Annotated in this window: 89 protein-coding genes, 1 tRNA gene and 4 pseudogenes (2 of these 94 running past the window's edge); 48 read left to right on the top strand and 46 right to left on the bottom strand. The window is 72.5% G+C overall.

The genetic code is table 11. From position 1 onward, the window contains the following. The 4 genes from QSK45_RS01685 to QSK45_RS01670 all read left to right on the top strand — a co-directional run. A protein-coding gene (locus QSK45_RS01685) for an LpqB family beta-propeller domain-containing protein (RefSeq protein WP_285552451.1) crosses the window boundary here: on the top strand, window positions 1-366 show its final stretch. It extends 1,587 nt beyond the left edge of the window; the window shows 366 of its 1,953 coding nt (coding positions 1,588-1,953); the start codon falls outside the window, past its left edge; it ends in the stop codon at window positions 364-366. Next, complete coding sequence (locus QSK45_RS01680; RefSeq protein WP_285552449.1) at window positions 363-1,286, top strand: S66 peptidase family protein; 924 nt, start codon at window positions 363-365, stop codon at window positions 1,284-1,286. The genes QSK45_RS01685 and QSK45_RS01680 overlap by 4 nt, the downstream gene beginning before the upstream one ends. Before the next feature lie 29 nt (window positions 1,287-1,315). Continuing rightward, a complete protein-coding gene (locus QSK45_RS01675; RefSeq protein ID WP_285552447.1) occupies window positions 1,316-1,861 on the top strand; it encodes a GNAT family N-acetyltransferase in 546 nt (181 codons plus the stop codon). A 136-nt stretch (window positions 1,862-1,997) separates the two neighbouring features. Beyond that, window positions 1,998-3,959, top strand: a complete 1,962-nt coding sequence (locus QSK45_RS01670; protein WP_285552445.1) for a DUF5107 domain-containing protein — start codon at window positions 1,998-2,000, stop codon at window positions 3,957-3,959. A gap of 4 nt (window positions 3,960-3,963) precedes the next feature. Here the strand turns inward: QSK45_RS01670 and QSK45_RS01665 are convergent, their stop codons facing one another. Next, entirely contained in the window at window positions 3,964-4,311 is a 348-nt protein-coding gene (locus tag QSK45_RS01665) for a VOC family protein (protein WP_285552443.1), read from the bottom strand. A gap of 80 nt (window positions 4,312-4,391) precedes the next feature. Here QSK45_RS01665 and QSK45_RS01660 point away from each other — a divergent pair, with 80 nt between their 5' ends. Beyond that, on the top strand, window positions 4,392-4,832 hold the full coding sequence (locus QSK45_RS01660) for a phage holin family protein (protein WP_285552440.1): 441 nt from the start codon (window positions 4,392-4,394) through the stop codon (window positions 4,830-4,832). A 34-nt stretch (window positions 4,833-4,866) separates the two neighbouring features. Here the strand turns inward: QSK45_RS01660 and QSK45_RS01655 are convergent, their stop codons facing one another. Then, window positions 4,867-5,826 carry an LLM class F420-dependent oxidoreductase gene (locus tag QSK45_RS01655; RefSeq protein WP_285552438.1) on the bottom strand — a complete coding sequence of 320 codons (960 nt, stop codon included), beginning with the start codon at window positions 5,824-5,826 and terminating at the stop codon, window positions 4,867-4,869. Window positions 5,827-6,191: 365 nt separating this feature from the next. Between QSK45_RS01655 and QSK45_RS01650 the strand changes: the two genes are divergently transcribed. From QSK45_RS01650 to QSK45_RS01590, 13 genes and pseudogenes are all read left to right on the top strand, one after another. Next, window positions 6,192-7,517 carry an NAD(P)/FAD-dependent oxidoreductase gene (locus QSK45_RS01650; RefSeq protein ID WP_285552436.1) on the top strand — a complete coding sequence of 442 codons (1,326 nt, stop codon included), beginning with the start codon at window positions 6,192-6,194 and terminating at the stop codon, window positions 7,515-7,517. 40 nt (window positions 7,518-7,557) lie between these two features. Next, window positions 7,558-9,405, top strand: a complete 1,848-nt coding sequence (locus tag QSK45_RS01645) for a transketolase (protein WP_285552434.1) — start codon at window positions 7,558-7,560, stop codon at window positions 9,403-9,405. Continuing rightward, window positions 9,402-10,367 carry a non-homologous end-joining DNA ligase gene (ligD, locus tag QSK45_RS01640; protein ID WP_285552432.1) on the top strand — a complete coding sequence of 322 codons (966 nt, stop codon included), beginning with the start codon at window positions 9,402-9,404 and terminating at the stop codon, window positions 10,365-10,367. The genes QSK45_RS01645 and ligD overlap by 4 nt, the downstream gene beginning before the upstream one ends. 254 nt (window positions 10,368-10,621) lie before the next feature. Beyond that, window positions 10,622-10,897, top strand: a pseudogene (locus QSK45_RS01635) (gas vesicle protein GvpO); the annotation flags it as partial. 51 nt (window positions 10,898-10,948) lie between these two features. Beyond that, entirely contained in the window at window positions 10,949-11,362 is a 414-nt protein-coding gene (locus QSK45_RS01630; RefSeq protein ID WP_285552430.1) for a gas vesicle structural protein GvpA, read from the top strand. Beyond that, window positions 11,359-12,114, top strand: a complete 756-nt coding sequence (locus QSK45_RS01625; protein ID WP_285552428.1) for a GvpL/GvpF family gas vesicle protein — start codon at window positions 11,359-11,361, stop codon at window positions 12,112-12,114. Before QSK45_RS01630 ends, QSK45_RS01625 begins: the two co-directional genes overlap by 4 nt. A 54-nt stretch (window positions 12,115-12,168) precedes the next feature. Further along, the gene (locus QSK45_RS01620; RefSeq protein ID WP_285552426.1) at window positions 12,169-12,432 is read left to right on the top strand and encodes a gas vesicle protein GvpG; all 264 of its coding nucleotides are present in this window, start codon (window positions 12,169-12,171) and stop codon (window positions 12,430-12,432) included. Beyond that, window positions 12,429-13,112 (top strand): DNA primase, encoded by a 684-nt coding sequence (locus tag QSK45_RS01615; RefSeq protein ID WP_285552424.1) that lies wholly within the window; start codon window positions 12,429-12,431, stop codon window positions 13,110-13,112. The genes QSK45_RS01620 and QSK45_RS01615 overlap by 4 nt, the downstream gene beginning before the upstream one ends. Next, a complete protein-coding gene (locus QSK45_RS01610; protein WP_285552423.1) occupies window positions 13,109-14,338 on the top strand; it encodes an SRPBCC family protein in 1,230 nt (409 codons plus the stop codon). Before QSK45_RS01615 ends, QSK45_RS01610 begins: the two co-directional genes overlap by 4 nt. After that, entirely contained in the window at window positions 14,335-14,682 is a 348-nt protein-coding gene (locus QSK45_RS01605; RefSeq protein WP_285552422.1) for a gas vesicle protein, read from the top strand. The genes QSK45_RS01610 and QSK45_RS01605 overlap by 4 nt, the downstream gene beginning before the upstream one ends. Continuing rightward, entirely contained in the window at window positions 14,679-15,479 is an 801-nt protein-coding gene (locus tag QSK45_RS01600) for a GvpL/GvpF family gas vesicle protein (protein WP_285552421.1), read from the top strand. Before QSK45_RS01605 ends, QSK45_RS01600 begins: the two co-directional genes overlap by 4 nt. Next, the gene (locus QSK45_RS01595; protein WP_285552420.1) at window positions 15,476-15,673 is read left to right on the top strand and encodes a gas vesicle protein; all 198 of its coding nucleotides are present in this window, start codon (window positions 15,476-15,478) and stop codon (window positions 15,671-15,673) included. The genes QSK45_RS01600 and QSK45_RS01595 overlap by 4 nt, the downstream gene beginning before the upstream one ends. After that, window positions 15,673-15,954, top strand: coding sequence for a gas vesicle protein K (locus tag QSK45_RS01590; RefSeq protein ID WP_285552419.1), 282 nt, complete (start codon window positions 15,673-15,675; stop codon window positions 15,952-15,954). Before QSK45_RS01595 ends, QSK45_RS01590 begins: the two co-directional genes overlap by 1 nt. A gap of 3 nt (window positions 15,955-15,957) precedes the next feature. Here the strand turns inward: QSK45_RS01590 and QSK45_RS01585 are convergent, their stop codons facing one another. After that, window positions 15,958-16,779 carry a class I SAM-dependent methyltransferase gene (locus tag QSK45_RS01585; protein ID WP_285552418.1) on the bottom strand — a complete coding sequence of 274 codons (822 nt, stop codon included), beginning with the start codon at window positions 16,777-16,779 and terminating at the stop codon, window positions 15,958-15,960. A gap of 110 nt (window positions 16,780-16,889) precedes the next feature. Next, window positions 16,890-18,386, bottom strand: coding sequence for a bifunctional phosphatase PAP2/diacylglycerol kinase family protein (locus tag QSK45_RS01580; RefSeq protein WP_285553364.1), 1,497 nt, complete (start codon window positions 18,384-18,386; stop codon window positions 16,890-16,892). 93 nt (window positions 18,387-18,479) lie between these two features. On the opposite strand from QSK45_RS01580, the gene QSK45_RS01575 reads away from it, so the two are divergent. Continuing rightward, window positions 18,480-19,139 (top strand): histidine phosphatase family protein, encoded by a 660-nt coding sequence (locus QSK45_RS01575; protein WP_285552416.1) that lies wholly within the window; start codon window positions 18,480-18,482, stop codon window positions 19,137-19,139. Between the two features lie 83 nt (window positions 19,140-19,222). Then, window positions 19,223-20,842, top strand: a complete 1,620-nt coding sequence (locus tag QSK45_RS01570) for an ABC-F family ATP-binding cassette domain-containing protein (RefSeq protein WP_285552414.1) — start codon at window positions 19,223-19,225, stop codon at window positions 20,840-20,842. A 3-nt stretch (window positions 20,843-20,845) separates the two neighbouring features. On the opposite strand, the pseudogene QSK45_RS01565 reads toward QSK45_RS01570, so the two are convergent. Both QSK45_RS01565 and QSK45_RS01560 read right to left on the bottom strand, forming a co-directional pair. Then, window positions 20,846-21,427, bottom strand: a pseudogene (locus QSK45_RS01565) (GNAT family N-acetyltransferase); the annotation flags it as partial. Window positions 21,428-21,463: 36 nt separating this feature from the next. Beyond that, on the bottom strand, window positions 21,464-21,979 hold the full coding sequence (locus QSK45_RS01560; RefSeq protein ID WP_285552413.1) for a hypothetical protein: 516 nt from the start codon (window positions 21,977-21,979) through the stop codon (window positions 21,464-21,466). 203 nt (window positions 21,980-22,182) lie between these two features. On the opposite strand from QSK45_RS01560, the gene QSK45_RS01555 reads away from it, so the two are divergent. Next, window positions 22,183-22,470, top strand: coding sequence for a DUF6158 family protein (locus QSK45_RS01555; protein ID WP_285552411.1), 288 nt, complete (start codon window positions 22,183-22,185; stop codon window positions 22,468-22,470). A 107-nt stretch (window positions 22,471-22,577) separates the two neighbouring features. Here the strand turns inward: QSK45_RS01555 and QSK45_RS01550 are convergent, their stop codons facing one another. From QSK45_RS01550 to QSK45_RS01540, 3 genes are all read right to left on the bottom strand, one after another. After that, window positions 22,578-23,120, bottom strand: coding sequence for a type 1 glutamine amidotransferase domain-containing protein (locus QSK45_RS01550; protein ID WP_285552409.1), 543 nt, complete (start codon window positions 23,118-23,120; stop codon window positions 22,578-22,580). 650 nt (window positions 23,121-23,770) lie between these two features. Beyond that, a complete protein-coding gene (locus QSK45_RS01545) occupies window positions 23,771-24,148 on the bottom strand; it encodes a DUF2795 domain-containing protein (protein ID WP_285552408.1) in 378 nt (125 codons plus the stop codon). A 64-nt stretch (window positions 24,149-24,212) separates the two neighbouring features. Continuing rightward, window positions 24,213-26,009, bottom strand: a complete 1,797-nt coding sequence (locus QSK45_RS01540) for a thiamine pyrophosphate-requiring protein (RefSeq protein WP_285552407.1) — start codon at window positions 26,007-26,009, stop codon at window positions 24,213-24,215. A gap of 926 nt (window positions 26,010-26,935) precedes the next feature. Between QSK45_RS01540 and QSK45_RS01535 the strand changes: the two genes are divergently transcribed. From QSK45_RS01535 to QSK45_RS01525, 3 genes are all read left to right on the top strand, one after another. Continuing rightward, window positions 26,936-27,715 (top strand): hypothetical protein, encoded by a 780-nt coding sequence (locus tag QSK45_RS01535; protein ID WP_285552405.1) that lies wholly within the window; start codon window positions 26,936-26,938, stop codon window positions 27,713-27,715. 192 nt (window positions 27,716-27,907) lie between these two features. Then, window positions 27,908-29,164, top strand: a complete 1,257-nt coding sequence (locus tag QSK45_RS01530; RefSeq protein ID WP_285552403.1) for an aminotransferase class I/II-fold pyridoxal phosphate-dependent enzyme — start codon at window positions 27,908-27,910, stop codon at window positions 29,162-29,164. Beyond that, window positions 29,161-30,312, top strand: coding sequence for an MBL fold metallo-hydrolase (locus QSK45_RS01525; protein ID WP_285552401.1), 1,152 nt, complete (start codon window positions 29,161-29,163; stop codon window positions 30,310-30,312). Before QSK45_RS01530 ends, QSK45_RS01525 begins: the two co-directional genes overlap by 4 nt. A gap of 386 nt (window positions 30,313-30,698) precedes the next feature. Here the strand turns inward: QSK45_RS01525 and QSK45_RS01520 are convergent, their stop codons facing one another. After that, entirely contained in the window at window positions 30,699-31,619 is a 921-nt protein-coding gene (locus QSK45_RS01520; RefSeq protein WP_285552400.1) for an alpha/beta hydrolase, read from the bottom strand. 76 nt (window positions 31,620-31,695) lie between these two features. After that, window positions 31,696-32,565, bottom strand: coding sequence for an alpha/beta fold hydrolase (locus QSK45_RS01515; protein ID WP_285552399.1), 870 nt, complete (start codon window positions 32,563-32,565; stop codon window positions 31,696-31,698). Between the two features lie 57 nt (window positions 32,566-32,622). Between QSK45_RS01515 and QSK45_RS01510 the strand changes: the two genes are divergently transcribed. Further along, entirely contained in the window at window positions 32,623-33,039 is a 417-nt protein-coding gene (locus QSK45_RS01510) for a winged helix-turn-helix transcriptional regulator (RefSeq protein WP_285552398.1), read from the top strand. Between the two features lie 354 nt (window positions 33,040-33,393). Here the strand turns inward: QSK45_RS01510 and QSK45_RS01505 are convergent, their stop codons facing one another. Then, window positions 33,394-34,002 carry a DedA family protein gene (locus QSK45_RS01505; protein ID WP_395484950.1) on the bottom strand — a complete coding sequence of 203 codons (609 nt, stop codon included), beginning with the start codon at window positions 34,000-34,002 and terminating at the stop codon, window positions 33,394-33,396. A 20-nt stretch (window positions 34,003-34,022) separates the two neighbouring features. After that, window positions 34,023-34,796: an MBL fold metallo-hydrolase gene (locus QSK45_RS01500; RefSeq protein WP_285553362.1), complete on the bottom strand. Its 774-nt coding sequence runs from the start codon at window positions 34,794-34,796 to the stop codon at window positions 34,023-34,025. 84 nt (window positions 34,797-34,880) lie between these two features. On the opposite strand from QSK45_RS01500, the gene QSK45_RS01495 reads away from it, so the two are divergent. From QSK45_RS01495 to QSK45_RS01485, 3 genes are all read left to right on the top strand, one after another. Then, the gene (locus QSK45_RS01495) at window positions 34,881-35,312 is read left to right on the top strand and encodes a recombinase family protein (RefSeq protein WP_285552394.1); all 432 of its coding nucleotides are present in this window, start codon (window positions 34,881-34,883) and stop codon (window positions 35,310-35,312) included. A gap of 132 nt (window positions 35,313-35,444) precedes the next feature. Next, complete coding sequence (locus QSK45_RS01490) at window positions 35,445-37,547, top strand: alkaline phosphatase family protein (RefSeq protein WP_285552392.1); 2,103 nt, start codon at window positions 35,445-35,447, stop codon at window positions 37,545-37,547. Window positions 37,548-37,659: 112 nt separating this feature from the next. Then, the gene (locus QSK45_RS01485) at window positions 37,660-38,085 is read left to right on the top strand and encodes an OsmC family protein (protein ID WP_285552391.1); all 426 of its coding nucleotides are present in this window, start codon (window positions 37,660-37,662) and stop codon (window positions 38,083-38,085) included. A gap of 135 nt (window positions 38,086-38,220) precedes the next feature. On the opposite strand, the gene QSK45_RS01480 is transcribed toward QSK45_RS01485, so the two are convergent. Continuing rightward, entirely contained in the window at window positions 38,221-39,084 is an 864-nt protein-coding gene (locus QSK45_RS01480; protein ID WP_285552390.1) for a Sco1979 family transcriptional regulator, read from the bottom strand. Window positions 39,085-39,179: 95 nt separating this feature from the next. Then, complete coding sequence (locus QSK45_RS01475) at window positions 39,180-40,010, bottom strand: helix-turn-helix domain-containing protein (RefSeq protein ID WP_285552388.1); 831 nt, start codon at window positions 40,008-40,010, stop codon at window positions 39,180-39,182. 152 nt (window positions 40,011-40,162) lie between these two features. Between QSK45_RS01475 and QSK45_RS01470 the strand changes: the two genes are divergently transcribed. Next, window positions 40,163-40,468, top strand: coding sequence for a 4a-hydroxytetrahydrobiopterin dehydratase (locus QSK45_RS01470; RefSeq protein ID WP_285552386.1), 306 nt, complete (start codon window positions 40,163-40,165; stop codon window positions 40,466-40,468). A gap of 5 nt (window positions 40,469-40,473) precedes the next feature. Next, a complete protein-coding gene (locus QSK45_RS01465) occupies window positions 40,474-41,214 on the top strand; it encodes a class I SAM-dependent methyltransferase (protein WP_285552384.1) in 741 nt (246 codons plus the stop codon). Between the two features lie 60 nt (window positions 41,215-41,274). On the opposite strand, the gene QSK45_RS01460 is transcribed toward QSK45_RS01465, so the two are convergent. Then, window positions 41,275-42,039, bottom strand: coding sequence for a phytanoyl-CoA dioxygenase family protein (locus QSK45_RS01460; RefSeq protein WP_285552382.1), 765 nt, complete (start codon window positions 42,037-42,039; stop codon window positions 41,275-41,277). A 147-nt stretch (window positions 42,040-42,186) separates the two neighbouring features. On the opposite strand from QSK45_RS01460, the gene QSK45_RS01455 reads away from it, so the two are divergent. Both QSK45_RS01455 and QSK45_RS01450 read left to right on the top strand, forming a co-directional pair. After that, window positions 42,187-43,155 carry a class I SAM-dependent methyltransferase gene (locus QSK45_RS01455; RefSeq protein WP_285552380.1) on the top strand — a complete coding sequence of 323 codons (969 nt, stop codon included), beginning with the start codon at window positions 42,187-42,189 and terminating at the stop codon, window positions 43,153-43,155. Window positions 43,156-43,233: 78 nt separating this feature from the next. Then, window positions 43,234-43,935: an SDR family oxidoreductase gene (locus QSK45_RS01450; protein WP_285552378.1), complete on the top strand. Its 702-nt coding sequence runs from the start codon at window positions 43,234-43,236 to the stop codon at window positions 43,933-43,935. 13 nt (window positions 43,936-43,948) lie between these two features. Here the strand turns inward: QSK45_RS01450 and QSK45_RS01445 are convergent, their stop codons facing one another. Further along, window positions 43,949-44,644 (bottom strand): glycoside hydrolase family 75 protein, encoded by a 696-nt coding sequence (locus QSK45_RS01445; RefSeq protein WP_285552377.1) that lies wholly within the window; start codon window positions 44,642-44,644, stop codon window positions 43,949-43,951. A gap of 188 nt (window positions 44,645-44,832) precedes the next feature. Between QSK45_RS01445 and QSK45_RS01440 the strand changes: the two genes are divergently transcribed. Next, complete coding sequence (locus QSK45_RS01440) at window positions 44,833-45,444, top strand: antibiotic biosynthesis monooxygenase family protein (protein ID WP_285552375.1); 612 nt, start codon at window positions 44,833-44,835, stop codon at window positions 45,442-45,444. A 123-nt stretch (window positions 45,445-45,567) separates the two neighbouring features. On the opposite strand, the gene QSK45_RS01435 is transcribed toward QSK45_RS01440, so the two are convergent. The 3 genes from QSK45_RS01435 to QSK45_RS01425 form a co-directional block, all read right to left on the bottom strand. Beyond that, complete coding sequence (locus tag QSK45_RS01435; RefSeq protein WP_285552374.1) at window positions 45,568-46,404, bottom strand: aldo/keto reductase; 837 nt, start codon at window positions 46,402-46,404, stop codon at window positions 45,568-45,570. An 87-nt stretch (window positions 46,405-46,491) separates the two neighbouring features. Then, window positions 46,492-48,318, bottom strand: a complete 1,827-nt coding sequence (locus tag QSK45_RS01430) for an AMP-dependent synthetase/ligase (RefSeq protein WP_285552372.1) — start codon at window positions 48,316-48,318, stop codon at window positions 46,492-46,494. Between the two features lie 365 nt (window positions 48,319-48,683). After that, complete coding sequence (locus QSK45_RS01425; RefSeq protein ID WP_285552370.1) at window positions 48,684-49,553, bottom strand: LysR substrate-binding domain-containing protein; 870 nt, start codon at window positions 49,551-49,553, stop codon at window positions 48,684-48,686. Window positions 49,554-49,720: 167 nt separating this feature from the next. Between QSK45_RS01425 and QSK45_RS01420 the strand changes: the two are divergent. After that, a pseudogene (locus QSK45_RS01420) lies at window positions 49,721-50,731 on the top strand (bile acid:sodium symporter family protein); the annotation flags it as partial. 147 nt (window positions 50,732-50,878) lie between these two features. Here the strand turns inward: QSK45_RS01420 and QSK45_RS01415 are convergent. Next, window positions 50,879-51,708: pseudogene (locus tag QSK45_RS01415) on the bottom strand (LamG domain-containing protein); the annotation flags it as partial. Window positions 51,709-51,712: 4 nt separating this feature from the next. Beyond that, entirely contained in the window at window positions 51,713-52,630 is a 918-nt protein-coding gene (locus QSK45_RS01410) for a quinone oxidoreductase family protein (RefSeq protein ID WP_285552368.1), read from the bottom strand. Window positions 52,631-52,770: 140 nt separating this feature from the next. On the opposite strand from QSK45_RS01410, the gene QSK45_RS01405 reads away from it, so the two are divergent. Beyond that, window positions 52,771-53,247: a MarR family winged helix-turn-helix transcriptional regulator gene (locus QSK45_RS01405; RefSeq protein ID WP_285552366.1), complete on the top strand. Its 477-nt coding sequence runs from the start codon at window positions 52,771-52,773 to the stop codon at window positions 53,245-53,247. Window positions 53,248-53,396: 149 nt separating this feature from the next. Here QSK45_RS01405 and QSK45_RS01400 read toward each other — a convergent pair whose 3' ends face one another. Further along, on the bottom strand, window positions 53,397-54,116 hold the full coding sequence (locus QSK45_RS01400) for an SDR family oxidoreductase (RefSeq protein WP_285552365.1): 720 nt from the start codon (window positions 54,114-54,116) through the stop codon (window positions 53,397-53,399). Window positions 54,117-54,286: 170 nt separating this feature from the next. Here QSK45_RS01400 and QSK45_RS01395 point away from each other — a divergent pair, with 170 nt between their 5' ends. After that, window positions 54,287-55,198, top strand: a complete 912-nt coding sequence (locus QSK45_RS01395; RefSeq protein WP_285552363.1) for a LysR family transcriptional regulator — start codon at window positions 54,287-54,289, stop codon at window positions 55,196-55,198. A gap of 4 nt (window positions 55,199-55,202) precedes the next feature. On the opposite strand, the gene fdhD is transcribed toward QSK45_RS01395, so the two are convergent. Beyond that, window positions 55,203-56,051: a formate dehydrogenase accessory sulfurtransferase FdhD gene (fdhD, locus tag QSK45_RS01390; RefSeq protein ID WP_285552361.1), complete on the bottom strand. Its 849-nt coding sequence runs from the start codon at window positions 56,049-56,051 to the stop codon at window positions 55,203-55,205. Window positions 56,052-56,287: 236 nt separating this feature from the next. On the opposite strand from fdhD, the gene QSK45_RS01385 reads away from it, so the two are divergent. Then, window positions 56,288-57,235 (top strand): beta-ketoacyl-ACP synthase III, encoded by a 948-nt coding sequence (locus QSK45_RS01385; protein ID WP_285552359.1) that lies wholly within the window; start codon window positions 56,288-56,290, stop codon window positions 57,233-57,235. Window positions 57,236-57,428: 193 nt separating this feature from the next. Further along, window positions 57,429-57,513: transfer RNA gene (locus tag QSK45_RS01380), tRNA-Leu, on the top strand. A 247-nt stretch (window positions 57,514-57,760) separates the two neighbouring features. Here the strand turns inward: QSK45_RS01380 and QSK45_RS01375 are convergent. The 6 genes from QSK45_RS01375 to QSK45_RS01350 all read right to left on the bottom strand — a co-directional run bounded on the left by QSK45_RS01375 (window position 57,761) and on the right by QSK45_RS01350 (window position 62,046). Next, window positions 57,761-58,744, bottom strand: a complete 984-nt coding sequence (locus tag QSK45_RS01375; protein WP_285552357.1) for a hypothetical protein — start codon at window positions 58,742-58,744, stop codon at window positions 57,761-57,763. 108 nt (window positions 58,745-58,852) lie between these two features. Continuing rightward, window positions 58,853-59,293, bottom strand: a complete 441-nt coding sequence (locus tag QSK45_RS01370; RefSeq protein ID WP_285552355.1) for a hypothetical protein — start codon at window positions 59,291-59,293, stop codon at window positions 58,853-58,855. Between the two features lie 420 nt (window positions 59,294-59,713). Beyond that, a complete protein-coding gene (locus QSK45_RS01365; protein WP_285552354.1) occupies window positions 59,714-59,998 on the bottom strand; it encodes a hypothetical protein in 285 nt (94 codons plus the stop codon). Window positions 59,999-60,433: 435 nt separating this feature from the next. Further along, window positions 60,434-60,952, bottom strand: coding sequence for a hypothetical protein (locus tag QSK45_RS01360; protein WP_285552352.1), 519 nt, complete (start codon window positions 60,950-60,952; stop codon window positions 60,434-60,436). A 126-nt stretch (window positions 60,953-61,078) separates the two neighbouring features. Further along, window positions 61,079-61,504, bottom strand: a complete 426-nt coding sequence (locus QSK45_RS01355; protein WP_285552350.1) for an EVE domain-containing protein — start codon at window positions 61,502-61,504, stop codon at window positions 61,079-61,081. A gap of 164 nt (window positions 61,505-61,668) precedes the next feature. Next, window positions 61,669-62,046: a hypothetical protein gene (locus QSK45_RS01350; RefSeq protein ID WP_285552348.1), complete on the bottom strand. Its 378-nt coding sequence runs from the start codon at window positions 62,044-62,046 to the stop codon at window positions 61,669-61,671. Between the two features lie 127 nt (window positions 62,047-62,173). Here QSK45_RS01350 and QSK45_RS01345 point away from each other — a divergent pair, with 127 nt between their 5' ends. After that, the gene (locus tag QSK45_RS01345) at window positions 62,174-62,812 is read left to right on the top strand and encodes a hypothetical protein (RefSeq protein ID WP_285552347.1); all 639 of its coding nucleotides are present in this window, start codon (window positions 62,174-62,176) and stop codon (window positions 62,810-62,812) included. Window position 62,813: 1 nt separating this feature from the next. Here the strand turns inward: QSK45_RS01345 and QSK45_RS01340 are convergent, their stop codons facing one another. From QSK45_RS01340 to QSK45_RS01330, 3 genes are all read right to left on the bottom strand, one after another. Next, entirely contained in the window at window positions 62,814-65,999 is a 3,186-nt protein-coding gene (locus QSK45_RS01340; RefSeq protein ID WP_285552345.1) for a DEAD/DEAH box helicase, read from the bottom strand. Beyond that, on the bottom strand, window positions 65,992-66,810 hold the full coding sequence (locus QSK45_RS01335; protein ID WP_285552343.1) for a hypothetical protein: 819 nt from the start codon (window positions 66,808-66,810) through the stop codon (window positions 65,992-65,994). Before QSK45_RS01335 ends, QSK45_RS01340 begins: the two co-directional genes overlap by 8 nt. 103 nt (window positions 66,811-66,913) lie before the next feature. Continuing rightward, window positions 66,914-67,342: an ATP-binding protein gene (locus tag QSK45_RS01330; protein WP_285552341.1), complete on the bottom strand. Its 429-nt coding sequence runs from the start codon at window positions 67,340-67,342 to the stop codon at window positions 66,914-66,916. A gap of 198 nt (window positions 67,343-67,540) precedes the next feature. Here QSK45_RS01330 and QSK45_RS01325 point away from each other — a divergent pair, with 198 nt between their 5' ends. Both QSK45_RS01325 and QSK45_RS01320 read left to right on the top strand, forming a co-directional pair. Next, the gene (locus tag QSK45_RS01325) at window positions 67,541-68,341 is read left to right on the top strand and encodes a helix-turn-helix domain-containing protein (protein ID WP_285553360.1); all 801 of its coding nucleotides are present in this window, start codon (window positions 67,541-67,543) and stop codon (window positions 68,339-68,341) included. After that, the gene (locus tag QSK45_RS01320) at window positions 68,338-68,532 is read left to right on the top strand and encodes a DUF397 domain-containing protein (RefSeq protein ID WP_285552339.1); all 195 of its coding nucleotides are present in this window, start codon (window positions 68,338-68,340) and stop codon (window positions 68,530-68,532) included. The genes QSK45_RS01325 and QSK45_RS01320 overlap by 4 nt, the downstream gene beginning before the upstream one ends. 24 nt (window positions 68,533-68,556) lie before the next feature. On the opposite strand, the gene QSK45_RS01315 is transcribed toward QSK45_RS01320, so the two are convergent. The 4 genes from QSK45_RS01315 to QSK45_RS01300 form a co-directional block, all read right to left on the bottom strand. Further along, the gene (locus tag QSK45_RS01315; protein ID WP_285552337.1) at window positions 68,557-70,209 is read right to left on the bottom strand and encodes a hypothetical protein; all 1,653 of its coding nucleotides are present in this window, start codon (window positions 70,207-70,209) and stop codon (window positions 68,557-68,559) included. A gap of 108 nt (window positions 70,210-70,317) precedes the next feature. Further along, window positions 70,318-74,445 (bottom strand): Eco57I restriction-modification methylase domain-containing protein, encoded by a 4,128-nt coding sequence (locus QSK45_RS01310; protein ID WP_285552335.1) that lies wholly within the window; start codon window positions 74,443-74,445, stop codon window positions 70,318-70,320. Beyond that, window positions 74,445-77,480, bottom strand: a complete 3,036-nt coding sequence (locus QSK45_RS01305; protein WP_285552334.1) for a DUF8741 domain-containing protein — start codon at window positions 77,478-77,480, stop codon at window positions 74,445-74,447. Before QSK45_RS01305 ends, QSK45_RS01310 begins: the two co-directional genes overlap by 1 nt. Window positions 77,481-77,530: 50 nt before the next feature. After that, complete coding sequence (locus QSK45_RS01300) at window positions 77,531-82,762, bottom strand: DEAD/DEAH box helicase (protein ID WP_285552333.1); 5,232 nt, start codon at window positions 82,760-82,762, stop codon at window positions 77,531-77,533. Between the two features lie 201 nt (window positions 82,763-82,963). Between QSK45_RS01300 and QSK45_RS01295 the strand changes: the two genes are divergently transcribed. Next, window positions 82,964-83,926 (top strand): serine/threonine-protein kinase, encoded by a 963-nt coding sequence (locus tag QSK45_RS01295; RefSeq protein WP_285552331.1) that lies wholly within the window; start codon window positions 82,964-82,966, stop codon window positions 83,924-83,926. A 14-nt stretch (window positions 83,927-83,940) separates the two neighbouring features. On the opposite strand, the gene QSK45_RS01290 is transcribed toward QSK45_RS01295, so the two are convergent. Genes QSK45_RS01290 through QSK45_RS01275 form a run of 4 tightly spaced genes read right to left on the bottom strand, consistent with a single transcriptional unit; the run spans window position 83,941 to window position 93,347 of the window. Further along, window positions 83,941-86,910, bottom strand: a complete 2,970-nt coding sequence (locus tag QSK45_RS01290; protein ID WP_285552329.1) for a pPIWI_RE module domain-containing protein — start codon at window positions 86,908-86,910, stop codon at window positions 83,941-83,943. A 23-nt stretch (window positions 86,911-86,933) separates the two neighbouring features. Beyond that, entirely contained in the window at window positions 86,934-90,539 is a 3,606-nt protein-coding gene (locus QSK45_RS01285; protein WP_285552327.1) for a pPIWI_RE_Z domain-containing protein, read from the bottom strand. Next, window positions 90,532-91,707: a pPIWI_RE_Y domain-containing protein gene (locus QSK45_RS01280; protein WP_285552325.1), complete on the bottom strand. Its 1,176-nt coding sequence runs from the start codon at window positions 91,705-91,707 to the stop codon at window positions 90,532-90,534. The genes QSK45_RS01285 and QSK45_RS01280 overlap by 8 nt, the downstream gene beginning before the upstream one ends. Continuing rightward, window positions 91,704-93,347, bottom strand: coding sequence for a PD-(D/E)XK nuclease family protein (locus QSK45_RS01275; protein WP_285552323.1), 1,644 nt, complete (start codon window positions 93,345-93,347; stop codon window positions 91,704-91,706). Before QSK45_RS01275 ends, QSK45_RS01280 begins: the two co-directional genes overlap by 4 nt. Window positions 93,348-93,497: 150 nt before the next feature. Here QSK45_RS01275 and QSK45_RS01270 point away from each other — a divergent pair, with 150 nt between their 5' ends. After that, window positions 93,498-94,985, top strand: a complete 1,488-nt coding sequence (locus QSK45_RS01270) for a serine/threonine protein kinase (RefSeq protein ID WP_285552322.1) — start codon at window positions 93,498-93,500, stop codon at window positions 94,983-94,985. Window positions 94,986-94,990: 5 nt separating this feature from the next. On the opposite strand, the gene QSK45_RS01265 is transcribed toward QSK45_RS01270, so the two are convergent. The 4 genes from QSK45_RS01265 to QSK45_RS01250 all read right to left on the bottom strand — a co-directional run bounded on the left by QSK45_RS01265 (window position 94,991) and on the right by QSK45_RS01250 (window position 109,547). Beyond that, window positions 94,991-97,021, bottom strand: a complete 2,031-nt coding sequence (locus QSK45_RS01265; protein ID WP_285552320.1) for an N-6 DNA methylase — start codon at window positions 97,019-97,021, stop codon at window positions 94,991-94,993. Between the two features lie 471 nt (window positions 97,022-97,492). After that, entirely contained in the window at window positions 97,493-104,926 is a 7,434-nt protein-coding gene (locus QSK45_RS01260; RefSeq protein WP_285552319.1) for a MupA/Atu3671 family FMN-dependent luciferase-like monooxygenase, read from the bottom strand. After that, on the bottom strand, window positions 104,923-108,270 hold the full coding sequence (locus QSK45_RS01255; RefSeq protein WP_285552318.1) for a type I polyketide synthase: 3,348 nt from the start codon (window positions 108,268-108,270) through the stop codon (window positions 104,923-104,925). Before QSK45_RS01255 ends, QSK45_RS01260 begins: the two co-directional genes overlap by 4 nt. Then, window positions 108,267-109,547: an MFS transporter gene (locus QSK45_RS01250; RefSeq protein WP_285552316.1), complete on the bottom strand. Its 1,281-nt coding sequence runs from the start codon at window positions 109,545-109,547 to the stop codon at window positions 108,267-108,269. Before QSK45_RS01250 ends, QSK45_RS01255 begins: the two co-directional genes overlap by 4 nt. Window positions 109,548-110,243: 696 nt before the next feature. On the opposite strand from QSK45_RS01250, the gene QSK45_RS01245 reads away from it, so the two are divergent. From QSK45_RS01245 to QSK45_RS01225, 5 genes are all read left to right on the top strand, one after another. Further along, window positions 110,244-112,034 (top strand): ATP-binding protein, encoded by a 1,791-nt coding sequence (locus QSK45_RS01245; protein WP_285552315.1) that lies wholly within the window; start codon window positions 110,244-110,246, stop codon window positions 112,032-112,034. Between the two features lie 121 nt (window positions 112,035-112,155). Then, window positions 112,156-112,575 (top strand): roadblock/LC7 domain-containing protein, encoded by a 420-nt coding sequence (locus QSK45_RS01240; RefSeq protein WP_285552314.1) that lies wholly within the window; start codon window positions 112,156-112,158, stop codon window positions 112,573-112,575. Continuing rightward, window positions 112,572-112,928: a DUF742 domain-containing protein gene (locus QSK45_RS01235; RefSeq protein ID WP_285552312.1), complete on the top strand. Its 357-nt coding sequence runs from the start codon at window positions 112,572-112,574 to the stop codon at window positions 112,926-112,928. The genes QSK45_RS01240 and QSK45_RS01235 overlap by 4 nt, the downstream gene beginning before the upstream one ends. Then, entirely contained in the window at window positions 112,909-113,526 is a 618-nt protein-coding gene (locus QSK45_RS01230; protein ID WP_285552310.1) for a GTP-binding protein, read from the top strand. The genes QSK45_RS01235 and QSK45_RS01230 overlap by 20 nt, the downstream gene beginning before the upstream one ends. Continuing rightward, on the top strand, window positions 113,523-114,779 hold the full coding sequence (locus QSK45_RS01225) for a cytochrome P450 (protein WP_285552309.1): 1,257 nt from the start codon (window positions 113,523-113,525) through the stop codon (window positions 114,777-114,779). Before QSK45_RS01230 ends, QSK45_RS01225 begins: the two co-directional genes overlap by 4 nt. Window positions 114,780-114,889: 110 nt before the next feature. Here QSK45_RS01225 and QSK45_RS01220 read toward each other — a convergent pair whose 3' ends face one another. Continuing rightward, window positions 114,890-115,343: the final stretch of a cytochrome P450 gene (locus QSK45_RS01220; protein WP_285552308.1), read on the bottom strand. The gene runs 770 nt beyond the window's last position; only the last 454 of its 1,224 coding nucleotides appear in the window; its start codon lies beyond the right edge, outside the window; its stop codon occupies window positions 114,890-114,892.

Raw genomic sequence — 115,343 nt, 5'->3', positions numbered from 1 at the left:
TGGGCCTCCGGCGGCACCCACGACTTCGAGTCGCGCTACATGGAATACCTGATCGGCCGGTTCACCGACGTGCCGACCCGGTACACCGAGCGCTCGCCCGCGAGCCACGCCGACCGGCTCACCGCGCCGTTCCTGATGCTCCAGGGGCTGGACGACGTCATCTGCCCGCCCGCCCAGTGCGAGGAGTTCCTCGCCCGCGTCCAGGGCAGGGGCGTCCCGCACGCCTACCTCACCTTCGAGGGGGAGGGCCACGGCTTCCGCAGGGCGGACACCGTGATCCGCGCCCTGGAAGCCGAACTCTCCCTGTACGCCCAGGTCTTCAAGCTGGACGTGCCCGACCTCCCCCGACTGGAGCTGCGCCGATGAAGCCCCTCACCCGCCCGCCGCGGCTGGCCCCGGGCGCCCGGGTGGCCGTCGTCGCCCCCAGCGGACCCGTGCCCGAGGAGCGCGTCCAGGCCGGCCTCGACGTGCTGCGCGGCTGGGACCTCGACCCCGTCGTCATGCCCCATGTCCTCGACCGGCACGGTGAGCTGGGCTACCTCGCGGGCCGCGACGCCGACCGGGCCGCCGATCTCCAGCGCGCCTGGTGCGACCCGTCGGTGGCCGCGGTGCTGTGCGCCCGCGGCGGCTACGGCGCCCAGCGCATGGCCGACCTGGTCGACTGGGAGGCGATGCGCGCGGCCGGGCCGAAGGTCTTCGTCGGGTTCAGCGACGTCACCCACCTGCACCAGGCGTTCGCCACCCGGCTGGACCTGGTCACCCTGTACGGGCCGGTCGCCGCCGGCATCGACTTCATCAAGAGCGTGCGGGCGCAGGAGCACCTGAAGGCCACCTTGTTCGCGCCCGAGACGGTACGGACCCTCACCACGGCCGGTACGGCCCTGGTGCCCGGCCGGGCCCGCGGGGTGACCCTCGGCGGCTATCTCGGCGGGCTCGCCGCCGATCTCGGCACCCCGCTCGCCCGCCCCGGCGCCCGCGGCGGACTGCTCATGATCGAGGACGTCACCGAACTGCCCTACCGCATCGACCGGCTGCTCACCCAGCTGCTGCGCTCCGGCTGGCTCGACGGAGTCGCCGGGATCGGGCTCGGGTCCTGGGAGCGCTGCGGCCCGTACGAGGAGGTGCGCGCCGTCCTCGCGGACCGGCTCGGCGGCCTCGGGGTGCCGGTCCTGGAGGAGATGGGGTTCGGGCACTGCGAGGGCGCGCTGACGGTCCCCTTCGGGGTCGCGGCGGAGCTGGACGCGGACGCGGGGACGCTGACGCTGGCGGAGCCCGCGCTGCGCTGATCCCGGGCCTGGCCGCGTAAGCTGGCCGAATGCCGCACACCGCCTCCCGTTACCTCGCCGAAGGCCCTCGCGTGGGCATCCGCCCCTTCACGCCGGAAGACGGCCCCGAGTTCACCGCGCGGGCCCGCGAGAGCAAGGACCTGCACCGGCCGTGGCTGTTCCCGCCGGACACCGAGGACGCGTACGCCGAGTACGCCGGGCGGCTGATCGAGGACCCGGCGAAGGCCGGCTTCCTGGTGTGCGAGCGCGACGGCGGTGGCATCGCCGGGTTCATCAACATCAACAACATCGTCCGGGGCGGGTTCCGGTGCGGCGCCCTCGGCTACGGCGCGTTCGCGCACGCGGCCGGGCGGGGCCTGATGCGCGAGGGGCTGGACCTGGTGATCGGGTACGCCTTCGGTCCGCTCGGACTGCACCGCCTGGAGATCAACGTCCAGCCGGAGAACGCCGCTTCGGTCGCGCTGGCCCGGGGCGCGGGGTTCCGCCTGGAGGGCTTCTCCCCGAAGATGATCTACATCGACGGGGACTGGCGGGACCACGAGCGCTGGGCGCTCACCGCCGAGATGCGCGACTGACGTCCCGCGGACCGGCGCCCGCGGTGCGTCGCTCCCCGCCGCGGCCCGCCCGTTCGCGCCGTGCCGCCCCCGGGCCGTCCCTTTGCGCAATCCTGACCGGCGGCTCCCCTGGCCGAGTCGCCGTGCGCCGGGTTCCATGGTCATCGTGACGAGGATCCGACATGAGGTACTGACCCTGCCCGCCGCCGAGTTGGGCCCGGACAACCCGCTGCCCGCGCTGCGCCCGCTCGACGAGGTCCACCGCGTCGACGCCCGCGACCGGGACGGCATGCCCCGGGACATGGCGTGCGGGCTCGGGTACGCGCCGCTGCGCAGCCTGCTGCCGGTCCGCGTCCGCGACGGCTACGGCAGGAACCGCGAACGCCGCTCCCTCGACGCCCTGGTGATCGAGAACGACCGGTTGCGCGCCACCGTCCTGCCCGGCCTCGGCGGCCGTGTCGTCTCCCTGTTCCATCTGCCGACCGGCCGTGAACTCCTCTACCGCAACCCGGTGTTCCAGCCCGCCGACTTCGCCCTCAACGGCGCCTGGTTCTCCGGCGGCATCGAGTGGAACATCGGCGCCACCGGCCACACCACCCTCTCCTGCGCACCCCTGCACGCCGCGCGCGTCCCCGCCCCCGACGGCGGGCAGATGCTGCGCCTGTGGGAGTGGGAGCGGCTGCGCGACCTGCCCTTCCAGGTCGACCTGTGGCTGCCGGACGGCTCCGACTTCCTCCTCGTCGGCGTCCGCGTCCGCAACCCGCACGAGCACCCGGTGCCCACGTACTGGTGGTCCAACATCGCCGTGCCCGAGGAGGTCCGGGTGCTGGCACCGGCCGAGGAAGCCTGGTACTTCGGCTACGAGCAGCGCCTGCGCAGGGTCCCCGTCCCCTCGTACGACGGCGTCGACCGCACCTACCCCCTCAACAGCCCCCACGCCGCCGACTACTTCTACGAGGTCCCGGACGGCCGGCGCCGCTGGATCGCCGCGCTGGACGCGGACGGGCACGGCCTGGTGCAGACCTCCACCGATGTGCTGCGCGGCCGCAAGCTGTTCGTGTGGGGCCACGGGACGGGCGGCCGCCGCTGGCAGCAGTGGCTCACCGAGCCCGGCACCGGCGGATACTGCGAGATCCAGGCGGGCCTCGCCCGTACCCAGCTGGAGCACGTACGGCTGGACGCCCAGAGCGAGGTGTCCTGGCTGGAGGCGTACGGCCCGCTCGACGCCGCGCCGGCGGGGGAGTGGTCCCAGGCCGTGCGGAGGGCCGAAGGGCGGCTGGAGTCGGCGCTGCCCCGTGCCCGCGTCGAGGAGGCGTACTCGGCGTGGCGGCGGCACGCCGACACCGAACCCGGCGAGACCCTCGCCACCGGCTCCGGCTGGGGCGCGCTCGAAGTGCTGCGTACCGGGTGGAGGCTGCCCGGCACCCCCTTCCCCGAGTCGACCCTCGGCGAAGCCCAGGAGCCCTGGCGGGAGTTGCTGCGCACCGGCAGCCTGCCCGCGCCGCCCCGGGCGGAGCCGCCCGGGGAGACCCTGGTCGCCCGGCACTGGCGGGACCTGCTGGAGACCGCCCCCGCCACCGCCCACGCCGAGTACCACCTCGGCATCGCCCAGTGGCACGCGGGCGATCGCGCCCAGGCCGTGCGCAGCTGGGAACGGGCCCTGCCGCTCGCCCCCTCGCGGTGGCCGCTGCTGCGCGCGCTGGCCGTCGCCGACGAGGCCGACGGCCACCACGAGCGGGCCGCCGACCGGTACGCCGACGCCTTCGCCGACCTCTGCCGTGAGGACGGTGACGAGGGCGCTGACCGGACCGCCGTGCGGGCCGCGCTCGGCCGCGAGACGCTCGAAGCGCTGCTGCGGGCGCGGCGGGCGGCAAAGGCCCGCGCCGTCTGGGAACGGCTGCCGCCGCACGTGCGGGAGCGGGGCCGGTTCCGGCTGCTGGAGGCGGAGCTGCTGCTCGCCGAGGGGCGGCGTGCCGAGGCGCGGGCCGTCTTCGACGCGGGCTTCGAGGTCGCCGACCTGCGGGAGGGCTCGCGCGTGCTCGACCAGGCATGGACCCGGCTGACCCACGAACCCCTGCCCGCCCGCTACGACTTCAGGATGCGGCCGGACTCCGCCTGAGTCCTCAGCTGTGCTGGTCCACGTACTCGAAGATCGACCCGTCCGGGTGCATCGCGAGCAGATTGCGGCCCACCGGCGTCGGCACCGGCTCCACCAGGATGCGGGCGCCGAGGCCGGTGAGCAGCTGGTGCACCTCGTCCACGTCCTTGACGGCGATCGTCGCGGTGACCTTGCGCAGGATCTCCAGCTCCGCCTCCGGGCCGCTCATCAGCAGGAAGGAGCCGATCGCGGCGACCTGGACGCCGCCGCGTTCGAAACGCTGCGCGGTGCCGCCGGCCAGCCGCTCGTAGAAGGGGATCGCGGTCTCGATGTCGGCCACGCAGATACGCAGCGAGGCGCCCAGAATCTCCATGCGTCCGAGCCTAGTTGGGACCGGGCCGCCGCGCAGGCCCCCCGGAGTTACCCGGGGTGCGCGCAGGGTACCCGCCTGACATGAACCGTTCGGAACCTTTGGATCATCTGGAACATCTCGACAAGGAGCTGGTCGAGGAACTGGCTCGGGTGGCCCGCGTGACGGTACGGGAGGAACTGCGCGAGCAGACCCGCAAGCAGCGCCGTACCGCCGTGCTCTACGGCGCGTCCGGTGCCGCCGCCCTGTACGCGGGCGGCGCGGTGGCCCTCGCCGTCGGCCTGGCCCTGGCGATCAGGCTGTCCGGCTGGGCGGCCGCGCTGATCACCGCGGCGCTGATGGCCGCGGTGGCGTACGCGCTGCGTGCCGCTGCCCATTCCGCGGGGCGCGGACCGCACCCGCCGCACCGTGTGGTCGGCGGCACCCCGCCGGTCGCCCCGCCGGGCGGCCTCGGGATGCCGTACCCGCCGATCCCCAAGGATCCGCCGCGCACTCCGGCCGACATGGACGACCCGCACCGGTAGGCGACCGCCGGGGCGGGTCGCCGGCCGCCGGGGCTCAGCCCTCGGCCAGCCGGGGCAGCACCTTCGTCCGGTAGAAGTCGAAGAAGCCCCGCTGGTCGGGGCCGATCTGGTTGACGTACACGCGGTCGAACCCGGCGTCCGCGAAGGCGCGCAGGGCGGCCGCGTGTTCGTCCGGGTCGTCGCCGCAGACCACGTTCTCCCGCACCATGTCCTCGGTGACCAGCTCGTGCAGCTGCTCGAAGTGGCGCGGGGAGGGCAGCACCTGGCCCATCTCGCCGGGCAGCAGCTCGTTGTACCAGAGCCGGTGCACCGTACGGACGCACTCCTCGCGGTCGGCGCCGTAGCAGACCTTGGTACCGCCGCTGACGAGCTTGGCCCCGCCGCCGCCCTCGCGGAAGGAGGCGACCATCTCCTCCTGCGGCATCATCGTGACGAAGCCGTCGGCCACACGGGAGGCGAGGGAGATCGCCTTGGGGCCGAAGCCCGAGATGTCGATGGGGACCGGCTCGTCGGGGACGGTGTAGAGGCGGGCGTTCTCCACGGTGTAGTGCGTGCCGCGGTGGTTGACCTCCTCGCCGGTGAACAGCCGGCGCATCACCTGCACCGCCTCCTCCAGCATCTCCAGCCGTACGTGCACCGGGGGCCAGCGGTCGCCGAGGATGTGCTCGTTCAGCGCCTCGCCGGTGCCGAGGCCCAGCCGGAAGCGGCCCTCGGTCAGCACCGCGCTGGTCGCCGCGGCGTGCGCGGTCACGGCCGGGTGCATCCGCACGGTGGGACAGGTCACGGCCGTCTCGACGGGTAGCGACACCGCCTCCGACAGCGCGCCGATCACCGACCACACGAAGGGACTCTGGCCCTGCGCGTCGTTCCACGGGTGGAAGTGGTCCGAGATCCACAGCGCCCGGAAGCCGGCCTGCTCGGCCATCCGCGCCTGCTCCACGAGCCCGGCCGGACCGTGCTCCTCGCTCGCCAGGAAGTAACCGTACTCGGGCATGGGCGCACCTCCGCGTGCGGAAAGCGGGCGTGGACATCGCGGCCCGGGTAACCGGGGGTACCGGCACGAAACGCGGACCCCGTCGCGCCACGGCCGGGCGGTCGGCCCCGGCAACCTCCGCGAGCGACGGCGGCCCGGCCCACCCGGACGGCGGCCCGTCGGCCCCGAGGGGCGCGCAGGCCGCGTGACCGGCCCGCCACGGCCGCTTCCGGAGAGCCACCCCCGGACCAGCCCGCTCCAGGCCCTCCGGCGTCCGAGTCCGCAGGCATCCTGTCCGCCGCCCGGGTGACCGCCCCCGGCGTTTGGTTGCCCCGGCCCCGGATACGCGGAACACCTCGCACGAGCCCACCGCCGGAGGCGTAACCGTGAGTCGACCGCGCGTGGTGATCGTCGGCGCCGGTTTCGCCGGTTACCGGGCCGCCCGGACCCTGGCCCGGCTGGCCCGGAACCGGGTGGAGATCACCCTGCTGAACCCGACCGACTACTTCCTGTACCTGCCCCTGCTGCCCCAGGTCGCCGCCGGCGTCCTGGAGGCCCGCAGGGTCACCGTCTCCCTGCCCGGCACCCTGCACGGCGTCCGCCCGGTGCTCGGCGAGGCGGACGGGATCGACCTCGACGCGCGCACCGTCCACTACACGGGCCCCGAGGGCGACACCGGCACCCTCGGCTACGACCGCCTGGTCCTCGCCGTCGGCAGCGTCAACAAGCTGCTCCCCATCCCCGGCATCGCCGAGCACGCCCACGGCTTCCGCGGCCTGCCCGAGGCCCTGTACCTGCGCGACCACGTCACCCGGCAGATCGAGCTGGCCGCATCCGAGGACGACCCCGCCGTCCGCGCCGCCCGCTGCACCTTCGTCGTGGTCGGCGCCGGGTACACCGGCACCGAGGTCGCGGCGCACCTGCGGCTGCTCACCGACCGGCTGGTCCGCCGCCGGCCCCTGCCCGACGGGGTCCGGCCGCGCTGGCTGCTGCTCGACGTCGCCCCGCGCGTCCTGCCGGAACTGGACGAACGCCTCTCCCGCATCGCCGGCCGGGTACTGCGGCAGCGGGGCGTCGAGGTGCGCACCGGCACCTCGGTGCGGGAGGCCACCCACGAGGGGGTGCTGCTCACCGACGGCGACAGCATTCCCTCCCGCACCCTCGTGTGGTGCGTCGGCGTCCGCCCCGACCCGCTGGTGGCGGCGGTCGGCCGGCCGTTGGAGCGCGGCCGGGTGATCGTGGACCCCTTCCTGGGGATGCCCGGCAGGCCCGAGGTGTTCGCGTGCGGGGACGCGGCCGCCGTGCCCGACCTGGACCGCCCCGGCGAGCTCACCCCGATGACCGCCCAGCACGCGTGGCGCCAGGGCCGTGTCGCCGGGGAGAACGTGGCCGCCTCGCTCGGCCTCGGCCGGCGCCGCCGCCCGTACCGCCACCGGGACCTGGGCTTCGCCGTCGACCTCGGCGGGATGCGGGCCGCCGCCGACCCCTTCGGCATCGCGCTGTCCGGCCCGGCGGCCGGTGCCGTCACCCGCGCCTACCACCTGGCCGCGCTGCCCGGCAACCGGCTGCGCGTGGCCGCCGACTGGCTGCTGGACGCCGTACTGCCGCGCCAGGGCGTCCAGTTGGGCCTCGTACGGTCCTGGGCGGTGCCCCTGGAGTCCGCCTCGCCGGAGCTCCCCCGGGAGCCCCCGGACGCGTCCGCGCCCCGGTAGCCCACTCGATCCAGCCACACCATCTCGCCCAAGGAGAGCCATGGACACCGCCGAACTCGCCGAACTCGGACAGCAGTTGCGCGTCGACAGCGTACGGGCCGCCGCGGCGGCGGGGTCCGGGCACCCCACGTCCTCGATGTCCGCCGCCGACCTGGTCGCCGTGCTCCTCGCGAACCATCTGTGCTACGACTTCGAGCGCCCCGAACACCCCGCCAACGACCGCTTCGTCCTGTCCAAGGGCCACGCCTCGCCGCTGCTGTACGCCGCGTACAAGGCGGCCGGCGCCATCGAGGACGGCGAGCTGGTCACCTTCCGCAAGCTCGGCAGCCGCCTGGAAGGACACCCGACGCCCCGCCGGATGCCCTGGGTGGAGACGGCCACCGGCTCCCTCGGCCAGGGACTGCCCGTAGGGGTCGGCATCGCGCTGGCCGGGCTGCGCCTGGACCGCACCGGCTACCGGGTGTGGGTGCTGTGCGGCGACAGCGAGCTGGCGGAGGGCTCGGTCTGGGAGGCCGCCGAGCACGCCGGGTTCGAGCACCTGGACAACCTGAAGGTGATCGTGGACGTCAACCGGCTCGGGCAGCGCGGCCCCACCCGGCACGGCCATGACCTGGACGCCTACGCCCGCCGCTTCCAGGCCTTCGGCTGGCACACCATCGAGATCGACGGCCACGACGTGGACGCGATCGACCGGGCGTACGGAGAGGCGCTGTCCACCGCCGGGCAGCCCGTGGTGATCCTCGCCCGCACCCTCAAGGGCAAGGGCGTGGCCGCCGTGCAGGACCGGGAAGGGCACCACGGCAAGCCGCTGCCCGACGCCGACGAGGCCATCGCCGAACTCGGCGGCCCCCGCGAGCTGCACATCCGCGTGGGCGAGCCGCCGGCCGCCGCCACGCTGCGCGACCGCACCACCGAGGTGGTCCGGCTGCCGCGCTACGAACAGGGGGACGAGGCCGCCACCAGGGACGCCTTCGGCGCCGCCCTCGCCGCGCTCGGCGACGCGCGCGGCGACGTCGTCGCCCTGGACGGCGAGGTCGGCGACTCCACCCGCACAGAGGAGTTCGCCAAGGCGCATCCCGACCGCTTCTTCGAGTGCTACATCGCCGAGCAGCAACTCGTCGCCACCGCCGTGGGAATGGCGGCGCGCGGCTGGGTGCCCTTCGCCGCGACCTTCGCCGCGTTCCTCACCCGCGCCCACGACTTCGTGCGCATGGCGTCCATCAGCGGCTCCGGGATCAACCTCGTCGGCTCGCACGCCGGGGTCGCCATCGGACAGGACGGGCCCTCCCAGATGGGCCTGGAGGACCTTGCCATGTTCCGTTCCGTGTACGGCTCCACGGTGCTCTACCCGTGCGACGCCAACCAGACGGCCCGGCTGGTCGCCGCCATGGCCGGGCTCGACGGCATCCGCTATCTGCGCACCTCGCGCGGCAAGACGCCGGTGCTCTACGGACCCGACGAGGAGTTCCCGGTGGGCGGCAGCAAGACGCTGCGCTCCTCGGAGGATGACCGGCTGACGATCGTCGCGGCGGGGGTCACCGTCCCCGAGGCACTCGCGGCCGCCGACCGGCTCGCCGAGGACGGCATCGCGGTCCGGGTGATCGACCTGTACTCGGTCAAGCCCGCCGACGCCGAGACGCTGCGCCGCGCCGCCGAGGACACCGGGTGTCTGCTCACCGTCGAGGACCACCACCCCGAGGGCGGCCTCGGGGACGCGGTCGCGGAGTCCTTCGCCGACGGCCGGCCGGTGCCCCGCCTGGTCCGGCTCGGAGTCCGCACGATGCCCGGCTCGGCCGCCCCGGACGAGCAGTTGCACGCCGCGGGCATCGACGCCCTCGGCATCGTGGCGGCGGCGAAACTGCTGGTGGAGGAGGCGATGGTGCGGTGAACGACGACGAGCCGCGGCCGATACGGGCGGGCCGCCGCACGGTGGAGATCCAGCGGCCGGGGAAGGTCCTCTTCCCCGGCCGCTGGGGCGCGAAGGAGTACACCAAGGGCGACCTCGCCGAGTACTACCACTCCGTCGCCCCCTACCTGCTGCCGCACCTGCGGGGCCGCCCGCTGATGCTGGAGCGCTACCCGGACGGCGTCGACGGGCCGTGTTTCATGCAGAAGAACACCCCGGAGTACTACCCGCGGTGGATCACCCGCGCCGAGGTCGCCAAGGAGGCCGGCACCGTCACGCACGTCGTGTGCGACGACACCGCCACCCTCCTCTTCCTCGCCGACCAGGCCTGCGTCACGTTGCACCGCTGGCTGTCCCGCACCGACCGCGCCGCCAGCCCCGACCACCCCGACCGGCTGGTCCTCGACCTCGACCCGCCCGACGACGACTTCGCCCCCGTCCGCGAGGCCGCCGCCCTGCTGCGCGCGCTGCTGGACGAACTCGCCCTGCCCGCCGTCCCCATGACCACCGGCTCCTGCGGGCTGCACCTCGTCGTGCCGCTCGACGGCCGCCACGGCTTCGACGAGGTGCGGCGGTTCGCGCACGGCGTGGCGGAAATCGCCGCCGCCCGGCACCCGGACCGGCTCACCACCGCCGTCCGCAAGGACGACCGCGGCGGCCGGCTCTATCTCGACGTGCAGCGCAACGCCTACGCCCAGACCGCCGTGGCCCCCTACACGGTCCGCGCCCGTCCCGGCGCCCCCGTCGCCGTGCCCCTCGCGTGGGCACAGCTGGACGACCCCGGGCTCGACGCCCGCCGCTGGACGGTCGCCGACGCCGTGGAGCAGGCCCGCACGGACCCCTGGGCGGAGCTGCCGGCCCGGGGCCGTGGTCTCGGGCCCGCCCGGCGGCGCCTCGCGGACCTGCGCGTCCGAGTGCGGCCCGAAGGTTTGGCCACGGGCTGAGCGGCCACCCGCACCAAGAGGTGGCCATGTCGAACACACATCGCACATCGCGGACACAGGGTTCACAGGAACCCCGTGAAGAAGTCGGAGAGGAACCCCAGCGCGAAGCCGAGCGGGAACCCCGGCGGGAAGCCGAGCGGGAACCGGGGCGGGAGCACCGGAAGGTCCGGAAGGTACGGAGGGACCCGGCCCCGAGAGGTTCCGGGACGTCCCCGGAGGACGACCGTTCCACCGGGAGCGGGCAGGAGCCCGACGGCCGGCGGCCGGGCCCCGTGGAGGTGCTGCGCCAGGCGCGCGGCCAGCTTGCCGAGCTGACCGGGCTCGTGCCCGAATCGGTCTCCTCCTTCGAGCAGACGGAGGACGGCTGGTCGCTGGAAGTGGAGGTGCTGGAGCTGGCCCGCGTGCCGGACACCATGAGCCTCATGGGCGGGTACCAGGTCGAACTGGACCGGGACGGTCAGCTCACCGGCTACCGGCGGGTCCGCCGCTACGAGCGTGGCAGAGCCGATCCACGCCCCGGCGGTCACTAGCGGCCGCGAAGGCCGACCGACAGTAACTATCCAGGAGGAGGAACGGCCGGTATGACCGTTGTCCCTGCACAGCAGACCGGCGGCGGAGGCAGCAGCGGCCTCTACGACGTACTGGAGCTGGTACTCGACCGCGGCCTGGTGATCGACGCCTTCGTGCGCGTCTCGCTGGTCGGCATCGAGATCCTGAAGATCGACGTCAGGGTCGTCGTGGCGAGTGTCGACACCTACCTGCGCTTCGCCGAGGCCTGCAATCGCCTCGATCTCGAATCCGGACCCAACAAGAGCCCCGGCCTGCCCGACGTCGTCGGCCAGGTCACCGAGTCCGGCGCGCGCGGCAAGTCCAAGGGCGCCCTGTCCGGTGCCGCCGAGACCATATCCGACGCCTTCAAGCAGGCCCGCGAGGAGGGCGAGGAGCGGCCCCGCGCCCGCAAGGCCCCGGCCCGCCGCAAGGAGGAGCAGGAGTGAGCACGTACGTCTACGGGATCACCGCCCGTTCGCACCCGGCGCTCCCCGAGGGGATGACCGGCGTCGGCGAACCGGCCCGGCCCGTGCGGATCCTCACCGAGGGCGACCTGGCCGCCCTGGTCAGTGACGCCCCCGAGGGCCTGCGCCCCAAGCGCCGGGACCTGCTCGCGCACCAGAACGTGCTCGCCGAGGCGGGCGCCGCCGGCTGCGTGCTGCCCATGCGGTTCGGCAATGTGGCCCCCGACGACGACACCGTCACCCAGGTCCTCGGCGAGCGCGCCGATCACTACCACGAGCGGCTCGCGGCCCTGGAGGGCAAGGTCGAGTACAACGTCAAGGCCAATCACGTCGAGGATGCCGTCCTGCACCTGGTGATGGCCGAGCAACCGGAACTGCGCGCCCTCGCCGAGGCCAACCGGAAGGCGGGCGGCGGGAGTTACGACGACAAGCTGCGCCTCGGCGAGATGGTCGCCGGCGCCGTCAAGGCCCGGGAGGCAGAGGACGCCGCCGAGGTGCGGGGCCTGCTCGAACCGGTCGCCGCCGCGGTCAGCGCCGGGCCCCAGTCCACCGGCTGGCTGCTCAACGACTCGTTCCTGGTCGCCCGGGACACCGCCGAGGACTTCCTGGCCGCCGTCGAACGGGTCCGCGCCGGCCGCCCCCACCTGGAACTACGCGTCAACGGACCGCTGCCGCCGTACAGCTTCGTCGAACCGGGTCCCGCCCAGCCGGCGGACGCCCCCGAGGCCCCCTGACGGGCGGCGGAACGAACCCCGAGCGGCCCGCACGGACACCGGAAGGAGGACCCCGTGGGACTGATCAAAGAGGTGCTGCTGCTGCCCTTCGCGCCGGTGCGCGGCAGCGGCTGGGCGATCAACCAGGTGCTCCGCGAGGCGGAACGGATCTATTACGACCCCGCCACCGTGCGGGCCGAACTCGCCCGTCTCGAAGAACAGCTGACGTCGGGCGAGATCACCGAGGAGGAGTTCGACCGGCGCGAGGACGAACTGCTCGACCGGCTGGAGGCCGCACACGGCCCCGGCGACATCACAGGCAACGGAACGGGACGATGAACCGAACGGCAATGGGCCTCGCCGTAGGGGCCGGATACTTCCTGGGACGCACCAGGAAACTGAAGATGGCACTCGCGGTCGGCTCGCTCGTGGCGGGCAGGAAGCTCAACCTCGGCCCGGGTGCGCTCGCCGACCTCGCCCGCCGGCAACTGCGCGACAACCCGCAGTTCAAGGAGATCGGCGATCAACTCCGCGAGGACCTGCGGGGCGTCGGCAAGGCGGCCTCGGGGGCCGTGGTCGAGCGGCAGATGAACAGTCTCGCCGACCGCCTGCACGACCGCACGGAGCAGGTGCGCGGCGAACTCTCCGGAGCGGCCGGGGGCGGGGCCGGCGAGGAGCGGGGCGACGGCCGCGGGGAGCCGGAGGAGCGCGGGGAGGCGGAGGAGCGCGGGGAGGCGGAGGACCGCGGGCAGGCGGAGGACCGCGGAGGCCGCGGAACCGCGCGCGGCGGCGGACACGGCGGAGACCGCGACGACGAGCGCGGAACCGGCGGGACGTCGCGCGCGCAGAAGCCCGATGCCAGGAAGACCGCGGCGCGGCGTACGGGTCCGGCCGAGAAGTCCGGCCCCGCGAAGGGGAAGACGGCGGGGAGGAAGACCGCCGCGCAGCGCCAGTCGGCCGGGAAGAAGCCGGCCGGCTCCCGCGGCGGCGGTTCCGCGAAGGGCGGTGAGGAACGATGACCGACACCCTGGGATCCGCGGCCTCGGCCGCGGGGCGGGCCAAGGGCGCCGCCCAGGACAACCCGCTGAGCGACCTCGCCCACAGCGAGGCCGCCGACCGGCTGAAGGCGGAGGCGCAGGAGTACCTGTCGGCGCAGGCCCAGCGGCTGCTCACCGGGCTCGGCCGCAAGCTCGGCGAGACCACCGGCAAGCTGAACGACATCGCCGAGGGCAACAGCCCCGGCTTGGGGCGTCTCGCGCTCGACGGCGGCCGCAAGCTCGCCGAGGGCAAGGGCCCGCTGCGCACCGCGCTGGAACTCGGCACCTCCCGTGCCAAGGACAAGGTGAAGGAGGCCTTCAAGGGCCTCGGCGGTGGGAAGAAGGGCGGCAAGGGCCGCGGCGGCAACAAGCCCACCGTGATCATGGAGTCCATCGACGTGGGCGTGCCGCTGCGCACCGCCTACGACCAGTGGACCCAGTTCCAGGAGTTCTCCACCTTCGCCCACGGCGTCAAGAGCGTCTCCCGCGCGGGCGACACCGATACCGACTGGCAGGCGAAGATCTTCCTGTCCAGCCGCAGCTGGAAGGCCAAGACCACCGAGCAGGTGCCCGACCAGCGCATCCAGTGGACCTCCGAGGGCGCCAAGGGCAGCACCAAGGGCGTCGTCACCTTCCACGCCCTCGGTGACAACCTGACCAGGATTCTGCTGGTCATCGAGTACTACCCGAGCGGTTTCTTCGAGAAGACGGGCAATATCTGGCGTGCCCAGGGCCGCCGCGTCAGGCTGGACCTGAAGCACTTCGCCCGTTTCATCACCCTCAAGGCGGAAGCGGAGGACGGCTGGCGCGGCGAGATCCGCGACGGCGAGGTCGTCCGCAGCCACGAGGACGCGGTGGCGGAGGAGGAGTCCGCGAAGTCGGAGAGCGAGGAGAGCGAGGAGCCCGAGGAGGGCGAGGAGTCCGAGGAGTCCGAGGAGGGCGAGGAGTCCGAGGAGGGCGAGGAGCCAGGGGACCGGGAATCCGGGGAGCCGGAGGACCGGGCCGAGGACCAGGAGCCCGAGGAGGACGAGGCCGAGGAGGAGGGCCCCTACGAGGACGAGGCCGAGGGTGAGGCCGAGTACGAGGACGAGGAGCCCGAGGAGGAGGCCGAGGAGCCCGAGGAGCCCGAGGAGGACGAGTACGAGGACGAGGAGGACGAGTACGAGGAGGAGGAACCCGAGTACGCGGAGCGGGGGAGCCGTCGATGACGACTCCCGCCCCCCGGTCCGGCGGTTTCCCCGACCCGTACGGCCACAGCTCGGGCGCGAACCTCGCCGACATCCTGGAGCGCGTCCTCGACAAGGGCATCGTCATCGCCGGTGACATCCGGATCAACCTGCTCGACATCGAACTGCTCACCGTGAAACTGCGGCTCATCGTCGCCTCGGTGGACAAGGCGAAGGAGATGGGCATCGACTGGTGGGAGAGCGATCCGGCCCTGTCCTCCCGGGCCCGCCGGGACGAGCTGACCCGGGAGAACGCGGAGCTGAGAGAGCGGCTGGCCCGGCTGGAGGAACTGGAGCCGGGCCGCGTACGGAAGGAGGCGCCATGACCGGACTGCGCTACGTCTATGCCGTCTGCCGTCCCCTCGGAGCGCCCCTGCAGGCCCAGCTGACGGGCGTCGGGGGTGCTCCGCCTGCCCTGCTGTCCCACCGCGGGCTGATCGCGGTGGTCAGTACCGTCCCCGAGGCCGACTTCTGCGAGGAGGGGCTGAAGGCCCACCTGGAGGACCTGGACTGGCTGGCCGCGACCGCCCGCGCCCACCAGGGCGTGATCGACGCTCTCACCACCGTCACCACCCCGCTGCCGCTGCGCCTCGCCACCGTCTTCAGGGACGACAGCGCGGTGCGCACCATGATGGAGGCCCGGGAGGCGGACTTCCTGCGTGCCCTGGAGCGGCTGGAGGGCCGGGTGGAGTGGGGCGTCAAGGTGTTCACGGAGCCCTCCCCGGAGCCGGCCGAACCCGCCGGGAAGCCCGACAGGCCCACCAGCGGCCGGGACTACCTGCGACGCCGCCGTGCCGACACCCGGGCCCACGAGGAGGGCCTCCAGGCCGCCGAGGCATTCGCCCGGTCGCTGCACGAGCGGCTGCGCGCCCAGGCCGAGGACTCCCGGCTGCATCCCCCGCAGAACGCGGCGCTGTCCGGTGCGCGCGGCAGCAACGTGCTCAACGCCGCCTATCTGGTGCGCCGGGACCGCTCCGAGGAGTTCGTGGAGCTGGTGGACCGCACGAAGGACGAGGCCGGAGGGCTGCGGGTGGAGCTGACCGGGCCGTGGGCGGCGTACTCGTTCAGCGGGCTCGGCGAGGAGGACGCGCGGTACGGCGTGAGCGCGGGGGAGGGCCGGTGACCGTCGTGGAACGCCGGGAGATCGCGCTGGTCGATCTGCTGGACCGGCTGCTGGCGGGCGGCGTCGTCATCACGGGCGACGTCACGCTGCGCATCGCCGACGTGGACCTCGTCCGCATCGACCTGAACGCGCTGATCAGCTCGGTCAACGAATCCGTGCCCTCGCCGTTCGAGCTGCCCGCGAAGGAGCTGTGATGTCCGCCCGCAACCGGCTCGACCTCGAACCCGACACGGTGGAGCGCGACCTGGTGAAGCTCGTCCTCACCGTGGTGGAACTGCTGCGCCAGCTGATGGAACGGCAGGCGGTACGGCGCTTCGACACCGGCGACCTGACCGAGGAGCAGGAGGAGCGGATCGGGCTCACCCTGATGCTCCTGGAGGACCGGATGGCCGAGCTGCGCGACCGCTACGGGCTGCGGCCCGAGGACCTCAACCTGGACCTCGGGCCGCTCGGCCCCCTGCTGCCCCGCGAGTGAGGCTCACGCCTCCTTGCGGCACAGGATCTCCCCGTGCAGGACCGCGAACCAGCCGTCGTCCTGCCGCCCCCACTCCCGCCAGGCGTCCGAGACCGCGCGCAGCCGCTCGGGCGTGGCATGGCCGGACGCCGTCGCCCGTTCGGCGTAGGCGGAGGCGAGGGTGCGGTCCGCCCACAGGCCGCTCCACCAGGCGCGTTCCTCCTCGGTGGCGAAGGTCCAGGTGCCACAGGTCGCGGTGATGTCCCGCAGTCCCGCGGCCCGCGCCCAGGACTTCAGCCGGCGTCCGGCGTCCGGCTCGCCGCCGTTGGCGCGGGCCACCCGCTCGTACAGGTCCAGCCAGTCGTCCAGGCCCGGCAGCGCCGGGTACCAGGTCATCGCGGCGTAGTCCGCGTCCCGTACGGCGATGAACCCGCCCGGCCGGGTCACCCGCCGCATCTCGCGCAGCGCCTGCACCGGGTCGCCCACGTGCTGGAGCACCTGGTGGGCGTGGACCACGCAGAAGGTGTCGTCCGGGTAGTCCAGGGCGTGGACGTCGGCGACCGCGAAGTCGACGTTCGTCAGGCCGCGCGCGGCGGCCGTCTCCCGGGCCTGCTCCAGGACGCCCGGCGCGTGGTCGACGCCCGTCACATGGCCGTCGGGCACCAGCTCCGCCAGGTCCGCGGTGATGGTCCCGGGGCCGCAGCCGATGTCCAGGACCTTCATGTGCGGCTTGAGGGAGCCGAGCAGGTAGGCCGCGGAGTTGGCGGCGGTCCGCCAGGTGTGCGACCGCAGCACCGACTCGTGGTGCCCGTGCGTGTAGACGGCCGTCTCCCGTGCTTTCGGCATGCCCGTACCCCTTCTCGTCGCCCGGCCGGACTCGGCCGGCGTCACGGTTCACGGTACGCGCGTCGGCCGAATGGCGAGACCAGCGTTTTGCCATGTGGACTGACGATCTGTCAGAAAGCATGGGGGAGCGGGCGGTAGACCGTCAGTGCCTCCGGCAGCTTCTCCACCGTCACCTCGCCCGCGGCGGTCGTGACCTCGCCGTCGTACGCCAGCGGGGTACCGGGTGCGAGGCCGGTCAGCCGCAACCGGTTCACCTGGACCGCGGCATGGGCGGGCGACCTGGTCAGGGGTCCCGCGGCGGCCGCCGCCAGCAGCCTCAGCGCCGGCCTGCCGCTGCCGTGCACCACGCGTACGTCCAGCAGCCCGTCCGCCAGATCGGTCCGGCGGCCCGGCGCGAGCCCCATCCGGTGGTAGACGCCGTTGCCCGTGAACAGCAGCCACAGCGGCCGCCGTTCGCCGCCCACCTCCACCTCCAGCGGATGCCGGCCCGCGCGCAGCACCCGCAGCGCGGCGAGCAGCCCGGCGGGCCAGCCGCCGATCCGGTGCGACCAGGAGTCGCGGGCGCGCACCAGCTCCGGGTAGACGCCGAGGCTCAGCGTGTTCAGGAACAGGCCCTCGGCGCCCTCGGTGACGAACCGCCCCGCGTCCACCCGGACCGCCTCGCCCTTGCGTACCGCGCGGGCCAGATCGCGCTCGTCCTCCACGCCCAGGTCGTGGGCGAAGTGGTTCAGGGTGCCGCCCGGCAGCACCGCCAGCGGCAGCCCGTGGCGCAGGGCCACCGCGGCGGCCGCGTTCACCGTGCCGTCGCCGCCGCACACCCCGAGCACCCGCGCCCGCGCCGCCGCCTTCCCGAGCGCGTCCCCGGTCTCCTCGGGCGCGCACTCGACGATCTCCGCGCGCGGCAGTGCCGCCCGCAGCCCGCGCACCCGGTCCGCGGTGCCCGAGCCCTGGTTGGCGACCACCACCAGGCCCTCGCCCTCCGGCAGTGCGGGTGCCTCGGCGCGCGGCCGGGCCCCGGGCACCGTCGACGCGCGGGCCGGCACGAGGCGCCGTACCAGGAAGGCGGCGCCCGCGCCCAGCGCCGCACCGGCCAGCACGTCGCTCGGGAAGTGCACGCCGGTGTAGACGCGGGAGGCGGCGACCGAGAACGCCAGCGGCGCGACGGCCGCGCCCCACGCGGGGGACTCCAGCGCCACGCCGGTGGCGAAGGCCGCCGCCGATGCCGCGTGCCCGGACGGGAAGGAGGTGGTGACCGGCTGCCGCCGCAGCCGCCGTCCCAGCGGTACGGGGTCGAGCAGCGGCCGGGCCCGGCGCACCGAACGCTTGCCCAGCGTGTTGACGGTCGCGGAGGCAACGGCGAGCGAGGCCAGGCCCCGTACGGCGGCCCGCCGGGCCCGGGGCGTACGGCTCGCGGCCAGCGCGGCGGCCACGGCGGCCCACAGCACCCCGTGGTTGGCGCCGCGGCTCAGCCGGGGCAGCACGCGGTCGGCCCCCGGCCAGCGCCATCGGGCGGCCCGCTCGAAGAGGCCGGAGTCGGCGGCGAGCAGCCGTTCGTACAGGGGGTGCGGGAGGGCGGTCGGGACGGTGAGGTCCACGTCCGGAGTCACGGTCTGGTCCATAGGGGTGCGGTTACCCTGAAGTGCCCGTTTCCTGCCCCACCGCGTCCGGCGCCGCGCGGACGCCACAAGGAGATCGCCCGGATGCGCCTGCTCCTGATCCGCCACGGCCAGACCCCGTCCAACGTGCGCCACCTGCTGGACACCGCCGCACCGGGGCCGGGGCTCACCCCGCTCGGCGAGGCGCAGGCCGCCGCGCTGCCCCGGGCGCTGGCCGGGGAGGACATCGGCGCCCTGTACGCCTCCCCGCTGATCCGCACCCAGCTCACCGCGGCCCCCCTGGCCCTGGAGCGGGGACTGCGGGTGACCGTCCGCGACGGCATCCGCGAGCTGTCCGCCGGCCATCTGGAGATGATGCCCGGCGACGCCCCCGGGGCCGATTCCTACATGCGCACCGTCTTCGCCTGGTCGGCCGGGCGGACCGCGCTGCGCGTCCCCGGCGGCGAGAGCGGCGAGGAGGCCCTCGCGCGCTACGACGCCGTGGTCGAGGAGGCGTACCTCAGCGGCGCCGGCACCGTCGCCCTGGTCAGCCACGGCGCCGCGATCCGGATGTGGACCGCCGCCCGAGCCGTCAACATCGACGTCCCCTTCGCGGCCGCCCGCCCCCTGGCCAACACGGGCGTGATCACCCTGGAGGGCACGCCGGCGGCCGGCTGGCGGGCCCTGAGCTGGGAGGCGCACGTCATCGAGCCGCCGGGGACGCCCGGACCCACGGGGGAGCCGCTGGGCGACACCACCGGGTGAACCGGAGCGGCCCCCGGGCGCGCGCGGGCCCGCCCGGTTAACGGTTTGCCCCCGGCGGCCCCCCGCCCGGAGAATGCCCTCCCATGGGACATCTGGAAGCCGCGCACCTCGAGTACCACCTCCCCGACGGGAGGACGCTGCTCGGCGATGTCTCCTTCCGGGTCGGCGAGGGCGCGGCCGTCGCGCTGGTCGGCCCGAACGGCGCGGGCAAGACCACCCTGCTGCGGCTGATCTCCGGCGAGCTGAAGCCGCACGGCGGCTCGGTCACCGTGAGCGGCGGACTCGGCGTGATGCGCCAGTTCGTCGGTTCCGTACGGGACGAGACGACCGTGCGGGACCTGCTGGTCTCCGTCGCCCCGCCCCGGATCCGCGAGGCGGCCAGGGCGGTGGACGAGGCCGAGCACGCCGTGATGACGGTGGACGACGAGGCCGCCCAGCTCGCCTACGCGCAGGCGCTGGCCGACTGGGCCGAGGTGCGCGGCTACGAGGCCGAGACCCTGTGGGACATGTGCACCACCGCCGCGCTCGGGATGCCGTACGAGCGGGCGCAGTGGCGCCAGGTGCGCACGCTGTCCGGCGGCGAGCAGAAGCGTCTGGTGCTGGAGGCGTTGCTGCGCGGCACCGACGAGGTGCTCCTGCTGGACGAACCGGACAACTACCTGGACGTGCCCGGCAAGCGGTGGCTGGAGCAGCAGCTCAAGGAGACCCGCAAGACGGTGCTGTTCGTCTCCCACGACCGTGAACTCCTCGCCCGTGCCGCCGAGAAGATCGTCTCCGTCGAACCCGGACCGGCCGGCGCGGACGCCTGGGTGCACGGCGGCGGCTTCGCCACGTACCACGAGGCCCGCCGTGAACGCTTCGCCCGCTTCGAGGAGTTGCGCCGCCGCTGGGACGAGAAGCACGCGCAGCTGAAGAAGCTCGTCCTGAACCTCCGTCAGGCCGCCGCCGTCAGCCACGAGATGGCCTCGCGGTACGCCGCCGCGCAGACCCGGCTGCGCAAGTTCGAGGAGGCCGGGCCGCCGCCGGAGCCGCCGCGCGAGCAGGACATCACCATGCGCCTCAAGGGCGGCCGCACCGGAGTGAGGGCCGTCACCGTCACGGGACTCGAACTGACCGGCCTGATGAAGCCGTTCGACCTGGAGGTGTTCTACGGCGAGCGGGTCGCGGTCCTCGGCTCCAACGGCTCCGGCAAGTCGCACTTCCTGCGCCTGCTGGCCGGTGAGGACGTCGCGCACACCGGCCGGTGGAAGCTCGGCGCCCGCGTCGTACCCGGCCACTTCGCGCAGACCCACGCGCACCCCGAACTCCAGGGCCGCACCCTGCTGGACATCCTGTGGAAGGAGCACGCGCAGGACCGGGGCGCGGCCATGTCCCGGCTGCGCCGCTACGAGCTGACCCAGCAGGCCGAGCAGACCTTCGAGCGTCTCTCCGGCGGCCAGCAGGCCCGCTTCCAGATCCTGCTGCTCGAACTCCAGGGCGTCACCGCCCTGTTGCTCGACGAGCCGACCGACAACCTCGACCTGGAATCCGCCGAAGCCCTCCAGGAGGGTCTGGAATCCTTCGACGGCACGGTCCTCGCCGTCACCCACGACCGCTGGTTCGCCCGCTCCTTCGACCGCTACCTGGTCTTCGGCACCGACGGGCACGTCCGCGAGACGCCGGAACCGGTCTGGGACGAGCGCCGCGTGGAGCGGGCGCGCTAGGAGCGCCGGCCGGCGCCGGTCAGGCCTGCCGACGGAGGCCCGGAAGACCTCGTCGTAGCGGTGTTCGCCGACGGCGACGAAGCCGGGGAGCCGGCCGTATTCGGTGAAGCCCGGCGACCGGTAGAGGCGCGGGGCGGCGGTGTCGTCGCCGCGCGCGTCCAGGGTGAGGACCTCGATACCGGTCTTCCGGGCGTCGGCGATCAGGGCCGCGGCCGGCACCCGGCCGACGCCACGGCCGTGGGCGGCGGCAGCCACCGCGGTCTTCTCCGGATCGGCGTGCGGCCGGTGGGTCGCACGGGTGCGGCGGAGCCAGTACCCCCACCCGCCCGGTTCACGGTCCGGACAGGCGGCGCGCAGGGCCCCGTCCCCGGCCCGCACCGCGGCGAACACATGGCCCACGAGTTCGGCCACCTCGTCCCGCGAGGGCGGCTCGACCCAGCCCAGCGCGGCACCGCCGTCCACCGGCTCCGCCAGGTTCCGATGGGCCGAGTCCACGAACCGGTCCGCCGGCTCCGGACCGTCACCCAGGTCCCGGGCGTCGAGGATGGCGGGACCGGCGGGCGCCCCGCGGTTCGTGGCCGGCAGCCTGGCCGCCCCCTGGCCCGGCCGGACCCCGGCTCCCTAACCTCCGGCGGGCTCCGTGCCCCCGCACCGGAGCTGGGCGTCGATCTGTGCGGCGGTCCTCGGGCCGTCGTGCGTCCAGTACCGGTCCGCCGGGACATGCGCGGCCCGGACCTCGCGGAGGTCGAACACGTCGCCGGCGCCGTCGTCGCGGTCCGCGTAGAGGAAGGAGACGTCGAGGCGCGACGGCAGGGTCCAGGGCCGCGCCCGCGGGCTCGCCGTCAGGAAGTCGTCCGCCTGCCAGAGCGTCACCGCGCCGCGTTCCCCCTCGAGGGTCCTCGGCCGGCGCGCCCGCCAGAGCAGCTTCTCGGAGTCGCTGTCGTACACCTCGACCGTTCCCACCCTGTCCGCGGGGCAGACGGGAGCCCTGACCAGGACGCGGGGGCCGTCGATCCGGATGCCGACCAGGAGGGACGTCTCCGGATCGGACATGGCGCGGACGGTGTACACGCCTATGCCGATCGCGGCGAGGAAGGCCAGGCCGAACACCGAGCCCACCAGCACGAAAGGCCACACCGGTCGAGGCGGCCGGTACCGTGTCAACTCATCCCCCCGTTGTTCCGCGGCCGTGGGCGGCCGTGTCGGTCAGTCGAGTATGCCGCGCATGCGGAGGCCCGGGACCCGGGATGTTCGTACAGTGGAGCCAGGAACGTGAGCTCCATGGATTCCTGCCGGAAACCGCTTGGGGGCAGTGCATGCCGGGCGGGTACCCGGACCCCATGAACGGACAAGACGAGCGGGGCACCACCATGACCGGAGTCGACCCCAGCCGACTGGACGACCAGCAGCTCATGAAGGAGCTGGAGACGATCCACCGCACGCGCCACGACACCCTCCTGTACGGCTCCAACGACGCGCTGCGGGCCCACAACGAGCGCATGGCGCAGCTGGAGGGCGAGTACCTGCGCCGCAATCCGCGCCGCGTGGTCAGCGCGGGCCGCACCCGCGAGGGCGCCCGCGAGCGCCACACCGGCGAGTCGGTGACCCCGGGGCGGTCCGGCACCTGAGGGTCCGGGGCCGGGAACGCGCGAGGCCCCGGGACAGGGGCACCGCGGGCTCCAGGGACAGGAAAGGGGCCGGCCCGTCACGGACCGGCCCCTTCCGCGCGGTGGCCTCAGCCGGCCTCCCCCGCGAACACATGCAGGAACGCGTCGCAGAACGCCTTCAGGTCGTCCGGCTTACGGCTGGTCACCAGCTGGTTGGACCCGTGGTCGCAGATCTTGACCTGCTCGTCCACCCAGGTGCCGCCCGCGTTGCGGATGTCCGTCCGCAGGCTCGGCCAGGACGTCAGCACCCGGCCGCGGACGACGTCCGCCTCCACCAGCGTCCACGGCGCGTGGCAGATCGCGGCGACCGGGCGCCCCCGGTCGAAGAAGTCCTTCACGAACGCCACGGCCTTCTCGTCCATCCGCAGGAAGTCCGGATTCGCCACCCCGCCGGGCAGCACCAGCCCCCCGAACGACCCGGCGTCCGCGTCACCGACCACCTCGTCCACATCGAAGGTGTCCGCCTTGTCCAGATGGTTGAATCCGTGAACCTTCCCGGCTTCGGTCGACACCAGCACCGGCTCGTGCCCGGCGTCCGAGGCGGCCTTCCACGGCTCGGTCAGCTCCACCTGCTCGACGCCCTCGGGCGCCACCAGAAACGCGATACGCATGATCCTCGTCCTCCTTTCCCGGCGCGGCCTCGACGGCCCGCACGCGCCGTTTCCCTGCCCTGTCGGCGCGCCTGCGCCGCAGCGGCTCCTCGCCGTGCGGCAGCGGCACGCACCACACGCCGACCGGGAGCCCGACGGCCACCGGACGGCCCGCCCGCAGCGGGCGCCGGCGCGGCGGCGGACGCCGGGCGCCCGGGTCCCCGCGCCCGCCGCGCGGCAGCGAGCGGACCCGATCGGCGTGCGGACGCGTCACCGAGACCAGCGCGTCGAAGGGCGGCTCCTGCGGAAAGCCGTGGCTGCGCCGCCCCGCCGGCCGCACTCGCGGTCGCCGTCGACCGCGGTGCGCGCGTCCCGCAGTGCGGTCGCCTCGTGGCCGCCCGCCGCCCGCCGCCCAGGCCGCACGGCCGGCAGCAGCGGTCCCACCTCGTGGCGCGGGTCAGCGCGACGGGCACGCCGGTCTCGGTCCTCATCGGGGCGTGACCCAGGGGCTCCCCGGTCCACGCCGTGTCCTCGACGCGGGCGCCGGCGCATCGCCCGGTCGGCGAGCCCCGGCACGAACCAGCCGGGCGGCCCGTACCGCGGGAACCGGTTGGCCGCGTCGACGGTGCCGACGCTGGGGCCCCGCGCGATCCGGGCGGCCCGTCCCCGGCTCATCCGCCGCCCACCAGCGCCTCTGCCAACTGCTGCACATTGCGGAACCGCTCGCCGCGCGGCAGCTCCGCCACCGCCTCCACCAGTGGGTCGGGCGCGTTGTCCCGGCGCAGCGCCGCGGCGAGTTCGCCCGCCCGCGCCGGGAAGGCGCCGCGCCCCAGGCTGCGGGCCAGCTCCAGCCGCACCCGCTCCAGGGACGCCGGGGAGCCCAGACCGCCGACCGGGCCGCCCGTCACCTCCGGGTCGTCGTCCGCGGCCGGCTCGGGGTCGTGCCACTCGTCGACCCGGGTCGGATGCCCGGACCTGAGCAGCCCCTTCAGCTCGTGCTTCATCTCATCGTCCCGGTGCACGTTCAGCCGGTCACTGCCTCGCTGCATGTCTCCCTCCAGGGGTCGAGCGTCCGCACCCGCGTACCCGGTACGGCCCCGCCGACACCGCCGCCTACCGCTTGGTCCGGCCCGGCAGGAACTCCTGGACCTTCGCCTTCAGACCCTGCTTGACCATCGAGCCCCGGTCCGCGTCGCCCTTGAGGACGGCCGCGGCGGTGGCCTCCATCTGCTCCCAGGTGGCGTGCGGCGGGATCGGCGGTACGGCGGGGTCGGTCAGGAACTCGATCACGCAGGGGCGGTCCGCGGCGAGGGCCGCGCGCCAGCCCGCGTCCACGTCCCCGGGCTTCTCCACGCGGATGCCCTCCAGGCCCAGCGAGCGCGCGAAGTCGGCGTACCGCACGTCCGGGATCTCCTGCGAGGGCAGGAAGGACGGCGAGCCCTCCATCGCCCGCATCTCCCAGGTCACCTGGTTCAGGTCCTGGTTGTTCCACACGGCGACGATCAGCCGCGGATCGCTCCAGCGGTCCCGGTACTTGGCCGCGGTGATCATCTCCGCGAGCCCGTTCATCTGCATCGCGCCATCGCCGACCAGTGCGAACACCGGCCGGTCGGGGTGCGCGAACTTCGCTCCGATCGCGTACGGCACACCGGGTCCCATGGTGGCGAGCGTCCCGGACAGCGAACCGCGCATGCCGGGGCGCATGGTGATGTGCCGCGCGTACCAGTTGGCCACCGAACCCGAGTCGGACGTGAGGATCGCGTCGTCGGGGAGCAGCGGGTCCAGCGCCCGTGCCACGTACTCGGGGTTGATCGGGTCCGCCGCGAGCCCGGCCCGCCGCTCCATGGTCTCGTGCCAGCGCCGCACGTTCGCGGTCACCGTGTCGTACCACTCCCGGCCGCCCCGGTCGGTCTCCAGCAGGGGGATCAGCCGCTGGAGCGTCGCCCTCGCGTCGCCGACGAGGTTCACCTCGTACGGGTACCGCATGCCGATCATGTGCGGGTCGAGATCGATCTGCACGCCGCGCGCCTTGCCGAACTCCGGCATGAACTGGGTGTAGGGGAACGAGGAGCCGATGGTCAGCAGGGTGTCGCAGTCCCGCATCAGCTCGTACGACGGCCTGCTGCCCAGCAGCCCGATCGGCCCGGTGACGTACGGCAGCTCGTCGCTGAGCACGTCCTTGCCGAGCAGCGCCTTCGCGACGCCCGCGCCGAGCAGTTCGGCGACCTCCCGCACCTCGGCCACCGCGCCCGCGGCGCCCTGTCCGACCAGGACGGCCGGCTTGTCGCCCGCGTTCAGCACCTCCGCGGCCCGGCGCAGCGCCTCGTCCGTCGGGGTCGTCGTCCACTCGCTCGTGCCCAGGCTCGACGGCACCATCTTGAAGGCGTGCGTCGGCGGCGAGTAGTCCAGTTCCTGCACGTCACCGGGGATGATCACGGCGGTCGGGCAGCGCCGCGCGTACGCCGTGCGGATCGCCCGGTCCAGCACGTTCGGCAACTGCTCGGGCACCATCACCGTCTCCACGAACTCGGAGGCGACGTCCTTGTACAGCGTGTGCAGGTCGACCTCCTGCTGGTAGGAGCCGCCCATGGCGCTGCGGTCGGTCTGTCCGACGATCGCCAGTACCGGCACATGGTCGAGCTTCGCGTCGTACAGGCCGTTCAGGAGGTGGATCGCGCCCGGCCCGGAGGTCGCCGCGCACACGCCGACGCGCCCGCTGAACTTCGCGTACCCGACCGCCTCGAACGCGGACATCTCCTCGTGCCGGGACTGGATGAACCGCGGCCGGTCCTCGGCGCGGCCCCAGGCGGCGAGCAGCCCGTTGATGCCGTCACCCGGATAACCGAACACCTGTTCAACACCCCAGGCGCGCAGGCGCTCCAGGATGTGGTCGGACACCTTCGTGCTCATGGAGGGACCTCCCCGGTGGGGTACGAAGCCGACGATCCGGTCAGCGTTGACCGAGTCTCCGGCGGAGAAGCCGGAAAACCTCCGGGAACGGACCGGAGCCCGCTGCTTCCGGGACGCGAGACGGGGTTCGTACGGGGGGTGGGGCGGGGCGCGTGCCGGGGCGCGTGCCGGGTTCGGGCCGGGTTCGGGCCGGGGCGCGTCGGGTGTCGCTCCGGCCTTCGCCGCCGGGTCCTGAGACCGGTCCGCGCGTGGGGTCTCGCGCGGGGTTGGTGCCGGTCCTTGCGTCGGGGCCCGCGGGGTGGCCTGCGCCGGGTCTCGTGGCGGAGGGCACTGGGGCGCGTGCCGGGGGCCGTGCCGGGTTCGGGCCGGGGGGCGCGTCGAGTGTCGCGCCGGGTCTCGTGGCGGAGGGCACCGGGGCGCGTGCCGGGCGCCGTGCCGGGTTCGCGCCGGGTCTCGTGGCCGACCGCCCCCGGCGCGGTCCCCCGGCCCGGATCCCGGGACAGTCCCGCCGCCACAAGCCCCGCCGCGAGACCCGCCACAGGACCCCGAGCAGGTCGCCGCGTGGGCCCTGGCGCGGCGCCTCACACGAGATCCGGCGCGAAACCCGCCGTGCGCCCGCCACGAGACGACCCGGGGGCTGGTGGCGGGGGCGGGGCGGGGTGCGCCGGGGACCGCGGTGGGTTTCGTGCCGGGGCGCGTGTCGGGGTTCGCACCGGGGACTCCGACCGGTCCCGGCGTCACCCGGCTGGGCGCCCGTGTCCCGCGAATGGGGTCCGGCCGCGCGCGCCGGGGCGTGGGGCGGGCTGTGATGGCGGGGGAGGGAGGGGTACGACCCCGGGCGCCGGACCGGCGTGGGTGCCGTACCGCCGCCCCGCCGCTCGTACGACCGTCAGCCCGTCCGCCGCAGCTCCCGAGGAGCCCTTCACATGCGCCGCACCGTCCGCGCCCTGCCCGTCGCCCTCGTCGCCGGCGCCGCGCTCGCCCTGACCGGCCCCGCCGCCCCCGCCGCGGCGGCCACCCCCGGCGCCGGGTCCGCGACCTGCGCCCCCGCGACCGCCCCCCAGCCGAACGCCCCGCAGCCGCAGATGCCGGGCACCACCCGGGCGCCGGCACCCGCGCCGGACCCGGGCACGGACGGCGACACCGCGAGCCGCGTGCCCGGCCCCGCCTCCCGCGCGAGCGGCGGCGCCGACAGGTCCTGCGCGGACACCCGCGCGTGCGCCGACGGCAAGTCCTGCGCCGGCGGCCAGGGTTGCGCGGGCGGCACCTCGTGCAGCGGGACCGGCACCCAGTGCCGGGCCGGGGAGAACTGCGCCGGTGACGACGCCCGGCAGTGCACCGGCGCCAAGAGCGGGTCCTGCGCCGACGACGACCAGGCGTGCGCCGGCGCCCGCTCCGGGGCCTGCCAGGACTCCGGCGACGACTCCTGCCGCGAGCCCCGGTACTCCGACGAGGGCGAGGGCGGCGACGACCGCAACGGCGACACCGCCCGGAGCGGCGGAGACGACGAGGGGGACGACTGCGCCCCGGCCGGCTCCGGCACCCAGCACGGCGGCGTGGCGGCCGGCGCGGGCGGCACCTTCAACGACTCGGTCCCCGCCCTGGCCGCCGGCGGAGCACTGATCGCCGCCGCGTGCGCGGGCGCCGGCTACCGGCTCCACGGCCGCCTCCGCAGCGGCGGAGGCGGCCGGCCGGCGGACGTGTGATCCGCACAACTCCCGGTGCGCCCATGGACATACGCCCAGCGGGTACACAGCATCCCGAGGACACCACCCAACCCACCAGACCCACCCACCGGTCGCCGCACCTCCGGCACCGTCCGGCGCGGGCAGCCCCGGGCGGCACCAGGACGGCTCGGCCCGGTGCCGGGCGGCACCACGGACTGCGCGGAGGCGGACATGCGGCGGACGGACCCCGAGGGCCACGGCCCCGTCCGCTACGGCCCCCCGCTGCCCGGTGACGGCCTGCCCGTGCTCCCCGAACTGACCGCCGTGGTCGCCGCCGCCGCGGGCCGCGCCGACGCCCAGCCCGTCGGCGGCGCCCCCGCCCTGCTGGAGTCGGCCTGCGGTTACTGGACCCGCCGCGCCCTGACCAGCGTCCCCGACCAGGTCGCCGCCGGACCCGGCGCCCCCACGCTGCTCCTCGCCCTCACCGCCGCGCTTGCCGGGGACGGCGCCGACGTCCTCGTCCCCCGGCCCTGCGCCGCCTGGTGGGCTCCGTACGCGCGCGTCCTCGGCCGGCCCGTCTTCCATGTGCCCACGCCCGCCGAGAGCGGCGGCGTCCCCGATCCCTACGCCCTGCTGGAGACCGTGCGCCGGGTGCGCGCCGAGGGCGGCGACCCCAAGCTGCTGGTGCTCTCCGTCGCCGACGACCCCACCGCCACCGTCGCCCCGCCCGAACTGCTGCACGAGACCGTCGAGGCCGCCACCGCGGAGGGCCTGCACCTGGTCAGCGACGAGACCTGGCGCGACACCCTGCACGCCCCGCACGACACCGTCCTGCTCAGCCCCGCCGAGATGCAGCCCGAAAGCGTCACCGTCGTCACCGACCTGGCCGGCGCCCTGCTGCCGCCCGGCTGGCCGGCCGCCGTCGCCCGCTTCCCCGCGTCCGGCACCGGACAGCGCCTGCACGCACGGGTCCTGGACATCCTGACCGCGCTCGGCGCCCGCCTCTCCGCCCCCGTCGCCGCGGCCGCCTGCTACGCCCTCGACGAACCCTCGCCCGTCGTCGAACGCCGCGAGGCGACCGCCCGGTTGCACGCCCGCCTGGCCGCCGCCGCGCACACCGCCGTCACCTCCGCCGGCGCCCTCGCCCGCCCCCCGCAGGCCGGCCGCCACCTCTACGCCGACCTGAGCCCGCTGCGCGAGCCACTCGCCGCCCAGGGTGTCGGTGACGCACAGGAGTTGGAGGACTTCCTCGCCACCCGGCTCGGCATGCCCGCCCCCGGCGGCCACCGCTTCGGCGACGATCTGGCGGCGCTGCGCGTACGCCTCTCCACCGGGCCCCTGCTGGGCGGCACGGACGAGGAGCGGACACAGTCCCTCGTTTCACCCACACCATGGGAAGAGCCCTTTGTGCACAGCTCGTTGGCCTCCTTGAGGTCGGTCTTCGACGATCTCCGCGACGACGCCCAGCGATGGGAGCCTCCTCGATGACGCAGCAGACGCATGAGCCCGGATCGACCCCGACGACCGGCAACTCACCCACCGCTACGACGACATCGACGGCGACGGCGACGGTGACCGCGGAGACGGAGACGGAGACGGAGACGGAGACGGAGACGGGCGCCGCCCGTGTGGTCGCCGCCCCGCCGGCCCCCGGCGCACCCCCCTTCCCGCCACTGGCCGAACCCCGCCCGCTGGGCGAACGCCGGGTGTGGCCGCGCACCTTCCACGACCGGCTCACCGCTCCCCTGCCCGGCCTCAAGGCGCTGGCCCGCTTCGCCCGCGAGGGCGCCGTACGGCCCGGCCCGGACGGTCTCGCCGACATCTCCCTGCTGCCGTACGAGCCCGCCCCGCTGCCCCGCGCCGACCCCCGCACCCTCGCCGTCACCTGGGCGGGACACGCCAGCTGGATCGTCCAGGTGGGCGGCCTGACCGTGCTCACCGACCCGGTATGGTCACGCCGCATCCTCGGCACCCCGGCCCGCATCACCCCCGTGGGCGTGCCGTGGGACCGGCTGCCCCGCATCGACGCGGTCGTCATCAGCCACAACCACTACGACCACCTGGACGCCCCGACCCTGCGCCGACTCCCGCGCGGCACCCCGGTGTTCGCGCCCGCCGGGCTCGGCCGCTGGTTCCGGCGCCGCGAGTTCACCTGCGTCACCGAGCTGGACTGGTGGGAGGGTGCCGAACTCGCGGGCGTCCGGTTCGACTTCGTGCCCGCCCACCACTGGTCCAAGCGCACCCTGACCGACACCTGCCACAGCCTGTGGGGCGGCTGGGTCGTCACCGCACCCGCGGGCCCGCGCCTCTACTTCGCCGGCGACACCGGCTACGGCCACTGGTTCTCCCGCATCGGCCGCCGCTATCCCGGCATCGACCTGGCCCTCATGCCCATCGGCGCCTACGACCCCCGCTGGTGGCTCAGCGACGTCCACTGCGACCCCGAGGAAGCCGTCCGGGCCACCCTCGACCTGGGCGCCCGCCGCATGGCCCCCATGCACTGGGCCACCTTCGTCCTCTCGGCGGAACCGATCCTCGAACCGCTGACCCGGGTGCGAACGGCCTGGGAAAAGGCGGGACTCGCCCAGGAAGACCTGTGGGACCTGCCGGTAGGCGCGTCGAGAGTCCTGGACTGAGGCGCCCCTGCCGAGGGGCGCGGAGAACCGCGCCTCGCCATCCCCGCGGCGCTGGTGCGCATCCCCCCCGCACCGGTGGTGCGGTCACCGGTGCAGAGCCACCACGGTGTCCACCACCGCGCGGGACTCCACCTGCTCATCGCGCGGCGCCTGCGGAGCCGGCACGACGTCCTTCGGCGCGTCGACGAGGACCTGGCCGACGAAGTGCGCTCCCGCCGGAGATCCGACAGCGACACGAGCAAGAACACGCCCTCGCAGCGAAGATCACCTGGGTACTAGCTGCCCGCGCGTCGAGCGCAACGGCTCGCGTCGTTTCGGCCATGCGCTCCTCCTGGCCGGCTCGTCGCCGTGAGACATGTGGCCGGCGGACGTTCTCATGACGGGGGTCAGCCGGGCAGAAGATCGCGTGCCGGTTGTTCCAGCGCGGTTCGGACGAACTGGCCCGCGCGGTCGAGCGCCGATGCGCCCTCGTCCAGGATCGGCGCGAAGCCCTGGAAGACGTGTGGCACTTCCGCGGTGATGTCGAGGATGACCGAGACGTCGGCGGCCGCCAGGCGGGAGGCGAGCCGGATGGAGTCGTCGAGCAGTGTTTCGTGCGTTCCGACCTGCACGAGAGTGGGCGGCAACCCGTGCAGGCCGTCGAACAGCGGGCTGTGCTCCCGCGCCGCGGTAGCACCTTCGCCGGCGTAGTCGAGCACGCGCCGGGCGAGCGCTTCCCGGTTCACCGCGACGTCTACGGACGCCCGCGTCGTCATCGAGTCGCCGGCCAATGTCAAGTCGACCCAGGGCGACAGCAACACCGCGCCCGCCGGTACGGGCCGGTCTCCCGCCACCAGTGACGTGAGCAGTCTCAGTGCCACCCCGCCTCCGGCGGACTCCCCGATCACGATCAGTTCGTCGGCGCCGATACCCGAGTCCAGCAGCGCTTCATAACACGTCGCGGCATCGGTCGCCGCGGCCGGTGCCGGGTGCTCCGGCGCAAGCCGGTAATCCACGGTGACGACCCGCAGTCCCGATCGCCGGGCGATCTGGCTCACCAAGCCCAAGGAGCTGTTCGCCGAACCCAGTGCGAACGCGCCGCCGTGGAAGTAGAGCGCGGTGCCGACCGGTTGCGGCGCACCGCTGATCGTGACCGACAGCGCGGCGACACCCGCCAGGTCGAGCTTCTCGACGATGGCGTCGGTGGGCACCGGCTGCGAGCTGAGGATCTGTTCGAACAGCGGCCGTTGGACGTCGAGATCGCCACCCAGGTCGAGCGGCGAGTTCCGCCGGAGTTCGCGGACCTGCTCGCGTTGCTCACGAGTCATGCTGTCACCTGCCTGGTTTCGAGGCCGGTGCGGTGTGGACGTTCGACCGGGCTGAGGATGACGGTGCGCTTGTTCGTCATGATCGCTCCTCCGCCGACTTGACGTGCTGCGCTACCAGTGCCGAGAACTCTTCTGGCTCGTCGATCGGAACGATGTGGCCGGCGCTGGGCAGCAGGCTGGCGGTCAGCTTCTCGCTGAACGGGGCGAGTTGACGCGCGGTGCCCTCGCCGACGGCGCCTCCGCCGATCGTGAGCACCGGAAGTGTGAACACGTTGTGCGTCACCCACGAGGAGATCCAGCCCGCGTTCGCGGGCATCGCGCGGTAATGCTCGAAAGCGGCCCGCAAGGACTCCCGCCCACAGTACGCCTCGACGATCCGGGCGGTCAGCGCCTCCGAGAGCCCGCGGCGGCTTCCGCCGTCGAGGAAGAACCGGATGTAGCGGTCTTCCCGTCCCTCCAGCAGGTCCTCGGCGAACCCGCCCGGAGCCGAATGGAGCCCGAACCACCAGGGGGCGCCGCTCGCCGTGAAGGATTCAGCTCCGGGCAGTGTGCCGATCACCGCCTCACTCAGCGTCAGGCTGGACACGCGGTGCGCGTGGGCCGCCGCCAGCGCGAACGCCGGTGCGGTGCCGAGGTCGATGCCGACGACGTGCGCCCGGTCGATGTCAAGCGCGTCGAGGAGTCCGACCAGATCCCCGGCGAGCTCGGTCGCCAGGTAACCGCCGGTCGCCCGGTCGCTGTCGCCCAGACCGCGTAGATCCGGCGCGACGACACGAAGCCCGGCCGCCGTCAGCAGCGGCGCGACGTCGGACCAGATCGCCCGCGTGTGCGGAAAACCGTGCAGCAGCAGGACCGCGGGGCCCTCACCCGCCACCTCGACCGCGAGGCGGACGTCGTTCACCGAGATGTACCGCGCTTGGGCGTCCGCCAGGTAGGCAGTCAACATCGTTCATCTCATCCAGTCGGTTACTATCGGATACCAGGCGAACATAGGAGACCGACCGTGGACGTTCAAGGAGGCACTTCCCGGAACCCTGGTCACCTCGGGGTAACCCCTCACCGCGGCGACCTCTTCGATGCAGCCTGCCCCACCAGGCAGCTGCTCGACCGGGTCGGCACGAAGTGGACGACAATGCTCGTCCTGACCCTCGACCAGACCGATGGCGAACTTCGTTTCACCGAACTCAAGCGAGCCCTGACCGGGATCTCCCAGAAGATGCTGACGCAGACCCTGAGGTCGCTCGAGCGGGATGGCCTCGTCACCCGCCGGGTCGAGCCTTCCGTTCCGCCACGGGTGTTCTACGGGCTCACCGCGCGTGGAAAGTCGTTGGCACAACCCCTGTCACAGTTGCGAGAGTGGGCGGAGACGCACATGCCACAGATTCAGCTCGATCAGGAAGCATTCGACCGTTCACTCTGAGCGCAGGGCTGGTCCACGGCCGAGAGCCAGAGCATGGCTCCGACGAACAGGCCGACGATCGATCGTTTCACCCGTCATCCGTCCCCTGCTCTCCCTCGCACAGCGCCCGCCCGGCACGGGGCGCGCATCAGGAGGACGCGGCGCGTAGCCCGCTGGTTCACGAAGGTGCATGGGCGCACCGGCTCCTCGGGCTCACGCGGTCGTGGCGAGGGGCCACGCAGGGCCGGTTGCCGCCTTCGCCGTCGGGCACGCGACTGCCGCCCCTGATGAGCCTTCGGGGAGTCGAGCCAGTCAACTGAGTCACTGCAGTCAACTGACCGGACACAGCAGGCTTGCTGACCCATCGGACACCCCCTAGCGAACCCGCCGGAGCAGACCGGGCACCGCGCTGATCAGGACCGTCAGCACCACCGCCACCAGGACCCCCTCCCACGGCTGCGGGAACAACGAGCCCCCCACGATCCCGATCACCTGATATGTCGCCGCCCACGCCAGGCACGCCGCCACGTTCCCCCGCGAGAACCGCCGCAACGGCCACTCGGCCATCAGACACGCGAGCATCACGGGAACACGACCGGCCGGCACCAGCCGGGACAGGACGAGCACCGCGACCCCGTGCTCCGCCAGCTTCCCCCGTGCCTGCGCGAGTCGCTCCTCCGGGGCCCGCGACCGTATCGCCTCCAGCCACCGCGACCCGTTGCGCGACCGCATTCCCCGCCGCCCCAGCCAGTACAGCGCCGCGTCCCCGAGGAACGCGGCCAGCGACGCCGTGACGAACACCAACGCCAGCGCGAACGGCGCCGTCTGATGGAACGCCACCACCGCCGCCGAACTCACCAGCGCTCCCGTCGGCACCACCGGCACCAGCGCGCCGATGAGCACCAGCAGGAACAACGACGGGTAACCGAGCGCCTGTTGCGTGGATTCCGGCGGCACGGCCGACGTCGACGCGGCGGCCAGCACGGCGGCCGGGGGCAGCAAGCTCACCGGGCGACCTCCAGCCGGGCGCTCTCCCCGTGCCCCAGCTTGTGCACCGCCACGTCCGGGGCGAGCCCCGCGGCGAGTCGTACGAACTCGTCTCCCGGCGAGTGGAACTCGTGCGGCCGCACCGCGTCGAGGCCGATCGGCCAGTACGTCCCGTAGTGCACCGGCACCGCCGCCCGAGGCGCCAGCAGGCCGAGGGCCCGCGCCGCGCGCCCCGCGTCCAGGTGCCCCTCCCCGAGGCACGGCCCCCAGCCGCCCACCGGCAGCAGCGCCACCTCCACCGGGCCCACCCACTCGGCCATGGTGTCGAACAGCCCGGTGTCCCCGGCGAAGTAGGTCCGAGCCTCGCCCTCGATCACGAAGCCCAGCGCGGGCGAGCGGTGCGGGCCCACCGGCAGCCGCCGTCCGTCGTGCCGTGCGGGCACCACCCGTACCAGCAGCTCGCCGACGCGTATCCCGTCCCCCGGGACGACCTCGGTGATGCGCAGGTGTCGCAGCCGGCGCACGCCAGGCACCACCTGGGGTGCGCCCCGGGGCACAAGCAGGCGCGTGCCCGGGTCGAGCGCCCCCAGCGACGGCAGATGCAGATGGTCGGCGTGCAGGTGGGAGACGAGCACCACGTCCGCGCGCCGCGCCTCGTCCGGGGGGATCGCGCCCCGCCGGCGCCGCAGATGCGCGAGCCGACGGGCGAAGAGAGGATCGGTGAGCACTCGTGTGTTCGAATCCTCGATCGTGCAGGTGGCATGACCCCACCAGGTGATCTCCACCGGCACCTTCTTCGCCTCCTTCACGCGCCTGTCCGAAGCCTACGGGCAGGAGTAGGGTCGGCGGCGAAAACCGGAGGTGAGGGGGACGCCATGGGACAGCCGCGGGGCGCCTCCGGCGCGCGCACACCGGCACGGGTCATCGCCATCGCCAGTCTGACCCCCCTTGAGGAACTCGACGCCGAACCCTTCCTCGTGGACAGCCGCACCCAGCACGCCATGTGCGCCCGCTGGGCCGCCGACCACGGCTATGTCGTCGCCCGGGAACTCCTCGTCGGCGGACTCCGCTTCGACCACCGCGCCCTGTGGGACGGCGTGCGCCCCGGCGTGGACGTGTTCGTCGCGCCCAGCCTGCGGGTGCTGCGCCGGGCCGTGTCGGACGTGGAGGAGTTCACCGCCGAGTGCGCGCGGCGCGGGGTACGGGTGGTCACGGTGGGGCGGGCGGAGCCGTCGTACGACGCGCAGATGAAGGCGCGTGTGCACCGCCGGCTGTCCATGCCGACCGCCGGATACGACGGACGGTGATACCGCGGTAACCCCTTCGGGTGGTTCCCACCCGGTATGACAAGGTGGGGGGCGGCCCGGTCCCCCCAACGGACCGGGACAGCGTCCTCGCCGAGGGGTGGGGGAGGGGCCGGAACGGAGGAAGCGGCGGGCGTGCGGGGCGTACGGTGGCGGCGGATCGCCAGTCAGATCGGGCGCAGCGTCGTCGTATGGGCCGTCTCCACGCTCACCATGCTGGTCCTCGCGCTGCTCCTGCCCGACTTCCGGCTCCAGTCCGCCGACGGCGACAGCGCCACCCGGATCGCCCTCACCGCCGCCCTCGGCGCGGGCGCGTTCGGCATCCTGTCCGCGGTGGTGTGGCCGCTGCTCGTCCGGCTGCTGCTGCTCGTCCCCGCCCTGATCCTCGGCCTGCTGGTCTTCTTCCTCAACGGCTCCCTGCTGCTGGTCGCCCTGGACCTCAACCCGTCCGGCCGGGGCGCGGTCGCGCCGGAGACGGCCGTCATCGTGGCCGCGGTCATGTCCGCCGTGGCCTCGGCCACGGGCGGGGCGCTGGCCGTGCGTGACGACGAGGCGTACCGGCGCCGGCTGCACCGCCTCGCGACCCGCCGGCGCGGAACCGATCCGCCCTGTCCGGTCACCCCCGGGGTGCTGTTCCTCCAGCTCGACGGCGTCGGCCACGACGTGCTGACCGGGGCCGTGGCCGAGGGGCTGATGCCGACGGTCGCCCGCTGGCTGGCCGCGGGCGAGGGCGCGCGACCCAGGGCCGACGGCACCCGCCCGACCCACCGCCTCACGCCCTGGCACACCGACTGGTCCAGCCAGACCGGCGCCAGCCAGCTCGGCATCCTGCACGGCAGCACCTACGACGTGCCCGCCTTCCGCTGGTACGAGAAGGACCGCGGGGAGGTGATGGTCTGCAACCGGCCGACGAGCGCCGCCGAACTCCAGCGCCGCGCCGTCGCGCACACCGGCGACGGCGGGCTGCTCACCGAGGACGGCGCGAGCCGGGGCAACCTCTTCAGCGGCGGCGCCGGGGAGCAGGCCCTCGTGCTGTCCATAACGGCCCGCCGCCGGGGCCGGGAGAACCGTTCCCGCGCCGGGTACTTCGCCTATTTCTCCGACCCGGCCAACGCCGTCCGCACCGCCCTGTCCTTCACCGCCGAGGTCGCCCGCGAGATCGGCGAGTCCGTCCGCGCCCGGATCCGGGGACAGCGCCCCCGGGTCTCGCGCGGCGGCCTCTACCCGCTGGTCCGCGCCTTCGCCACCGTCGTGGAACGGGACGTCGTCGTCGCCGCGGTGATGGGCGACATGCTCGCCGGCCGCACCGCCGTCTACGCCGACCTGGTCGCCTACGACGAGGTCGCCCACCACTCCGGGCCGCACAGCCGCGACGCCGCGAAGGTGCTCCAGCGCCTCGACCGCTGCCTCGCCCTGCTCGCCCGGGTCGCCGACCACGCCCCGCGCCCCTACCGCATCGTGGTCCTCTCCGACCACGGCCAGAGCCCCGGCGAGACGTTCCACGCCCGCTACGGCCTCACCCTCACCGACCTCGTGCGGGCCGGCTGCGGGCTGCCCGTGCCGCGCCGGGCCGAGCGCACGCACAGCGGTGCCGAGGCCCGTGCCGCCGTGCGGGCCGCCCTGCGCCGGCCGGTGGAGGAGGGCGAGCGGCACCGCCCGGCCCGCCGTCGCGAGCCCGTCGTACTGGCCTCCGGCAACCTGGGTCTCGTCTCCTTCCCGGACGTGCACCACCGCATGACCAGGGAGGAGATCGACGCCCGCCACCCCGCCCTGCTCACCACCCTCGCCAACCACCCCGGCGTGGCCTTCCTGCTGGTGGCGAGCGAGGAGCACGACGGCCTGGTGCTCGGTCCGGGCGGCACCGGGATCCCGCTGGCCGACCTCGACCGCGACCCCGGACCGCTGGCCCGCTTCGGCCCCGGTGCCGCCGACGCGGTCCGCCGCACCCACTCCTTCCCGCACACCGCCGACATCATGGTGAACTCCGCGTACGACCCGGCCGACGGCGAAGTGCTCGCCTTCGAGGAGCAGATCGGTTCGCACGGCGGGCTCGGCGGCGCCCAGTCCCGACCGTTCCTGCTGTCCCCGCTGGAGCTGTCCGCGCCCATCGGCGAGAGCGAGCGGCTGACCGGGGCCGAGCAGGTGCACCGGGTGCTGCGCCGCTGGCTCGGCGAGCTGTCCGGACCCGAGGTCCCGCTCGGCGCGGCCACCGCCGAGGAGGACGAGCGGGCGGCGTGACGACGCGTCCCACGGTCGCCGCCGAACGCCCGCCTCCACCGCCCGGATGTGATCGGATAGGGAACCCGGACACCCGGCAACGGGACCGCGTCCCCTCGCGAAAGGAACCATCGTGGCCACCACGCGCACCGCGCACACCGAATGGGAAGGCAACCTTCTTGAGGGCAGGGGCGTCGTCAGCTTCGACTCGTCCGGCATCGGGCAGCAGCCGGTGTCGTGGCCGTCGCGCGCCGAGCAGGCGAACGGCAGGACCAGCCCCGAGGAGCTGATCGCGGCCGCCCACTCCAGCTGCTTCTCCATGGCCCTCGCACACGGCCTGGCGGGCGCCGGCAACCCGCCCACCAAGCTGGAGACCAAGGCCGACGTCACCTTCCAGCCCGGCACCGGCATCACCGGCATCCACCTCACCGTGCGCGGCGAGGTGCCCGGCCTGGACGAGCAGGGCTTCCAGGCGGCCGCCGAGGACGCCAAGAAGAACTGCCCGGTCAGCCAGGCCCTCACCGGTACGACCATCACCCTGACCGCCGAACTGGCCTGACCGCCGGCCCGGCCCGGACCCGGCCGGTCGACGCATCGGTGCCGCGCCCCGACCGGTCGACGCATCGGTGCCGCGCCCCGTGCGGGAGCGCGGCACCCCGGCGTCGTAGGACCCGGCACCCCGGCCTCGCAGAAGTCAGATCCGCGCGCGGTACTCCCGCAGGATCTCCCGCGTGCGGCGCGCCGAGGCGGCTCGGGCCGTCATGTGGTCCAGCACCTCCAGATGCGCGGCGACCTCCCGCCGCGCGTCCAGGTACAGGGCGCCGGTCAGATACTCCGTGAACACCATGTCCGGCAACTCCGGTTCGGCGAACCGGAACAGGGTGAACGGCGCGTACGTCCCCGGGTGCGGGCCCGACGCGAACTCCGCGATCTGGAGCGTGACGTGGTCCCGCTCGGCGCACTCGATGAGCCGGTCCAACTGGTCGCGCAGCACGTCGGGGGAGGTGCTCACCGGGCGCCGGAACACCGTCTCGTCCATGATCACCCACAGGTGCGGGGGATCCTCGCGTTCCAGCAGCCGCTGCCGCTCCATGCGCAGCGACACGTGCCGCTGCACGGACTCCGGCTCGCTCTGCCCGATGGTCCCCGCCTCCAGCACCGCCCGCGCGTACGCCTCCGTCTGGAGCAGGCCGGGTACGAAGTGCGGCTCGTAGGAGCGGATGATCCGGGCGGCGCCCTCCAGGCTGACGTAGAGGCTGAACCAGTCGGGCAGCACATCGTGGAACCGCTGCCACCAGCCCGGCTGGTTGGCCTCCTCCGCCAGCCGCACGAACGCGGCCGCCTCCTCCCGCGCCACCCCGTAGGTCTCCAGGAGCACCTGCAAGTACGGTATTTTCAGTCCGACTTCGGCCGTCTCCATGCGCCGTACCGTCGCCGCCGCCACCCGCAGGACCCCGGCGGCCTCCTCGCGGCTGAGCCCCGCGGCCTCCCGCAGTTCCTGCAGCCGCTTGCCGAGCACCACCTGACCCACGGTGGGTGCAGCCCGCCGCTCACTCACGCCACGCCCTCCCCTGCCGTCTTCGGCGCGCAGCAGTCTGTCACGGGACTCCGTTTCGCACAGCGGATCGAGCGGAAGCGAAGATCACAGGATCGTCAACCCTCCAGTCCGTGGAGGAACTTGGCGGTCGCCGGATCGGCCGGCAGGAAGGTCTCGATCGCCAGTTCGGCGACGGTGACGTCCATCGGGGTGTTGAAGGTGGAGATGGACGACACGAACGACAGGATGCGGCCCTCGTGCTCGATCCGCATCGGCAGCGCGAAGTACGGCACCGGCTCTTCCGGTTCCTCGCCCGGCGCGTCTCCGGCGACCGGATATGCCGTCACTTCCTCGTACAGAGCGCGGAGTTGGTCCGAGCGGTGCAGCGCGAGCTGACGCTCCATCTGCGCCACGAGATGCCCGCGCCACTCCCGGAGGTTCCGGATCCGCGGCGCGAGCCCCTCGGGGTGCAGCGTCAGGCGCATCGCGTTCGGCGCCGGCTGCAACAGCTTCTCCGGCACGCCGTCCAGCAGCATGGTGATCCCCCGGTTGGCGGCGACGACCGTGTACCCGGCGTCGACCACCAGCGCCGGGTACGGCTCGTAGCCCTGGATGAGCCGCTCCATCCCGTCGCGCAGGGCGTCGAGCGCGGGATCGTCCAGCGGGGTCTCCGGGTAGCGCGGGGCGTAACCGGCGGCCAGGAGAAGGGCGTTGCGCTCCCGCACCGGGACGTCCAGATGCTCGGCGAGCCGCAGCACCATCTCCTCGCTCGGCCGGGACCTGCCGGTCTCCACGAAACTGATGTGCCGGGCGGAGGAGTCGGCCCGCAGGGCCAGCTCCAGCTGGGAGATGCGGCGCCGCTCACGCCAGGCACGGAGCAGCGGACCCACCCCCCTGGTGTCGGGTGCGGCGGCGGACACGGAAGCTTCGGTGGCGACCATGGTCATACCTCGACCCTAAACGAGGAGTGTCCGCCACAACGACCTCGCACCCGCGGACGCGCCGAGGACGCGCCCATGACGCGTCGCCCGGCTGTCCCGGCCCGGCGCGTGGCAGGCTGAGCGCAGACTTCCGCCCCACCCCGAAGGGAGACCGTGCCATGGCCGTCGCACCGCTGTCGCAGAAGGAGATCGAGGACCGGCTCGCCGAACTCCCCGGCTGGTCCGCGGACGGCGGCCGGCTCACCCGCACCTACCGGCTCGCCTCGCACTTCGCCGCGGCCACCCTGGTCATGCACATCGCGGGCATCCAGGACGAGCTGGACCACCATTCCGACTGCACCCTCGGCTACCACTCGGTGGCGCTCGCCATCACCACCCACAGCGCCGGCGGGGCGCTCACCGGGAAGGACTTCACGCTCGCCCGCAGAGTGGAGGACATCGCCCAAGGCCACGGCGCACACTGAGCGTTGTGCTGGACTACGACAAGGAAGCCCGTGTCTACGACGCGTCACGCGGCGGCGAGGCCCGCGCCGAAGCCGCCGCGGCCGCCGTCCTCGACCTGATACCCGACCGCCCAGGCCGCCTCCTCGACCTCGCCTGCGGCACCGGCATCGTCACCCGCCGGCTCGCCGCGGCCCGCCCCGCGCTCCGGGTGACCGGCGCGGACCTCGCCCCCGGCATGATCCGCAGGGCCGCCGTCCGCCTGCCCGGCGCGGTCGTCCGCGCCGACAGCCGCCGACTGCCCTTCCCGGCCGCCACCTTCGACTCCGTCATCAGCGTCTGGCTGCTCCATCTGCTGACCGACCCGGACGATCTGCGTGCCGTCATCGCCGAGTGCGCCCGCGTCCTCAGACCCGGCGGGGTGTACGTCACCACCGTCGACAAGGCCGCCGCGCACGACGTGGGCAGCGACATCGAGGCCGCCCTCGCCGACCGCCCGATCCGCCCGGCCGCGGACGCCGCCGCCCTCGTCGCGGCGCACGCCGCCCGGCACGGACTCGGGCCCGCGGGGCACTCCGCGTTCCGCGGCGTCGGCCAGGGCCGCAGCCCCCGCAGCACCATCGACGATCTGCACCGGGGCTGGTTCAGCCAGCTGCCGCCCGGCGATCCCCGCAGGGAGACGTTTTCCGCCCGGCTCGCCGCGCTCCCGGACCAGGACCGCCCGCGCGCGGACCCGACGTTCACCCTGCACGCCTTCCGTAAACCCTGACGGGCCCTGGCGGGTGCGGGCGGGCGCGGGGGCTTCGGTGGGCTGCCGCTGCCGCCTGCGCTATCGCCCGAGCCCTCGGCGGATGGCCGACTCCACCGGCGAGTACGCCCCGTCCGGCCGCTCCAGCTCGTACGGCACCGCCGGCTCCAGCGGCGGCTGCGCCATGAAGCGCGGCCGGGTGCCGTGGTGCGGCTGCGCCGCGTGCACCAGGAACGGATGGCACAGATAGACATCGCCGGGGCGGCCGGTGGCCAGGGCGAGCGGCCGGTGCCCGCTCGCCGTGGCCAGCGCGGGGGCGATCTCCAGTCCCGAGACGCCGGCCTCGCCGTACGGTTCGAGGATCGGCGGCACGTCCAGGTGCGAGCCGGCCCGGATCCGCGTCGGGGCGTCCTCCTCGGTCACCTCGCTGAAGAGGAACAGCATCAGCAGCGCCCGGTCCCGCGAGCGGAGGTTGGTGTGGAACCAGGTCGCGCCCTTGGGCAGATAGCTGCCCTCGATGTGCCAGCCGGCGTCGCCCGGCTCGTCGGGGTGCGGGAAGCGCAGCGGGAACGTGCCCAGCGAGTACCGCGGCAGCCACCGCCGCTCACCCACCAGCAGGTCGAACGCCTCATGCAGGACGGGGGAGTTGGCGGCGGCGGCGAACGGTCCCTGCGCCATGCCGCCGATCCGCACCACCGGTTCCCTCCAGGTGCCGGGGTCCTCCGGGTCGTACCCCGTCTCCCGCCACAGCAGCCGTGCGCAGTCCTCGGCGACCCGGGGCGGCACCGCGCCCTCGATCTTCACGAACCCGTCGGCGATGAACCGTTCCACCATGTCGTTGCCCATGCGGAGGATGGTGGACGAGGGGAGCGGCCCGGGGCATCCGGATTTTCCCGGCCGGCCCGCCGAGGATTTGCCGGGTCGGCAACGGAACTGGCCCCCGCCCGGTGTGCCGTCGCACCCTGACGGCATCCGGAAGAGAGGCTGACCACCATGGCGCACGACCACAACAGCGATCACGGCCACGGACACGGTGACGGACAGGGCCGGGACCAGGGAGACGGCCACGGCCACAAGCACGGCCACGGTTATAAGCACGGCCACGGCCACGGTCACGGCACGGACATCGACTGGAACGAGATGGCCCCCCTCTTGGAGGCCCAGGCCGAACTGTTCACCCCGCTGTACCGGCAGGCACTGTCCTGGCTCGCGGACGAGGTCGCGGAGCCGGGACTGATCGTGGACGCGGGCAGCGGGCCGGGGGTCCTCTCCTGCCTGTTCGCCGAGACCTTCCCCGGCGCCCGGGTCATCGCCGCGGACGGCACCGCGCCGCTCCTCGACCGGGCCCGAGCCCGCGCCGGCCGCCAGGGCTTCGCGGACCGCTTCGGCACCCTCGCCGGTGAACTCCCGGACGTGCTCGACGGGTTGGAGAAGCCGGCCGACCTGCTGTGGGCGAGCCGCAGCCTGCACCACCTCGGCGACCAGCGGGCCGCGCTCACCGCCTTCGCGCAGCGGCTCGCCCCCGGCGGCACCCTGGCCCTGCTCGAAGGCGGCCTGCCCTCCCGCTTCCTGCCCCGGGACCTCGGCATCGGCCGCCCCGGACTCCAGGCGCGGATCGACGCGCTGGAGGAGGAGTGGTTCACCCGCATGCGCGCCGAACTGCCCGGCTCCGTCGCCGAGACCGAGGACTGGCCGGTGCTGCTGACCGCCGCGGGTCTGCGGCACACCGGCACCCGCAGCTTCCTGCTCGACCTGCCCGCCCCGGCCGACGACCGGACCCGCGCCTACGTCACCGCCTCCCTCACCCGCCTGCGCGAGGGCCTCGCCGACGGCCTCACCGCCGAGGACCGGGACACCCTCGACCGGCTCCTGGACCCCGCCGACCCCGCGAGCGTCCACCAGCGGCCGGACGTCTTCGTGCTGTCCGCCCACACGGTGTACACGGCCGTACGCCCGTCCTGACCGCGCGGAGCGCTTGACTTCGAGAGTGCTTCACGTGGTGGACTTCCCCCTCGTCCGACGACATCCGAGGGGGAAGCGATGAACGACTCTCCGGTCGCGCTCATCACCGGCGGCGGCAGCGGCATCGGGGCGGCCGTCGCCCGGCAACTGCTGGAGGCGGGACACCGCGTCACCGTCACGGGCCGCACGGAGCGGCGGCTGCGGGACCTCGCCGACAGCCTGGGGAATCCCGGGGCGCTGCGGACGGTCGTGGGTGACGCGGCGGTGTACGACGACGTGCGGAACGCGGTCGACCGCACGCTCGAGGCGTACGGCCGGCTGGACACCGTCGTCGCCAACGCGGGCGTCGCCACCCACGACTCCGTAGCCGAGGGCGATCCGGCCGGCTGGTCCGAGATGGTCCTCACCAACGTCCTCGGCCCGGCCCTGCTCGTCCGCGCCTCGATCGAGGCGCTGAAGGAGACCCGCGGCCGGATCGTGCTCGTCGGCAGCGTCGCCGGGTTCGTCAACACGCCCGGCAACCTCTACGGGGCCACCAAGTGGGCGGTCACGGGCCTTGCCGAGAACACCCGGCGCCAGGTCACCGAGTTCGGTGTCGGGGTGACGCTGGTCGCCCCCGGCCGGGTGGAGACCCCGTTCTGGGACGGCTACGGCAGCCTGCCCCCGGGGCACCTGCTGACCGCCGGCCAGATCGCCGACTCCGTGGTCTGGGCGATCCGGCAGCCGGCCGGGGTCGACGTCAACACCGTGGTCGTACGTCCGTTGGGTCAGCCCAACTGACGTAGTGGCGGCTTCAGTTGTTCGCTATGAACTGCTGGGCCAGCTGATTGCCGAGGGAGACGGCGGCGCTGTGGCTCTCGATGGGGGAGACCTTGGAGTTCTTGAACAGGATGTAGGTCACCCCCGAGTCCGCGCCGCCGGTCGCCGGGTCGGGGTCGATCCCGAGCGCCTTGGCGGTGGCGTACGACGCCTCTCCGATGATCTTCGTGGGACCGGTGTCGCCGACGACGGCGTACTCCACCTTGCCGGCGTAGATCACGGCGACCACGCCGCCGCCCTTGATACCGGCGTTCGAGTAGTTCCAGATGCCGCTGGTGCTGGGCACCACCACGTAGGGCAGCGACTCGGCCTTCAGCGGCTTGCCGTCGGACTGGTGGAAGGCGGTGTCGTCCTGGTACCAGGGGTCGCGGTCCTCGTTGCAGTCGGTGGTGCGCTGGCCGTCGCAGTCGATGTCCATGTCGGCCTTCCAGAACACCGCGCCGTTCTTGCCGCACACCGGGACCGTGGCCGAGGTCTCGTCGTCGGTCTTGTACTTGCCGTTGGAGATCTGCGAGCAGGACTTCACCTTGGCGAGCAGGTCGGCCGCGCTGACCGAGCCCTCCTGGGCGGCCTTCGGCGCGGGGGTCGCGAGCGCGTGCGCGGGCACGAGGCCGGCGGCGAGCAGGGCGGCCCCGGAGGCCGCGGCGAGGGTCAGTGATCGAAGACGCACTGTGGGGGACCCTTCTGTTAGGAAACTTTCCTTACCGGGCGGCTCCACGGTGGCGTAGGTGCCATGTGCGCGTCAACCCTGCGCCCGGGAACGCGCGAAACTCATGCGTATTGCGGTGGTTTGCGCCCATGGCGAGACTGGAGGGACGGGAGGGGTCCGCGTCATCCGCACCCGGGAGGCGAGGCTTCATGTTCGTACGCACCGTGTACGCGACCGGGGATCCGGCCCTGCTGGACTCGGCGCTGCGGGTCCTGAACAGCCAGGGCCACGATCTGCTGGAGGAGCGGCCCGGCTACCGGGGTGCGGGCGTCTTCGTCGACCGTGAGCTGGGCAAGCTGCTCACGGTCAGCTGGTGGGAGTCCGAAGAGGCGCAGGTCAACAGCGACGAGGTCATGCGCGAGCGGCGCCCGGCCCTGCTGGAACCGTTCGCCGCGTCGGTGGCGGTCGAGCACTATCGCGTCGCGGTCTTCCACGCGCTGCCCCGGCCGGTGGTGGGCGGCGCCCTGCGCGTCGCCCGCCTGGAGTTCGACCCGAGGGACGCGGACCTGCTGGCCGACACCTTCCACGCGTCCGCGCTGCCGCGGCTGGAGACGGTGCAGGGGCTTGCCCGCGCGGCGCTGTTCCTCGACCGCGACCGGGGCAGGGGCATCGTGGGCACGGTGTTCACCGACCACCGCACCCTGGCCGCGTCCCGCGCCGCGCAGTCCGCCATCCGCCGGTCCGTCACGGCGAAAGCGCACGTGACGGTGGTGGCGCTGGAGGAGTTCGACGTGATCCACGCGGACCCGCACACGCTCTGACCGCGGCCCCGCCGTGCCGTCGCGGTCCGCGGCGTCCGGTCCTGACCGGCTCCCGCGGTTCCCCGCGCCCTGGGGAACCGCGGCACCGTCGCCCGCGCGGCGCTCCCCACGCCGCCGCGTGCGTCAGCCCATGTCGAACGTCGCCGGGTCGGGACCGAGCCGCCGGTCCTCGTTCAGCGCGCCGATCGCCGCCAGGTCCTCCTCGTCCAGGCTGAAGTCGAACACCTCGATGTTCTCCTTGATCCGCGACGGCGTCACGGACTTCGGGATCACGATCGTGCCCTGCTGGATGTGCCACCGCAGCACCACCTGTGCGGGAGTGCGGTTGTGCTTCTGCCCGATCGCCACGATCGCCGGCACCTCCAGCAGGCCCTTGCCCTGCCCGAGCGGCGACCAGGCCTCCGTGCGGATGCCCTGCTCCTCGTGGTACTCCCGCGCCGCGTGCTGCTGAAGGTGCGGATGCAGTTCGATCTGGTTGACCGCGGGGATCACGGACGTCTCCTCCGCGAGCCGCCGAAGGTGCTCCGGCAGGAAGTTGGAGACACCGATGGCCCGGACCCGCCCGTCGGCGTACAGCTTCTCCAGCGCCTTGTACGTGTCGACGTACAGGTCCCGCGCCGGCAGCGGCCAGTGGATCAGATACAGGTCGAGATGGTCGAGCCCCAGCTTGCCGAGCGACGTGTCGAAGGCACGCAGTGTCGCGTCGTACCCCTGGTCGCTGTTCCAGAGCTTGGTGGTGACGAAGATTTCCTCGCGGGGCAGACCGGAGGCCGCGATGGCCCGGCCGGTGCCCTCTTCGTTGCCGTACACCGCGGCCGTGTCGATGCTGCGGTACCCGGCCTCCAGCGCCGTACCGACGGCCCGCTCGGCCTCGTCGTCCGGAACCTGCCACACGCCGAAGCCCAACTGGGGCATCTCGACGCCGTTGTTGAGGATGATCGGGGGGACCTTGCTGCTCACGAGCTGGTGATCCTTCGCTTGTCGACGACGTGGGACTCCATCGTCAACGATCACACACCGCGATACATTCCTGACCCGCCCGGGATGTCAGGATCTGTACAGAGCCTCGACCTCGCGCTCGTACGCCTTTTCGATCGCCTTCCGCTTCAGCTTCAACGACGGTGTCAGCAGCCCCTGTTCCTCGGTGAACGGCTGCGCCAGTATCCGGAACGTGCGGATCGACTCGGCCTGGGAGACCAGCGTGTTCGCGGCGACCACCGCGCGCCGCACCTCCGCCTCCAGATCCGGGTCCCGCACCAGCCGCGCGGGCGCCATCGCCGGTTTGCCGCGCATCTGCAGCCAGTGCTCGACGGCCTCGTGGTCGAGCGTGACCAGGGCCGCGACGTAGGGGCGGTCGTTGCCGACCACGATGCACTGGCTGACCAGCGGATGATCGCGCACCCGCTCCTCCAGCACGCCGGGCGAGACGCTCTTGCCGCCGGAGGTCACGAGGATCTCCTTCTTGCGGCCGGTGATCGTCAGATAGCCGTCGTCGTCGAGGGAGCCGAGGTCGCCGGTGGCAAGCCAGCCGTCGTGCAGCGACCCGTCGGTCGCCTTCGGGTTGTTCAGGTAGCCCTGGAAGACGTTCCCGCCGTACAGCCAGACCTCGCCGTCGTCCGCGATGTGCACGGTCGTCCCGGGGATCGCCTGGCCGACGGTGCCGTACCGGGTGCGCTCGGGCGGGTTCGCGGTCGCCGCGGCCGTCGACTCGGTCAGGCCGTAGCCCTCGTAGATCTGCACGCCCGCGCCCGCGAAGAACAGCCCGAGCCGGCGGTCCATGCCCGAGCCGCCGGACATGGCGTTGCGGATCCGGCCGCCCATCGCGGCGCGGACCTTCGCGTACACCAGCTTCTCGAACAGCTGGTGCTGCATCCGGAGGCCGGCCGACGGCCCCGGCCCGAGTCCCCACGCCTTCGCCTCGACGGCCTCCGCGTACCGCACCGCGACATCGACCGCCTTCTCGAACGGCGCCGCCTTGCCCTCCTTCTCCGCCTTGCGCCGGGAGGCGTTGAACACCTTCTCGAAGATGTAGGGCACCGCCAGGATGAACGTCGGCTTGAACGCCTGGAGGTCGGGCAGCAGGGCGGCCGCGTTCAGCTGCGGCTGGTGGCCGAGGCGCACCCGGCCCCGGATCGTGGCGACCTCCACCATGCGCCCGAAGACATGGGCGAGCGGCAGGAACAGCAGGGTGGAGGCCTCGTCGCCGCGCTTGGAGTGGAACACCGGCTCCCAGCGGCCCACCACGCTGTCCGCCTCGAACATGAAGTTCCCGTGCGAGAGCACGCAGCCCTTGGGGCGGCCGGTGGTGCCCGAGGTGTAGATGACGGTGGCCGCCGAGTCCGGGGTGACGGCCTGGCGGTGCCGGTGCACGACCTCGTCGTCCAGGTGGGCGCCGGCGTCGTACAGCTCCTGCACGCAGCCCGCGTCCAGCTGCCACAGCTGGCGCAGCCGCGGCAGCCGGCCGATCACCGTGGCGATAGTCATCGCGTGGTCCTCGTGCTCCACGACCGCCGCGGTGACCTCGGCGTCGTGCAGCATCCAGAAGCACTGCCCGGCCGACGACGTGGGGTAGACCGGCACCACCTGGGCGCCGATCGTCCACAGGGCGAAGTCGAACAGCGTCCACTCGTAGCGCGTGCGGGACATGATCGCGACCCGGTCGCCGAACCGGACCCCGCTCGCCAGCAGGCCCTTGGCCAGGGCGAGGACCTCGTCACGGAACTCGGCGGAGGTCACGTCGCGCCACTCTCCGGCGGCGTCCTTGCGGCCGAGGGCGACACGCCCCGGATCCGCCAGGGCGTGCTCGAAGACCACATCGGCCAGACCACCCACCGGCGGTGCCGACGTGAGAGGCGGGTTGGTGAACTCGCGCAATCCTCGCTCCCCGATCCTCGCTGCCTGAACGCGCCGGTGATGCTCGGCACAGCGCCGTGAAAGCTACCTCACACCCCGACGGGAGGGGAGGGGGGCGGAAACAGAGCAAACCTCGCCTTCCACCCGAGCGTTGTCCGGAAAATGCCCGCACATGGGGAAGGGACGGACACGATACTGACAGGTCAGTAAGTTTCGGCGCCGTAATCTCCACTGAATCTGTACGCGCCGATTACCCCTCTGTACAGGGCGGTTACGGCCATGACCGCACCGCGTGCGGGGCGCCGTCGGCCGTGGGACCCGCGGCCTTCGCGGCGGCCGGCCTCCCGGCCCCGGCCCGCGCCCCTGTGAAGCGCGCCACACCGCAGTCAGCCCCCGTGGCGCCGCAGCCGCTCCCCGCCCGCCAGGACGGCCGCCGCCAGGGCGTCCGCCGCCTCCCGCGTCCCCGGCCGGCCGCGGCCGTGCACGAGGACGAAGTCGACCTTGCCCAGCTCCGGCAGCCCGGCGCGCTCCGGCAGCCGGATCAGCCCCGCCGGGATCAGCCGACGGGAGTGCGCCATCACCCCGAGGCCCGCGCGGGCGGCGGCGATCAACCCGTTGAGGCTGCCGCTGGTGCAGACGATCCGCCAGTCGCGCCCCTGCCTCTCCAGCGCCTCCAGGGCCCGCGCCCGGGTGATGCCGGGCGGCGGGTAGACGATCAGCGGGACCGGCCGCTCGGCGTCCAGGCGCAGCCGCTCCGCGCCGATCCACACCAGATCGTCGCGCCACACCAGCGCGCCGCTCGGGTCCTGAGGGCGCCGCTTGGCGAGCACCAGGTCGAGCTTCCCGGCGGCAAGCCGCTCGTGCAGGATCCCGGACAGCTCGACCGTCAGCTCCAGGTCGACCTCGGGGTGGTCGTAGCGGAAGCCCTCCAGGATCTCCGGCAGCCGGGTCAGCACGAAGTCCTCCGACGCGCCGAACCGCAGCCGGCCTCGCACCCGGGTCCCGCTGAAATACGCCGTCGCCTGCTCGTGCACCTCCAGGATCCGGCGCGCGAAGCCCAGCATCGCCTCGCCGTCCTCGGTCAGCTCCACGGAGTGGGTGTCCCGGGCGAACAGCGGCCGCCCCACCGCGTCCTCCAGCCTTCGCACGTGCTGGCTCACCGTGGACTGGCGCAGACCGAGCCGCCGGGCCGCCCGGGTGAAGCTCAGCGTCTGGGCGACCGCGAGGAAGGTCCGCAGCTGGGTGGGGTCGTACACGCCCCCAGACTATGTCGCTATCGCGAATCGCGATGACAGTGAGAACGGTGTACCGGTTTCCCGATCGACACGGGGCAGGGGATCATGGGAGGGGCCCCCGGGTCCCGGACCGGACCACCGTCGCACACCATCGGAGCACCGTGACACGCCTGCGCTGGCCGAGCTGGATGCCCGTCGACCCGTACATCGTGCTGCTCGTCGGCACGGTGGGCCTGGCCGCGCTGTTCCCGGCCCACGGCACCGGCGCCACCGTGGCCTCGGGCGCCTCGACCGCCGCGATCGCGTTCCTCTTCTTCCTCTACGGCGCCCGCCTCTCCACCCGCGAAGCGCTCGACGGACTGCGCCACTGGCGGCTCCATGCCACCGTCCTGGCCTGCACCTTCGTCGTCTTCCCCGTGCTCGGCCTGGCCGCCCGCGCCACCGTCCCGGTGCTGCTCACCCAGCCGCTCTACCAGGGCCTGCTCTTCCTGACCCTGGTGCCCTCCACGATCCAGTCGTCCATCGCCTTCACCTCCATCGCACGCGGGAACGTGCCCGCCGCGATCTGCGCGGGCTCCTTCTCCTCCCTGGTCGGCATCGTGGTCACGCCGCTGCTCGCCGCCGGACTGCTCGGCAACAGCGGCGGTGGCTTCTCCGCCGACTCGCTCGTCAAGATCGTGCTGCAACTGCTGGTGCCGTTCCTCGCCGGGCAGGTCCTGCGGCGCTGGATCGGCGCCTTCATCACCCGGCACAAGAAGGTCCTCGGGCTGGTCGACCGCGGCTCCATCCTGCTCGTCGTCTACACCGCGTTCAGCGAGGGCATGGTCCAGGGCATCTGGCACCAGGTCAGCCCCGCCCGGCTCGGCGCGCTCCTCGTGGTCGAGGCCGCGGTGCTCGCCGTGATGCTGGCGGGGACCTGGTACGGCGGCAGGGCACTGGGCTTCGGGCGGGAGGACCGGATCGCCATCCAGTTCGCCGGCTCCAAGAAGTCCCTCGCCTCCGGCCTGCCCATGGCGAGCGTCCTCTTCGGCGCCCACGCCTCCCTGGCCGTGCTCCCGCTGATGCTCTTCCACCAGATGCAGCTGATGGTGTGCGCGGTCATCGCCAAGCGCCGCGCCCACGACCCGGCGGCGGACGCCGATGCCGCCGACCGGAGTGCCGGGGCCGAGGGCGGTGGCGCCACCGGGTCCGACCGGGGTGCCGGGGCCGAGGGAGACGGCGCCACCGGGTCCGACCGGGGTGCCGGGGCCGAGGGAGACGGCGCCACCGGGACGGAGGCGAGCGGTGCCACCGGGGCCGAGGAACGGGGCACCGCTGGGCCCCGGGCGGGCGGCGGCGCCGAGGGCTCAGCCGCTCACCTGGTCCAGGGGCGGCCACAGAACCGTGTCCTTCGGTGACCGCGGCGCCTTCGGGTCCGCCAGCTCCTCGTCCGTCAGCGCCCGGTCCCACACGTGCACCTCGTCGATCGCGCCCGTGAAGAAGGCCCGCCTGTCCATGCGCTGACCTACCTATGTGCACGCCGAACGGCGAGTCGCGGCTCACCGAGCCCGGTACATCGACGACCGAAGTCTTCGTACCGTCGACGAACAGCGACAGCGCGCCGCCGCCGCGACGCAGCGCCGCGTGGTGCCACCGGCCGTCGTCGTACGCCGCGTCCGTGCGCGCGTACACCGTCCGCGGCGCCGCCGCGCCGTCGCGCACGGTGATCAGCCCCTGTATCCGGTGGTTCGCCGGTTCCCCGCGCAGCCACACCTGCGGCTCGCTGGTGCCTGTCCCGCCCACCCCCAGCAGCGGCTGCTCCCCGGTCGTCGCCGAGTACCGGGGAGCAGCGACGCGGCGAAGTCCTTCGTACCGAGCGGCGGGCTCGCCCGGTACGGCAGACGCACGGCGTCGCCCTCCGGGGTGACCGGGTCGGGGCCCCGGCGCGGGGCGAGCCAGTCCTCGGTGAACCGCGCGAAACGGATCTCGTCCCGCGCGTCCACCGACCCCCCTCGTAGAGCAGGCCCACGGTGTCCCCGGTCCTCCGCACCAGGTCCGAGTAGCCCGACCAGTCGGTGGTGACGACCGTTGCGCGGTCCACGCCGTCCCAGGTGCGGCCGCCGTCGTACGATGAGCGGATCATCATGGTGCGGCGCCGGTCGGGGTCGGCGGGGCAGGCCGGCAGGGCAGGGCTTCCGGGGTCACGGGCGCAGCACGACCTTGCCCAGGTTGGACCGGCTCTCGATCACCGCGTGCGCCCGCGCCGCCTCCTCCAGGGCGAACTCCGCGTGCACGACCGGCCGTACGGCACCCTCGGCGAACAGCCGCCACAGCTCCAGCCGCCACCGCTCGTACAGCTCGGGCCTGCCGCGGGCGATCAGCGCCATCTGGAAGCCGATCACCGACTTGGCGCCCACCAGCAGGTCGTACGCCCGGACCGTGCCGCCGCCCGAGCTGTAGGCGACGAGCCGGCCGTGCGGGGCGAGGGCGGCGACGGCGGGGGTGAGCAGGTCGCCGCCGACCGCGTCCAGGACGCAGTCGACGGGGTCTCCCCAGCTGTCGTCCGCGTACCGCACGCAGTCGTCCGCGCCGAGGGAGCGTATGAACTCCGCCTTCGCCGGATCGGACACGGCCCCCACCACCCGGCCCGCTCCCCGTGCCCGCGCCAGCTGGACCGCCAGGTGCCCCACCCCGCTCGCCGCCGCCGTCACCAGCACCGACTCGCCCGGCTCCGGGCGCGCCGCGGACAGGGCGCCGAACGCCACCAGCCCGCCGCGCACGAGTGCGACCGCGTCCACATCGGTGGCGCCCTCCGGCACCGGCGAGGCCATGGTCTCCTCCAGCACCGCGTAGTCGGCGTATCCGTGGCCGAAGCACAGTCCGGTCACCCGGTCACCGGTCCGGAACCGGGTCGCTCCCGCGCCGACCGCCACCACCTCGCCCGCCAGTTCGCCGCCCAGCGGGATCGGCTCGGCGCCCTCGGAGGCCTTGCGGACGACCGGCAGCGTGACCCCGACCGCCGCGCAGCGCACGAGCAACTGTCCCGGACCGGGTTCGGGGACGGCGGCTTCCTCCGTGAACAGGGGGCCACCGGGGGAGTCGTACCGGACGCGACGCATCGCAACCTCCATGGCCGGCTGCACCGGCGTGACGGGTCGCGGGGAAGGGACCGAGGGAACCCCGCGAAATCATTGGGAGCCCCAACGATATAGTCGTGATCGTGGGGGAGTCCAACGATTTCTCGGATAGGCTCCCCCACATGGCCGCCGACCCACGACCGACCACCGATTCCCGCCCGACCGCCGAACCACCCCTGACCGCGATCCGCGCCCTGCCCAGCTGGATCCTCGGCCGGGCCGCCGCACGGGGCCGCGCCCTCGTCGCCGAGGCGCTCGCCGCCGAGGGCCTGAAGATGTGGCACCACGTCGTTCTCTCCGCCGTGCGAGACCTCGCCCCCGTGGCCCAGGCCGACCTCGCGCGGGGGATCGCCCTCGACCCCAAGGACCTCGTCGGCATCCTGAACGACCTGCAGAGCGCCGGTCTGGTCGTCCGCGCGCCGGATCCCCGGGACCGCCGCAAGAACGCCGTGTCCCTCACCGCGGAGGGCGGCCTGCTCCTCGAACGCTGCGAGCGCGCCGCCCGTACGGCCAACGAGGAACTTCTCGCCCCCCTCTCGGCCGCCGAACGCGAGCTGTTCGTGCTCCTGCTGACACGGATCTCCGGCGCGGAGGGGTGACGGGGTGCGGACGCCGGCCGGGCCACCTGAGCGCTCGACCGGGCCACCTGAGGGCTCGACCGGGCCGACTGGGCGACCGGGCCGGCTGGGCGGCCTGGTCGGCCTGGTCGGCCGGCCAGCCCGGCCGGCTGTGGCCGCGGGGCCCGTCCTCAGGCCAGCGTCCCGCCTCCGTCCACGACCACCACCGAACCGGTGCTGTAGCCCCCGCGCATCAGATACAGGTACGCCTCCGCCACGTCCGCGGGCTCGCCCACCCGGCCCACCGGCAGCGAGGTGGCCGACGCCGCGTACAGCCCCTCGCGCTCCGCCTCCGGCAGCTCGCGCCACAGCTCCGTGCGGACGAGGCCGGGCGCGACCACGTTGACCCGTACCGGCGCCAACTCCACTGCGAGCGCCCGCGTCAGCGCCTCCATCGCCCCGCACAGCGCCGACACCACGCTCGAACCCGGCAGCGGCCGATGCCCCGCCGTCCCCGTGGTCAGCACCACCGAACCCCCCTCCCGGACCGACCCCGCGCCGTACCTCACGGCCGCGTACGCACCCCACAGCCTGGTGTCCAGGAACCGCTGCGCCCGCGCCAGTCCGGTCTCCGCCACGCTCTCCAGCATCAGCGTCTCGCCCGCCGTGTACACCAGGTGGTCGAACGCGCCGAGCCGTTCGAAGAACGCGCGGACGGCGGCCTCGTCCGTCGTGTCCAGCACCTCCCCGCGCGCGTCCTGCGGCAGCTGCTTCAGCGCCGCGTCCACGTTCTCCTGCCGCCGCGAGGCGACGACCACCTCGGCGCCCTCGGCCGCGGCGCCCTCGGCCACCGCGAGCCCGATACCGGACGTACCGCCGAGCACCACGACACGCTGTCCCCGCAGACCCATGGGAACTCCTTCTCCGCCCCGTCGGACGGTTTCTCTTGTGAGGACGACCCCGCGGGACGCCTCTCGGACGCCTCCCAGCCTGTGGTTCCGGGGGCGGGTCCGTCCAAGACCTCTTCCGGCCGTGGCGATGCCCTGAGGGCATCGCACCCGGACGACGGAAGGGGCGGCCCATGGACCTGGATCTGCGCAAGGTCCGCTACTTCACGGCAGTCGCCGAACTGCTCCACTTCGGGCGTGCCGCCGAGCGTCTGCACATCGCCCAGCCGGTGCTGAGCCGCCAGATCCGCGCTCTGGAGAAGGACTTGGGCGCCGAACTGCTCGTACGTGACAGTCACGGCGTGCGGTTGACCGATGCCGGGCGCCAACTGCTCGACGAGGGACGACAGTTGCTCGCATCGGCCGACGGGGCCCGGCGCCGTGTGCTGCGTGCCGCGCACGGGTCCCGGCGGCTCCTCGTCGGCTTCCGCGCAGGCGTCGTCGTCGCCCCCGCGCTGCGCGCCTTCGCCGAAGCCCACCCGGACGCGCAGGGCAACGCGCGCCGGGTCGAGTGGGACGACCAGGAGCGACTGGTCCTCGACGGCACGGTCGACATCGCTTACGTACGGCGGCCGGTCCGCGAGGAGGGGCTCCGGCTGCGGCCGCTGTACCGCGAGCCCCGCGTGGCGATGCTCCGGCGGGACCATCGGCTCGCCGGTAAACAGGAGTTGAGCCTCGCCGACCTCGACGGCGAGCGGTGGCTGCGGTACTCCGATCCCCGGCCGGGGGACCTGCCGATCCGCACGATCGAGGAGAAGTTCGAGTGCGTCGCGGCGGGCAGCGCCGTCACGCTCGTACCGCGCTCGGTCGCCGAGCAGTACTCGCGCCCCGACATCAGCTACGTGCCCGTCGCCGACGCCGAGCCCGACGAGGTGCTGCTGGCGTGGGCGGAGGGCCGGCACTCCCCGCTGGTGGCGGCCTTCGCCGAGATCGCGGCCGAGGTGCAGGGTGAAGCCGGTGCGGGTGCGGGGAACGCCGGTAGAGGTACGGGGAACGCCGGTAGAGGTACGGGGAACGCCGGTGGAGGTGCGTGGCGAGCCGGTTGAGGGGTCAGTCCTCGGCCGTCTCCTCCGCCAGGACGATCCGGTCGTCCCCCGCGTAGACGTTCATGGAGCTGCCCCGCAGGAAGCCGACGAGCGTCAGGCCGGTCTCCGCCGCGAGGTCCACCGCCAGCGACGACGGCGCCGACACGGCCGCCAGCACCGGAATCCCGGCCATCACCGCCTTCTGCGCCAGCTCGAACGAGGCCCGGCCGGAGACCAGCAGGACCGTCCGGGACAGGGGCAGCCCGGCGTTCTGCAGCGCACGGCCCACCAGCTTGTCGACCGCGTTGTGCCGGCCCACGTCCTCCTTGACGTCCAGCAGTTCGCCGTCCTCGGTGAACAGGGCCGCCGCGTGCAGGCCCCCCGTGCGGTCGAACACCCGCTGGGCCGCCCGCAGCCGCTCGGGCAGCTCGGCCAGCAGCGCGGGTGTGACGCGGAGCCGGGGGCTGTCGGCGATGGGCCAGTGGGCGGTCGTACGCACCGCGTCCAGGCTGGCCTTGCCGCACAGTCCGCACGAGGAGGAGGTGTAGACGTTCCGTTCGAGGCCGAAGTCGGGCAGGGAGACGCCGGGCGCGGTCTTCACGTCGACCACGTTGTAGGTGTTCACACCGTCCGCGGTCGCCCCGGCGCAGTAGACGATGTTCTGCACGTCGGACGCGGCGGCGAGCACGCCCTCGCTCACCAGGAAACCGGCCGCGAGCGCGAAGTCGTCGCCCGGGGTGCGCATGGTGATCGCCAGGGGCTTGCCGTTCAGCCGGATCTCCAGGGGCTCCTCGGCGACGAGCGTGTCCGAACGGGTGGAGACCACGCCGTCCCGTATGCGGAGGACCTTGCGTCGTTCCGTGACTCGTCCCATGTCCTGATCAGCCCCGGTTCCTTTGCGTGCTGGCGGCCGCGGCGGCCCTTGATGCGGAGATCCCATTCTCCTGCACCGGCAGGGCGGTGCCATATCCCGTGCGCAGGGGTCGGTGGTGCTGAGGGGAGCCGACAATTCGTATGCCCGTTTCCTGTGGCTTCACGTGCCGTCGTACCGGCGAGTCACTGACCAGACTGTGGATCCCGTTCACCGTGGCAACAAGGGGGACCTCCGTCATGCACGGCTCACGCATCGCCGCCATCGGCCATTATCAGCCCACCCGGGTGCTCACCAACGAGGACCTGGCCGGCATGGTCGACACCAGCGACGAGTGGATCCGCACGCGGGTGGGCATCCGCACTCGGCACATCGCCGGGCCCGACGAGCCGGTGGACGAGCTGGCCGCGCACGCCGCCGCCAAGGCCCTCGCGGCCGCGGGGCTCGGGCCCGCGGACATCGACCTCGTCCTCGTCGCCACCTCCACCGCGGTCGACCGGTCCCCGAACACCGCCGCCCGGGTCGCGGCCCGGCTCGGCATCCCGGGCCCGGCCGCCATCGACGTCAACGTGGTGTGCGCCGGCTTCACCCACGCCCTGGCCACCGCCGACCACACCGTCCGCGCGGGTGCGGCCACCCGTGCCCTGGTGATCGGCGCCGACGAGATGTCCGCCGTCGCCGACTGGAGTGACCGCAGCACCTGCGTCCTCGTCGGCGACGGCGCCGGGGCCGCGGTGGTGGAGGCGTGCGCGCCGGGGGAGGAGCCGGGGATCGGGCCCGTGCTGTGGGGGTCGGTGCCCGAGATGGGCCACTCGGTGCGCATCGAGGGCACGCCGCCGCGGTTCGCGCAGGAGGGCCAGAGCGTCTACCGCTGGGCCACCACCCGGCTGCCCGCCATCGCCCGACGGACCTGCGAGCGTGCCGGGATCGCCCCCGAGGACCTCGCCGGCGTCGTCCTCCACCAGGCCAACCTGCGCATCATCGAACCCCTCGCCGAGAAGCTGGGCGCCGTCAACGCCGTGATCGCCCGCGACGTCACCGAGTCCGGCAACACCTCCGCCGCGAGCATCCCCCTCGCCCTCTCCAAACTCGTCGAACAGGGCACCCTGTCCGGCGGCGCGCCGGTGCTCCTCTTCGGCTTCGGCGGAAACCTGTCGTACGCCGGTCAGGTCATCCACTGCCCGTAGGGACGCCGGGCGGCCGCCCCGGAGGGGCCCCGATCGCTCTGCGCACACGGCTCCTCGCCCCGCGTACACGGCTGCCGCACCCCCCGCCTCCCCGTCCAGCCGGGCGAAATACGCAGGTGAAACGCACTCCGAAACCTTGGTATTGTTGTCCATGTCGCCGCGAGGGAAGCCCTCGCAAGGCGGCAGACACCTAGTCCGGGTGGCGGAATGGCAGACGCGCTAGCTTGAGGTGCTAGTGCCCTTTATCGGGCGTGGGGGTTCAAGTCCCCCCTCGGACACAATCACGGGACGTTCACGAGATCGTCCCGAAGCGTTCACGAATTACCGGTCGAGTCATGTGACTCACCGGTATTTCGTCGTTTCTGGGGCCTTCAGGCCTCGTGATCGGCTCGGTGAGGGGGTGAGGCGGTGGCGGTCCAGGTACTGCGCCCCTCACCTGCGGAAACAGGACATGCCTGCGCGACGGCTGGTAGCCGTGGCGCAGGCATGTGGGGTTTTCAGGGGGCGGAGCGCGGCGGAGGTGCGTCACTCGCGTGGCGGAGGCTCGACCTGCTCGGCCGTAAGCCGTCGCGCGAGGGACGGGTCCAAGGGCTCACTGGGTTGGGCGCTCTGCGTGCCGGCTTTGCGGGGCTGGATGCCCTGGTCGCGGAGGAACCGTCGGATGGCTCTGAGGTTCGCCACAAAGATGATGACGGCATTGAGCAGGGTCTGTGCGACACGTCCGTGCGGCAGGCGGAGCTGGGGATTGTCGATGCTGTCGAGGGCGGACTTCTTGAGGTTGCCGTTGCCGCCCTCGTTCTGACTGCGCAGTCCGGACCAGGCTTCCTGCCACAGAGGGGTGAACAGGGGGTATTTCTGCCGCCACTTGGCCAACACGGTGCCCGGGACGGTGATGCTCTTCCCCCTGCAGATATCGGGGTAGACGGGGGCGTCCCGCTTGGGCCTGGGGATGGTGGGCAGGGCTGCTGGGGTACGGACAGTGGGGGCGTCGAGGTCGACGACGGTGGACGGGCGTGGCTGGGGCCGGCGGTAGCAGGTGACCGTGGCGTGGGACCCGAGGGCGGGGCACTGTCGACGCTGATCCCCTGCGGGCCCGTACTCCTTGATCTTGGTCTGGTAGTCCTGCCGGGACTGGATCAGGTTGAGTGCGTGGGCGCGGTCCTCATCCGTGCGGCTGTCGATGTATGTGGCGCCCGCAGTGATGAGCGGGGTGGGCATCAGCGGGCAGTAGAACTCGCCGCCGACCAGCTGCATGCCGCGGAACTCTCCCTGCCGGTCGACCTTGTCGTCGTTGTAGTGCTTCACCGCGTTGAGGCCGAGTTTGAGCAGCTGCAGATGCAGGTTGTGAGGCTTGGCCTGGGTGATGCCCCGGTCGGCGCAGAACAGGTCTTTGACCAGGCCTCGTTCGAAGGCCGGCTGGATGGCGCGCAGGGCGGCCGGGCCGGACCTCGTCCGTCCTGAGGCTGGAACGATCCGGTCCCCGGGCTCCAGGTCCCGGAAGGCGAGCAACCGCCGGGCGAGTGTCAGGCTGCCTCCGCTGCTGCGCGGCCAGCGTGCGTCGAGCGCCTGCTTGAGCTCGGTGTCGCTCTGGTACTGACCCAGATCACCGAGCTCGTCTCACCCGACGCGGATCACCGCGCCGTCACGGCATTCCTTCCACAGTCGGCCGCGCTCACCGGGTGCGATCTTCCAGATCGTGTTCTGTCGCGGCCGCGGATCGAATTTCAGGTACAGGAAGCGCATGACCTCCTGTCCGCTCCATCCGTCGAACTCAGGGCGGGAGCGGACGCGTTCCGGCAGACGGCGGTTGCTGCGCCAGGCCGGTGCGTCGGTCTGCGCTGAGCCTCCCAGGAGGGTGATGAACCGGCGCAGATGCTCGGCCGCGTAGATGGGCAGAAAGCGCTCGGGGAAGTATGTGGCCAGGGACGTGGTCACCAGTGTCGGTCCGAAGCGCAGCACCTCCAGATCGTCCACGGCGTCGGAGTCCCCGGCGCCCACAGCCTCGAAGGCTTGCACGAACTGTCCGCGCAGTTCCTCCCACCCTTCCTGCGGCTCCATCCTGCGCAGCGGGGCGGCCAGTCGCCACTCGCCGGAGTTGTGGTGGTACGTGCTTCGCGGCGCTGCCGCCCTTGATGGTGCCGAGGTTCGGGGTGCCGAACTCCATCAGCCGGCAGCACGTCGGTCCGTCCACCCTCGGTGCGGGCTGCCCCAGGGCATAGCGCGACAATGGCATCGCTGTCCACCCTTCCAGAGGGAACTGCGACAGCACCTGCTTGCGTTGATCTTCGGCGGCCGTTCCCGCCTCGGTCACCGTGCTCCGGTCGAATTGGGCTGTCGCCGCCTCCAGGTCCGGTTCGTCCGCCATGAAGGTCATGATGCCGCCGGAATCATGGCATCAGGAGGGCTGAGCTGGGGAAGTCCCTGGCCGGCGCCGGAACGGGGAGGCCGCTTAGACACCGTCCTGTCCCGCCTGTGCGGTCACCAGGGTTCGAGCTCCGGTGTGCCGGGCGTATCTTCGGGCAGCGACGCCTCTCGCGCACGGTAGTTGAGGGCGGTCAGCCTGCCCGTCGTGGGGTCCTGGTGGAAGGCGCACGCCTTGGCTTTGTCGGCGAAGCCCGCCGCCGGGCGGGTGAGACCACCGCCCGTGATGAGGATCAGATGCTTGGGCAGCTTCTCGCCGGCCGCAGCGGCCATGCCGTTCAGCCACTGGATCTCCCGAGCCGACAAGTCCTTGCCATTGCTGCGCCACTCGATGCGGAACACCTCGGACTCGATCGGGATGTCGGCCTCGCCTTCTAGGAGGGCCGAGAATCCGAGCGTGGTGAGTTGATGGAGGACCGCTTCCCCCGAGGAGTCAGCGGGCCCGGGCGGCGTTCGGGCGCGCTCTCCTCGAGCCCGTCCAGGAGATCGGAGAACTCCTCCATCCACTCGGATGCGTCGTACTGCACAGGCAGGTCTGCGAAAAGGCTGTTCTGTACGGCGGATCCGCGCCTTTGAGGGTCGGGGCGGTGGGCTCCGGCGGTGCCCACGGCGGCTCCGTGTCCCACGCTTCCGGTCCTTTGCCCAGCAAGTCGGCGAGCTCCTCCACGGATGCGTCCGCGCGCGGCACGCCCGGTGTGGGGGACGATGTGCCGCGGAGGCGCCAGGCGAGTTCGGCACGGCCTCACCGCTCCATCGCGGTGTGTGCACGTCCACCAGTCATCCGAGCCTGGGCTTGAGCGAGACGCGCACGAAAGCCTCGGGAAACTCGGCTTCCAGGAACGCCGCCTCGTGCGCGTCGAAGACGCCGAGCTTCAATGCGTGGCGTGGCCCGTAGGCGACGTACCCGTTCCCGCCGACCACCCGCCGCACGCGTACACCCCGCATGTCCAGGAGGTCGGCCAGCTCGGTCGTCTCGGACGGCTCGCTCTCGTTCCAGCGCCAAGGGGACGAGACCGGCTCTCCGGTGAGATGGGCCGAGGCGTGGGCGTGCAAGGCGTCTACGAGCACATCGTTGGGAGTGTTCAGCGGCCAGAGGGACGGCTCGCTGTTCAGGACGGGATCCATCACCGCCCAGACGATGTTGTGCCCCATGCGTACGAAGGCCAGGCCGACCGACTGAGTTCGGGAGAGGAGGATTTTGAGGAGCGGCCGCCCCGCCAAGTCGTGGAAGCGGACCCGTTCGGCCAGTTCGGGGTGGCGTTCACGCAGAGTCTGTTCCAGGGTTTGGAAGTGCATGTGTATGCCTAAAGCGGCGACCATGTCACGAGGCGGGAAGGGCAAGGACTTAACTCCTGTCGGGGTGGTCCGCGCGGTCGACGGGCGGCGGTGTCGTGGTGCCCCGTCGCAGCGTAGGCCGCTTCGTCACCGGTGCTTGAGGGAATATGCACTCACCACTGAGCCGTAGGGCTTCAGGAGCGGCTGCAGTTCCCGCTTGATCAGGGCCGCGTCGGTGTCCGGCAGCCGTAGCGAGGCCCGGCGCATGCGGAAGCTCCAGTGAGCGGGGTCGGGGAAGATCTGGAGGTCGTTGACGAGGTCGCGCAGGACGACGCCCTCGCGGAAGGGCGTAAGACCGTGGACGCGTAGTCGGCACCCTTCGGTGAAACGGCGCTCCTGGAAGACGACGGGGGTGTCCAGGGTGCGGACCTCGCTGGTGATGGTGGCCAGGCCGATCACGCGTCCGAGGTCCCGGGTCGGGTTCCCGAAGCAGCCCCGTGTGGTGTACAGCAGGATCTCGTCGCCCTTGCGGAGGGAGAGGGACTGCTGGGTGCGGCCGGCGGGGAAGGCCATCCGCTGATTTGTCAGAACCCAGGCGAGGGGTTCGTGGGCGTTGATGATCAGCAGGTGGGTGGTGGGTGGTGGGTGCGTCCGAGGCGGTCATGAGGGTGCGTCCTTGGTGAGAGGCGGCGGTCGTGCCGATGGGCTGCGGAGAATCGGCTGCTGTGCGAGTCCGGCTACCTGCGTAGGGACTTCAGTTCGTCGCCGCTGCTTGTGACACGCCAGAACAGCCAGCCGTTCGTGTTCGGGGACCGGTCCGGGTTGAGTTCCTGGATCACCGCCATGGCGGCGGCGCTGGGCGAGGGGAAGGACTGACCGGCCTGCGGCCCCTGGGTGACGGTCAGGGTGCGCGTGTCCGGGTGGAAGAGTCTCTGGATCCGCTCGCCCCGGTACACCGCGTGGACACGGACGCCGTCCGACTCGTCGTCGGGCTTCTCGGGGGTGCTCCATGACTCCACCAGCCGCCGTACCACCTCGGACGGCGTGCACGCCATGAGATGTGCGGCGAAGACGACCTTCTCGTGAGTCCGCTCATCGAGTTCGATAGTCGGCATAGCGCTAATAACGTTCAAATTGCGTAGGGGTGTCAAGGTGATCGGCGTGCCGGGCTGCTGGTGCGGTCAGGTGGTCACCCGGGTGTCCTTATGCTCAGTCGCGGGAACGAGGGCAAGGGGGAACGGCGTGACCACGATGTACGGCACAAAGCCCGACGCGGAGATTCCGGGTGACCGCGAGGACGACGACCTGGACGAGTCACTGCGGAACATCGAGCAGGCGGTGCGCACCGCACAGCGGGCATTCGACGAGATCGGCCGGTGCAACCGACTGCTCGATCACGCGCAGGAATCCGGTGACGAGGCGATCCGAGAGCTCGACGAGTTGCTGCGCCGCCGCGAGCACCCGGCCGTCCCGGCCCTCCTTGACCGGCTCGACGCGCTCGCGGCCGAGGTGGCCAGGTCGGAAGCGGACCGCGTGGTGGTGCGTCGCATTCTCTTCGGCGAAGACGAGGACGACGAACTGGCCGACGCCGTCGGCGCATGCGCGGTTCCGCGCCTCACTGCGGACGACCTGCCGCGGGTTCCCACGGTGCACGACGTGGAGGACCCGGGGGACAGCACGCTGGAGGACATGTGGGAGCGGGACCAAGCGCTCGCCTCACGGCAGCACGAGGTCCGGCGGGAGCGGACCCAGATCGCCGCCGATCACCTGCGCGCGGTGACCGTGAGGGCGGCGGACTCCTTCGGTACGCCGGGCGCCACGGCCGCACTGCTCGCGGAAGCTCGTCGGGCCTACGGGCTGTGGGCGTCCTGCGTCCGGTGAGTCACCGCACCCCGTCGAGGATCCGCCAGACCGTCCGATAGGCCCGGCCCTTGGTGCCCAGAGCCGACCGCCAGGCCGTCTCGGGCAGCGCGGCGAGGCGGGTGCGCGCCGCCGCGGGACCTCTTGTGGGGCCCTCGTCGGTGATCGTCGCGGCCATGCGGGCCGCAGCCGACCGCGGTACGCCCGCGAGCCGCATCGCGATGGCCTCCTCGGTGCGGACGCCGTAGTAGGCGTACGACGGGATGTTGCGCAGCTCGCGCTGGGCCTCGGCCGGCATGGTGGTGAAGTCCCGGCCCAGGGTGAGGGACTGCAGCGCTGACAGGCCCCAGGAGACCGTGGGCGCCAGCTCGCCGAACAGGCGCTGGCAGCATTTGGTGATCGCCTTGAGGTCGTCCCTCGTGCCGGCCTTCGTGAAGTGGTCGTCGGCGAGTTGCCGCATCGACGCGCCGTTCACCCAGTCCTGCATGACGCGGGCGACAAAGTCTCCACTGCGGCCCTCGTGCTCGCTGGTCACCTCGACCAGGTTGTCCCTGAGTTCGGGGACCTCCAGCATGACGCCGATGAGCTGGGCCAGCGGGCGGCGGTCGCCCTCGAACAGGGGCTGCTCCCACACGTCGCGGCCGATGTGCGCATCGCTCAGCCGGCCCAGGGTCGCCGACACGCTCTCCCAGGAGAAGCCCGTGCTGTCGACGAGGGCCAGCGGCTGCCCGGACAGCCGTTCCGCGTACGTCCGCACACTGCGGGTCAGTTCCGCCGCCCAGCCGCGGTCCGTGCGCCGCAGGTCCTGGAAGCCCAGCGTGCCGCGCAGGATCTGCTCGATCTCCTCCGCGAACTCCTCGGCGTCCCCGATCTGCCGGTAGGTGTGGGCCAGGTACTGCACGAACGCCGACCACTGGGGGAGATGGGCGAGGGTGCGCAGATCCAGGTGACCGTAACTGTTCATGGCTGTCCGCACCATTTCGACGAGGGTGGAGTTCAGCGCCGTCACCTGGCGTCCGACGAACGCCCGCAGTTTCCCGGCCCGTACCTCGTCCGTGGCCGCCAGCGCGATCAGACCCACCTCGCCCTGTTCGACCCGGCCGGCGCGCCCGGCCAGGTTCCAGAAGTCCGGGGCGGGGATGTCCTCTCCGTACGGGAACTGGTGGGAGGCCAGGACGACGTTCGCCACGGGGAAGTTGACGCCCTGGGCGATGGTGGTGGTGGAGACCAGGTGGGTCAGGTCTCCGGCCTCCATCAGGTACTCGGTGAGGGTGCGGATGTCGTCGGGCAGGCCGCGGTGGTGGATCCCGATGCCCTTGGCCAGCAACCCCACCAGCGGGAAGTCCGGGCCGAACTCCTCCGCCACCACGTCCTGGACGGCCCGCAGATCCTCGCCGGGATCCGGCAGGTCCTCCTGGCCGCCGGCGAGCAGCTTGGCGATCGACCAGGCGTAGTCCGGCCGTCCGGCGAGGGTGATGGTCTGTCCCCGCTCGGCCAGCACGGACGCCGTGGCGGCGGCCAGCTTGGTCGGGCTGCCCGCCTGCGACCAGGTCATTCCGAGCGGCCGGTCGCCGTCCAGCGGCAGGGTGTCCGGCACGCTGAGCGTCCTGCGGCTGGTGACCAGGGTCTCCAGGGCGACCCGGAAACCGCCGGCGCCCGGGGTGCGTTCCCGCAGGGCGAGCGCGAGGATGCGGTCGTTCGGTGCCCAGTCCACGGACAGCCCGACCGACTGGCGGCTGCCGCTGTCCAGCCATTCGGCGATGACGTCCCCGTTGTCGATGAACGGCGTCAGCAGCAGGAAACCGGCGTCCAGGGCCTCCCGGTTGACGGTCGCCAGCAACAGTTCCAGTTTGATCGCGCGTTTGCCCTCGCCCAGTTGGTGGGCCTCGTCGGCCACCACCAGGCAGAGCGGACGGCCGATCCTCTCCTGCCATCCCGACCGCAGCAGCAGGTCCAGTTTCTCCGGAGTCGACACCAGCACCCGGAACCGCTTCTCACCGCGGTCCGTGAGCATGTCCTCCTCCAGGCCGTCGAACTCCAGGGCGGGGCTGACCCGCTCCACCCCGATGCCGAGGCCCGCGAAGTCGCGGCGCAGCCGCCGCGTCACCTGATTCACCAGCGCCCGGTTCGGGGCGACGTAGGCGACCCAGCCCTGCTGCTTGTCGTAGGCGTTGAGCGCCTGGAGGATGCGGAACTGGGCGATCAGGGTCTTGCCCGCACTTGTCGGGAGACTGACCACCACACTCCGGTGCGCTGTGCGGATCAGCCCCTGCTCCGCGAGGGCCACCCGCTGCGGCGGCAGCACCTCGAAGATCGGACGCGGCCGCCCCCGGTCGACCAGTGAGGCCACGAAGGCGTTCACCTCCGGGCTGACCGCGCGCGCCACCGTCCACAGGCTGTTGTCGATGATCTGGTCGGCGGTCGCGGTCAGCAGCCGTACGAGCACTTCCAGGTCCGGGTCGGCCGAGGCCATGGCCGCCTCCAGTGCGCGATCGCAGTGCGACTGCACGCGTTCGCGCACCCCGTAGTGACGGCTCGGCCGCCGCCCCCGCATCAGCGCACCCGTCGCCAGGTACTCGGCGAGCAGCTCCGCCGTCTTGAGCAGGTGGTAGTGGGCGGCCAGCGACCAGGCCGCGGGACGCGCGTCGTCGCCCGCCGCCGAGAGATACGGCTCTTCCAGCACGTCCTGCTCCCGCCGCAGCCGCAGCAGGAGCCGGTCCAGCGCGTCGAGGTCGTCCCACCCGCGCTTGCGCAGCAGCAGCAGCCAGGCGTCGGCTGTGCCGCGCCGCACCCGGGACTCCCAGTCGTCGGCCAACCGCGGCTCGGACGGCAGTTCCACGTCCGCCAGCAGCCGGGCGGCGAGCGGTGTCTCGTCCGCGATCCAGCCCAGGCACGCCGTGCGCAGCAGCTCCAGCCGGGCCTCCGGAGAGTCCCCGGCGGGCAGCCGGCCCCGCGCCAGCGCGAACATCTGCCCGCACAGCCGCCGCGTCGACTCCGCCTTCGGATCCTCGGCGATCGCGTCCCAGGCCAGCAGGTCCAGGGCGTCCACCGCGAAACCGACCGCCTCGTGGCCCTCCTCGGGACCGGGCGGGACCTCCCCCTCCACGGCGCGCAGCGCGGACCCGATGAGCACGCGGTGCGCCCGCTCACCGGCCTCGGCCACGAGGGCCGGGTCGAGTACGTCGTCCAGCCAGCCCAGGTCAGCCATGGTCGAGCACCCCCACGTGGTCGGGCCATGAAGACATGGCCACGGGGAGGTACCAGGCCGTGAGCAGAGCATGCATCGGCTCCACGACCGTCTTGGCCAGGTCCTTGGCCCGGTTGCTCAGGTCCCTCGGCTCCGGGGCGGTGTCGCGCACCAGGCAGCCGAAGAGCTGGACGTCCTTGCCCATCGACTTCACCCAACGGCCGGCCGCCGTCCGGTAGGCCTCCTGGTGTTCGGGGGTCAGGCACCGGAAGCGCAGCCACTTCATGAGCGTGAGGTGGTCGTCCTTCGCGGACAGCTTTCTGAGCTGATTGATCATGCCGTCCGCGCCGTTCATGACGCCCGGCGGGGCGGACTGCTCGGAGGACGACTTGACCTCGCCGAACAGCAGCCGCGCCGAGCCGTCCGCGACGCACAGGCCGACCAGGTCGGCGCCCGGGAGGCTCGCCTTGCGCGTACGCCGGTCACGGGCGCCGTCCCACAGCCACAGGGCCCCGTGCCAGTGCTCCAGCAGCACCTCGGCGAGGGCCTCGCCGACCTGCCAGGGCAGGGGTTCCGGTTCGCTCGCCAGGAGGGCCTTGAGGGTGTCGGTCTCCATGTCCGTCGTGGCGAGGCCCCGTAACTCGCTCAGGAAGTCGCGGGTGGCGGCGAGATCACCGACCCGCTCGGCCCACGGCCCCCCGCGTAACTCCCGCATCACGTCGGCCGTCAGTTCGACGCCGCTCCACGACACGGCCCCGTCCTTGCCGGCGTACACCTCGATCCCCTGCGAGATGCGCGGCACGGCGCCGTCCACGGCACTGTCTTCCCCCACCGGTACGTCCTTCCCCCACAGCGTGATCGGAATTCTCTCCACCTCCCCGGGGGGTTGTCCACGGTGTGTGCCCGTCTGTGGACAGACTGTCTCGCATTCGCCGTCAGGAGAGCGGCAGACATGCCCACACGGTCTTCCCGGAGGGCGGCCAGGGCTCCCATCCCCAGCGGGCGGCGAGGGCTTCGACGAGGAGCAGGCCGCGGCCGGAGTCGGCGGTGGGCTCGGGGACGGTCGTACGGGGCCGGGGCGCGCGGTCGCCTCGGGCGTCGGTGACCTCGACCCGGAGGGTGCCGGTGTCGGACGCCTCGACGGTGAGCGTGAGCCGGAACCCGCGGCCCTGAGCCCGGCCGTGGGTCACCGCGTTCGCCGCCAGCTCGGCGACGACGAGCGCGGCGGACTCACTCACCGTGCAGGCCGGCGGCCAGCCCCACGCGTCGAGCTGCTGCACGGCCAGCAGACGGGCCAGACGAGCGCCGCGCGGGGTGGAACTGAGGAGCTGACTGAATCGAAGGGGGGAGATCTGCGTCTTCACGTCACCGAGCGTGGTCGGTCCGCTCTACTCTGACCAGCACATCCCCCGGTACGGAGGGTGCCCGTACCGACACGGAAGGTGCCGTGTGCGGGGTGTCGGTCGTGTCTGAGACAAGCCTGAGACAAGGGGGCAGTCGTGTCGGAGGCGGTGGTGGAGGCGCAGGAAGCCTACGACGAGGGGGAGTTGAGCGGTGACCTGATGCGTGCGGTGGGCAAGCAGGTCAAGCTGCTCCGGGAACGGGCCGGGCTCACACAGCGGGAGCTGGGGGACCGGCTCGGGTACAGCGAGGACCTCGTCTCCTCGCTGGAACGGGGGAGGCGGACGCCGCAGCGGGAGTTCCTGGAGGCGGCGGATGAGCTGTTGGATGCGGACGGGTTGCTGCGGGCCACGATCGAGGACGTGGAGAGGGCCAAGGCGAAGGCGCGGGTTCGGCATCCTGCCTGGTTCCGGGACTATGCGCGGTTGGAGCGGGAGGCGGTTGAGATCGACTTCTACAACTGCCATGACGTCCCCGGCCTGTTTCAGACCGAACGGCGGATCCGGGCCTTGTACGAGATGCGTAAGCCGCTGCTGGACGAGGAAACGGTAGAGCAGCGGGTAATTTCCCGGCTGGCGCGGCAAGACATCCTCACCCAGTGGCCCCCGCCGATGATCACGGCTGTAGTTGAGGAAGTGGTCCTGCAACGCCCACTCGGTGAGCGGGACGTTCACAGGGAACAGTTGGAGCAACTACTTCGACTGGCCCGACTGCGCAACGTAGAACTGCAAGTGATGCCGACCGGGCGTACCCAGCACGCAGGAATGGGTGGATCCTTCATCCTGCTGACCCCCAAGGGGAAGCCTCAGCTGGGGTATGTCGAGGCGCAGAGCTCCAGCCGACTGGTCACGGATGTCGAGGAAGTCCGCATCCTTGCCGCGCGGTACGGCAGCATCAGGGCGCAGGCCCTTACGATGCAGGAGTCCCTTGCCTTGATCGAGAAGATGGTGGCAGAGCTATGAGTGCTGCGGAATCCGCTCCCCGCGCCTGGTTCAAGAGCAGCTACAGCGGCAACGAGGGTGGCGAATGCCTGGAGGTCGCCGTCACGCCCGGCATCATCCACATCCGTGACTCCAAGGCGCCCGCCCGTGCCCAACTCACTGTCACCGCAGGGGAGTGGGCCGCGTTCGTGCGGTTCGCCGAGGAACGCTGACCCACTCCGCTCGGTACTGTCCGGTTAGGTCTTCGTGTTGGTCGGGTGCGGGCCCAAGTAACCGACGTACACGAAACCGGTGTTGGGGCCGTCGTCGTGGAAGTAGAGCCGGGGGGCCACCGTGTTGCCGCCGCCGATGCGGAGGTGGGCTTCCATGAACAGCTTCTTGCTCGCGTCGACGGCCTCGGGAACCGGGAACGTGCGCTCACGGCGCCAGTCCTCGCGGCTCCCGACGGTCTTGGACTCCTTCATCTTGACCTTGCCCGCCGGGAAGGGGTGCTCGCAGTCGTCCGGCAGGTGGGAGCACCAGTAGCGGAAGTCGCCGCCCGCCGTTCCGGCGGTTGACGCGGCGGCGTAGTCGTTGAGGGTGTGGAGAGCATCCCAGGCGACCTCGACCCAGTTACCGATGCACTGGGCATCGAGTTCCTTTGTGATCTTCCGGTTGCCCGTGAAACGCAGGTGACGGAACTCGCCCATCCGATCGAGGATCTTCGCGAAGGTGGCCGGGTAGTCGGCGGGTTCCTCGATGGGTGTGTGCGCGAGGTCGTGCTGACCCGCCCTTTCCAGTCGAACCTGAAGAGCCCGTACCTGCCGCTCGGCGTGCTTGAGCTTGGCGTAGAGGTCCTGGTTCTCGGCGGCTTGGTCGAACTCCAGCTCCTCGGCGATCTGGAGCTGCTGGCGCAGGTCGCGCAGGACGTCCGCGTTGGCGTCCTCCCGCTGTTCCGCCTCGGCGAGCATCTTGGTCAGGGTGGCGTTCTCCGCGCGGAGTTCGTTCAGGCTCGAGCCGTGGGCCGCCGGGCGGGGGCGGGTGCGCTGGACGGGCAGGTTGTCCAGTGGGCCGGGGAGCGGCAGGCGCAGGGCTAACCGCTGGGGGAGGGCGGCGAGTATGGCCGCCGCCCGTTTCGGGTTCGCCTCCAGCGTGGCCCGCGACATCACCGGGTGGCGTTGGGCGTCGGGCTGCCAGGCCGGATCCACGCCGGGGAGGTAGGTGCGGATGCCGCCGCCGAAGACGCGGTGGTAGTCGAAGGTTCTCTCGAACAGTTGCTGGGCGTCCGTGGGGAGCACGTACATCACGGCGATGCCGGTGAGGTGCTTGAAGGCGGGTTCGACGACCCTCTCGGTCCAGGCTTCCGCGTCCTGTCCGTAGGGCACGCTCGCCACGACGATGGGGAGCCGGCGGTCCAGGTCGCAGAGTTCCTCGATCACCTCCTCCACGTCGTCCGGCTCGATGAACTTCGGGACCGTGCCGACGTCGGCGAGGCCGTCCTGGGCGTCGAGCGCGTCGAGCAGCAGCTTGGATATACCGGGGGTGTTGGCGGGGACGGGCCGTACGTCCGATGACGCCGGAAGGTGTTCGATGTCGACCTGGATCCAGGTCCGGCGGTCGTCCTCCCGGGGGTCCGAGCGGACGACGAGGGTGGACTGCCAGGTGCCCGGAACCGGCCGCTCCTTCCACTCGCGCAGGCGCCAGCGGGAGTAGGCGCCGTGCCGGCCGGACACAGTGTCGTAGTCGAGGGTCACTCCCTCGGCAATCTCATTGCGCCCCTCGTCCAGAACCGAGGTGTCGTATCGCTTCATCACCCCCAGCCAGTGGTGAAGCTGGCGGTCTGCGATGGCGGAGGCCGTGACGAAGTCCTGTTTGGTCGAGACGACCATGCGGTAGTTGCGCGGTTCCATGGGCGGCTGCCTGTGCGGTGAGGTGGACGGGCGATGGATACGCCGAGTACGGCGTGCCGCCCGGGGCGGGCGGCACGCCGGTGGGGGTGCTCAGGCGGGGCGGTCAGGTTACGCCGGGTGGCGGGGGCCCTGGCCGGGGGGCGGGTCGAGGACAGTCTGGTAGGCGGTGCCGGTCTGCTGAGCCTCGGCCATGCGGTTGTAGATGTCGAGGATCAGGTTTTTGGTGCGGTAGGTGCCGTGGGCAGCCTCGTCTTCTCGCTTGACGACGGGAAACGTATTCATAACGTGCTCGACTTCTGCGCTGTCGAGTCCGTAGAGGTGGAAGAAGGCGGCTTCCAACTCTGCGCGGAGCAGGTCGCGGCGAGCCTTGTCCCAGCGGAACGCGGGACCGCTGTCATGCAAGTCACGAGCGAAGTCGGCCATGTCATTGGAGGTATAGACGAGTTCCGTGACCCGACTCGTGAACCAGGTGACATCCAGCTCTTGCTCGTCGAGGGCGGACAACGACGGTACGGGCAACTGGTACATGTAGCCGTACGTCAGGTGTGTGCCAACGATCTTCTGCCGGATGGCGTAGTCGAATGCGAACGAGCTCAGGCACGCTTGCAGAAAGGCTGCGGAGGGTGCGTTCTCGGGGAACATGAGCGGGTACGTGTGACCGATACCGTACGGAGGAAGCACCGTGGCCATCGTCGTCCGCGTATCGGTCGACCGGGCAATGTCCCGCCACCCCATCAGCCAACCACGGTGCCACCCCTTCTCCGCCAGCCGCGAAGCCACCCCCGGCTCCCTCACCGGGTTGCCCTTCCTGTCCTGCTTGCCGGTGAACACGTCGAACTCCGGCACCCAGTACCGCGGCATCGGCGCGAACTCGGGATCGTCGTGCTGCTCCGGCGTCACCCGGGGCAGTGTGCCCATGTTGGCCTGGGCTTCGGTCTGCCCCTCGTACGTGCCGAGGCGATGGTCGAAGTGGTGCAGCATCTTCGCCTCGTACAGCGGGAGGTACCGCTGGCCGTCCCGCTCGAAGACGTTGCCGTTCAGGGTCCAGCCCTCGGACGCCAACTGCTCCTGCGAGCGGAACAGGTGCGAGTCGTTGGACATGTCGAACATCCTCATGAACGACAGGCCCCACGGGTTGCCCTCCGGGTCCCCCTCCCTGATCAGTACCGGCACCCGGCGGTAGATCCCCAGCGTGATCTCCGCGTCCCGCCGGGACCGGAACACCGGCAGCGTCCCCGTGTTGGGGTTGACCAGCAGGATCTCCTCCGGCGGCATCGCGAAGCGGCGGCTCGGCAGGTCCTCCATGTAGCGCGTGCCGAAGGCGAACGAAGCCTCCCGCACCCGTTCCTCGCGGCCCGCGACCGTCAGCAGGCAGAAGCGGACCCGGTGGTCCACCGCCCGGCTCAGCAGGAACGCCTCGTTCTCGAAGTCCAGGAAGGACGCCAGCCGTGCGCTGCGTACCAGGTCCGAGAAGAACGGCGCCGTCGTCGCGTCCGTGGCGATGCCCGTCGGCAGGACCAGCCCGAAGCGGCCCTGCGGGGCGATGCCGAGGGACGCCGCCTCGGCGAACACCGCGTACGTGTTGACGTCGCCCCGGCCGGCGAGCGGGAAGCGGCCGGAGTCGCGCAGCAGGTGGCTCACGCCCTCCGACTGGCGCTTGGCCTCGGCGAAGTCCGTCAGAAGGGTCCGCTCCGCCGGTTCCTCGCTCGTCGCCAGTGCCTTGATCAGCCGCTCCCGGGCCGCCTTGTTCGGCGCCGTGGCGATCTTCTCGCTGCGGGTGGCGAAGAACTCCTGCTCCTGGAGCTTGACCCGCTCCCACGGCGGATTCCCCAGCACACAACTGAAGCCCCCGCCCCACCGGGTCCGCTCGTCCACGCCCGCCGCCAGGGCGTCCGTGTCCTCGGGTACCGAGTACACCTCGGGGAACTCGAGGTGCCAGTGGAAGAACCGGTACTCGCTCCGCAGCCGGGCGACCGCCTCCTTCGTCCCCTCCGGCAGCTTCTTCCAGCCGTCCGCCCGCAGGCTCAGCAGCCCTTCCAGCGTCAGCGGCGGCGGAGCGGCCTCCGGGGTCTTCTCCCAGACGAACGCGGCGCACCACGCATCGGCCAGTTCCCGCTCCCGTACGTAGTCCGAGTCGGGGTCGCGGGTCAGCGCCACGTACGCGTCCCGCTGCTCGTGGACGTACTCCAGCTTGTCGTTCCGCGCCGCCGTGATGTCCGCCGCGGCGCGCGCCAGCTTCGTGTTGGAGGACGCCAGCGCCGTCGCCGACCCGAACAGCTCGCCCTGGTGGACGCCGGCCAGGCGGGCCTTCCAGGCGTCCCGCTCGGCCTTGTTGCGCTTCTTCAGCGCGGCGACCCACTTCTTGTCGTCGCCCTCGATCACCTTGAAGGCGTCGTCGGGGAGGCCCTCGGCCAGCAGCTTCGGCGTGGCGCCCACCAGGCCGTTGCCGTGCTTGATGTGGGAGTCCAGGAAGCTGAGCGGCTTGCCCGGCTCCAGGGACTCGATCCACAGCGACACCTTGGCCAGTTCCACGGCCATCTCGTTGAGGTCGACGCCGTAGATGCACCGGCCAATGACGTCCCGCAGCGCCGTGCGGGTCGCCTCCGCGCTCGGCTCGGGCGAGTCCGTGCGCACCGCGGCCAGCCGCTTGGCGATCCGGCGGGCCGCCGCCACCAGGAAGTGGCCCGAACCGCAGGCCGGGTCGCAGATCGTCAGCCGCAGCAGCGCGGCCTCCTGCTCCTCCCGGGTCGCGCCCGACTTGACGGCGTCGTCTATCACCGGGTCCAGGGCCGAGTCGAGCAGGCAGTCGATCAGCGACGACGGCGTGTAGTACGAGCCGGTCGTCTTGCGCTCGTTGCCCGCGAGGGTGCGCAGCTCGAAGGAGTTGACCGCCGGGTTGAAGCGGGGGACCAGCTCCAGCAGCGACTCGTAGATGGAGCCCAGCTCCTCCGCGCCCAGGTGGCGGTAGTCCACCCGGCGCGGACGGTTCAGCTTGGGGTCGATCACCACGGACAGGGCCCGCACGGCCGTGAACAGCGCCTCGTTCGGCAGCTCCAGGCCGTCCAGGACGGCGTCCGCCGCCGAGCGCTCGAACAGGCCGCCCAGGCCGGGCAGGCCGATCTCGGGCCGGCCGCCCTCCCGGCCCAGGCCCTCCAGGACCAGGCGCAGCGCGTGCCACTGGTCGCCGTGCGGGCCGCCGGTGCGGCGGATGGCGGTGCGGCGCAGGCGGGCGGTGGAGAAGTACTTCTCGTAGCGTTCGCGGGCGTCGTCGGGGGCGTCCGGCGGGATCAGCAGGCTCCGGTCCTCGGCGACGAAAAGGAACAGCAGGCGGTAGACCAGGTTGAGGAGCGCCGGGTGCATGGCGCGGACCGTCACCTCGGACTCGTCCAGCCGCCGCCGGAAGTCCGCGTTGTCCCGATGCTGGATGAAGCCGGTGCCCAGGATCACCAGGGCCTTCTCCACGCCCTTGCGGAGCTGCTCCATGGCGCGGGTGCCGCTGGCGATCGCCTCCGTGCGCCACCGCTCCAGCCAGCAGCCGGCCGCGCCGCCGTCGCCGTGTGCCTCGAAGCGGGAACGGTGCGTCAGGCGCCACAGCAGCAGGAAGTCGGCGAAGCGGTCGCCCTCGAAGATCGCCTCGACGTCGAACTCGACGTACGCCGAGCCGACCATAGACGTCGAGTCGCGCAGCAGGCGCAGCAGCCGGCCGTTGGACAGCAGGCCCCACAGGGTGTCCGCGCCGCTGCGGTTCAGGTATTCCTGGAGCAGTGACTGCGGGGCAGGGCCGGGAAGGGTGGGGGACCTATGGTCCAGGTCGACGTTCCAGCCGGTCAGGTGGACCGGCGCGGACTGCCAGGCGTGGCTGACCGGGAACCGCTTCTCGCCGTCCGCCGACGGCAGGCCCCCGGCCGGGGCGTCGGGCAGGCGGCCGTAGCCGAGCTGCTCGAACAGGGGCAGCAGCCAGCGCTCGACGGTCACGCCGACCGCCGGGATGCCCTCGTTGTCCAGGGCCCCGTCCTTGGCGAGGGAGTCCCGGTAGGCCGTCCACACGCCCTTCAGGTACGCCCAGGAGCGCTCGGCCGCGTCCCGGACCGTGTCGTTGGCCGCGAACAGACCGTAGTCCTTCGGCTGGGCGCCCGGCACATCCTTGCCGTCGCGGACACGGGTCAGCATGTCCGGCGGCAGCAGGCCGCCCACGGTGAGGACGGAGTCGGTGACGATGGTCTTCGCGAGGCTCATCAGCGGGCTTCCCCGTTCGTGGTCGTGCCGTCGAGGACGGGGACCGGGAGGTAGTGGTACACGCCGAGGACGTCGGGGCGGCCCTGGACGTCCACGCGCAGGCCCCGGCGGGCCGGCCCGGTCGCGCCGCGCACGTCGCGGAAGGCGCCGCGCACCCGGCGGTGGGAGTCGAGGAGGCGCGCCGCGAGCTGTTCGCCGCGCTCCTCCAGCGTCGGCATCAGCGACTCCAGGGAGCCGAGGACGCCCTCGATGCGCTCCTGGGCGAAGGCGCGGTCGGTGTTCTGGGCGGCCCGGGCCTCCAGCAGGGCGATCGCTTCGTCCTCCGGCAGCCAGTCGGGGTTCGCCGCCGACCCCCGGAAGGCCAGCAGGCGGGCGTCCTCGGCGAGTTGCTGCCGGAGCACGCCGTCCCGGCCGGGCAGCGAGAGCTGGAAGCGGTAGCGGACCAGGAGCAGCGTGGTGCGCTTGGCCACGGCCGTCGTACGGACCACTCCGCAGCGGCGGGCGGGCCGCTGCCACTGGTCCATCCGGTCGTCCAGCGCCGCGTCGAGCACGAAGCGGGCCACCGACGCGACCACCGGGTCGGTGCGGGTCAGGGCCACCTCGCCGCGCGGGGCGGTCGGGGCGTCGTGGAAGGCCACCGGGCGGGGGTGGCGCGGGCCCAGGAGCGTGGTGAAGGCGTCCCGCAGGGGAGCCGGAAGCGCCTCGGAGTTCATCGTGAAGCCGTCCGGCTCGCCGGGCAGGGTGCCGGGGACGCCGCGCAGGGCCGTGAGGGCGTGATGGGCGAAGCGGCGCACCTCCTCGCCGGTGCCCAGGGAGGCCCGCACCTCGGCGACCTCCTGCGCCACCTCGTCGCGCTTGATCGCGTTCTGCGCGTACCGGGAGCGCGAGGCCTTCTCCCGCTCGGCGGCGCTCTGCCACGCCTCGTGCAGCTCGGCCGTCTGCCGGCCGGCCGGCGACTCCACCGCGAACAGGCCCTCTTGCTCGTACTGCGGGCGCTCACCGCGCAGGATCAGGCCCTCCAGCACCGCCTGCATCACGTTCTCGGAGGAGTCAGGCACCGGCACCGAGATGCCGGTCGCCTTGCGGATCCGGGCGTGCTTGCGCAGCAGGACGTCCAGCACGATGCCGTCGATCGCGTTGTCCGAGCCGTACAGAGTGACCGCCTTGACGACGTCCCGGCGCTGCCCGAAGCGGTCGACGCGGCCCTCCCGCTGCTCGTGCCGGGTCGGGTTCCAGGCGAGGTCGTAGTGGACGACCGCGTCGAAGCTCTCCTGGAGGTTCACGCCCTCGGAGAGGCAGTCGGTGGCGACCAGGACGCGGCGTTCCGGGGGCGCCTCGCCGTCCTCGTCCTCCTCCGTCAGCGCGGCGATGCGGGCGATGCGCTGGTCGGGCGAGAGCTCGCCGGTGACCGCCTCGACGGCGTACGCCTTCTTCCCGGACGCGCCCTTCCTGCTCTTCCCGCCCTTGTTGAGGGCCGCGTCGAGGTGCTCCTTGACGTACTCGGCGGTGGAGATGAAACGGCAGAAGACGATCGGATTGTAGCCCTCGTCCAGCAGCTCCCTCACCGTGTCGATGAGCTGCTTCAGCTTGCGGTCCTTCGCGGGACCCTTGAGCGCCTCGGCCCTCTCCGCCATGGCCAGCAGCCGGGCCCTGTCCTCCTCGTCGAGGGCCATCGCGTCCGGGGCGGCCGTGCCGGGGGCGAGCAGCGCGCCGGGGACGGCGTCCGCGGACTCCGCCGCCTCGTCGTCGGCCGGGTCGGTGACCGTCCGGCTGCCGATGGCGTCCGCCTCGGTCACCGAGTCGGCGTCCTGCACGCCGGCCCGCGTGTGGAGGGTCTTGCGCACTGCGGCCGGGGAGGAGCCCAGGGCGCGCAGCAGGGCGAGCGCCGACCACCAGCGGATGCGCTGCTGGAGCGCGCCGTCGGCGCTGCGGACGGTCTCCCGGGCGTAGGAGAGCACCTCCTCCAGCAAGCGACGGTATTCGGGGTGCAGGGTGTAGTCGTCCTCCCGGGACTTCCGGTCGCTGGGGAAGTTGGCGTCCTCGCGGAAGTCGTCCCGGATGTCGGCGCGGCGGCGCTGCACGAAGTGCTGCGCGAGCAGGTCGCGGCCCGCCTGCCGGTCCAGGCTGAGCGTCTCCAGCCGCTCGTCCAGCAGCCCCAGCAGATTACGGAAGGGCTCCTCCTTGCCGCTGTGCGGGGTCGCCGTCACCAGCAGCAGGTGGCGGTTCGGGTCGTCGGCGAGCGCGCGCAGCAGGGTGTACCGCTGCTGGCGCTGCTGCCGGGCGCCGCCCTGGCCGGTGTCCGCGACGCACGTGTGCGCCTCGTCGACGATGACCAGGTCGGGGCAGTTCTTGATGAAGTCGTCCCGGTGGCGGGGGGACTTGATGAAGTCGGTCGACACGACGTAGTTGCGGTCGGTGCGGAACACCGACTGGCCGTACAGGCGGCTCCGCTCCAGCCGCCCGATCGTCGACGCCAGGACCAGCTCGGCGTCGATGCCGAACTTCCCGCGCAGCTCCGCCCGCCACTGCTCGGCCAGCGCCGGACTGCACAGCACCACCAGGCCGCGGGCATCACCCTGCGCCAGCAGCTCGGCCGCGATCAGACCGGACTCGACGGTCTTGCCGATGCCGACGTCGTCGGCGATCAGCAGCCGCACCGTCTCCTGGCGCAGTGCCATCAGCAGCGGTACGAGCTGGTACGGGCGCGGTTCCACGGAGATGCCGGCCAGCGAGCGGAACGGCCCGGCGCTGGAGCGGAAGCCGATGCGCAGGGCGCTGCGCAGCAGCCCGGCCGCCGCCTGGTCGCCCAGGTCGGAGGCGCTCGGCGGGGCGAAGCGGGCGTGTTCGACCTCCTCCAGGGCGGGCAGCACCCCGGCGATGTCGTCGTCCGTGCCGCCCAGCGGGCGCAGGACGAGCAACTCGGGGGTGGAGTCGGGCAGGACGACCCACTCGCGGCCGCGCGCGTGCACGAGCGAACCGACCGCGAACTCCCGGCTGCCGTCCCGGGCGGGAGCGGCGGTGGTGGGCGGCGTCATCGGCGGACCTTTCGGAAGAGACGTACGAAGAAGAGGAGTGAGGGGCGCGGTCAGTCGTCTCCGGCGCCGAACACCGAGCCGTACCTGCGGGCGATCTCGGACCAGTCGTCGTCGTGGCGGAAGCGGATGACCTCCCACCCGTCGTCGTACAGCCGCTCCTGCGCGTCCTCGTCGCGCTGCGCCTGCACCTCCGAGTCGTGGTGCGGGCCGTCGATGAAGACCGCGACCGGGCCCACCTTCGTCTCGTACACGAAGTCCGGGCGGGACAGGGCGCTGGAGACGAAGTACTGCTGCTTGTCCGGCAGCCGCAGCCCGTTGCGGGTCAGGAACGCCACGAACCGCTGCTCCAGCGTGCTGTCGGCGCCGTCCAGCAGCGCCTGCGCGTGCTCGTCGCGGGAGACGCCGGGGACGGTTCCGGCGACTCGGGCGCCGGCGAAGCGCAGCAGCAGGTCCCGCACCAGCTTGCGGTCGATGACCTGGTGGTCGCGCTGGTTGCCGAACGACAGCAGGCAGTCGTAGCAGCCCATCTCGCAGGCGGGGCCGCCCTCCGGGCCGCCCTTGTCGGTGCCGTCCGCGTGGAAGTGGGCGATCTCCAGAGCGCGGGCGGCGGCACGGCGCAGGGCGTCCGGCTCGGCCTGGAGACGGCGCAGCACACCGGCGCCGCCCTCGGCGCTCTCGATGAACAGGACGCGGTCGCGCGGACCGTCGTAGGGCGGCAACTGCTCGGTGTCCAACTCGCCGTCCTCGAGCTGGAACTCGGCCTCGATGCCCCGCTCCAGCGCGTACTGGAGGGTCACCGCCACGTCCGGGGCGACCTTCTCGGCGAGCTGGAGCACCAGGATGTTGCGGGTGTCCTGAACATAGGGGACCACCGGAACCTTGCGGTCGGCCTTCTCCGCGCTCTCCAGGCCCTCCTGCTCCTCGGAGGTCTGCTTGCCCGGCTTGTCCTGGTCCTTCTTGGCGTCCAGCCACTTGCCCTCGACCGGGTCCAGCCAGAAGCCGGAACGCTGCCTGCTGCGGCGGTAGCCGAGGTTGGTGAGGCGGACCGTCGCGCTGTCGCCGTAGGTCAGCGCGGCGAGCGAGGCGCCGTCGGCGTCGCGGGCGGCCGCGTTCAGGGAACCGTCGCGCTCGCCGTGCTTGTTGAACTTGTACGACACCTCGACGACGTAGCCGGTGCGCTGCCGCTCCTCCTCGTCGGAGGAGATCCGGTCCCGGCGCCTGGTGAAGACCGTGCGCAGCTGGAGCAGATTGTACCGGGACTCCGTCAGCTCGGAGCCGCAGGAGTCGCAGGTGTTCTCGAGCTGTTCGCCGACGTGCAGGTAGCCGCAGCGCTCGCACACCTTGGCCTCCTCGGTCTGCAGGTCCCCCGCGGCGCTGGTCGGAAGCTGGACGCGGTCCACCTGGAACCGGCTGCCCTCGTGGTAGATGAAGGCGCCCGGACCGAACTCGCGGATCGCGATGAAGCGGGAACGCTGGAGGTAGTCGCCGTCCCGCCCGCCGCGCGCGGCCCGGCCCGTGCCGGGGATGAACGCGGCCAGCGGCAGCCGGGGGAAGGAGTAGCCCGGAAGGAACCCCTCGGAGGCCAGGTAGCGGTACGGCGTGAAGTCCGACAGCGGGCTGTTGCCGCCGGTCTCCTCGTTCTTCAGCAGCTTGAGCTGGGTCTCCGCCTGGTGCCGGCGGCGCTCGGCCTGGGCGGAGGCGTCCTTGTTCAGGGTGTTGTCGAGGATGCGCCGGTGCTGGACCTCCCGCTCCTTCAGCGCCTTGCGGAACAGCTCCTCCCAGCGGCCCAGCGCCTTCCTGAACCTCCCCGGCGCCTTGTCGACGGTCCGCTCCAGCCACTGTTCGTCCCACCACGAGGTGTCGGAGAGGCGGTCCGCCGACTCCTTGAGGACCGCGGTGGCCCGGCGCAGCGCACGCCGCTGGGCGGCGGGGTCCTGGATCTGCTCGAGCACGTGCGGGAACAGCCGCAGCGAAGGTGCCTCACCGGCCGCGTCCAGGATGTGCGGGATGCGCTTGCCCAGCTCCAGACCCGTCTCGGCGAGCCAGATGGCGTGGACGTGCGAGCGGACCAGGTCCTCGTTGGCGAGGTCCAGCCGGGGCGGGGCGACGGCGCCCGCCACCATCTGGTTGGACCGGCGGAAGTAGTACTGGTCGTGGCTGTTGCCCGTGGCGCAGTACGTGGTGACCAGCGCGGGCTGGCCGGACCGGCCGGCACGGCCGCTGCGCTGCGCGTAGTTCGCCGGGGTCGGCGGGACGTTGCGCATCGCGACCGCGTTCAGGCTGGCGATGTCGACGCCCAGTTCCATGGTGGGGGAGCAGTACAGCAGGGGCAGCTTGGTGCCGTCGCGGAAGTCCTCCTCGCGCTCCTCGCGGACCTCCGTGGGCACCTGGGCGGTGTGCTCCCGGGCGACCAGGCCGGCGAGCGTGGAGGCGACCTCCTTGTAGAGGTTCTTGAAGAACGGGTTCACGCGCGGGCCGCGGTCCTTGCCGTAGGTCCGGCGCACCCGGTCGACCGCGCCGAACTCGTCGTCGCGGGCCGTCCACACCACCGCCGTGTGGTTGATGCGGTAGCCGGGCTCCTCACCGCGCCCGGTGGGTACCTCGGTGAGCAACCCGGCCTCCGCCAGCACGTCCGCGAGATCGACGATCACCTGCTGCGTCTCGGTCATGTCCAGCGGACGCCCCAGCGCCGGGAACTGGCCCGGCCTGCGCAGGAACCGGCCGAAGCCGGCCCGGGCGGTGACGTTCAGCTCGGTGCGCGCGCGGTTGGGGCGGCCGGGACGGACGTACGCGGTACCGGGCGGCGGCGGAGTGCGCTCCGTCTCGGCCAGCCCCCAGGCGTCGTTCAGCATGTACGACACCTTGCGCAGCTCGTCGAAGTCGGCCTGCTCGAAGGTGGGGAAGTCCACCGCGCGCACGCGCCGCAGCTCGTCGAAGAAGATCCGGGCGAGCTCCGCGCGCTTGCCGGGGCCGGCGGTCCGCAGCGGTCCGCAGGCCTTCGTCCACCGCTCCTCGTCCTCGGTGATCTCCCGCAGGTCCGCGTACTCCAGCCGCAGCAGGCCGGTCTGCTCCAGGTTGGGCATGGTGACCCGCCAGCCGCGCTCCAGGTCCAGGTACAGCCGGTACTCGACCACCTTGGTCAGGGCCCGCAGGGTGCGCTTCGCCTGATGGGAGGCCTCCTTGGGATTCTTGGAGTAGTTCTGCGGCCGCAGGCCCAGCTTGGCCACCACGGCGGGCGCGAGCTCCTCGTGCAGCAGTCCGTCCTCACCGGCCTCGACCATGGCCTGGTAGAGGGCGCCCCGCAACTGGGTGACCAGGACGAAGTCGTTGAAGTGACCGGCCTGGAGGCTGGCGTCCTGCCGGTTGTCGACGAAGGTGAGCAGCTTGCGGGCGTCCTCGTCGAGCTCGTCTGCCGGGAGTTCCTTCAGGTGGCGCACGATGCTGGAGCTGATGAGGGAGGTCGCCGTGGAGCGGCCCTCGCGGTCCATCGTCATCAGCTTGCCGAAGTCGTTGCCGCGCGGGGACTCGTAGCTCACCCCGCAGTTGAGGCAGAACATGAACGGCATGGGGATGTAGGCCGCGTGCAGGCCCTGCCCGCGGTCGACGACCGATCCGTCGGGCCGGACCCACACCGGCTGCGGCACCCGCTTGCGCCGGCTGTCGGCCAGTACCTGGGCGCCGCCCTTCTTGTCGTCCGTCACGATCCAACTGTCCGGGAAACGCTGCTCGTCGATCGCCCGGCCGGTGTCGTCGGGCCACGGGTGCTCGGCACTCACGTACAGGTAGCCGTTGTCCTCGTCCTCCTCGGTGCGCGGCCGGAAGGCGAGGGAGCCGTCCTTGCGTTCCTCGCGGGCGACGGTCAGGTACTCCTGGCCGCACTCCCGGCAGAAGGACAGCGGAAGCAGGACCTTGTCCTTGGCGCCGGGCACCCGAAGCTGGTAGGTGCGGCTGATGTGCCGGGTCTCCTCGTCCTCCAGAGACACGTACACCGAGCTGCCCTTGGACAGGAACTGGTGCAGACGGAAGGCGAAAAGCGGCCGGCCGGTCTCGTCGTCCTTGGCCTGCGAACCGGCGTGCAGCGTGTCGCGGATGGCGGCGACGCAGGCCTCGTACGACTCGCCGGTGCGCTCGGCGAGGTCGCGGGCCGCCTTCTCCACCGTCGTGGGCTCGGCCCGGACGAGCGTCCCCGAGTCCGGACCCTCGGTGAGCGTGCGCAGCCCGAACTCGGTCTCGATCCAGCAGGCGAGCGGGTCGTCCTTGAGGACGTCGTACTCCGTCGAGGGCGCGTTCGCCTTGATCCGCTCCGTCAGTTCGGCGTCGCTCGGCACGTGGTCGCGGGTGGCGCGCACCAGGGTCTCGCCCACCACGCGGTCCGGCGTCACCTTGGAGGCGAAGAGAGTGGTCGCGACGTCGGCCACGTCCTGGCGCCGCTCCTGGAGGGTGCCCTTGCTGGACATCGTCGCCGACGTGCCGACGACCTGGAGGTCCGGCGCGGCACAGGCGTCACGGACCCGGCGCACGAGTAGCGCGACGTCCGCACCCTGGCGGCCGCGGTAGGTGTGGAGCTCGTCCAGGACCAGGAACTTCAGGCCCTCGGCCGCCCGCATCAGGGCCTTGCGCTCGCGGGGCCGGGTGAGCATCAGTTCCAGCATCACGTAGTTGGTCAGCAGGATGTCCGGCAGCTCCTTGAGGATCCGCTCACGCTCGTCCTCCTTCTCCTGCCCGGTGTAGCGCTCGAACGTGACCGGCTCCCGGCCCTCCCCGTAGCCGTGACGCAGGAACTTCTCCAGCTCGAACCGCTGACTGTTGGCCAGGGCGTTCATCGGATACACGATGATCGCCTGGATACCGGAGGCGGTGCCCTCCTGCTTGGCCCGCAGCACCTGGTTCACGATCGGCACGATGTAGCCGAGGCTCTTGCCGGAGCCCGTGCCCGTGGTCAGGACGTAGCTGCCGCCGGCGCCGGCGGCCTCGATGGCGTCCCGCTGGTGCCGGTGGAAGGCGATGGGCCGGCCCTGCTGAAGGGAGCCGTCCTTCTCCTTGCCCACGCGGAAGATCCGCTCGCACTCCGGGTGCAGCAGCCCCTCCCGCACGAGCTGGGTCACCGTGCCACCGGGAGCGAAGCTCGGGTTGAGCGACAGCCACGGGTCGGGCCACTGGTCGCCCTGGACGAGCGCCTCGTCGACGGTGTTCTGGATGCGGTCGTTCTTCACGAGGACGGAGCTGGTGGTGAAGGACCGGTAGTCGGCGATCAGCTGCTCGTGCACCTTGAAGACGTCCACAAAACCCTCACTCAATTCCGCGCCGACCTGCGTGTTCACCGTACCGGGTGATGTAGGGGCGGCGGGCCGCAATGATATGGCTTCCTATGACATCATCGGTCTGTGAACTAAGTCAACGCTTGCGGCTTCCCGGATTTGTGAACTGTCATGGAAGGGGGTGTCATGTCCCATCGTGTATGACGGTGGCACACTCGGTCACCTATGGACATCGGAACGCTCATCGCCAAGCGCTATCGCATCAAGAGCGCCATCGGCCACGGCGGTATGGGGCAGGTGTGGATGGCGGATGACGAACACCTGGGCCGAGGTGTCGCCGTCAAGACGATGACTCCCAGTGGCGGGCTGACGGCTCGGCAGGTAGCGCAGGACGCGGCCCGCTTCGAGCGCGAGGCAAAGGCGGTCGCCAGGCTCGACCACACCGGCCTCGCGGCGGTGTACGACCTGGGCGTCGAGACCGGCACGCACTACCTGGTCATGCAGTACGTCCAGGGGCTGGATCTCGCGGACTACATCGCGGAGCACGAGAGGCTCAGCATCGAGGAGGCCGCGGCCGTCGGGGCACAGATCTGTTCGGTGCTGGCCGCCGCACACGCTCGGGGCGTCGTCCACCGGGACCTCAAACCGGGCAACGTGCGCATCCGCACCGACGGCGTGGTCAAAGTGCTGGATTTCGGTGTCGCCGCCATCCTCGACGCGGACACCAAGCTCACCACGACCGGAGAACGGCTCGGCAGCCTCCAGTACATGGCGCCGGAACAGGTGCTGGGCGAGCCCGTGGACCGGCGCACGGACCTCTATGCCCTCGGCTGCCTGATCCACGAAATGCTGACCGGCCGACCGGTTTTCGAGCACGAGTCACCGCTGATGGTGCCGGGCCTGCATACCGAGGCCGCGCCCGAACGGCTGCGTGCGCTGCGGCCAGACGCCCCGGAGGACGTCGAAAGTCTGGTCCTGGAACTCCTCGCCAAGAAACCGGGAGACCGCCCCGCACACGCGGGTGAGGTGTACCGGCGTCTCGCCGCTCACCTGCCCGCGCCCGGAAACCCGGAGGGGGCCCTGGTGCCCTGGACCGAGGCCGATCCGTGCCGGCCGTTCCGATTCCCCATGGCACCGGACGCGCGGCCCGTCCGCCAGTGGGCCAGGGAGGCGGACGGGGCGCAGTAGCGGGCCGCCGGGCCTCAGCGCGGCTCGGTCTCCTTCAACCTTTCCTCAGAGGCGGGCTGCGCCGGGATGACCAGAGCGAGCTGCTCCCAGTCCGTCTCCTCCGGCTCGGGAGCCGTCTCGACGCCCGGGGCCGCCCCCGTGTCCGGGTCGGCGTCGGCGACGGAGTCGTGGGCGTCGCCGCCGTCCCCGCCGTCCTCGTTCTGGGTCGGCAGCACGTACTCCTGGGCGAGTCCAGCGAGGTGCAGGGGCAACGGCAGGCTCAGTGCGTCCGGCAGGTCGGGGGCCTGCCGGAGCTGGTGCGCGGCGAGCGCGAGCGCCTCAGGAACGTCACCATCGCCGGGGTGACACCCCAGAACGGCGATCTCCACCAGCCCCGGGTTCCACGCGGCCTTGTCCGTGTCGATGGTTACCTTGCCCTTGGTGTTGACGCGGGGCGCCAGTTTGTCGGCGGCCACCGACAGCTTGAAGGTGCGGGCCTTGGGTGTGGTGGACCAGAAGACGCGGGCCTCGTCGGGGTCCGCAGTCGGGTCTGTCCACAGGTGGGCGGCCAGACCGTTGGGGCCGTCAGGGTTCACGCCCCACCACTGGGCGGTTTCCCGGTTGCGCGCCGTACGCACCCGCACCAGTCGCAGGTCCGGATCCAGGCGGCGCGCGGGGGCGTGGCCGTCGCGGAACTTGTCCGCCACCACGGTGCCGTCCTGCAGCCACGTCCAGTGCGAGCGCATGTTCTGTCCGTGGGCCAGCAGCATGGTCGGCGTGGAGCGCAGCGTGCGGCGCACCCGCTGGAGCCACTCCTCGGTCTCCCGCCGCTGCTGAGCCATGTCCGCCCACCAGGACGGCCGGGTCACCGGGGCCTCTCCGTCGCGCGGCGCGGGGACGAGGTCCTTAGGTACCTCGCACTGCCTGGTCAGCTTCAGCAGCATCACCGGGTAAGGCACCCAGGCACGCGCCTCGTCGTCCCAGCCCTCCACCCGGGCCAGCCCCTCACCGGAGGGCTCCGGCGTGACCAGCACGGCGACGGGCACATGCCCTGCCCACCGGGTGCGGCTGCGCCGGTTCTTGCGCACCATCCACACCGCCGCGTACCGCAGGCCGCCGGGCAGGCGTTCACCGAGGCTGTGCTCGGGGTGGACCCGCACACCCAGCTGCCGCAGTCCGTCGTCCCAGGCCTTCGCCGCGCGGAACTCCTTGTTCTTCTCGCTGTTGTAGCCCTGGGCCTTCTTCGGCACGGCCATGAACTGCGTGAGCACGCCGGCGTCCGCGCATCCCAGCCGCAGCGCGAACTTCGCGTCATGGCCGGGGGACGAGAAGTCCTTGGCCCGGTCGATCTCCACCAGGGTGAGCGTGGGCGCGGGCGAGGAGACACCCTCCTCGGCGAGGAAGGCCGTCATCTCCCGGCGGCGGTCGCGGATCGCCGTGGTGACCGCGGCCCGGGAGTGCCGGGTCCCCTCCGGCAGGGCGAGGTCCTGGCCGAGGGAGCGGGAGAGCCTGCGGCAGCGCAGGCGCACGGTGAGCTCGGGGGACTCCCACTGAAGGACCACCGTCCCGTCGTAGGCCTCCTCGGTAGCCGGTGCGCCGCCGTCACCCTTGAGACCGAGGTGCGTGACGAGCGCGTGGACCGCGGTGTCCCGCATCACCGGGGTCTGCCACAGCAACCACGCCTCCAGGTTGGGGAGTTCGCCCGGGGCGAGGTCCTGGGGCAAGTGGCGCAGCGCGAACGCCGTGCCGCGCCGCCGGGCCTGGGCGCGCCTGCGTTCCTCCTCGGCCTTTGCCGGTTCCTTGGAGGGTTCCTGGCGGGGGTTGCCGGGCGTGCTGCCCGACAGGCGGGTTCGCGCCAGCGCGGGCACCGGCTCCAGCTGCTCCGGAAGTGCCTGCAGGGCCCATTCCACGATCTTCGAGCGCTGGTCGGTCATCAGGCCGGCTCCGACCTCGTGCGTCCCCATGGCCGTGCTGTAGAGGACGGCCGCGCGCATGTCGTCCGCGAGCCAGCCGGCCGGGTCGGTGAGGATGGCGTCGGCGTCCGGGAACGACTCCGTGAGGGACATGTTCCGCAGCATCCCGGCGGGCCCGCCCCCGACCCAGTCGTGCCCACCGCGGCTCCAGGCGAGCCGCGCCACCGCGAACCGGTCGCTCGCCGGCGCTCCGGGCAGCCACGGCACCCGCGGACGCAGCAGCACCGTGGTGCGACGGCCGAACGGCAGGTACAGCCGCCCCGTCCTGGCACTCACCCGGGTCGCGTACCGGCGGATATGACTGTGGACATGGAAGCGGGGCAGCGGGTCGAACGGCACAGTCTGCAACGTGATGTTCAGAACGACCGAGAACCACTCGGAACCCCGGCCCCCCTCGAACTCCAGCGCCTGCGAGACGAGTTCGGCGCCCCGGTCCATCGGGCCGCGCGGCATCGCCCGGAAACGGAGCCGCCCGCCCCCGAAGTCGTAGGGCTCCAGGGCGAGGATCCGCCGGGCTAGCCAGTCGGTGGACAACTGGAACTGGCGCGGCTCCGGTGCGGCCGTGCCACCGTCGGTGGGCCGCTCGTGACGCAGCAGCTCGACCGGTACTCCTTCCTGCCACCGGGGCGGGTTCTCCAGCAGCGCCGAGCGGGTCTCGGACAGCAGCGAACGGAACTCGGGCTCCGGCCGCAGGTCCTTCAGCCAGGTGGCGAGGAGCCCCCTGAACGCCGCGTCAGGCAGCGGATCGGGCACGTCCTCCGGGGCGTACAGCCAGAAGTCCCGGCCCTCCCCGCGGTGGCGGTTGGGGCGGGGCCGCACCAGGACGTCGGGGGCGAGCGCCTGCACGACCTGGTCCATGCGGAACGTGGGCACCGTCTCCAGCGGTTTGTCACGGCCCGCGTTGCACAGGGCCAGCAGCGCCCCGGTCCACTCCTCGGGAAAGGGCAGCGCGCGGTAGCGCTCGGCCACCGAGGCGTCCGAGGAGACGGGACGTGCGGCGGCGGTGCGGATGGAGTCGTAAGGGCGAGCCATGGTCAGGTCCTCTCCGGTGAAGGTCAGGGCGTGTGGTGTTCGATCTCGCGCAGCGCCTTGTACAGCGGCGCGTACAGCAGCCGGGCGACCGCGGGGTCCGCCGGATCGGGGCAGTCGGGCGGCGTAGCGCCTCCCGCGAAGTAGGGGGCGAGCACGTCCCGCAGACCGGTCAGCAGGCCGTCCTCCTGCGGCAGCGGCGCCGCCGCGGCGCCGGGGGACAGCAACTCGGCCGTACGCGGCGCGAACCGGGCATCCACGAAGACCACGCGGGCGGGCACCCCACCCCGCACCAGACGGCCGATGACCTGCCAGATCGTCACCAGCTGGTCCCAGGTGAAGGACGTCTTCTCGTGGTCGGACAGGCGGGAGTAGATGTAGCGGCGGGACAGCAGCCGGCGCCACTCGGCGCGCGCCACATGCCGGAAGGCCAGCCCGGCCGCGTCCAGGTCCGTAGCGGCCATGACCAGTTTGCCGAACGTGCCCTGCGGCAGCCTGGGCTCGTCGCGGGCGAAACGGGCCGCCCAGTCGTTGATCGCAAACACGGCCAGCGCGAGGTCGTCCGGGCGTGGATGCGGCCGGGCGAGGAACAAGGCCGTGCCGAAGGCCGCGTTGCGCTGGGCGTTGAGGATGTTGTGCCCGCGTTCCACCGCCATCAGCGGGGCCACGAGGATCTCCGCCGTGGGATCCTGGGCGAACGTGGCGAGATCACCCCGGCGCAACGCCGTGACCCGCTCCGCTTCCGGCTTGGGCGGTGCCGAGCCGCGTACGGCCTGTTCCAGGTCTGCGTCGTCGGGGGCCAGCACCCGCACGCGGCCGTGCCAGCGCTCCATCTCGTGCAGGACCTCCGCCGCGGTGTGCGCCTCCTTGTAGCTGCCCACCAGGAGGATCGCCCGGCGCCGGCGGCTGTCGGCGACCCTGGCCAGTTCCTGCTCCAACGGGCTCGGGGCGCCGCCCCGGCCGGGCGACCCGAGCCGGCTGACCATCGCCCGGCAGGCCGCGGGCCGGGCCTTCGGCTCGGTGCCCGACAGGCTCAGGGGGCGGCCCTCCTCGTCGTACAGGAAGTGCGTACTGAATTCCGACTCGCTCACGGCTTTGAGGGACCGTGGTGACGGGGTGAGCACCGCGCCCACCGGGGCGACCACGTGCGCGCGTGTCGAGGTGCCCGCCCAGCTGGTGCCGGACATCAGCACGACGTGCGGACCCCTGCGGCCGCGGCCCGGGTCGGCACCCACGTCGGGCAGGCAGAGCAGGAGTTCGCGACCCACACCCGCGCACCTGAAGAAGCGCAGGGTGCCGCTGTGCCGCCCCTCGACATCGCGTTCCCGCTCGTCCGGCAGGTACTGGAACCCCAGGACGTTGCCCATCGGAGCCTCCGGGACCAGCGGGGCGTAGTCGAGCGGCGGACGGCGGGACAGCTCGTTGCCGGTCGAGTCCAGGTGCAGGGCGGCCTCCACCTGGGGCCAGAGGAAGACCAGCCGGTCGAGACGCTGGTGCAGGGCGCTGAGCAGCAGCATGAACTCCAGGTGCCGGGCCGTCAGGTCGAGCCACGCCTCGTCCTGGGCCCGCACGGACGCGGGGGTGTCCGCGAGCAGCGGGCGCAGCACGGCGAGGACCCGCTCGCGCGTGCCTGAGGAGGACAGCGTGGTCAGCAGGTCCTGGACGAGGCGCACCAGTTCGTCCGTCACATTGCCGTACGGGCCTCGGCCGCCCAGGGGATCGTCCCGGAAGTCGTCGAACCGCTCGGTCAGTTCGGCCCGGTGGGCGTCCGCCTCCGGCCCGGCCGACTCGGGCTCCGGAACGTCGTCCTCGTACGCCTCGTACAGCTCCGATTCGTCGGACACGCCGTCCGGGGCGCCGACATCGGAGTCCTGCGCGAACCAGGAGCCGAGCAGCTTCTCCTGGAGCGTCCAGGGGCTGAAGTACTCGATGTCGGCCCACTCGCGCAGGTCGGCGTCGGAGATCAGCAGCTTGTACAGGCGGTCCGTGGCGGCGTGGACCACCGTGAGCGAGGCGGACCAGCGCTCGACCTCCTGGTCGGTGAGCGGCAGCCGGCCCTGCCGGGACAGCTCCTCGATACGATGGGTCTGTACCTGGTCCAGCCAGGACTCGGGGCCGGGAGAGACCAGCGTCGCCGAGGGCGCGAAGATCTCGTCCAGCTTCATCTGCACCGAGTCGGCCTCGTCCACGACGATGATGTCGCTGCGCAGGCAGGCCAGTTCCAGATGGCGCAGTCGCTCCTCGCCCAAGTGGCGCGGCACGGCCGACTGCACGAGGCTTGCCGGGTTGGCCACCCAGATCAGAGAGTCGACCAGCTCCCGGGCCGCACGGTGACGCGGGCACGCGTACCACAGGGGGCACCCGTGCGGGGCTCCCTTCACCTCCGCCGGGCGGTCGCCCTCGGACGGGGAGCGCCGCTGTCCCGGCCGGTAGGGGCCGGGCAGCGCGCCGGAAACCGGGTTCTCGTCCTGGGTGCGCTTCTTCTCCGGGTAGAGCGAGGTGCACGGCGCGTCCGCGAACCGCAGGGGTTGCGCCGCCTCGGTGCCGCGCAGGGCGTCCACCACGCACACGGTGCTCAGGTGGTCGAAGCCCGGGTCGTCGTGGTCCAGCAGGTTGTGCACGCCGCGAGAGGCGAGCCGTCGGTGCAGCCGCTGCACATGCGTCTCCCGCGTGGTCAGACCCAGCACCGGCGTGGCGGTCAGCCCCAGATCGCGGAGCAGAGCGGTCAGACGCAGTTGTTCGGCCACGTCGCCCACGACGAGCGTGGTGCGCAGCGCCGGAGTCCGGCGGGCTCCCCAGACTGCGATCAGCGTCATCAAGGTCGACTTGCCCGCACCAACCATGCCGGCCAGGTGTAGCAGCCCGTCCAGGTGGAGATCGCCTTCCTGTGAAAAGCCCAGCCTGTCCGCATCACGCGGGAAGATGTGCAGCTCGGTGAGGCGGTCCTCCCAGTGACCCGGGTTCTCGACCTCGTTCTCCCGCTCCGTCGCGTCCATCCAGTGGGCGGTCTCGACGAGGTCGGCCCGGCTGACCGCGAGCGGCTCACCGTTCCCCGGCCGCCCCGCCTCCGGATCATGACCGGGAACCGGGTCGGGACGTAGTTCCTCGGGCAGCGTCACGGAGGCGGGCCGGCGCCGGTCGACGAAGGTGGCGCGCCCCGCCGGGGCCAGGGGCAGCTCCTTGCGGGCCAACGGGGGCAGGGCGGCGAGGGCGACGTCGTACACAGCGAATCGGTCCGAGGCGACGGTCGGCTCGCGTCGTCGCGCCGGCCGGTCGAGCGCGAGGACCTCATAGGCCCGCAGCCGGTCCGGCAGGGCCCGGTAGGTCTCCAGCGTGCGCTCCCAGGCGCGGCCGCGGCGCAGGTGCCACAGCAGATGACGGCCCGCGCTAAGCATGACCTCGTGCTCGGGACAGGACACGTATCCCCGGGCGGCGGCGAACTCGTAACCGCCGAGCAGGACGTAGGCACCGCGGGCGGGCTCGTCCGGCGCGATGCGCTCCAGGATCCGCAGGGCCAGTTCCGCCTGGCACAGCAGGCCGGGCTTCACATCGCCGAGTTCGTCGGGAACCTCGTCCCACAAGCGGGCGACCTCCCGGCTGACTGGGTGGTGCCAACTGTCGCGGTCACGCATCGCCGGTCTCCTCCTTACGCGTGGCTCCGCCGACCCGCGCGAGCCGGTCCTCGGCGCGGGCGAGCAGGTGAGTGTCGGTGAGCAACGGAACACGGCGCGCGGCTGCTGGGCGGTTGCGCTCGTACGTGGCGATGTAGCCCGGCCGGTCGTCGACGCGGTCCTGCGGCACCACCCAGAACGCCTCGTCGTACCGGGGTTCCTGCGGCACCGGACGGGCGGCCCGCCCCAGGAACGCCGGATGAGCCCAGTCCTTCACGTCCACCGCCCAGACCCAGCCGTCGGGGAAGGTGACGTGCATGTCGTAGGCGTCGTATGCCGGCCACATCCGGACCTTCAGCCCGAGCCCGGTGAGCCGCCCTTCCAGCTGTATCTCCGCCCGCCCCGGACCGGTGACGAACTGACGCAACGGCCTTGCCAGCTGGAGCAGTTCACCGGCCTCCTCCTGCGGGATGCGGCGCCCCACCGGCGGACGACCCCGGCGGCGGCAGCGGTCCCGCTCGCACCACCAGCCGCCGTCGGGCAGCGGCGTCAGCAGGGTGAGACACCGGCCGCAGGTCGCGTAGACGTCACCGCGCAGATAGCTGTCCGGGACAGGGCGGTAGATGCGGCTCAGGAGCTCCTTCACCGGGTCGAGCACATGGTCCAACGACACGGCCCACTCCTCGGCCGAGGTGAGGACGGGCCGGGTGACCAGGAGCCGCCGGAACTCGGTGTACGCGTCCTCCTCGCCGTACTCGCGGCACAACCGCAGCGCGGCGCGGACGATCTCACGGTCGTAGAGAACCAGCGCGCTGTCGGAGAACTGCTCCGCCCACTCGTAGCACAGCTCGGTCGGGCGTGAGGAGTTCGGGTCGAGCAGCAGATCGTCCGGTCCGGCCGCCTCGGCCGGCAGGTCCACCGGCCAGTCGGCCACCGGCCGCTCGCGGCACCACGACAGCAGGTCCGGAAGGCTCACCGGAGGTTCGGCCCCGCGCTCCAAGCAGGCCAGCACCGTCCGGTCGAGGGCGCGCTGCACCTCGGGCGGGTAGGGCAGGGCGAAGGCGTCAGGGCCGGTGGCCGCGTCGAGCACAGTGAGAGCGGTGGCCAGCGTCCGCATGAGAGGAATGCCGCGATGGGCGAACCAGTCAGTGTCGCGCGGCGGTATTTCGTTGCCGGTCGTCGCGGTCACCGTGCCTCCAGACGCGCGCGGCCGGCCGCACAGTGGGTGATCATGTCGCAGCCGCCGCAGTGACCGCCGGGCGTCGGCGCGTAGGTCTCGTCCACCGCCCAGGGGCCGGCGAGCCCGGCGATGATGCGGCGTGCTTCGGCCAGGGTGTCCGGATCACCGGGATCGATCTCCTCGCAGCGCGACTTCCCGGTGCCCTTCGCGTCCAGGTACAGCACCTCCAGCTCGATCAGCGACCGGCGCGGATCACCACCGGGTACTCCGGCGGACATCATCAGCACCGCGAAGGCGAGCTGCGGGTACGTCTCCATCAACGCGCGCCCCTGCCAGGGAGGCTTTGCAGCCGTCTTCGTCTCGTGCCAGATCCAGCCTCCGGAGCGGGTGTAGAGGAGGTCGGGGTCGGCGATCAGGACGACGTCCAGTTCGGGGTCGTACGCAGTCAGGCGCGGCTGCACCCGTACGGCCTGGTCGGACAGCAGGCCGTCGAGAGGGCAGGCCCGCTGGTGCTCGGCGAGTAGGGCGAGGGCGGTCGGCAGTTCGGCGGGGGAGAGGCCGGGAAGGGCGTCCGGGAGGGGGGCCGTGCGGCAGCATCCGTTCTCGTGACGGATGTTGAGCCACTCGTCGACCGCGCGTCCCCTGCGGATCGGCTCGCTCTCCGGGTCCCCGGACTTCAGGTGCAGTACGCGGGTGAGGTGGAACTGCGCCGGACAGGACGCATGGACGCGCAGGTCGCTCGCGGACACGGAGCGGCGGGCGCGGGGGCGGCGCGGCCCGGGGACTCCGAGAACGCCGGGGGCCCGGGGCGGCTGCTCGCAGGCAGCCAGACCTTCGCAGCGCGTGCAGCTGGAACCGGGATTGAGCCGGTCGTCCTCGATCACCCGGCGCAGCACGGGCTTGGCGTCCTCGGTGAACCGCCGCTCGGCCTCGTCGGCACCCCAGTCGGCCAGCACGTCGTGATCGCCGCTGCCGCAGCCGATGCCGATGATCCGGACCCGCCTCGGGCGCACGGTGCTGCCGGCGGCGGGACGGAAGATGTCCCGGAAGGCCGACCGGGAGGGGATGCCCGTCGCTGCCACGGCCGCCGCCTCCGCGATCTCGGCGGGCGGCCGGTCCCCCTTGACGGAATTCACGGACATCAGCCACATCTCGCGCTCCGACCCGTCGGCGGACGCGTACCGTCGTCCCCACGCCGTGCGCTCGTAGCGGATCGCCCCGCGGGCGTCCGGTACCTCGCTCTCGGTGATGGCTGTCCACTGGGCGCGGACCGGCAGGGTCGGCGGACGCCCGAGCGCGCGCCGCTGCGCTTCGCGCTCCGCGCGCGCCAGCAGGTAGGACCGAACGGCTGATTCTGTCCAACTTACGTGCCCGGCGTGGTACTTCTGATGCTTCAGAAGCCGCGTCAAGGCGCTGTCGGCGTCCTCTCCCTCGTGCTCGACCGCGTCCAGGACGCTCATGACCGGACCGAGGGCGAAGTCCTCGACGGGCTTCCCCCGTCGGCGCGGCGGAACCTGGGCGAGCAACGCCCTGGCGCGCAGGGCGTTGCCGCGCGGGCAGTCCTGAGGGTCCTCGCGCAGCAGTGGCAGCGAGGTGCGGATGAGTCGGATGTCTCCGTTCGTTCCGGGCGGAGGCAGGTGGAGCGGCACGATGCACCCCTTACGGGTGTGGTGGTACGAGAGCGCCAACACACCCAGGGAAGCGTATTCCTGTGAACTAAGTCAAGCGATTCGCTCCATGTGATCCGTGAACCGCTACAGTGTGGCTGACACCGTGTCATGAAAAGCCGGGGGTGAGGCGTGGAAGCCGGGGAAGTCCTCGACGGCCGCTACCGAGTCGAGGAAGCGCTCGACCAAGGCGGCATGGGCACCATCTGGACGGCCACCGATCTGGTGACCGGGCAGTCGGTCGCCGTCAAGGTGCTGCGGCTCGACGCTTACACGCAGGGCCGATTCACTCCTGCGGAGCGCGCGCGACACCGGGTCGAGCTGCTCAAACGGTTCGAACGCGAGGGCGCGATCCTCGAGGTGCTGAAGCACCCCGGGATCCCGCGTCTGTTGCACCGCGGCTACCTGGGCGAGGAGCCCTACCTCGTCATGGAGTACGTCCAGGGGATCAGCCTGCGCGAATTCCTGGACACGCGCCGGCCGTTCCCGTTCGACGCCGCTGTCGCTGTCGCCGTCCAGGTCGCCGAAGCCCTGGGGCACGCGCACGAGAACGGCGTGGTGCACCGCGACCTGAAACCGGGCAACGTGGTCATCGCCTTCGCGGACGGAGCGGTGAAGCTGCTGGACTTCGGCATCGCTCACCTCACCGACCCCGACGCAACCCGCTACACCGCGCTGGGTGAAACTCCGGGCAGTGCCGGGTACATGGCCCCGGAGCAGTTGCGGGGCCAGCAGGACATCTCCGCCTCGGTGGACCTCTACGCGTTCGGCTGCGTGCTCTTTGAACTCCTCGCCGGTGAAAGGCCATTCGAGGACAAGCCGGATCGGAACAAGAGCACCCAGCACCTCGAGGACCTGCCGCCGCGCCTGCGGAGCATCAACGTCGGCATTCCCGAGGAACTGGACGACCTGGTCTGGGACCTCCTCGCCAAGGCCCCGGCGGACCGTCCCGACACCATCGACGAGGTGCTGGACGTCCTGCGTGACTTCCTGCCGAAGCCAGGCGACCCGGCCCCGGATCCGGAACTGGCTCCGGACCCGACCGCACGCTATCGCCTGCGGGAGAGTGCGGTGGCCGGCCCGCCGGATGCGCGACCCACACCCCGTGCCGTAGCGCGGCGTCCGCTCCGCCGTCGTGGCGGGTGGCTGGGGCGCAACCAGTTCGCGGGACGGATCGCCCAGGCCCGGGCGGAACTGCTCGCCGACGGTCCTGGTGCCCGCTGTGCCGAGCTCAACGACCTGCTGCCCAAGGCGGTGGCGGACTGGGGGGCCCGCGAGCCGATCGTCCTGCAGGGGCGGCTGGTGTGTGCCGATGCCGCTCGACTGGATGGTCGTACGGGTGAGGCGAAGGAGCAGTACCAGCACGTGGCCGGGAACGGAGACCCCTCGGATCCTTTCGTGCTGGAGGCCCGCCTCGGGATCGCCGAGTGCCTGATGCCCGAGGGGGACTTCGCCGGGGCGTTCAGCGGCTGGCGCGCAGTGGTGCACAGCCTGCCGCTCGTCGCCGTACCGGATTCCGGCCGGCTGACGAGCCGCTGTCGCGAGGTCGCCTTCGAGCTGGCGGAATCCGGTTACCAAGCGGAGGTGACGGACCTCCTCGTCCGGCTTTCCGAGCTGTAGCCGGACTAGCTCCGGGGAAGATGCCCAGCGGCAAGCAAGTCCCCCAGCGCCCGGCTCAACTCGCCGCCCACGCTCTTCATATCGGTCATCTCGCGTTCGAAGGCGGTGATCTTCCGGTGGATCTCCCCGTACCGCCGCTGTTCCTCCAGTGAGAGCCTTGGAATGTGCAGACGCCGTACGTCGATGCGTGACGTGGTGGACGCGTGCGTGCCGGCCCTGTGCACATTGGCCGGGGCACGCAAGCAGCCGGACAGGAACCATGGGTCGAGGACCGCGGGATTGGCCCTGAGCGCCGCGAGCTGGGGCCCCAGGACGGACGGGGCGTCGGTGTCCACCCGTACGTCGAAGGCCCGGGCCAGCACTGAGACGATGACGTCCTGGGACGCTGTGACCGTGAGCGATCCATCCCGCTCGCCCGCCGCGACCACCGCCGCCGGAAGCCACAGTTGCGCCTGCCCGGACAGCGGAGCACCCGTGAGGACGCGCGCCTCGTCCTCCTGGCGTTCCCCGCGGCGCACCAGTGACTCGGGCAAGCCCTGCCCGGTCCGGATCTCCAGGGCTCCGGCTTGTTCGAGCTCGCCGACGCTGATGAGCGGAACCGTCTCGCCGCCGTCCGCGGGTACGAGTGCGGACAGGGCGTCGGTGGCATCGCGCAGTTCCCTCATGTGCGCGTCGAACCGCGTCCAGAGGCGCCTGATGTCGACGATGGTGGCGGCCCGCGTCCTCGGAACACGCCGTGCAGGCGTGAGGTCCACCTGGTCGTCCAGCAGGTCGACCACGGGCACCGAGACGCTGCCCAGCGTGCTTGTGCCGCCGAGGACCCCCACTATCTGCTCCGTCACGGCGGACCAGTCAACGCCGCCCCTGTCGGCGGTCACGGGACGAGCAGCGTGTGTGGTGTCCACGAAGGTGAGCTCTGCGCCGTCCGCTCCGCCCCGGCCGAGAGCACCGTCCGCGCACAGGATCCACAGATGCAGTCCGACACCATAGGGCGGGGCGGCACCGGGAGGCAGGGCGATCACGGTCCGGAGCACGCCGGACCGCAGGAGACCGGCCCGGATCCGGCGGCCCGCGCGGCGCGCCGCCACAGCGGGCGGCAGCATGAGAACCGCGACGCCGCCAGGAGCCAGAGCTGCCGCGGCATGCTGAACCCAGGCGAGTTCCGGCTCGGTGCGCGGAGGCTGCCCATAGACCCAGCGCGGGTCTGTGGCGAGTTCCGCGTGGCCCCAGTCACGCTCGTTCGACGGTGGGTCGGAAAGAAGCACGTCGACCTGCGCTCCGGAATGGGCATCGGCCCGCAGCGTGTCACCCGCTGCCAACGATACGTTGGACAGGTCACGCTCGGTGAACCCGCCGACCGCGAGGCGCGCCTTGGCCAGCTCCACCAGAACCGCGTCGCTGTCCTGGCCCAGGAAACGCAATCCCGCAGCACGGTCAGCACCCCACTGCCGGCCGGCTGCGACGAGCAACGTCCCCGCCCCGCAGGCCGGATCCAGCACGGTCCGTACAGGGCCTGGGTGGTTCATGGCTGCGGCTTGCGCCATGAGCCCAGCCAGCTGCACGGGAGTCGTCGTGATCTGCCGTACGTGCGTACGGAGCCACCGCTCCAGAAGGAAGTCGAAGGGCCTTTGCTCCTCGTCCGGATCAGCCAGTTCGAGAGTGCGCTCCAAGAGGCGGTTCTGACGCTGATCAAGGAGCGGCCCCGCCGCCGGCTCGCCTGTCGTGACACCGCTCTGCCGGAGTCCCACCTGGGCCACCAGCAGGCCTGTCGTTTCTCGGTCCCCCAGGGACTCGTATTCCGGCCAGAGCCGGTCGAGCGGGTTCGGCGCCGTCTTGAGTTTGTTCTCCCGCCTGAGCCACTCCTCGACTTGGGGAAGGGAGAACTGCGGACTTGTGTCGGTGCCGCCGACAGGAGAGGGGAAGCTGTCGTACCGTCGACGCCAGTTGCTGACGGCGGCGCGTCCGACTCCCGCGATGCGGGCGATCTCCGCAAGGGTGACGACAACAACCGGGGGTGGCCCTGCGGTTGCGGACATGATTTCCTCCGGAGCTCGGCAGCCTAGCGCCCATGGATCCGTGATCACCTGCATTGAGGGCGCGTTCTTTGACTGAGTTTACGCACATGCTTGGGAGCCACTCCGGTTACCCGGCCCAGGCGTCATCCGATCCGATCGCGCAGCCCCTCGAACACCTCATGTGCATGACGATCCGGGAGCTCGTTGTGCCGGGCACGCGGTCCCCCTGGGGATCGGATGCAGTAGCAACCGGATCAGGTCGTCGAGGGTTCCGTCGGCATGGGCCACGTGGTACAGGACGGTTGCCGTGATCCGGTGACTCCCCCCTCGGACACAACCACCGACGATACGCTGACGAGGACCCCGACCCGACGGTCGGGGTCCTCGTCTCGTGTGCGTCGTCGGCGACGACGCCGGGGCGGCCCGTTGCGCGCGGGGGGTGAGTTCCGCGCCGGCGCGGAACTCACCCCACGTAGCCGACCCCGCGCGGCGTCAGCCGTCCAGTGCCTCCCTCACCGCCTTGCGCAGGACCCCGATGTACTGGTCGGTCCAGGACTCGATCGTCTCCCGGTTCCAGAGATCCGAGGAGTACTCCACGGCCCCCTCCAGCACATCCCCCGTCGGGATGAGGACGACGATGAGCTCGGAACGGGCCGCGGCCGGTGCCAGGTCCTCCACGGACGCGGTGATCCCGGGCAGGGCCAGTCCGGTGTCCAGCGAGCTCTGGTAGGCGAACCCGAGGGGCAGCATGGCGGGCATCTCCGCCCCGGTGCGCTCGCGCATCGCGGGCGCGACGCGGCGGGCCGGCAAGGCGTGGTCCATGCCCCGCAGCGCCGTGAGGGACACCCGGTCCACCAGGTCGGCGAAGGGGCCGGCGGCCGCGTTCCTCACCCGGAGGGTGAACCCGGTGACCGTGCAGGCCACCAGTGCCTCGTCGGCACTGCTCTGCCGGTTGGCGTAGGAGACGTTCAGCAGGACGTCGGCGGCGCCGGTCTCCCCGGCGATCGTGCGGCCCAGGGCGGCCGCCGTCACCGCGAACGGGGTCGTGCCGCGCCGCGCGGCCAGCCGCTGCACGTCGGCCCGCACCTCGGCCGGCACCGTGAACGTCACCACGCCGCCCCGCCCGCTCAGGGCCTCGGGGCGCCGCCGGTCCGGTGGCACGGTCGCCGAGAAGTCGGCCCCCTCCAACTCCCGCAGCCAGTAATCGAGACGGCGCCCGAAGGTGGCGGCGTCCCGTTCGGCCTCGCGGTGGGCGTGTTCGATCTGCTGGGGGGCCGGCGGCAGCCCGTGGTCCGTGCCGTCCACGAAGGCCCGGTAGAAGACGGCGAGTTCGCGCAGCAGCAGACTCACCGACCACCCGTCGCAGGCGCAGTGGTGCAGCACCAGCAGCAGCGTCCGCTCCTGTTCCCCGGTGCGCACCAGCCTCGCGGACAGCACCTCACCGGTGGACGGGTCCAGCGGCGTCTCGGCGGCCCGCTCGGCCGCCCGGCCCAGCGCGGCCTCGCGGTCCGGACCGGACAGGCCGGTCAGGTCCTCCACCGGGAAGTCCACCGGACGCGGGGCGAGCACCTCCTGCCGCCAGGCGCCGTCCCCGTCGCGCACCAGCCGGGTGCGCAACGCCTCGTGACGCTCCACCAGCCCGTCCAGGGCGCGGCGCAGGGCGTCCTCGTCGAGCGGCCCCCGGAGGGTGACGCGCAGGCCGACGTTGAACACCTGGGGCCGGTCGTGGACGGCGTGCAGTTCGGCGAACCGGGCCTGCGTCTCGGTGGCCGGGCCCTCCCGCAGGGCGGGGGCGGCACCGCTGCCGGCGAGGCGGGCCGCCATCGCGCCGAGGGTGGGCTCCTGGTAGAAGAGGGCCATCGGGTAGTCGTCGCCCCACTCCTCGCGGACCCGGTTGACCAGCCGCATGGCGCTGAGCGAGTGGCCGCCGAGGTCGAAGAAATGGGCGTCGGTACCGAGCTGTTCGGGTGCGAGACCGAACTCCTGGGCCCACAAATCCCACAGCCGCCGCTCGATCCGGCCGCGTTTGCCCGTGCCGGACGGGCGTGCGCTCTGCGTGGTGCCGTGCTCGCCGTGGCACCCGGTCGTTCCGTTCTCGACGGCGTTCACCGGCTCGGTGGCCTTCACGGGCTCCGCGGGACTCGCGGGCCGGGCGGCAGGGGTGATCAGGTCGGGCGCGGGAAGGGCGTCGCGGTCCAGCTTGCCGGTCCCGGTCAGCGGGAGCACCGGGACGATCCGCCAGGCGCGCGGAACCAGGTGGTCCGGCAGACGTGCCGCCAGCTCCGCCGTCAGGCGTCCGGCGAACGCCTCCCGCTCCGCACGGTCGTCTCCGAGCGCGCGGTCCGGTTCCACGTACGCCGCGAGATACGCCTCACCGTTGTCCCGCCGCAGCCCGAGGACCACGGCGCGGGCCACACCGGTCAGCTCGTTCAGCGCGCGGGCGGCCTCCTCCGGCTCGACCCGGAAACCGCGGATCTTGACCTGGTCGTCGCGGCGCCCCACGAACTCCAGCCGCCCCAGGGGCGTCCACCGCACCAGGTCACCCGTGCGGTAGAAGCGGTCGCCCGCCGGGTCCCCGCCGACGGGGTCGGCCGTGAAGCGCTCCGCCGTCAGGACGGGAAGCCCGCGGTAGCCGAGTGCCAGCCCCGGTCCGCCCACCAGCAGTTCACCGACCGCGCCGACCGGCACCGGCTTGTCCGCGTCGTCCACCACCCGCAGGCGCACGTTGTCGATCGGCCGGCCGATCGGGATGGGGCCCTCGCCGTCCGGGGTGACCGTGTCGCTGGTGCACAGCACGGTCGTCTCGGTGGGTCCGTAGATGTTCACCGTCTCGTAGGCCGCCTCCGGGCGCGGCCGGGCGCGCAACGCCTCACCGCCCAGCATGAGGACCCGCAGCGGCGGCTGGTCCTCGGCGGGCAGGCGCAGCACCTGCTCACCGAGCGCGGTGGGGAGGAAGGAGACGGTGACACGTCGGGCGGCGTACCAGCGCGCCAGGTCGCGCGGGTCGCGACGGACCTCGTCGTCGGCCACGGCGACGGACGCCCCGGCCGTCAGCGCGGGCCACAGCTCGAGCAGCGAGCCGTCGAAGCTCTGGCTGGAGACCAGTGCCGAGCGGTCGGTCTCCCGGAGGCCGAACCGCCGGTGGTGCCACTGGCAGAGGTCGACGAGGCCCTGGTGGGTGAGCACCACCCCCTTGGGCACGCCGGTACTGCCGGAGGTGTACAGGACGCAGCAGGGGGAGGCGCCGTCCGGGGCCTGCGGGACGGCGGACACGGTGGCGTCGACGGGTCCCGTGGGGCCCGCGTCGGGCGGTACGACGGCGACCGTGGTGGGCAGACCGAGTTCGGCCGCGGCCTCCGGCCGGCACACCACCGCCCGAGCCCCGCACTCGGCGATCACCTGGGCCGCCCGCGCCGCGCCCAGGGACGGGTCGAGCGGCACGTAGGCGCGGCCCGTCCTCAGCACGGCCAGCGCGGCGACGACCAGGTCCGCGGAACGGGGCAGCCTGACGGCGACCACCGCGGCCGGGTCGTCCGCGAGGGCGTCCTGCTCCCGGAGCGCGGCCGCGAGACGGCGCGCGCGCTCGTCCAGCTCGCGATAGGTCAGCACCGAGCCGCGGTCGAGGACCGCCGGCGCGTCGGGCCGTTCCTCGGCCCGCCGCGCCACCCACGCGTGGAGGGTGGTGGCGTCCACCGGACGCTCCGGCCCGTGCTCCCAGCTCTCCGGTACCGGGTCGCCGTCCGCCGCCGTCGGGACTGCCGCGGAGAGCGGGGTGTCCGGGGCGTCGACCGCCGCGGTGAGCAGGTCGTCGAGGACCGTGAAGAAGCCGTCGACGGTCTCCGGGTCGAACAGGTCGCTGTTGTACTCGAGGTGGCAGCGGATGCCCTGCGGCTGGTCGGTGAAGTAGACGGTGAGGTCGGTCAGCGCCTTGTCGGGGCCGGTGTCCAGCGGGGTGGCCGCGATCCCGGGGAGATCGAAGCGGAAGGGCTCGGCCGGCTGGAATTCGGCGAGCACCTGGAACACCGGGGTCCGGTCGGTCCGGCGCTCGGGGGACAGTTCCCGCACCACCGTCTCGAAGGGGACCCCCGCGTGGTCGTAGGCGTCGAGGGCCACGGACCTGACCCGCCGCAGCAGAGTGCGGAAGGACGGGTCGCCGGAGAGGTCGAAACGCAGGGCGAGGGTGTTGACGAAGAACCCGACCAGTCCCTCCGCGTGCTCCGGCCGGTCCGAGACCGGTGTGCCCACGACGATGTCCTCCTGCCCGGTGACCCGGTGCAGCATCGCGGCGTACCCGGCGAGGAGGGTCATGAACAGGGTGCTCCGGTTGGCGCGGCTCAGCTCCCGCAGCCTCCGGGACAGCCCGGCGTCCAGGGTCCGGAAGACGGCGCGGCCGTTGGAGGTCATCACCGGCGGGCGTGGACGGTCCGTGGGCAGCTCCAGCACCGGCAGCGGACCGCCCAGGACGTTCCGCCAGTGAGCGAGGTCGGCGGCGGCCGAGGGGCCGTCCCCGGCGGCCCGGCGGTCAGCCGCGTGTTCGGCGTAACTCCAGGTCAGGGGCGCGAGTTCGGCCTCCGTGCGGTCACGAGCGGCCTTGTACAGGGCGGAGAGATCGCCGCTGAGCACGGTCGCCGACGCGGCGTCCACCACCAGGTGGTGGAACGAGAGGACGAGGACGTGCCGATCCGGGCCGGTACGCACCAGGCGCGTGACGAACAGCGGCCCCTCGGCGAGGTCGTGGCGGCGTGCGCTCTCCTCCGCCAGGACGCGCGCGACGGCGGCGTCCCCGTCGTCGCCGCCGTCCACGACCGCGAAGTCCAACTCGCCCGCCTCGCGGACCACCTGACGGGGTTCCCCGCCGAACTCGCCGAAGACGGTGCGCAGGCTCGCGTGCCGGGCGACGAGCGCGCGCAGCGCCTCGCGCAGGGCTGCCGTGTCGAGGGGGCCGTCGAGGCGGACGGCCTTCACCTCGTTGTACGCGGTGCGGCCGGGCAGCAGGTTCTCGTGGAACCAGATCCGTTCCTGACCGGGGGACAGGGGCGCCTCGGTGCTCGCGGCCCGCTGCCGGGTGCGGCGACGAAGGGCGTCGAGGTGCGGCAGCCCGGACCGCAGCAGGCCGGACGGGACGCCGAAGTCCACCAGCGCCACGATCTCGTCGGCGCCCGCCGCGGCGACCGCGTCCACCACGGGCTGCACGCTCTCCGCCGTGCCGATCAGCGACCTCTGGTCGCAGTAGCGCCCGTAGGCCTGGCGGAAGAGGGTGTCGAGGTCGGCGTCGCTGAAGGTGGACAGGTCGACCTGGTGCCCGAGGCTGTTGGTCACTCCGTTGAACAGCGACAAGGACGCCCGCATGTAACGGGCCATCGGCTCGAACGCCTCGGCGCGGGCGGTGTCGTGGGACTCCCCGAGGTAGGTGTGGAGAAGGACTGCGACCCGCCCGGCGTCGGGGTCGAGGCCGTGCTGCTCGCGGGCGTCGCGGTAGCGGGCGATGTTCTCCGCGAGCTGCTCGACGCTCTGGGTCATCAGGTTGGTGACGATGCCGAGGTCGTGGCGGGCCGCCTGCTCGTAGGAGGCCGGGTTGCCGACCACGGCGGTGTACATGGGCGGGGCGTCCTGCACCGGGCGGGGGAAGAGCCGGACCTCGCGGTCGCCGTCCCCGGTGGTGCGCAGCAGGGGCTCGCCGCGCCAGAACCGGCGCACCTCGTCCACCTGCCGGTACATCTCCTCCTTGTGGCGGCCGAACCGTTCGGGAAAGAACACGAAGTCGTTGGCGTTCCAGCCGCTCGCCACGCCGAGGCCGACGCGGCCGCCGGAGAGGTTGTCGACCATCGACCATTCCTCGGCGACCCGGATCGGGTCGTGCAGCGGCAGCACCACGGAGCCGGCGTTGAGGCGGACCCGCCGCGTCTCGCGGGACAGGGCCGCGGCGAGCACGGCGGGGTTCGGGAACAGCCCGCCGAAGGAGTTGAAGTGGCGTTCGGGCATCCAGAGCGCGTGGAAGCCGTGCTCGTCCGCGAACCGGGCGGCCTCGACGAGCAGTTCGTAGCGTCCTTCGCGGTCGTCGTCGCCTGACCGGGGGTAGTCGCCGAAGAAGTAGAGGCTGAAGTCCGGTGTGGTGCGCCGGACTTTTCCGCGACGGGAGGGTGCGGACGCCGTCTCCGCCCCGGTTCCCGAGCCGGATCGCGGTGCGGCCAAGGCCGGGACGGGCGCGGCGGTCGAGGGGGGCTCGGAGTGCGGTGCCGGCGCGGGAGCCGGCGGCGTGGCGGGCGCCGGAGCCGGCGCCGGGGCGGGGTCGGCGGCGGGGGGCGTGGCGGAGCTTCGGTGGGCCGTCGGCGCGGAGGCGGTGCCGGGCACCGACGCGGTGGCGCGGTGAGCCGGTCCGGCGGCGGTGGGGCGGCCGGTGGGGAAGAAGCCCGCCGCTCTCAGCTCGCGCAGGGAGTCGCGGACCGCGTCGGCGACGAAGGCAACGTCCTCGTCCGTGTGGGCCGTGGACAGGAAGAAGTTGCGCCATTCCCAGACGTACACCCCGCGCAGCAGCAGGTGGTGGTACAGCAACTCCATGTCCGCGCGGTGCTCGAAGCGGAACTGCGAGCCGAACCACCGTACCCGCAGCGGGAACTCCTCCTCTTCGAAGAAGGCGTTGAGTTCCGTGCCGAGGGCGGCGGTCCGGGCGTTGAGCCGTTCCTGCAGAGTGGGGCTGTGCTCCTTGAGGTGCCCCAGGACGGCCCGCGCGGCGGTCATCGAGACGGGGTGCTGGAGGTAGGTGCCGCCGAAGAAGGTGGTGTCGGCCGGGGGTGTGCTGTCGTCACCGTACTCCCAGTAGCCGCCGTCGACACCGTCCAGGATGTCGGCGCGGCCCGCGATGGCGCCGATCGGGAAGCCGCCCCCGATCAGCTTTCCGTAGGTCGCCAGGTCGGGGACGACTCCGTAGAGTTCCTGCGCGCCGCGCGGCGCGGGCCGGAATCCGGTGAGCATCTCGTCGAAGAGCAGCACGATCCCGTGCCGGCTGGTCAGTTCCCGGAGCCGGCGGACGAACTCCACCGGTTGGAGGGCCGGGTGGCGGCTCTGCACCGGCTCGACGACGACCGCGGCGATCCGGGAGGCGTCCCGTTCGATCGCCTCCAGCGCCTCCTCGCTGCCGTAGGTGAGCACGGTGAGGTCCGCCACGGCGCTCTGCGGGATGCCCCGGGAGACGGGGACGGTGCCCTCGCCGGACGGGCGGCCCAGCACGTTGTCGGCGTGCCCGTGGTAGGCGCCCTTGAAGGTGACGACGCGGTCCCGGCCGGTGGCGGCGCGGGCCAGCCGGATGGCGGCGGCGTTGGCCTCCGTCCCCGAGTTGGCGAAGGCGACCCGCTCCATGCCGGTCATCTCGGCCAGCAGTTCCGCGGCCTCGCCGGTCTCGGTGCTGCGGGGCCCGAGCCGGATGCCGCGTGCCAGGTGCTCGCGGACCGCCTCGCGGACGAAGTCGGGCTCGTGGCCGAAGAGCAGGACGCCGAAGCCCATGGTGATGTCGACGTAGGAGTTGCCGTCGACGTCCTCCAGCCGCGATCCGCTCGCGCTGCTGCCCGCCAGGGGGTAGAGCATCTCCTTGGTTGCCCGGCGGAAGCCGACGACCGCGCGGCTGTCGGCCAGGACACGGCGGTGACGGGCGGCGATGCTCTTGGAGGTCGGGGTCTTCGCCGTGAAGCGGCGTACCAGGTCGTCCAGATGGGCGCGCTGCGACCGGGGCGAGGCGTCCCGCACCATGCCGGAGCCGGGGGCGACGGTCACCCGGGGGCCGTGCACCTCGGCGGGTGGGGTGGACGGCGCCTCCGGGGCCGCGGGCGCGGACGCGGGCGTGCCCAGTTGGCCGGCGATGCGCCCCGCCAGGTCGGTCATGGCCGCCAGGTCGCGGTCCAGGGAAGCGGTCAGTCCGTCGAGATCGCTCACCGGGCCACCTCGGTCGGCCGCCCCGTCACCGCGGCGGTCTGCAGAGCGAGCAGCTGGGACAGCTGGGACATCATCTGGAGCTGTATCTGCGACAACTGGCCCACCCGGCGGGCGAGTTCCTCCAGCTCGCCGCGGGTCACGAAATCCCCGGCGACCGGAGCGGGGGCCACGTCCTGAGCGACCGGAGGGGCGGCCACGGCCGTGGCCGGGGCGACCGCGGCCGGTGCCGTGACGGGCGGTACGACCGGGGCGGGGGCGGCGACCGGGGCGGGGGCGGGTGGCGCGTACGGGGCCGGGGCGTCCGCCGGGGCGAGGCCCTCAGCCGGGGCCGGCGCCGCGGCCGTCAGCATCCCCGCCGGCACCCGCTCGGCGATGAGCCGGGCCAGCAGTCGCGGGGTGCCCGTCTCCTCGAACAGTTCCCGCATGGTGACCTTGACCTCGAACTCCTTCTCCAACTCGCGCAGCACGTTGATCATCTGCAGCGAGTCGGCCCCGAGATCGAAGAAGGTCGTGTCGGCTGCCACCGCGGAGGGGTCCTCACCGAAATTCCGGGAGGTCGACTCCACGATGGCGCCGAGTATCCGCTCCACCAGTGCCTCACGCTCCACCTGCTCCGCTGCCACGGGGCACTCCTTTCCTGTGGTCGTTGCGTCCTGCGGGACCCCGGGTCGGGGCCCCGTCCAGTGGTTCCGGTGCTGGAACCGGTAGCCGGGCAGGGGGATCCTCCGTCCGCCACAGCCGTCGAGGAACAGCTCCCAGCGGACGTCCGCACCCGCGCAGTGCAGTTCCGCCGCCGCGCCCCACAGCGCGCCGAGGCCGGCGCCCCGGCGCAGTGACGCGACCGTGCGCACGTCGGGCAGGGCGCGCCGGGCCAGGGAGCTGAGTGTGGTGTGCGGCCCGATCTCCAGCAGGATGTCCGGCGACCGCTCGCCGACGGCGCGCAACGCCTTGTCGAAGCGCACCGGTTCCCTGGTGTGCCGCACCTGATGGCCGGTGTCGGGGACCCAGCCGGCGGGACGGGCGATGCCGTCGAGGGCGCTGACGAACGTCAGACGCGTCGGCGCGAACGGCACCTCGTCCAGCACGGCCCGGAACGCCTCCAGCATCGGCCGCATCTGCTCGGTGTGGAAGGCGCGGTCCACCGGCAGCCGCTCGTGCGGGGTGCCCTGCGCCTCCAGCAGCGAGCACAAACGTTCCACCACGGCGACGGGCCCGGCGAGTACCTGTGCCCGCGCGCCGTTGGTCACGGCCGCCTCCGCTCCCGGAACGGCCGCGGCGAGGGCGAGCGCGGAGTGGCGGTCGAGCGCCGCGGCCACCATCGCACCGGAGGCGCACGACCGCTGCATCAACCGGCCGCGAGCGGTGACCAGCCTCAGGCCGTCGGCGAGCGACAGCGCCCCCGCCGCGTGCAGGGCGGCGTACTCGCCGACACTGTGACCGGTCACGGCGTCGGGCACCACGCCCGCCTCGTGCCAGAGCCGCACCAGCGCGCACTGCAGCGCGAAGAGCGCGGGCTGCGCGAGATCGGTCCGCCGCAACGCCTCCCGGACGCCTGCCCCGTCCTCCAGGAGCACGGGCAGCAACGGGTCCCCGGTCTCCTCCCGGTGGGCGCGGTCGCAGACCTCCAGCACCTCCCGCACCACGGGGAACCGGTCGTGGAGGGCGGCCGCCATCCCCGGGTACGGGGAACCCTGGCCGGTGAACTGGAACACCACCCGGGGCGCGCCCTCGCGAGGCACCGCCGCGGTCGTGGCGTGACCGGCCGCCGAGGTGCCCGCGCCCTCCAGCCAGGCGTCCAGGGCCTCGGCCAGCGCGCCCGCCCGGTCGCCGCGTACGGCGGCGCGGTGCCGTCCGTGGGTACGGCCCAACGCGGCGGTGGTCACCAGGTCGGCGGTCGGCAGGGCGGGGCGTTCCCGGAGCCGGTCGCGCAGCGCGCGGGCATTGGCGGCCAGGGCCTCGGCCGAGCTCCCGGACACCAGCAGCACGTCCGGGGCCGCGTGGCGCGCGGTGCGGGGCGCGGGTTCCGGTGGTTCCTCCAGGACCAGGTGCACGTTGGTTCCGCCCACCCCGAGCGAGGTGAGACCCGCGCGGCGCGGGGTGGCGCCCTGGCGCCACGGCGTGGCCTCACGCGGGATGCGGAACGGGCTGCCGTCCAGGGCGAGCAGCGGGTTGGGCTCGCTGAACCCGGCCACCGGGGGGATCACACCGTGCCGCAGCACCAGGAGGGTCTTGACCAGTCCGGCGAGCCCCGCCGCGACGTCGAGGTGCCCGATGTTGGCCTTCACGGCGCCGAGCGCGCAGTAGCCGATGCGTTCGGTGTCCTCCCGGAAGGCGGCGGTCGCGCCCTCGAACTCGATCGGGTCGCCCTTGAGCGTGCCGGTGCCGTGGGTCTCCAGGTAACCGATGGTGTCCGCGCCGACCCCGGCCCGTGCGAGGGCCTGGCGGATCGCCTCGCGCTGCCCCTCGGCGCTGGGGGCGGTGTACGCCCGCTTCCGCGAGCCGTCGTTGCTGATGCCCCAGCCTCGGACGACCCCGTGGACGGTGTCGCCGTCCGCCAGTGCCCGTTCGAGCCGCTTGAGCACCACGGCCACCACACCGGTGCCTCCGACGGTGCCGTCCGCGGCGGCGTCGAAGGCCCGCAACCGCCCCGACTTGGAGAGGATCGAACCCTTGACGTAGTGGTAGCCGAGGACCTGCGGCAGGTGGATCGCGGTGGCGCCGGCCAGCGCGACGTCGCAGTCCCCGGACAGCAGCGACTGGGCGGCGAGTTGCACGCCGACCAGGGCACTGGAGCAGCCCGTCTGGACGTTGACGGACGGGCCGGTCAGGCCCAGCCGGTAGGAGGTCCGGGTGGCGGTGAAGTCGGCGTAGTTGCCGACCATGACCTGCATCCGGGACAGCCAGTCGGTCATCTCCCGGTCCGGAAGGACGTTGTTGAGCAGGTAGTTCTGCATGGAGTACAGGTGGTAGCCGGTACTGGCGAACACGCCGATCCGGGTGCCGTCCCGTTCGCCGGGATAACCGGCGTCCTCCAGTGCGTGCTGCGCGCACTCCAGGAACAACCGGTGCTGCGGGTCGGTGAGTTCGGCCTCCCGGGCGCTCATCCCGAAGTGCCGGGCGTCGAACCCCGCGATGTCGTCGAGGATCGCCGAGGCGCCGACGAAGTCGTCGCGCGTGTACAGCTCGGGCGGCACGCCGGCGGCCGCGAGCTCCTCCCGGCCGAAGTGCGTGATGCGGATCTCGCCGTCGCGGACGATCCGCCACAACTGCTCGGGCGTGTCCGCCCCGGGGAGCCGGAAGGCCATGCCGATGACCGCCATGCGGGGGTCGGGGGATCCGCTCATCGGCCGGACCCCTCCGGCGCGGCGGTCCTCGGCAACCGCTCGGTTCCGTCCGCCGGGAGTTCCCGCGGGACCTGCCGCCGACCGCGGACGACCAGCCAGAGCAGCAGGGCGAGGCAGAGCACGATGGCGACTCCGTGCAGCCAGGCCACCACCGTCAGCGGGGTGAACGACTCCATCAGGGCGCCGCTGACCAGCATGCCCAGGCCGAAGCCGCCGTTCTCGGCCGAGGCCGAGAGCCCGAACAGGCGCCCGCGCTGCTCGTCGGGCGCCGTCTGCAGCCGGGAGACGTACACCACCTCGGTGAACCCGTCCGCGCCCCCGGCGACCAGCGCGACCGCGATGGCCGCGAGGGTGGGCAGCGAGCAGAACACCAGGATGAAGCAGGCCGACATCACACAGGCACCCAGCGCGAAGGCGCGCTCCCCGGGCGTCCACCCGGAGCGGCGGGTGAGCACCGTCAGCACCTGCTGGGTGACGAGGTTGCCGATCGCCCAGGTCGCCCAGAACTGGCTGACGAAGGTGGCCGGATGCGCCGGGTCGAGCATGCTCGAGTACACCGGCAGGGCGACGTTGTGCGAGGAGGAGCCCAGCCCGTCCACCGCGCGCACCGCGATCATCGCCAGGAGCACCGGACCGACCGCCCTCACCAGCAGCCGTGTCCCGCCGCCGGCCGGCTCCGCGCCGCCCTCGGGGCTCTCCCCGCCCGCCGGACCGGAGGAGGCCGCCCGGGTACGGATCGGGAGCAGGAGGAGGACGGTCGCCGAGACCGCGAACGTCAGGGCGTCCAGGGTGAACGCGAAGGTGTAGCCGAGTCCGGCGACCACCACACCGGCCGAGGCGAAGCCGGCGATCATGGCGATCGAGCGGCCGGTGACCAGCAGTCCGTTGGCCCGGGTCCGGTGCTCCGCGCCGACGATCTCCGGCACGCTGCTGCGCAGCGCGACCTGGGACAGCGTCGAGCAGCAACCGGTGACGAGGGCGAGCCCGTACAGCAGGGCGACCCGGGCGCCGTCCGGAGCCAGCAGCAGCACCAGCAGGGCGGCGCCCTGGCAGACGTCGGCGCCGACCATCAGCCGCTTGCGGTCGAACGACGACACCAGGCGTCCGCTCACGAATCCGGAGGCCACTCCGGACACCAGCCGGACGGCCATGAACACCCCGGCCGCCAGGGCGCTGTGCGTCACGTCGTAGACGAACACGTTCAGCGCCACCATGTTCAGATAACTGCCGTAGGCGGATATCGCGTTGCCCGCGACCAGCAGCCGGAAGTACCGCATCCCATCCCCCCTCTTCACGCCGACACGGACGTGGTCGTGTTCGTCGTCCGCGTGTCGCGCCAACATTTCCCACGCGTCACGCCGTTCACACCCGGGCGCACGGGAACGGGTCCGGCTCAAGGCCAGGTGGTCATGGCTCCGGTGGCGGGGCGGTTCCGGCACCGCACGGCGGGGCCGTCCGGCCCGGCGAAGCCCCGATCGCGAGGATCGAGTCGTGGTTCCGCTGGCGGAGCCGTCGGCGCGGGTGGTCCTGCCCATGCCCTCGGCCGCGCGCGGTCTCGCCGATCGCCGAGCCCCGGGGCCGCGGCGGGACCGGGCCGGTGCGATCGCGGCGGTTCGAACAGTTGGCTGGAAAGTGGCTACGGCTGTTTGGGGTCGGCGTCTGGATGAGGTCCATTTGTTGCGGTTCTGACATGGCGTCAGTGGTGTTCGTATCTCCGACGCCGTGTGTCAAGAGGTCGATGGGCCCGTCATCTCCTCTATCACGGAAGGAAGTTGGAGCGGCTGGTTCACGACGAACTCGGCTCACCGGCTGACTGCGCAGCCAGTCAGATCTTCTCGCGCGCCAGTGTGGCTAGCATGAGCAGGTACCCGGTCGGAAGATCGTCGTCCTCTTGGCGCGCCCCCTTTCCGACCCGCGGCTGCCGTGAGCCGGCTGCCCGTTTCTCCTGATCTCATGGACCGAGGGACCGCAGAATGTCACTGCCTGCACCACTCAGTCAGCAACGGCCGGCGAAGCCGCCGCGCACCTCGCCGACCATGCCCCTGGTCGTGCTGGTGGTGGGCGCCGCGGCCGGCGGCGTGGCTGTCGCCCTGGCGCCGTCCGGCGCCCGCGCCTGGGCGCTGACCGTGGTGGCGGTCGCCTGGGGGTGCGTGGCCGTGGCCGTCCTCGTCGGCCACCGGCTCGTCCGGCAGGCCCGGTGCGCGGCCGCCGCGCAGACCTCCGAGACCGGGCGCCTCAAGGCGCAGGCGGCGCAGCTGTCGGCGGAGCTCGCGCACCTGGGCAACATGACGCTGCCCGCCGTGACCGAACGCCTGCGGGCCGGGATGAGCGCGGTCGACGCGCTGGGCAGCGTCCCCCAGCCGTCCGACCCGCAGCTGGGCCGGATCGCGTACGCCTTCGCCGCCGCCGTCGAGGAATGCGTGCGGCACGCCGCCGTCCTGGACGGCGAGCGCCGACGCGCCCATGACGAGTTGACCGAGGCGGTCGCCGAGCTGGAGCGGGTGACGCGGGAGACCCTGCCCGCCGCCGTCGCAGGGCTGCGCGAGGGCCGCTCCGCCGACACGGTGCTCGCCGAACTCGACCTGTCGCGGCTGCCCATGGTCCGCGCCGCGACCGAGTCGTACGTTCGCGAACTCGCCCGCAGCGAGCGGCGCGCCGCCGCCGCACAGGCCGCCTCCGCCAAGGCGCTCAGCCGCGTCCAGGCCAAGTCCGTCAGTATGCTCGCCGACCTGCGTGACATGCAGGAACGACACGGCGAGGAGGTCTTCGGCGACCTGCTGAAGCTGGACCACAGCACCTCGCAGCTCGGCCTGATGACCGACCGGCTCGCGCTGCTCATGGGCGGCCGGTCCAGCCGCGCCTGGAACAAGCCGATCGTGATGGAGAGCATCCTGCGCGGCGCCGTCGGCCGCATCGCCGCCTACCAGCGGGTGCGTCTGCACTGCTCCACCACCGCCGCGATCTCCGGCTTCGCCGCCGAGGGCGTGATGCATCTCCTCGCCGAACTGATGGACAACGCGGCGAACTTCTCGCCGCCCATCGACGAGGTGCACGTCTATGTCGAGGACCGCAGCGCGGGACTGGTCGTCACCATCGAGGACAGTGGCCTCAAGATGGCCGACGCGGCCATGCGCCGCGCCGAGGAGGCGGTGTCCGGCCGCATGACCGACCTCGCCTCGCTCCAGGGCACCCGCCTCGGCCTCGCCGTGGTCGGGAGGCTCGCGATGAAGTACGGCATCAGCGTCAACTACCGCCCCTCGTCGCGCGGCGGCACCGGCGTCGTCGTCCTGTTGCCCCCGCAGCTGGTCGCCCAGCGGCGCGAGGCGGTGTCGTCCGAAGCCGTCGGCCGCGCCGCCGCGGGGATCGTGCCCACGCCGGGCCCCGTCCCCGCCGCCTCGCCCGCCCCGGCCCCGGTACCCGAGCCCGCCTCGCGCCCGGCTGTCCCGGAGCGGCCCGCCGTCCGGCCGGAGCCGCCCGCGCAGGGACAGCCCGCGCGCGCCACCGGCTCCACGCCGAACGGCCTGCCCGTACGCGCGCCCGGTCGCACCATGGCCGAGGCGGAGCGGGAGCGTGAGCAGCGCCGGTCGGCGTCCCACGCGGTGTCCGGGACCGCGTCCGAGACGGCGGACGCGGAACGCCCGGAGCAGCGCCCGGCACGCGACGCCGGCACCCGGTTCGGCGCCTTCCACCGCGGGCGCCGGTCCGCGAGCGGCACCGCCGGCCCGGAGGCCGGGACCGAGTCCGAGCCGCCGTCCGCCCCGTAGCCGCCGACCCCCTGTCCGTACGGCGCCCAGGGCGCCGGCGCCCGCTTCCCGCCCGAGTTCATGAGATTGGAGGAACGGGCCGGTGACCGGTCAGCCGGGTAACACCGTCCCATCACCCATCATGCAGACCACCGACAACAGCCTCACCTGGCTCCTCCAGAATCTCCTGGAGCGTACTCCCGGCACCCGGCACGCCCTGGCACTGTCCCGGGACGGCCTCAAGCTCTGCTGGACCGAACACCTGACGCTCGACCAGGCCGACCAGCTGGCGGCGATCTGCTCCGGCATCCAGGCCCTGTCCCAGGGCGCGTCCGTGGAGTTCGGCGACGGCACCGGCGGCGTCCGGCAGTCCATGACCGAGTTCCACGGCGGCCTGCTCTTCATCGTCGAGGCCGGCGAGGGGGCGCACCTGGCCGTCCTCGCCGAGGAGGACGCCGACCCCGGTGTGGTGGGCCATCAGATGACGGAGCTGGTGGAACAGATAGGCGAGCACCTGCGCGCCGAGCCCCGAGAGCCCTTTCCCGGGAGTGCCGCGTCGTGATGCGCAAGCCCGTGGACACCGGTGACCCCGACCGGCTCTACACGGTCACGGCCGGCCGCAGCCGTGCCGACGACTCCTTCGACCTGGTCACCCTGATCGTCAGTGAGTGCCGGCCCACGGCGGGGATGCAGTCGGAGCACGCCCGGATCCTGGAGCTGTGCCAACACCCCGCGGCCGTCGTCGAGATCGCCGCGGAGCTGAAACTGCCCATCACGGTGGTGCGGATCCTGCTCGGGGACCTGCTCGACACCGGCCGCATCACCGCCCGCCGGCCGCGCGCGGCGCGGTCCGTCGCCTCGCTTCCCGACTCCGCCCTTCTCAAGGAGGTGCTCCATGGGCTCCGCAACCTCTGAGCTTCCCTCCCGTCGCACGCCACTGGCCGATGCGGCGGAGACCGGACTGAAGATCGTCATCGTGGGCGGTTTCGGTGTCGGCAAGACGACCCTGGTCCGCTCGGTGAGCGAGATCCGGCCGCTGAACACCGAGGAGGTGATGACGCAGGCCGGGATCGGCCTCGACGAGACCAGTGCGGTCGCGACGAAGACGACCACGACGGTGGCGTTCGACTTCGGGCGGATCAGCCTCAACGAGCGCATGGTGCTGTACCTGTTCGGAGCGCCGGGCCAGGAGCGCTTCTGGTTCCTGTGGGACAGGCTGTTCTCCGGAACGCTGGGTGCCGTGGTGCTCGTGGACACACGGCGGATGAACGACTCCTGGTACGCGATAGACCGGCTGGAGCACCACAAGACGCCGTTCGTGGTGGCCGTCAACCGGTTCGACGACGACGCCCACCGGTACTCCCTGGAGGAGATCCGCCAGGCGCTCGCGCTGTCCGAGCGGGTGCCGATGGTCGACTGCGACGCGCGGGTCCGGCAGTCCGGCAAGGACGTGCTGATCACCCTCGTGGACCACCTGTACGAACTGGCGATGGCCCAGGAGGCGACACCGTGACCGACCCCTCTTCCGCGCGACAGGCTCCGCCGGGCTGCCCCGCCCACACCGACGCGGTGCGCCTGACGGGACTGGAGTACCAGCAGACGCCCTCGCAGATGTACCGCGCGCTGCGCAGCGAGCACGGCGCGGTCGCGCCGGTGCTGCTCGACGGGGACATCCCGGCCTGGCTGGTCCTCGGCTACTCCGAAGTCACGTACGTGACCAGCCACGACGAGCTGTTCGCGCGGGACTCCCGGCGCTGGAACCAGTGGGAGAACATCCCGGCGGACTGGCCGCTGCTGCCGTACGTCGGGTACCAGCCGTCGGTGCTGTTCACCGAGGGCGACGAGCACCGGCGGCGGGCCGGGGTGATCACCCAGGCGCTGGAAGGCGTCGACCAGTTCGAACTGGCGCACAACTGCCAGCTGATCGCCGACCGGCTCATCGCCGCCTTCGCGGGCAGCGGCCAGGCCGAGCTGATGACCGGATACGCGCACGCCCTGCCGATGCGTGCCGTGGTGCAGATGTGCGGGATGCCGACCTCCGGCGAGGACACCCGGCAACTCGTCGAGGACCTGCGGATCTCGCTCGACGCCGCGGAGGGCGACGACCCGGTGGCCGCCTACGGGCGCGTGGGCGAGCGGCTGCGGCAACTGGTGAAGGACAAGCGGGAAAGCCCCGGTCCGGACGTCACCTCGCGCATGCTGCTGCATCCGGCGGGGCTGACGGACGAGGAGATCGTCCAGGACCTGATCTCGGTGATCGCCGCGGCGCAGCAGCCGACCGCGAACTGGATCTGCAACACGCTGCGGCTGCTGCTGACGGACGAGCGGTTCGCGGTGAACGTGTCGGGCGGCAGGCTCAGTGTGGGCGAGGCGCTCAACGAGGCGCTGTGGCTGGACACGCCGACGCAGAACTTCATCGGGCGCTGGGCCGTCAGGGACACCCAGCTGGGCGGGCGGCAGATCCGCGCGGGCGACTGTCTGGTGCTGGGACTGGCCGCGGCCAACACCGACCCGCAGATCTGGCCCGACTCGCACGTGGGCGCGGAGAACTCCGCGCACCTCTCGTTCAGCAACGGCGAGCACCGCTGCCCCTATCCGGCACCGCTGCTGGCGGACGTGATGGCGCGGACGGCGGTGGAGACGCTGCTGGAGCGGCTGCCCGACCTGGTGCTGTCGGTCGAGCCGGAGACGCTGACCTGGCGTCCGTCGGTCTGGATGCGGGGTCTGACGGCGCTGCCGGTGCGGTTCACGCCGGTGGTGCAGTAGGGCGGGCGCGTGGTGATCAGGTAGGGCAGGCGCCCCGACCGACTCGGTGGTACGGCGGCGCGGGCACATGGGCCCCTGGACGGGGCCCATCACCTCGGCGGTGGCGCGGGTCAGGCCGTCACGGGCGTGAACCGCACCGGCAGGCGCTGCGGTCCGCGGGTGAAGACCCCCTCCTCCACCGGGTCGAAGCCGTCGGCGAGGCGCATGTCGGGCATGGCGTCCAGCAGTTGGCCGACGCCGATCTCGACCTCCGCCTTGGCGAGCAGGGCGCCGACGCAGAAGTGCCGGCCGAGCGCGAAGGCGAGGTGGTCGGCGGCGGCGGAGAAGGCGGTCGTCGCGGTCAGGTCGTCACGGAAGATGTCGAAGCGGTCGGGCTCGCGGTAGCGGCTCCCGTCCCGGTTGGCGGCGCCTATCAGGCAGGTGACGGTGACGCCGGCGGGGATGGTGCCGCCGCTGAGCTTCACCTCGGTCGCCGACTGCCGCATGATCATGTGGACGGGCGGGGTGTACCGCAGGGTCTCGGCGAAGGCCCGCGGGATCAGGTCGCGGTCGGCGCGGACGGCG

The organism is Streptomyces hygroscopicus subsp. hygroscopicus (assembly GCF_030269125.1).
Classification (GTDB): Bacteria; Actinomycetota; Actinomycetes; order Streptomycetales; family Streptomycetaceae; genus Streptomyces; species Streptomyces hygroscopicus_C.
Note: the sequence above shows the minus strand (reverse complement) of the source record. Positions and strands in the feature narration are given on the sequence as shown.

Excerpts from the sequence above, each read along its gene's own strand:
- QSK45_RS01285 (WP_285552327.1), bottom strand. The coding sequence starts at position 90,539 with ATGCGTGACCGCGACAGTTGGCACCACCCAGTCAGCCGGGAGGTCGCC.
- QSK45_RS01555 (WP_285552411.1), top strand. The coding sequence starts at position 22,183 with ATGAACGGACAAGACGAGCGGGGCACCACCATGACCGGAGTCGACCCC.
- QSK45_RS01410 (WP_285552368.1), bottom strand. The coding sequence starts at position 52,630 with ATGCGTCGCGTCCGGTACGACTCCCCCGGTGGCCCCCTGTTCACGGAG.
- QSK45_RS01265 (WP_285552320.1), bottom strand. The coding sequence starts at position 97,021 with ATGTCCGCAACCGCAGGGCCACCCCCGGTTGTTGTCGTCACCCTTGCG.
- QSK45_RS01255 (WP_285552318.1), bottom strand. The coding sequence starts at position 108,270 with ATGAGCGGATCCCCCGACCCCCGCATGGCGGTCATCGGCATGGCCTTC.
- QSK45_RS01535 (WP_285552405.1), top strand. The coding sequence starts at position 26,936 with ATGCGCCGCACCGTCCGCGCCCTGCCCGTCGCCCTCGTCGCCGGCGCC.
- QSK45_RS01545 (WP_285552408.1), bottom strand. The coding sequence starts at position 24,148 with ATGCAGCGAGGCAGTGACCGGCTGAACGTGCACCGGGACGATGAGATG.
- QSK45_RS01240 (WP_285552314.1), top strand. The coding sequence starts at position 112,156 with ATGCAGACCACCGACAACAGCCTCACCTGGCTCCTCCAGAATCTCCTG.
- QSK45_RS01550 (WP_285552409.1), bottom strand. The coding sequence starts at position 23,120 with ATGCGTATCGCGTTTCTGGTGGCGCCCGAGGGCGTCGAGCAGGTGGAG.
- QSK45_RS01680 (WP_285552449.1), top strand. The coding sequence starts at position 363 with ATGAAGCCCCTCACCCGCCCGCCGCGGCTGGCCCCGGGCGCCCGGGTG.
- QSK45_RS01370 (WP_285552355.1), bottom strand. The coding sequence starts at position 59,293 with ATGGAGCCGCAGGAAGGGTGGGAGGAACTGCGCGGACAGTTCGTGCAA.
- QSK45_RS01655 (WP_285552438.1), bottom strand. The coding sequence starts at position 5,826 with ATGCCCGAGTACGGTTACTTCCTGGCGAGCGAGGAGCACGGTCCGGCC.
- QSK45_RS01455 (WP_285552380.1), top strand. The coding sequence starts at position 42,187 with ATGGCGCACGACCACAACAGCGATCACGGCCACGGACACGGTGACGGA.
- QSK45_RS01570 (WP_285552414.1), top strand. The coding sequence starts at position 19,223 with ATGGGACATCTGGAAGCCGCGCACCTCGAGTACCACCTCCCCGACGGG.
- QSK45_RS01250 (WP_285552316.1), bottom strand. The coding sequence starts at position 109,547 with ATGCGGTACTTCCGGCTGCTGGTCGCGGGCAACGCGATATCCGCCTAC.
- fdhD (WP_285552361.1), bottom strand. The coding sequence starts at position 56,051 with ATGGGACGAGTCACGGAACGACGCAAGGTCCTCCGCATACGGGACGGC.
- QSK45_RS01585 (WP_285552418.1), bottom strand. The coding sequence starts at position 16,779 with ATGCCGAAAGCACGGGAGACGGCCGTCTACACGCACGGGCACCACGAG.
- QSK45_RS01525 (WP_285552401.1), top strand. The coding sequence starts at position 29,161 with ATGACGCAGCAGACGCATGAGCCCGGATCGACCCCGACGACCGGCAAC.
- QSK45_RS01495 (WP_285552394.1), top strand. The coding sequence starts at position 34,881 with ATGGGACAGCCGCGGGGCGCCTCCGGCGCGCGCACACCGGCACGGGTC.
- QSK45_RS01670 (WP_285552445.1), top strand. The coding sequence starts at position 1,998 with ATGGTCATCGTGACGAGGATCCGACATGAGGTACTGACCCTGCCCGCC.
- QSK45_RS01590 (WP_285552419.1), top strand. The coding sequence starts at position 15,673 with ATGTCCGCCCGCAACCGGCTCGACCTCGAACCCGACACGGTGGAGCGC.
- QSK45_RS01310 (WP_285552335.1), bottom strand. The coding sequence starts at position 74,445 with ATGAGCCTCGCGAAGACCATCGTCACCGACTCCGTCCTCACCGTGGGC.
- QSK45_RS01295 (WP_285552331.1), top strand. The coding sequence starts at position 82,964 with ATGGACATCGGAACGCTCATCGCCAAGCGCTATCGCATCAAGAGCGCC.
- QSK45_RS01245 (WP_285552315.1), top strand. The coding sequence starts at position 110,244 with ATGTCACTGCCTGCACCACTCAGTCAGCAACGGCCGGCGAAGCCGCCG.
- QSK45_RS01665 (WP_285552443.1), bottom strand. The coding sequence starts at position 4,311 with ATGGAGATTCTGGGCGCCTCGCTGCGTATCTGCGTGGCCGACATCGAG.
- QSK45_RS01360 (WP_285552352.1), bottom strand. The coding sequence starts at position 60,952 with ATGCACTTCCAAACCCTGGAACAGACTCTGCGTGAACGCCACCCCGAA.
- QSK45_RS01340 (WP_285552345.1), bottom strand. The coding sequence starts at position 65,999 with ATGGCTGACCTGGGCTGGCTGGACGACGTACTCGACCCGGCCCTCGTG.
- QSK45_RS01290 (WP_285552329.1), bottom strand. The coding sequence starts at position 86,910 with ATGGCTCGCCCTTACGACTCCATCCGCACCGCCGCCGCACGTCCCGTC.
- QSK45_RS01660 (WP_285552440.1), top strand. The coding sequence starts at position 4,392 with ATGAACCGTTCGGAACCTTTGGATCATCTGGAACATCTCGACAAGGAG.
- QSK45_RS01530 (WP_285552403.1), top strand. The coding sequence starts at position 27,908 with ATGCGGCGGACGGACCCCGAGGGCCACGGCCCCGTCCGCTACGGCCCC.
- QSK45_RS01350 (WP_285552348.1), bottom strand. The coding sequence starts at position 62,046 with ATGCCGACTATCGAACTCGATGAGCGGACTCACGAGAAGGTCGTCTTC.
- QSK45_RS01515 (WP_285552399.1), bottom strand. The coding sequence starts at position 32,565 with ATGTTGACTGCCTACCTGGCGGACGCCCAAGCGCGGTACATCTCGGTG.
- QSK45_RS01615 (WP_285552424.1), top strand. The coding sequence starts at position 12,429 with ATGAACCGAACGGCAATGGGCCTCGCCGTAGGGGCCGGATACTTCCTG.
- QSK45_RS01320 (WP_285552339.1), top strand. The coding sequence starts at position 68,338 with ATGAGTGCTGCGGAATCCGCTCCCCGCGCCTGGTTCAAGAGCAGCTAC.
- QSK45_RS01405 (WP_285552366.1), top strand. The coding sequence starts at position 52,771 with ATGGCCGCCGACCCACGACCGACCACCGATTCCCGCCCGACCGCCGAA.
- QSK45_RS01600 (WP_285552421.1), top strand. The coding sequence starts at position 14,679 with ATGACCGGACTGCGCTACGTCTATGCCGTCTGCCGTCCCCTCGGAGCG.
- QSK45_RS01605 (WP_285552422.1), top strand. The coding sequence starts at position 14,335 with ATGACGACTCCCGCCCCCCGGTCCGGCGGTTTCCCCGACCCGTACGGC.
- QSK45_RS01355 (WP_285552350.1), bottom strand. The coding sequence starts at position 61,504 with ATGGCCTTCCCCGCCGGCCGCACCCAGCAGTCCCTCTCCCTCCGCAAG.
- QSK45_RS01475 (WP_285552388.1), bottom strand. The coding sequence starts at position 40,010 with ATGACCATGGTCGCCACCGAAGCTTCCGTGTCCGCCGCCGCACCCGAC.
- QSK45_RS01315 (WP_285552337.1), bottom strand. The coding sequence starts at position 70,209 with ATGGAACCGCGCAACTACCGCATGGTCGTCTCGACCAAACAGGACTTC.
- QSK45_RS01400 (WP_285552365.1), bottom strand. The coding sequence starts at position 54,116 with ATGGGTCTGCGGGGACAGCGTGTCGTGGTGCTCGGCGGTACGTCCGGT.
- QSK45_RS01385 (WP_285552359.1), top strand. The coding sequence starts at position 56,288 with ATGCACGGCTCACGCATCGCCGCCATCGGCCATTATCAGCCCACCCGG.
- QSK45_RS01395 (WP_285552363.1), top strand. The coding sequence starts at position 54,287 with ATGGACCTGGATCTGCGCAAGGTCCGCTACTTCACGGCAGTCGCCGAA.
- QSK45_RS01450 (WP_285552378.1), top strand. The coding sequence starts at position 43,234 with ATGAACGACTCTCCGGTCGCGCTCATCACCGGCGGCGGCAGCGGCATC.
- QSK45_RS01325 (WP_285553360.1), top strand. The coding sequence starts at position 67,541 with ATGCGTGCGGTGGGCAAGCAGGTCAAGCTGCTCCGGGAACGGGCCGGG.
- QSK45_RS01575 (WP_285552416.1), top strand. The coding sequence starts at position 18,480 with ATGCGCCTGCTCCTGATCCGCCACGGCCAGACCCCGTCCAACGTGCGC.
- QSK45_RS01440 (WP_285552375.1), top strand. The coding sequence starts at position 44,833 with ATGTTCGTACGCACCGTGTACGCGACCGGGGATCCGGCCCTGCTGGAC.
- QSK45_RS01230 (WP_285552310.1), top strand. The coding sequence starts at position 112,909 with ATGGGCTCCGCAACCTCTGAGCTTCCCTCCCGTCGCACGCCACTGGCC.
- QSK45_RS01675 (WP_285552447.1), top strand. The coding sequence starts at position 1,316 with ATGCCGCACACCGCCTCCCGTTACCTCGCCGAAGGCCCTCGCGTGGGC.
- QSK45_RS01520 (WP_285552400.1), bottom strand. The coding sequence starts at position 31,619 with ATGACTCGTGAGCAACGCGAGCAGGTCCGCGAACTCCGGCGGAACTCG.
- QSK45_RS01470 (WP_285552386.1), top strand. The coding sequence starts at position 40,163 with ATGGCCGTCGCACCGCTGTCGCAGAAGGAGATCGAGGACCGGCTCGCC.
- QSK45_RS01630 (WP_285552430.1), top strand. The coding sequence starts at position 10,949 with ATGACCGTTGTCCCTGCACAGCAGACCGGCGGCGGAGGCAGCAGCGGC.
- QSK45_RS01540 (WP_285552407.1), bottom strand. The coding sequence starts at position 26,009 with ATGAGCACGAAGGTGTCCGACCACATCCTGGAGCGCCTGCGCGCCTGG.
- QSK45_RS01460 (WP_285552382.1), bottom strand. The coding sequence starts at position 42,039 with ATGGGCAACGACATGGTGGAACGGTTCATCGCCGACGGGTTCGTGAAG.
- QSK45_RS01645 (WP_285552434.1), top strand. The coding sequence starts at position 7,558 with ATGGACACCGCCGAACTCGCCGAACTCGGACAGCAGTTGCGCGTCGAC.
- QSK45_RS01305 (WP_285552334.1), bottom strand. The coding sequence starts at position 77,480 with ATGACGCCGCCCACCACCGCCGCTCCCGCCCGGGACGGCAGCCGGGAG.
- QSK45_RS01610 (WP_285552423.1), top strand. The coding sequence starts at position 13,109 with ATGACCGACACCCTGGGATCCGCGGCCTCGGCCGCGGGGCGGGCCAAG.